Here is a 115,343-nt window from a genome sequence, read left to right as displayed (position 1 = left end):
GCTCCGCGCCGGCCTCGTCGAACACCCCGGCATCCACCCGGCCGACGCCGGCTACACCCTGATGACGGCACGCTCCCGGTTCGAGCACCGGGCCGCCGTCATCGGCGAGAGCCGCGAGGAACTCCTCGACGCCCTCAACTCCCTCGCCCAGGACCGGCCGCACCTGGCCGTCCTGCGCGGCACCGCGGGACCCGGCGACCGGGTCGCGTTCGTCTTCCCCGGCCAGGGCTCCCAGTGGCCGGCCATGGCCGAAGGGCTGCTGGAGCGGTCCACCGCCTTCCGCGAGAGCGCCCTCGACTGCGACAGCGCGCTGCGCGCCTACCTCGACTGGTCCGTCCTGGACGTGCTGCGGCAGGTGCCGGGCGCGCCGTCGCTCAGCCGCGTCGACGTCGTCCAGCCCGTGCTGTTCACCATGATGGTGTCCCTTGCGGCGGCCTGGCGCTCCATCGGCGTCCACCCCTCGGCCGTCGTCGGCCACTCCCAGGGCGAGATCGCCGCCGCCCATGTCTCGGGCGGCCTCTCCCTCGACGACGCGGCACGCATCGTCGCCCTGCGCAGCCAGGCCTGGCTCACCCTGGCCGGCAAGGGCGGCATGATCGCCGTCACCCTGCCCGCCGACGATCTGCGCGCCCGCCTGGAACGGTTCGGCGACCGGCTCTCCGTGGCCGCCGTCAACAGCCCCGGCACCGCCGCCGTCGCCGGCGAACCGGCCGCCCTGCGCGAACTCCTCGACGAACTCACCGCCGAAGGGATCCAGGCCCGGCCCATCCCCGGCGTCGACACCGCCGGGCACTCCGCCCAGGTCGACGCGCTCAAGGACCACCTCATGGAGGTCCTCGCCCCCGTCTCCCCGCGCACCGGCGAGATCCCCTTCTACTCCACCGTCACCGGCGGCCTCCTCGACACCAGCGCCCTCGACAGCGCGTACTGGTACCGCAACATGCGCGAGCCCGTCGAGTTCGAGCAGGCCACCCGCGCCCTCGTCGCCGACGGCCACGACGTCTTCCTCGAACCCAGCCCGCACCCCATGCTCGCCGTGTCGCTCCAGGAGACCGTCGCCGACGCCTCCTCGGGCCACGCCGCCGTGCTCGGCACCCTGCGCCGCGACAAGGGCGGACCCCGCTGGTTCGGCGCCGCCCTCGGCATGGCCCACATCAGCGGCGTCGAGATCGACGCGGACGCCCTCTTCGGCGCCGCCTCCCGCCGCGTCGACCTGCCCACCTACCCCTTCCAGCGCGAGCGCTACTGGTACAGCGCGCCCGCCCGCCGCGCCGACGCCTCCTCCATCGGCCTGAACCAGGCCGCACACCCGCTGCTCGGCGGCGAGGTCGAACTCCCCGAGTCCGGCGCCGTCGTCTACACCGCCCACCTCGGCGCCGACACCCAGCCCTGGCTGGCCGAACACGCCCTGATGGGCACGGCCCTGCTGCCCGGCGCCGCCCTGGTGGACCTCGCCCTGTGGGCCGGCCGCCAAGCCGGCTGCGCCCGCCTCGACGAACTGATCCTCCAGGCCCCCGTCGTCCTCCCCGACAACGGAGCCCTCGAACTGCGGCTCATGGTCGCCGCCGCCGCGGACGACGGCCGGCGCACCCTCACCGTGCACACCCGCGAGGCGGACGCCGCACCCGGCTCACCGTGGCGCCGGCACGCCGAAGCCCTCGCCGCCCCCGCCGACGACACCGACCCGCCGCCCACCGGTCCGGCCGTCTGGCCCCCGGCCGCCGCGGTACCCGCCGAATCCGACGCCTTCTACGAGGAGTTCAGCGCCCGCGGCTACGACTACGGCCCCCTCTTCCGCGGCTTCCGCGCCGGCTGGCGGGAGGACACGGACGTCCACGCCGACGTCGCCCTCCCGCCGCAGGCCGGCGACGCGGCCGACGGCTTCGGCCTCCATCCGGCCCTCCTCGACGCCGCCCTCCAGGCCATGAGCCTCGGCGCGTTCTTCCCCGACGACGGCCAGGCCCGAATGCCGTTCGCCGTCCGGGGCGTACGCCTGTACGCCGAGGGCGCCGACCGGCTGCGCGTCAGCATCTCCCCGCTCGGCGACGAGTCGGTCCGGCTGCGCTGCACCGACGCCACCGGACGTCCCGTCCTCGACATCGACGAACTCGTCGTCCGCGCCGTCCTGGGCGAACAGCTCGCCGTCGCCGACGCCGAGGGCCGCGCCAAACTCAACGGCTCCCTGTACGAGGTCGACTGGCCGCAGCTGCCCGTCCCCGCCACCCTGCCGGTACGCCGCCTGGCCGTCGTCGGCGAGGACCACGCCAAGGTCGTCGCCGCCCTGGAGAGCGCCGGCGGCGACTGCGACTGGTACCCCGACCTGCCCGCACTTCTCACCGCCCTGGAGACCGGCCCGGCGCCCGACACCGTCGCCGTCTCCTTCCCGCGCCACCCCTTCCCCGACGCGGACGCCGTCCACGCCACCGCCCACCGGGCCCTGGACCTCGCCCAGAGCTGGCTGGCCGCCGGCCCGGAACTCGCCGGCACCACACTCGCCCTGGTCACCCGAGGCGCCGTCGCCGCCGGACCCGACGAGCAGGTCACCGACCCCGTCGCGGCCACCGTGTGGGGCCTGATCCGCTCCGCCCAGTCCGAGGAGCCCGGCCGCTTCGTCCTGCTCGACACCGACGGCTCCACCGCGGGCGGCACAGCCGTGGCCGCCGCGCTGGCCTGCGGCGAACCCCAGACCGCCGTCCGCGGCAACGCCGTACGCGTCTCCCGGCTCGCCCGGACCGAGGGCGGCACCGCACGCGGCGACCTGCTCGTGCCGCCCACGGACACCCCCGCGTGGCGGCTCGCCACCAGCGGCACCGGCACCCTCGACGGCCTCCGCCTCGCCCCGGCGCCCGACACCCGGGCCGCCCTGACGGAAGGCCAGGTCCGCATCGCCGTACGCGCCGCCGGTCTCAACTTCCGCGACACCCTCATCGCGCTGGGCATGTACCCGGGCGAGGGCGTCATGGGCGCCGAGGGCGCGGGCATCGTCACCGAGGTCGGCCCCGGCGTCACCACCCTCGCCCCCGGCGACCGGGTCCTGGGCATGTGGACCGGCGGATTCGGCCCCTGCGCGATCGCCGACCACCGCATGGTCGCCAGGATCCCGGACGGCTGGACCTGGGCCGAAGCGGCCTCCGTGCCCGCCGTGTTCCTCACCGCCCAGTACGCGCTCACCCGCCTCGCCCAGGCCCGCCCCGGCCAGTCGCTGCTGATCCACGCGGCGGCCGGCGGCGTCGGCATGGCCGCCCTCCAACTGGCCCGCCACCTCGGCCTGACCGTGTACGCCACGGCCAGCACCGGCAAATGGGACACCCTGCGCCGCCTGGGCCTGGCCGACCGGTCGATCGCCAACTCCCGCACCACCGACTTCGCCGACGAGTTCCTCACCGCGACCGACGGCCAGGGCGTGGACATCGTCCTCAACTCCCTCGCCGGCGACTTCGTCGACGCCTCGCTGCGACTCCTGCCCCGCGGCGGCCACTTCCTGGAGCTCGGCAAGGCCGACGTCCGCGACCCCGACCGCATCGCCGCCGACCGTCCCGGCACCCTCTACCAGGCCTTCGACCTCGTACAGGCCGGCCCGGACACCGTCGGCGAGATGCTCGGCGAACTCCTCGCGCTCTTCGACTCAGGCGCCCTCACCCCGCTACCGCACACCGCCCACGAGATCCGGGGCGCCCGCGAAGCCTTCCGCACCCTCAGCCAGGCCAAGCACACCGGCAAACTCGTCCTCACCATGCCGCCGTCCTTCGGACCGTACGGCACCGTCCTGGTCACCGGCGGCACCGGAAGCCTCGGCAGCGCCGTGGCCCGCCACCTGGTCACCGCCCACGGCGTACGCCACCTCGTGCTCGCCGGCCGCAGCGGCACCGCCGCCGAGGGCGCCGGCGAACTCGCCGCCGAACTGGCCGCGCTCGGCGCCGAGATCACCGTACGGGCCTGCGACGCGGGCGACCGCGAACAGCTCGCCGCACTCCTCGCCGACATCCCGGCGGACCGGCCGCTGACCGCCGTCGTCCACACCGCCGGAGTCCTCGCCGACGGCACCCTGCCCGCCCTCACCCCCGACGGCCTGGACACCGTCCTGTACCCGAAGGTCGACGCCGTACTCAACCTGCACGAACTGACCCGCGACCTCGATCTGTCGGCGTTCGTCCTGTACTCGTCGTCCTCGGCGCTCTTCGGCAGCCCCGGCCAGGGCGGCTACGCGGCCGCCAACGCCTTCCTCGACGCCTTCGCCGGCTACCGGCGCTCCCTCGGCCTGCCCGCCGTGTCGCTCGCCTGGGGCCTGTGGTCCACCAACAGCCGCATGGCCGGACACCTCGACCAGAGCGGAATGCACCGGCGGCTCGCCCGCGGCGGCGTCATGCCGCTCACCGACGCCGAGGGCCTCGCGCTCTTCGACGCCGCCCAGGCCGTCGACACCCCCCTCCAGGTACCGATCCGGCTCAACCACGCCGCCCTGCGCGCCGCCGGAGCCGTCCCCGCCTTCCTCAGCGCCCTCGTCGGCGACACCGAGCACTCCGGCAACCCCGCCAGCCCCGAGCGGCGGACCGCACCGGCCGACACCCTCGCCGACCGGCTCGCCGGCCTGCCCGCCGAGGAACAGCAGGAACTCGTCCTCGACGCGGTACGCACCCACGCCGCCGGCGTCCTCGGCCACGGCGGAGCCGAGAGCATCGTCGCCGACCGCGCCTTCAAGGAACTCGGCTTCGACTCCCTCACCGCCGTCGAGATGCGCAACCGGCTGGCCGCCGCCACCGGACTGCGCCTGGCAGCCACCCTCGTCTTCGACCACCCGACCCCGACCGCACTCGCCGCGCACCTGCGCCGCGAACTGATCCCCGACGGTGCCCCGGCCGCAGCAGACTCCCGCGGCAGCTCCGTCATGGCCGAACTCGACCGCCTGGAAGCCCTGTTCGGCGCCCTCGCCGACGGCACCGAAACCCCCGACGACACCGCGCACCAGGAGATCGCGGGCCGCCTCGCCGCCCTCGCCGGCCTGTGGAACGGCCTCGGCGAGACGGCGGACAACACGGTGGCGGAGTCCCTGGAGGACGCCGACGACGACGAGATCTTCGCATTCATCGACGAGCGGTTCTGAGCCGCCGAGCACGTGACGGGTGACGAGACATGGCTAACGAAGACAAGCTCCGCGAATACCTGAAGCGGGCGACGACCGAACTGCACCGCACCAGCGAGCGCCTCAAGGAACTGGAGGCACGGGCGCACGAGCCCCTCGCGATCGTCGGCATGGCCTGCCGCTTCCCCGGCGGCGTCAACTCCCCCGACGATCTGTGGGAGTTGGTGTCCACCGGCACCGACGCCGTCTCCCCGCTGCCCGCCGACCGCGGCTGGGACGTCGAGGGCCTCTACGACCCCGACCCCGACGCGGCCGGCCGCACCTACTGCCGTGAAGGCGGCTTCCTCCAGGCCGCGGGCGCCTTCGATCCGGCGTTCTTCGGGATCTCCCCGCGCGAGGCGGTGGCGATGGACCCGCAGCAGCGGCTGCTCCTGGAGACCTCCTGGGAGGCCCTGGAACGGGCCGGTATCGACCCCCGTTCCCTGCACGGCAGCCGCACCGGCGTCTTCGTCGGCGCCTGGGACGGCGGCTACACCTCGGGCGTCCACGCGCCCTCCGCCCAACTGGAGGGCGACCTGCTCACCGGCGGCGTCGTCAGCTTCACCTCGGGCCGCATCTCCTACACGCTCGGCCTCGAAGGCCCCTCCGTCACCGTCGACACGGCCTGCTCCTCCTCTCTCGTCGCCCTCCACCAGGCGGCCCGTTCGCTGCGCGCGGGGGAGTGCGACCTCGCCCTGACCGGCGGCGTCACCGTCATGTCGACCCCCGCCGTCTTCGTCCAGTTCGCCCGCCAGCGGGGCCTCGCCGCCGACGGCCGCTGCAAGGCCTTCGCGGACGGAGCGGACGGCTTCGGACCCGGCGAGGGCGCCGGCGTCATCGCCGTCGAACGCCTCTCCGACGCCGTACGCAAGGGCCACCGGGTCCTCGCCGTCATGCGCGGCTCCGCCGTCAACCAGGACGGCGCCAGCAACGGACTGACCGCCCCCAGCGGCGCCGCCCAGCAGCGCGTCATCCGCCAGGCGCTCGCCGACGCCCGGATCACCGCGGCCGACGTGGACGCCGTCGAGGCCCACGGCACCGGCACCAAGCTCGGGGACCCGATCGAGGTGCACGCCCTCATGGACACCTACGGCAGCGCACACAGCGCCGAACGGCCGCTGTGGCTCGGCTCGTTGAAGTCCAACATCGGCCACACCCAGGCCGCCGCCGGAGTGGCGGGCGTCATCAAGACGGTGATGGCCCTGCGGGCGGGCGTCCTGCCGCAGACCCTGCACATCGACGCCCCGTCCGCGGAGGTCAACTGGGAGTCGGGGGCGGTCTCGCTGCTGACGGCCCGCCAGGAGTGGCCCGAGCTCGGCCGTCCGCGGCGAGCGGGTGTGTCGTCGTTCGGGGTGAGCGGGACGAACGCGCACGTGATCCTGGAGCAGGCACCCGTCAGTGAAGAGGCGGGGCCTGAAACGACTCGGGACCTCCCCGTGATTCCGCTGGTGGTGTCGGCCCGCTCGAAGAACGCCCTGAACACACAGGCCGAGCGGATACGGGATCACCGTGAACCCCGGTTGTTGGACGTGGGGTTCAGTCTGGCGTCGTCGCGGTCGGTGTTCGAGCACCGGCGGGTGGTGCTGGGGGATGAGGTCGTCGAGGGTGTTGCGTCTGCTGCTGGTCGGCGGGTGTTGGTGTTTCCGGGGCAGGGGGCGCAGTGGGTCGGTATGGGTGCCGGGTTGCTGGAGTCGTCGCCGGTGTTCGCGGCGCGGCTTCGGGAGTGCGCTGACGCCCTCGCTCCGTTCGTCGACTTCGATGTGGTCGAAGTCGTGCGTGAGGGGCGGGAGTTGGACCGGGTGGATGTGGTCCAGCCGGTCACCTGGGCGGTGATGGTTTCCCTGGCTGAGCTGTGGCGTTCGCTGGGCGTGATCCCGGATGCGGTGGTGGGTCACTCGCAGGGCGAGATCGCCGCGGCCGCCGTGTCCGGCGCCTTGTCGCTGGAGGACGCCGCCAGGGTGGTGGCTTTGCGGGCCGCGGTGATCGGGCGTGAGCTGGCCGGTCTGGGCGGGATGGCCTCCATCTCGCTGCCGTTGGCGGACGTGGAGCAGCGACTCGCAGCCTTCACCGGCCTGGGTGTTGCGGCCGTCAACGGCCCGTCGGCCACGGTCGTCTCCGGTGACGCGGACGCGATTGTCGAGTTCGTGGCCGCCGCCCAGGCGGAGGGCATCCGGGCCCGTCAGGTGCCGGTCGACTACGCCTCGCACTCCGCGCACGTGGAGCGTATCGAGGCCGAACTCCTGGACGTGCTGGCCCCGATCACCCCGCTGAGCCCGCAGATCCCCTTCCACTCCACCGTCACCGGCGAGCGGGCCGACACCCTGGACGCCGCGTACTGGTATCGCAACCTTCGCAACCCGGTCCGCTTCGAGGAGACCGTACGGAAGCTCGCCGAAAGCGGCTTCGGTACGTTCGTCGAGTCCAGCGCACACCCGGTGCTGACCATGGGCATCGAGGAGACCGTCGAGGACGTCACGGTCACCGGCTCGCTTCGGCGTGACGACGGCGGCCTGGAGCGCTTCCTGACCTCGGCAGCCCATCTCTTCGTCCACGGCACCGACATCGACTGGGCGGCCCTCTTCGACGGCACCGGAGCCCGTCAAGTCGACCTGCCCACCTACCCCTTCCAGCACAAGCACTACTGGCTCGAACCCTCCGCCCCCGTCACCACCGCCCCCACCGGCACCGACACCTGGCGCTACCGCGTCACCTGGCAGCACCTGGCCGAGACCGGCATCCCGGTCCTCGACGGCTGCTGGCTGCTCGTCGTGCCGGAGGGGGCGGACGACGGCACCGCCGATGCCGTAGAGGCGGCGCTCACCGGTCACGGCGCCCGCACCGACCGCCTGGCCCTCGACCCGGCCGACGCGACCCGCGAAACGCTGGCCGCGCGGCTGGCGTCGTACGAAGACCTCACCGGCATCCTCTCCCTCCTCGGCACCGACGAACGCCCGCACCCGGGCCACCCGGAACTGCCCCTCGCCGCCGTCGGCACCACCCTGCTCGCCCAGGCCGCCGCCGACTTCGGCGGTGGCGCGAAGGTGTGGGCGCTGACGCGGGGCGCCGTGGCCGTCGCGCCCGGCGAGCGGCCCGGTTCCGCCGGGGCGCAGGTGTGGGGTCTGGGGCGCGGTGTCGCGCTGGAACACCCGCTGCTCTGGGGCGGGTCGGTGGACCTTCCCGCCGTCGCCGACGCCCGCACCTGGCAGCGGCTGGTGGCCGCCCTGGCCGGGACGGCGGGCGAGGACCAGATCGCCGTACGGGCCTCCGGCGTCTACGGCCGCCGGCTCGTCCCGGCCGGGAACACGCCCGCCCGGCGCACCTACACCCCGCGCGGCACCGTCCTGGTCACCGGCGGCACCGGTGCCCTCGGCGGCCATGTCGCCCGCTGGCTCGCCGCCGCCGGAGCCGAGCACCTGGTGCTCACCGGCCGCCGCGGCCCGGACGCGCCGGGTGCGGCCGAACTGGCCGCGGAACTACGGGAGTCGGGCGCCGAGGTGACCGTCGTCGCCTGTGACGTCGCCGACCGGGACGCGCTCGCCGCGGTGCTCGACGCCCACCCGCCGACCGCCGTCTTCCACACCGCCGGCGTCCCGCACTCGGCGGCTTTCCTCGACACCGGCCTCGACTCCCTCGCCGACGTGTACGCGGGCAAGGTCGCGGGCGCGCTCCACCTGCACGAGCTGACCCGCTCGCGCGAACTCGACGCGTTCGTGCTGTACGCGTCCGGTGCCGGGGTGTGGGGCAGCGGCGGCCAGAGTGCGTACGGCGCCGCCAACGCCGCCCTGGACGCGCTCGCCGAACGCCGGCGCGCCGAGGGCCTGCCCGCCACGTCCGTGGCCTGGGGCCTGTGGGGCGGCGGCGGCATGGGCGACGGGGCCGGCGAGGAGTTCCTCGGCAGCCGCGGACTGCGCACCATGGACCCGCTGCGGGCCGTGGAGGCGCTGAGCCGGGCCCTGGACCGGGACGACGTGTGCATCGCCCTCGCCGACCTGGACTGGACCCGGTTCGCGAAGGGTTTCACCACCTTCCGGCCGAGCCCGCTGATCTCCGAACTGCCCGGCGTACGGCAGGAGTCCGGTACCGGACCGGAGGCCGAGGACGACCCGGCCGGGGCGGAACTGCCCGCCCGGCTCGCGGCCGCGGACCCCGCCGAGTGGGACGAGATCGTCCTGGACGAGGTACGGCGCGCCGTCGCGGCCGTGCTCGGCCATGCCGGCCCCGAGGAGGTCGACCCCGAAGAGCCCTTCAAGGACCTCGGGTTCAGCTCCCTGACCGCGGGCGAGTTCGCCGGGCGGCTCAGCCGCGCGGCCGGCCGCAAGCTGCCCCCGACCCTCGTCTTCGACCACCCCACCGCCGTCGCCGTGGCCGCCCATCTGGCCGGACTCCTCGCCCCCGCCGCCGCGGCGGAGAGCGGGGACCCGGAGGAGACCCGGATCCGGGCCGCGCTGGCCGAGCTGCCGCTGTCGGTGCTGCGGGAGGCCGGACTGCTGGACACGCTCCTCGCGCTGAGCGGGTCGGTCGGTTCGACAGCGCCCCGAAGGGGCGCGGGGCTGCATCAATTTGCGGCTCCGCCGCGATGGGGGTCCCCCCGCTCGAGCGAAGTCGAGAGTGGGGGAGCGACCAGCCACGACGGCGCCGCAGCGGACCGACGACACATCGCGGAGCGCTTGGCGCCCGAGCCGTTCTCAGGTGAGGCCGGGTTCGATGGGCCCGACAGCATCGACGACCTCGACGGCGACGCGCTGATCGAACTGGCCCTGCGCGACTCCGCCGTCTGACCGGCCACGTCCGCCCCACCCAGAGAGGGACTTTCACCGATGGCGATGTCTCCCGAACGGCTCATGGAGGCGCTGCGGACCTCCCTGAAGGAGACCGAGCGGCTGCGCAGGCTCAACCGGGAACTGACCTCGGCCGCCCACGAGCCGATCGCCGTCGTCGGCATGGCCTGCCGCTACCCGGGCGGGGTCGACTCGCCGGAAAGCCTCTGGGACCTGGTCGCCTCGGGAACGGACGCGGTCGCGCCGTTTCCCGGGGACCGCGGCTGGGACGTCGACGGCCTCTACGATCCCGACCCCGAGTCGCCGGGCACCACCTACTGCAACGAGGGCGGATTCCTGGCCGGTGCGGGCGACTTCGACGCGGCGTTCTTCGGGATCTCCCCGCGTGAGGCCGTCGTCATGGACCCCCAGCAGCGGCTGCTTCTGGAGGCCTCCTGGGAAGCGCTGGAGCGCACCGGCCTGGACCCGCGCACGCTGCGCGGCACCGGCACCGGTGTCTACGTCGGGGCGGCCCATGCCGAGTACGCCACCGACCTCGACCGGATCCCGGCCGGCTCGGAGGGGTACCTGCTGACGGGCAGCGCCGACGCCGTGCTGTCCGGCCGGATCAGCTACGCCCTCGGACTCGAAGGCCCCTCACTGACCGTGGAGACGGCCTGCTCCTCCTCCCTGGTGGCGCTGCACCTGGGCGTCACGGCACTGCGCCGCGGGGAATGCGCACTGGCCCTGGCGGGCGGTGTCGCCGTGATGCCGGACGCCGCCGCGTTCGTGGAGTTCTCCCGGCAGAAGGGGCTGGCACCGGACGGCCGGTGCAAGGCGTTCTCCGCCGACGCGGACGGCACCGGCTGGGCGGAAGGCGTCGGCATCCTGGTCCTGGAGCGGCTGTCCGACGCACAGCGCAACGGCCACGAGGTGCTGGCCGTGGTGCGCGGTACGGCCGTCAACCAGGACGGCGCCAGCAACGGCCTCACCGCCCCGAACGGCCCGTCCCAGCAGCGCGTCATCCGGCAGGCCCTGGCCGACGCCGGCCTCACACCCGCCGACGTGGACGCCGTCGAGGCCCACGGCACCGGCACCCGTCTCGGCGACCCGATCGAGGCGCAGGCGCTCCTCGACACGTACGGCCAGGACCGCGAACGGCCCCTGTGGCTGGGCTCCCTCAAGTCCAACATCGGCCACTCCCAGGCGGCGGCCGGCGTCGGCGGCGTCATCAAGACGATCGAGGCGCTCCGCAACGGCCTGCTCCCCGCGACCCTCCACGCCGGCACCCCCACCCCGCACGTCGACTGGGCCTCCGGCAACGTCCGCCTCCTGACCACCCCCATCCCCTGGCCGCCCACCGCCACCCCCCGCCGCGCCGGCGTCTCCGCCTTCGGCGTGGGCGGCACGAACGCCCACGTGATCCTGGAGGAGGCCCCGACAACGGACCCGGCCTCCGCCGGCACACGGGTTCCGGCGGAGGGCCCGGTCTCTACCGACGCGGTGATCCAGGAGGCGGATCCGGCCGCCGCCAATGCGTCGGCCCCTGTGGCGGGTCGGGTCTCCGCCAATGCGTCGGCCTCCGTGGCGGGTCGGGTCTCCGGCAACGCGCCGGCCCCTGTGGCGGGTCAGGTCTCCGCCAACGGGCCGGTCTCCGTGGCGGGTCAGGTTTTCAGCGGCGCGTCGGCCCCTGTGGCGGGTCAGATTTCCGCCGACGGGCCGGTCTCCGTGGCGGGTCGGGTCTCCGCCGACGCGCCGGTCTCCGTGGCGGGTCAGGTCTCCGCCGACGGGCCGGTCTCCGTGGCGGGTCAGGTCTCCAGCAACGCACCGGCCCCCGCGCCGGACCAGGCCCCCACCGACGCGCCCGCCCCCGCCCCCGCCCCACGGCTCACCCCTTGGTTCGTCTCCGGCCGTTCCGAGGAAGCCCTGCGGGCCCAGGCCGGCCGGCTCCGTGAGCACCTCGCCCACGCCCCCGATGCCCTGAACGCCGGCTACTCCCTGGCCGCCACCCGCACCGCGTTCGAACACCGCGCCGTCGTCCTGGGCACCTCGCAGGAGCAACTCGCCCGCGGTCTCGACGCGTTGGCCGACGGCGTTCCCTCGCCGTCCGTCGTCCGCGGGGTCCGCCGCCGCGAGGCGAAGACCGCCTTCCTCTTCACCGGCCAGGGCAGCCAGCGCCCCGGTATGAGCCGTGAACTGCACGCCGCCCACCCTGTGTTCGCCCACGCCTTCGACGAGATCGCCACCCTGCTCGACCCGCACCTGGACCGCCCCCTCGCCGACGTCCTCGACGACCCCGACGACGAGCGGCTGCACCGCACCCAGTACGCCCAGGCCGCCCTGTTCGCCGTGGAGGTGGCCCTCTACCGGCTGCTGGAGGACTGGGGGATGCGGCCCGACGTCGTCCTCGGTCACTCGGTCGGCGAACTCGCCGCCGCCCACGTGGCCGGCGTCCTCGGCCTCGACGACGCGTGCACCCTGGTCGCGGCCCGCGGCCGGCTGATGCAGGCCCTCCCGCCCGGCGGCGCGATGCTCTCCGTACGGGCCACCGAGGACGAGGTCACCCCGCTCCTGCACGGCCGGGCCGTCATCGCCGCCGTCAACGGCCCCCGCTCGTTGGTCCTGTCCGGCGACGAGAGGGCCGTGGACGCCATAGCCGTGGAACTGGCCGCACAGGGCCGCAAGACCAAGCGGCTCACCGTCAGTAACGCCTTCCACTCCCCGCTGATGGACCCCATGCTGGAGGAGTTCCGCACGATCGCGGACCGGCTCACCTACCGCACCCCCCGCATCCCGGTCGTCTCGAACGTCACCGGGCGCCGGGCCACCGGCCAGGAGCTGCGCACCGGCGCCTACTGGGCCGAACACGTCCGCGCCACCGTCCGTTTCGCCGACGGCGTGCGCGCCGCCCGCGACCTGGGCGCCGAGACCTTCGTCGAACTCGGCCCCGACGGCGTGCTGTGCGGCATGGCCGAGGAGATCCTCGCCGGCGAACAAGCCGTCATGGTGCCGGTCCTGCGCCGCGGCCGCCCCGAGACCGACACCCTGCTGCGCGCGGTGACCACCGCCCACACCCGGGGCGCCGCCCTCGACCGGGCCCGCCTCTTCACCGGCACCGGCGCCCGCCGAATCCCGCTGCCCGTGTACGCCTGGCAGCACCGCACGTACTGGATCGCCCCCACCGCACGTGGCGCGGGCCGTGACCGCACCGGCCCCCGCCGCTACCACGTCACCTGGCAGCCGCTGCCCGAGCCGCCCGGCGCCCGGCTCACCGGCACCTGGCTGCTGGTCCACCCCACGCACCCCGACGACGCGCACACCGACGCGGCCGAGCGGGCACTCACCGCCCTCGGCGCCACCGTACGAAGGCTGCGCGTCGACGCCGCCCAGGCCGACCGCGGCTCGCTCGCCGCCCTCCTGGGGTCTGTGTCGACAGTGGCGCCTGCGGGGCGACGCCTGGCAGGCGCTCTCGCCGCACCGGACGAAAGCCCGAGTACGTCGTCCAGTACGGGGGCTTCCGCCGGGCACGCCGAGAGCACGCACCGGACGACGCCGCTTTCGACACAGGCCCCGGACGCGCAAGGTGATACCGCCGCGACGATCCAGGGCGTGCTCTCCCTCCTGGGCGACGACGAGCGGGAACAACCCGGATCCGGTCCGGTACCCGCCGGTGTCCGGGCGACCCTGTTCCTCGCCCAGGCCCTGCGCGATACGTCCCTCACCGCCCGCCTGTGGTGCGCGACCCGGTCGGCCGTGGCCGTGACGCCCGGCGAGGCGCCCCGGGCGGCGGCCGCCCAGCTGTGGGGCCTCGGCCGGGTCGCCGCCCTCGAACTGCCCACATTGTGGGGCGGACTGGCCGACCTGCCCGAGACCGCGGACGACGCGGCCTGGCAGCGGCTGGCCGCCGCCCTCACCGGCTCCGAGGACCAGATCGCCGTACGACAGGACGGGACGTACGGACGCCGCCTCGCCCCCGCGGCCACGCCCCGCGCCGGCACTCCCTACCGACCGCGCGGCACCGTCCTGGTCACCGGCGGCACCGGCGCCCTCGGCGGACACCTCGCCCGCCGTCTCGCCCGCGACGGCGCCGAGCACCTGCTGCTCGTCGGCCGCCGCGGACGGCACGCACCCGGCGCCGAGTCCCTGGAATCCGAACTCCTCGCCCTCGGCACCCGGGTGACCTTCGCCGCCTGCGACCTCGCCGACCGCGCCGCGCTCACCGAGGTCCTGGCGCGGATCCCCGACGACACCCCGCTCACCGCGGTCTTCCACGCCGCCGGCATCCCCCAGGTCGCCGCACTCACCGAGACCGGCCCCGACCTCGTCGCCGACGTGTACGCGGGCAAGGTCGCCGGCGCCCGCCACCTGGACCAACTCACCCGCAACACCCCGCTCGACGCGTTCGTCCTCTACTCCTCCGGCGCCGGCGTGTGGGGCAGCGCCGGCCAGTGCGCCTACGCGGCCGCCAACGCCGACCTCGACGCCCTCGCCGAACGCCGGCGCGCCGCGGGCCTGCCCGCCACCTCCGTGGCCTGGGGCCTGTGGGGCGGCGGCGGCATGGGCGACGGCGCAGGCACGGACTACCTGCGGCGCCGGGGCCTCAACGCCATGGACCCGCAGAAAGCGCTCACCGAACTCTTCCGCGCCATTGCTGCCGGCGAGGCCACCGTGTCGGTCACCGACACCGACTGGCCACGCTTCGCCGACGGATTCACCGCCCGCCGACCCAGCCCACTCATCACCGCCCTGTACGACCCCGCACACCCCCCGGGCACCTACGCGCCCGAGCGCCACTCCGCCCCGTCCGACCTGCGCCGCGACCTGGCCGCATACGATCCCGCCGCACCGGCAGGCGCCTACGTGCCCGAGCGCCACTTCGCCCCGGGCGGCGGCAGCGCGGCGGGCGGTCAGTGGCCTGCCCCGTCCGACCCGCGCCGCGACCTGGCCGCATACGATCCCGCAGCGCCCGTAGGCGCCTACGTGCCCGAGCGCCACTTCGCCCCGGGGGGCGGCGGCGCGGCGAGCGGTCAGTGGCCCGCCCCGCCTGGCCTGCGCCGCGACTTGGCCGCATACGATCCCGCCGCGATCGCCTCCGACCTGCGCCGCGACCTGGCCGCCCGCGACCCCGCCGCGCGTTCCGCCGTCCTGCTCGGCCTCGTCCGTACGGAGGCCGCTGGGGTCCTCGGCCACGACAGTGCGGACGAGGTGCCCACGGACACGCCGTTCACCCGCCTCGGCTTCGACTCGCTGGCCACCGTTCAGCTCCGGCGGCGGCTGACGGCCGTCACCGGACTCGATCTGCCTCCCGAGACGCTCTTCGAGTACGACACACCGGACGCGCTGACCAGGCACCTGCTGGGCCTTCTCGACGCCCCGGTCACCGGCGCGGACGACGCCGCGCCCGGCACTCTCGTCGCCCTCTATCAGAACGCGCTGGCGCACGGCCGGGTCGCCGAGGCCGTCGACGTGCTCGGCGCCGTGGCCGCCCTGCGCCCGGTGTTCACCGGCGGCGACGCCCCGCCGCTCACCCCGGTCCGGCTCGCCGACGGCCCCGACGGCGGGCCGGGCCCGCTGCTCGTCGGCGTCACCGGTACCGCCGCCGTCTCCGGCCCGCTGGAATTCGCCGCCCTCGCGGGCGCCCTGGCCGGCCGGCGCGGCGTCCTCGCGCTGCCGCAGCCGGGCTTCCGGGACGGTGAACCGCTGCCGGACTCCCTCGACGCCCTGTGCGCGGCCCACGCCGAGACCCTCGCCCAGGCCACCGACGGCCGGCCCTACGCCCTGCTCGGCCACTCCGCCGGCGCCAACCTGGCCCATGCGCTCACCCGCCACCTGGAGGCCCGGGGCGCGGGCCCCGTCGCCCTCGTCCTCGCCGACATCTACACCCCCAGCGCCCCCGGCGCCATGGAGGTCTGGCGGGACGTCATGCTCCGCTGGGCGGCCGAACGCACCGTCGTCCCGCTCGACGACACCCGGCTCACCGCGATGGGCGCCTACCACCGGCTGCTGAAGGACTGGACCCCGCAGCCCACCCGCGCCCCGGTGCTGCACCTGCGCGCCGGCGAACCGATGGCCGCCTGGACCGACCCCCGCACCGACTGGCGGTCCGTGTGGGACGCCGCGCACACCGTCGCCGACGTACCCGGCAACCACTTCACGATGATGACCGAGCACGCCCCGGCCACGGCCGACACCGTCGGCGCCTGGCTGGACGCGCTGCCCGGCGGTGACCGATGACCGAGCGGCCTCGGGGAAGCGAGGCACGCCCCCACGCCGCCCGGCACGCACACCCGCCGCACCGAGCGAAGAAGCCGGGGGGACCCCCATCGCGGCGGGCGCGGGAACGCAACCCCTCTTCCCCGAGACCGCTTTGGAGCCGCGCATGACCACCGTGCTGTCCATCGACGCACCCGGACGGGACCCGGCCCGCCGGGCCAGGAACAACCAACTCACCCGCGCCGCACAGTGGTTCGCGGGCATCCAGGACGACCCCTACGGACTGCTGCTGCGGGCCGGCACCGACGACCCGCACCACCACGAGGAGCGGATCCGCGAGCGGGGGCCGCTGTACCACAGCACCCTGCTGGACACCTGGGTCACCGCCGACCGCTCCGTCGCCGAGGCGGTCGTCGCCGACCCCGCCTTCGACGCCCCCGCGGCCGACGGCGACGAACTCCCGTACCGCAGCGCCACCCTGGCCCTGGACCGCGCGACCACCGCACGGCTCGCCCCGCTCGCCGCGCTCGGCGGGCCCGTGCTGTGGGCCGACGAGGCGTGCGTGGAGAAGCGGACCGTGAAGTTCGCCCGGGCGATCGTGGCCGACCTCGGCGACCGCTTCGACCTCGCCGAGGACTTCGCCCGCCGCCTCGTCGGCCGGGTGCTCGCCGAGCAACTCAGCCTGCCCGAGGACGCGTACGAGCACTACGCCCGACTGCTCGCCGACTGCCGGCCCGCGCTCGACGGCCTGCTGTGCCCCCAGCCGTACCCGGTCGCCCGCGCCGCCGAAACGGCGGAGGACCGACTGGCCGCCCTGTTCGACCGGACCCTGGGCGACGCGGGACCCGTCGCCGCACAGATCGCCCGCGTCCTGTCGGTCAGCGCCGCCGAGACCACCGCGGTGCTCGTCACCAACGCCGTACGCGACCGACTCGCCCGGCCGGGCGCCTGGCAGGCGCTCGCCGCCGACCCCGCCCTGGCAGGCCCGGCCGTGGACGCCACCCTGCGCTCGGCCCCGCCCGTCCGCCTGGAGACCCGCACCGCACGCGACGGAGCCACCCTGGCGGGCACCGAACTCCCGGCCGGCAGCCGGGTGACCGTCCTGGTCGCCGCCGTCAACCGCGACCCGCACACCGGCCCGGACACCGCACCCTTCGGTCTCCCCGCCGACCTGCACTTCGGGCTGTCCGCCCCGCTGATCAAGGCGATCGCCCGCGCCGCGCTGGGCGCACTCGCCGAAGCCCTCCCGCGGCTGCGCACCGGCGCGGAGCCGGTGACCCGGCCCTGTTCGCCGGTCCTGAACGCCCCCGCCCGGCTGCCCGCCGTCAAGAACGCCGGCAGCCACGCACCGAGCCGCACAGGGGAGACCATGCCATGCGCGTCCTGATCACGTGCTTCGCGCACAACACCCACTACTACAACCTGGTGCCGCTGGCCTGGGCCCTGCGCACCGCCGGACACGAGGTCCGGGTGGCCAGCCAGCCCGCACTCACCGAGGTCATCAACGGCTCGGGCCTGACCGCCGTACCCGTCGGAGACCTCGATTCCATCGTCGAGCTGATGACCCGTATCGGCGGCGACCCCACCCCCTACCAGCAGGGCCTCGACTTCGCCGAGACCCGTGACGAGCCGCTCGGCTGGGAGCACGCCCTCGGGCAGCAGACCATGATGACGGCCATGTCGTTCGCGCCCCTGAACGGCGACACGACCATCGACGACCTCGTCGCCGTCGCCCGCGCCTGGCAGCCCGACCTGGTCCTGTGGGAACCCTTCACCTACGCCGGCCCGATCGCCGCACATGTCACCGGCGCGGCCCACGCCCGCATCCTGTGGGGCCCGGACGTCGTCCTCAACGCCCGCCGCCAGTTCCTCGCCCTGCGTGCGGCACAGCCCGAGGGGCGGCGCGAGGACCCGATGGCCGACTGGCTGACCTGGACCCTGGAACGGTTCGGCGTCATCCCGGACGCCGCCGCGATCGAGGAGATCGTCGCCGGCCAGTGGAGCATCGACCCCGCCCCCGAGGGCATCCGGCTGCCCGTGCCCGGCCACGAGGTGCTGCCCATGCGGTTCGTCCCGTACAACGGGCCCTCCGTGATCCCCGACTGGCTGCACACCCCGCCCGCCCGGCGCCGCGTCTGCGTCACCCTCGGCGTCTCCGCCCGCGAGACCTTCGGACGCGACGCCGTCCCCTTCGAGGATCTGCTGCACGCACTGGGCGACGTCGACGCCGAGATCGTCGCCACCCTCGACGCCGGTCAACTCAGCGACCGCGACAGCCTCCCCGACAACATCCGCGCCGTGGACTTCGTGCCCATGGAGGCGCTGCTGCCGAGCTGCGCCGCGATCGTCCACCACGGCGGCGCGGGCACCGGCTACACCGCCACCCTGCTGGGCGTGCCCCAGGTCATCGTGGCCGCCCTGTGGGACGCCCCCCTCAAGGCCCGCCTCCACGAGGAAGCAGGCGCGGGCATCGACCTGCCGCCGCACAAACTGGACGCCGCCGCCCTGCGGGACGCCGTCGTCCGGGCCCTCGACGACCCCTCGCTGACCGCGGGCGCCCGCCGGCTGCGCGAGGAAACCCTCACCGACCCGACACCGGCCGGCCTGGTGCCGGCCCTGGAACGACTCACGGCACAACGCCGCGTACGGCCGTGACGCAGACCCCTCCGGTCCGCCCACCCCAGCCAAGGAGACACGACGTGACCACCCCCGACATCCGCACGGGCAACGGCTACGCGGACGGCATCGCCCGGGTCTACGACCTGGTCCACCAGGGCAAGGGCAAGGACTACCGGCGCGAGGCCGCCGACCTGGCCGCCCTGATCACCTCCCGGGCACCCGGCGCGCGCAGCCTCCTCGACGTGGCCTGCGGCACCGGACTCCACCTCCAGCACCTCACCCCTCTCTTCGACCGCGTCGAGGGCCTCGAACTCTCCGCGGACATGAGGGAGATCGCCCTGCGCCGCAACCCCGGCGCCACCGTCCACCTGGGCGACATGCGCGCCTTCGCGCTCGACACCCGCTACGCGGCCGTCATCTGCATGTTCAGCTCCATCGGCCACATGAGCGACCAGACCGAACTCGACACGGCCCTCGCCCGCTTCGCCGCCCACCTGGAGCCGGGCGGAGTCGTCGTGGTCGAACCCTGGTGGTTCCCCGCCACGTTCACCCCCGGCTTCGTCGGCGCCTCGATCGTCGAGGCCGAGGGCAGGACGATCTCCCGTGTCTCCCACTCCCGGCTGGAGGGCGACGCCACCGCGATCGAGGTCCACTACCTCATCGCCGAACCGGGCCACGCCATCGAACACCTCTCCGAGAACCACCTGATCACCCTGTTCGAGCGCTCCGCCTACGAGCTGGCCTTCGAACGCGCGGGCTTGGACGTCGAGTTCCAGCGGGGCGGCCCGTCGGGCCGCGGCCTCTTCATCGGCGTACGGCAGTCCTAACGGGACTTGTTTCGAGGTGCGGTGCATGAACGCGCCCCAAAGGGGCGCGGGGAACTGCGCGACCAGCCCCCACCGGCCCGCGGTAGACGAACTGCGTAACCAGCGGAGCGTTCCGCGCTCAGCCCCCACCGGCCCGCGGTAGACGAACCACGTAACCGGAGAAACGCTTGAGGCCCGCCTCAGCAACGATTCCGAGCGGCTCGCACTCGGCGAGGTCTCTGCTCTGCGCGCCGCGTGCCGCAATCCGCACCCGCCGTCCGACGCGACGCCGACGCTCCGACCCGAAACGCCCCAGCCTAGACGCGAGTCGACCCGGGGCCCAGGTGCCGGGACCACCGCTCCGGGTGCCCGAAGCCGCTCCGACCGGTGACCCGGCCACCGCCTCCCCGGGCTCCCCGCCCCGCTTCAGGACCGGCCCAGACCGTTTGACCGCCGTACGGGCCGAAGTTACGTTCCGGTCAGCCGAGATCAGGCGGATTCCTGCGGGGGGCAGAGATGACCGGAGAGGACACCCGACCAGAGGACGACGTCCTGCACGTCCTGGAACTCCTCGCGGGCGAGGCACCCGCCCGCGAGTACGAGCGGCTCCTCGCCCGCGCCCGCGGTTCCACCGCCGCGCCCCACCGCCTCGACCGGGTCGAGCGCGCCACCCGCCTCGCCCTCGACGTCGGCGGCCACTTCGACCGGCACCGCAGGCGCGAGGCCGAACTGGTCGCCCTCGTCGACACCGCCCGCGAACTCACCCAGGCCGGCCGCCCCGACGCCACCCTCCGGCTGATCAGCCGCCGCGCCCGGCTGCTGCTGCACGTGGACTTCGCCTGCACCGTCCTGCTCGCGGAGCCGGGGGAGCCGGGGGAGACGGACGTGGCGACCCTGCGCGCCGCTGACGGCGCCGTCAGCGCCCTGACCGTCGGACACCGCATCCCCGCCGCCGCGCTCCCGGCCGACACCCACGGTGAACGCCCGGGCCCGTTCTGGACGGCCGACCTGCTCTCCGGCGACCTCGACCCGCACACCGCCGCCCACGCCGCCGCGCTCGGCGAGATCGTCCACGCCGAGTCCCTGCACGCCGTGCTCGGCGTCCCGCTGCGCGCCGACGACCGGCACCTCGGCCACCTCTACGTCGCCGACCGCAAGGTCCGTCACTTCACGCCCGACGAGGTCACGCTGATGTGCTCCCTCGCCGACCTGTCCGCCGTCGCCCTCAGCACGGCCCGGCTGCTGGAGAGCGCCCGCGCCGCCAACGCCGAGCTGGAACGCGCCGGTTCGCGGGCCCGCTCGGGCCTCAGCGACGCCCTGCGCGGCAGACACGTGCAGGACGACCTGGTCCGGCTCGTCCTCGACGGCATCGGCCTGGACCAGCTGATCGCCCGCGCCGCCACCGAACTCGGCGGCGGCCTCTCGGTCCGCGGCCAGGCCGGCGAACGCCTCGCCGAACACGGCCGGATACCCCGCCCCGACGGCGCCGAACTGGAACGTGTCCGGCTCAACGCGGCCGCCACCGGCATCGCCTGCCCGCTGACCGACGGCACCTGGGTGGTGCCCCTGACCGTCCGCCGGCAGGACATCGGCTGTCTGCTCTTCCACCCCGACGGCTCCCGCCCGCACCCGCCCGCCGGACCCGGCGAACAGGTCCTGCTCTCCTACGCCCGCACCGTCTCTCTGCTGCTGACCCAGCAGTCCACGGCCGCCGACGGCGGGCTCGCGGACGCGTTCCTGGAGGACCTGGTCACCTGGGAGGGCCCCACCGACCGGCTCGTCGTCTGGGCCGGCCGGCTGTGTGCCGAACTCGACCGCCCGCACGTCGTGGTCGTCGCCCGCGCCCAGACCGACGCCGCCGCCCTCGTCGAACGCTGGGCCACCGCCTACGTACGCCGGCACCGCGGCATGAAGACCGTCCAGGGCGGACGGCTGGTCCTGCTGCTGCCCGGCGACGACCCGGCGTCCCGCGCCGAGGACGTACGGGCCGAACTCGCCGCCGCCACCGGCGCCCCGGTCACCGCCGGCGCCGCCGGCCACACCCAGGGCGCCGGCACCGTCCCGCGCGTCTACCAGGAGGCCGTCCGCTGCTTCGAGGCGCTCACCGCGCTCGGCGGCTCGGGCCGGGCCGCCGCAGCCCGCGACCTCGGCTTCATCGGCATGCTGCTGGCCGACGACCAGGACGTGCCCGGCTTCGTGGAGCGCACCCTCGGCCCGCTCCTGGACCACGACGCCGAGCGGTTCAGCACCCTCGTCGAGACCCTGGAAGGCTGGTTCTCCGCCGCCGGCAGTCCGACCCGTGCGGCGGAGATCCTCTACGTCCATCCCAACACGGTCTCCCGTCGTATGGAGCGCATCACCCAGCTGCTCGGCCGTGACTGGCAGCGACCCGAGCAGGCGCTGGAACTCCAGCTCGCCCTGCGGCTGCTCCGGGCGCGAGCCTCCCTCGCACCCGCCGGCCTCCCGTCGCCCGGTCCGCGCTAAGCGCTGCGCGGGCCGTGTCGATATGCGGCTCCGCCGCGGGGCCGCGAGGGGCCGTCGATGGTCTGCGGACCGGTCGTGGCCGGTCGCTCTCCCACGTTCTCGGCTTCGCTCGAACCCGGGGGGACCCCCATCGCGGCGCAGCCGCATATCGACACGGCCCGCGCCCCTTCGGGGCGCTGCCCGAACCGCACCGGACTTCGCCGGACCCGCTTGGCCGGGACCGGGGTGAGCGCGTCCCGCCCGCGGTGGGTGCCCAGCAGGCGCAGCGCGTGCGCCAGCGAGACGAGCGTGACGTGCCGGTGCCAGCCGCGGTAGGAGCGGCCCTCGAAGTCCAGCGCGCCCACCGAAAGGGTCGTACCGGTGAAGTCGGTGTCCACCCGCCCGAGCATCCGGCCCAGCCCCAGCAGCACGCCCCGGCTCGCACCGGCCAGGGACGTCAGCCACAGCTCCGCCACCTCGCGCCGGTCCGGCGACCACACTCCCACCAGCGACAGCCGGGCGGCCGTCCCCGGCAGCCGTACGGGCAGCAGCGCCACCAGCGAGGTGCGCGGCAGCTCGGGAACCGCAGGGTCGAACCAGTCCACGGGCCGCCGCTGCGTCCGCGCGAGCTCCACGAGCCGCCCGGCCGGACCCGACACCACGGGGCCGCGCCCCGCCGACAGGTCCGGCGCCAGCAGCCCCGTGTCGTCGCCGACGCGCAGCAGGAACGGCAGCCCCGCCCCGGACAGCGCCTCCAGCAGCGGTACCACGGCTTCCTCGCGGGCGTCCGCGACCACCGGTGCCGCCGACGCGCCCCAGCCGGCCGTCTCGCGCACCATGTCCAGCACGAGCTGTTCGGGTGCGCCGGTGTCCAGCGAGTCGGGTATCGCGGCCCGTTGGCGCAGCTCGGAGTCCTCCAGCCAGTCGCCGCTGAGCGACAGCCGCCAGTTCACCGGCACCGAGGCCGCGCCGGACGCCAGCCACAGCCCGTACCCCTGCTGGCTGTTGACCACCTGCCCCAGCTGCGGCACGAACCGGCGTCCCACGCCCACCGAATGGCGTCCCGTCTTCGGGATGACCAGCGGCCGCAGCACCCAGGCGCGGGGCGCGAGCAGCCTGTCCAGCCGGGTCGTCAACTCCGCGCGCAGCGGCGCCCAGTCCCAGGTCGAGCAGCTGATGAAGTGGTGCAGGCTCTGCTCGGCCGAGCGTTCGCCGGTGCTCGCGGCGAGATTGCGCATCGTCTTGCGGCCGGGGGTGCTCAGCAGCCCGTTCACATACAGCTCGCCCTTGTGCCGTTGGTCGCGGCGGCGCAGCAGTGCCAGCACCGACGCGGACAGCTGCCGCGATGCCTGAGCGGCGCCCTCGTGCGGCAGGGGTTCGGCCTCCTCGGCCGGGAGAGTGGCCCTCACGACGCTCCTCGGGGTCGGCGCCCCGCAACCTGGCAGGGCCTGTGTCGGGGCCGGATCGGCTGGGACCCCTCCACCGTCACCGCCGTACGGCCCAGGGCCCAGGTAGGCCGGAAACACACCTCGGCCCCCGGCCCGCGGCCGCCCCGCCGGCACCCCTCGGCCCGCCGGCCGCCCACCCCGGGTGGTGACCGCACCACCACCCCGCGCCCGGCTGCCGGTCCACCGGCGGCCCCGAGCCCCGGGCACCACCCCGGAAATCAACTGACGTGCCATCAGATCCCTTGCCCCGGGCGGAATCCACCCCGGAACGCACCACACCCGGAAGTGTGTGACCGGCCGACCTCGCCCCCCGGGACGATCTCCGCAAGCGTGGAGAGGCGCACATCCAGGCGCCCGAACCCATGCCCCGAACCACAGGAGCCCACATGCCGTCCCGCAGGCCAGGGAGGCCGACCCCCCGCCTCCGCACCAGACCCAGGCCCGAGGGACGACGCCTCTTCACCCTCGGCCGCCCCGGACGGCTCCGGCCCGACGAACGGCGCGTGGGCGACGCCCCGGCGCCTGCCGACCGCCCGTCCGCACACGGCAGCACGAGCCGCCTGCTAGCTCTCGCCCTCGGCCGTACCGCACCACTTGGCGCCGAGGGACTGCGCGTGGATGGCGCGTCGGCGTCTGCCGACCGCCCGTCCGTGCACGGCAGGACGAGCCGCCTCCTCGCCCTCGGCCCCATTGCACGACTTCGCGCCGACGGACGGCGCCTGCTCGCCCGTCCCGCACCCCTGGGCCCCAACGGACGGCAGCGCCCGGTCCGTACCTCACGCCTGCTCGCTGTTCTGGCCGTTCTCCTGTGTCATGCCGGGCTGCTCAGTGTGACGACCACCAGCGCGGCCCCCGCCGTCGAGGGCATCCAGCGCGTCCGGGACCTGGTCGCTCGGATGACGCTCGACGAGAAGCTGTCGTTCGTTCACTGGACCGCCGGTGCCGAGGGCGGCCCGCTCGCTCGTGGTGTCGGCTACCTGCCCGGTGTGCCGCGTCTGGGCATACCGTCGCTACAGGCCTCCGACGGCCCGGCCGGCGTCCGTCTCAACGGCACCCGCGCCACCGCCCTGCCCACCCCCACCGCCCTCGCGGCCACCTTCGACGACTCCCTCGCCCAGGCCTACGGCAAGGTCCTCGGCCACGAGGGCCGCGCCCTGGGCCAGGACGTCGTCCTCGCCCCGATGGCGAACAACATCCGCGTGCCCCACGGCGGCCGCAACTTCGAGACCTTCAGCGAGGACCCGCTCGTCACCTCCCGCACCGCCGCCGCCGAGATCAAGGGCATCCAGGGCCAGGGCCTGATGGCCACCGTGAAGCACTTCGCCGGCAACAACCAGGAGACCGACCGCTTCACCGTCGACGCCGCCATCGACGAGCAGACCCTCCAGGAGATCGAACTGCCCGCGTTCCGCAGCGCCGTCGAGACCGGCGCCGCCGCCGTCATGTGCGCGTACAACGGCGTCAACGGCACCCACTCGTGCGGCAACGACGTGCTGCTGCGGCAGATCCTGCGTGACCAGTGGGGCTTCAAGGGCTGGGTGATGTCCGACTGGCTCGCCACCCACGCGACCGCCGACCTCACCCAGGGCCTCGACCAGGAACTCGGCCTGGAGATGGGCAAGCCGACCGACCCGGTCCCGGACACCAAGTACTTCGGAGCCGCACTGAAGTCCGCGGTACAGAACGGCACCGTGCCCGAGGCCGACCTCGACCGGGCCGTCGCCCGCATCCTCGGCCGGATGGAGAGCTTCGGCCTCCTCGACGCCGCCCCGCGCCCCGCCCGCGACGCCGAGGCCGGCCGCACCACCGCCCGCCAGGTCGCCGAGAACGGCGCCGTACTGCTCCGCAACTCCACCACCGACGGCCGCAACGCCCTCCCGCTCACCGGCAAGCACGGAACCGACGTCGCCGTCATAGGCGACAGCGCCCTACGGCCCAAGGTCTCGGGCCTCGGCAGCGCCCACGTCGTCCCCGACACCGCCCAGGCACCCGTCGACGCCCTGCGCGAGCGGGCCGGCTCCGGCGCACACCTCACCTACGAACCCGGCATCGACCGGCTCGGCACACCGCTGCCAGCCGAGAACCTCAGCCCCGCGTTCACGAACGGCAGGCAGCTGGAGCCCGGCGGCGACCGCCCGTTCTACGACGGCACGCTCACCGTCCCCGCCGACGGCGACTACCGCATCGGCGTACGCGTCGACGGCGGCCTGGCGATCCTTCAGATCGACGGCCAGAGCCCCGTCTACGCGGCCGACTCCTTCAGCGAGACCACCAGCGTCGTCCTCAGGCTCACCAAGGGCACCCACAAGGTGAATCTGAGCGGCTGGGCCTGGCCGGACCGCCCGCTCACCGTCGACCTGAGCTGGGTCACCCCCGAACAGGCCGAGCAGAACATCCGGCGCGCCGTCGCGGCCGCGGCCGCCGCCGAGACCGCCGTCGTCTTCGCCCAGGACGAGGGATCCGAGGGCTACGACCGCCCGTCGCTGTCCCTGCCCGACGGCCAGGACGCCCTCATCGCCGCGGTCGCCGAGGCCAACCCGAACACCGTGGTCGTCCTCAACACCGGCTCCAGCGTGCTGATGCCGTGGCTCGCCGACACCGCCGCCGTCCTGGAGATGTGGTACCCCGGCCAGGAGGGCGCCCGGGCCACCGCGGCACTGCTGTACGGAGACACCAACCCGAGCGGAAAACTCACCCAGACCTTCCCCGCCGCCGAGACCGTCCATCCGATGGCCGGCCACCCCGAGCGTTTCCCCGGCGTCGACGGGAAGCAGGAATACAGCGAGGGCATCCACGTCGGCTACCGCTGGTACGAGAAGGAGGGCGTCAGCCCGCTCTTCCCCTTCGGACACGGACTGTCGTACACCTCCTTCGCCTACCGCGACCTGGCCCTCCGGCGGACCGCCACCGGCGCCGCTGTCTCCGTCACCGTGCGCAACACCGGTGACCGCACCGGCAAGGAGGTCGTCCAGGTCTATCTGGGCCCCAGCCCGCTCGTCACCGCCCCGCAGGCCGTCAAGAAGCTCGCCGGCTACACCAAGGTGACCCTCGCCCCCGGTCAGGAGAAACGGCTCACGGTGCCGGTCGACGCCCGCCAACTCCAGTACTGGGACACCGGGAAGCACGCGTGGCAGGACGCCCCCGGCGCCCGCACCGTCCACGTCGGCGCGTCCTCCTCGGACCTCCGCCTCACCGGCACCCTCGCCCCTTGACCGAGCGACTCCTACCCCCCACCCCTGCGAGAGGAACTGCATGACCGCCACCGAGCACCCCGGGACCGGCAGCTCCATCGGCCCGGCCGATGCCATCGACGCCACCGAGGACACCGGGCTCCGACACGTCGCCGCCCTCTCCACCGAACTGCGCGACGTCGTCGAGGTCGAGCAGCGCCAGGTCCGTCTGGAGCGCGTCGTGCTGGTCGGGGTGTGGACCTCGGGCACGGCCGCCGAGGCAGAGAGCTCGCTCGCCGAGCTCGCCGCCCTCGCCGAGACCGCCGGCGCCCTGGTCCTCGACGGCGTCATCCAGCGCCGCGACAAGCCCGACCCGGCCACCTACATCGGTTCGGGCAAGGCCCGGGAACTGCGTGACCTCGTCGTCACCGCCGGCGCCGACACCGTGGTCTGCGACGGCGAACTCAGCCCCAGCCAGCTCGTCCGCCTGGAGGAGGTCGTCAAGGTCAAGGTGGTCGACCGGACCGCCCTCATCCTCGACATCTTCGCCCAGCGGGCCGCCTCCAAGGAGGGCAAGGCACAGGTCGCCCTGGCGCAGATGCAGTACATGCTGCCGCGGCTGCGCGGCTGGGGCGCCTCGCTCTCCCGCCAGATGGGCGGCGGCGGCAGCGGAGGCGGCGGTATGGCCACCCGCGGCCCCGGCGAGACGAAGATCGAGACGGACCGGCGCCGGCTGCGCGACAAGATGGCCAAGATGCGCCGCGAGATCGAGGACATGAAGACCGGCCGCGACCTCAAGCGGCAGGAACGGCGCCGCAACCAGGTGCCCTCCGTCGCCCTCGTCGGCTACACCAACGCCGGCAAGTCCTCCCTGCTCAACCGGCTCACGGGCGCCGACGTCCATGTGCAGAACGCCCTGTTCGCCACCCTCGACCCGACGGTGCGCCGCACCCAGACCACCGGCGGCCGGGTCCACACCCTCGCCGACACCGTCGGGTTCGTCCGCCATCTGCCGCACCAGCTGGTCGACGCGTTCCGCTCCACGCTGGAGGAGGTCGCCGAGGCGGACCTCATCCTGCACGTGGTGGACGGCTCGCATCCCGACCCGGAGTCCCAGATCGAGGCGGTGCGTGAGGTCGTCGGCGACGTCGGCGGCGCCGGAGTGCCCGAGGTCGTCGTCGTCAACAAGGCGGACAAGACCCCGCCGGAGACGCTCGCCCGGCTACAGGACGCCGAGCCGGGCGCGATCGCCGTCTCCGCCCGCACCGGTGCGGGCATCGAGGAGCTGCTGGCCCGTGTCGAGCGGGAACTGCCGCGCCCGGACACGGAGGTCGAGGTCCTCATCCCGTACGCCGAGGGACACCTGGTCGCCCGCGTCCACGCCCACGGCGAGGTCCTCGCCGAGTCCCACGAGGAGACCGGCACCCGCCTCAAGGCCCACGTCGACGCCCCGCTGGCCGCGGAACTCGCCGACTACACGGCCTGATCGACGACTGCGCCCCCTGCCGCGACGGGCAGGGGGCGCAGTCGTGCCCGGGCGGCGGGATCAGTGCCCGGTGGTGAACTCGCTGATGGAGGCGATCACATAGTCCAGCATCTCCTCGGTCAGACCGGGATAGACGCCGATCCAGAAGGTCTGGTCGGTGATCAGGTCACTGTTCTTCAGGGGCTCGGCGATGCGGTGCGGCTTCTCCGCGTAGGCCGGGTGCCGGGTCAGGTTGCCGGCGAAGAAGCGGCGCGTGTTGATACGGCGCGACTCCAGGAAGTCGACCAGGGCGGCGCGCGAGTAGGAGGCCGCCGGGTCGACGGTGATCAGGAACCCGAACCAGCTCGGGTCGCTGTCCGCGGTCGCCTCCGGCAGCAGCAGACCGGGCAGACCCTCCAGGCCCTCGCGCAGCTGACGCCAGTTGCGGCGGCGCGCGGCGCTGAACTCGTCGATGCGCTGCAACTGGCTGAGCCCCAGGGAGGCCTGGAGGTCGGTCGCCTTCAGGTTGTACCCCACGTGGGAGAAGATGTACTTGTGGTCGTAGCCGTGCGGCAGCTTCCCCATCTGCTGGTCGAAGCGCTTCATGCACCGGTTGTCCTCACCCGGCTCGCACCAGCAGTCCCGGCCCCAGTCGCGGAACGACTCGACGATCCGCGCCAGCGCCAGATTGCTCGTCAGCACACAGCCGCCCTCGCCCATGGCGAGGTGGTGCGCGGGATAGAAACTGGTCGTCGACAGGTCCCCGAAGGAGCCGGTGCGCCGGCCCCGGTAGGTGGAGTCGACGGCGTCGCAGTTGTCCTCGACGAAGAACAGCTCGTGGTCCTCGGCGAGTTGGGCGACCTCCTCGGCCTGGAAAGGGTTGCCCAGGGAGTGTGCGATCATGATCGCGCGGGTTTTCGGGCCGATCGCAGCGGCGATCCGCTCGGGGGTGGTGTTGTACGTGCCGAGCTCGACGTCGACGAACACGGGCACCAGACCGTTGTGCAGGATCGGGCTGACCGTGGTGGGGAAGCCCGCGGCCACCGTGATCACCTCGTCGCCCGGCCTCAACCGCCGCTCCTCCAGCTGCGGGGAGGTCAGGGAACTGAGCGCCAGGAGGTTGGCCGAGGAACCCGAGTTGGTCAGATGGGCCTTGCGGGTCCCGATGAACCGCGCGAAGTCCCGCTCGAAGCGGCGTGAGCTGACCCCGGCGGCGATCCGCATGTCCAGCGCGGCGGACACCAGGGCGAGCCGGTCGTCCTCGCTGAGCACCGCGCCGGACACCTGTACGGGGGAGACGCCGGGCACGAAGGGGCCGGGTTCCTTCTCCCGGTGGTATTCCCGGACGAGCTCCGCGATCCGTTCCCTGGTCTCGCCCATGGAAGTTCCCTCCTGATGACACCACCGACGTCACCGCGAGCGTACGGACAGCCCAACTGGGAACCGCTAGAAAACGAGTTGACTTCATCAGATCATGAGGTAAAAAAGCTGAGGACACACCCGGGAGGCAATACGTGACTGATACGCAGGAAAACAACGCGGCCGAGAACGAGCCCGAGAACGAGCCCGAGAGCGAGGCCAAGCGCAAGTTCCGCGAGGCCCTGGAGCGCAAGTCCCGCACCAACAGGTCCCAGGAGGCACACCTGGAGGGACGCCAGAAGATCAAGGGCCTCAACGGCCCCAAGGGCCAGAGCCGGAATTTCCGCCGCAAGTCCGGGTGAGGGCCTTCGCCACCCCCGCACGGCCCGCCGTGATCCCGCAACACCGGATCACGGCGGTTTCTTTTTTCGCTCCCTTTTCAAGCATTCCTTGAGAATCGCTGGACAATTACTCGACCCGGCATCGGAATTCAGCCGCCGCGATGTTCTTCAGTCGAGGACCGCGGTGGCCTCGACCTCGACGAGATGGTCGGGTACGTCCAGTGCCGCCACGCCCAGCAGCGTGCCCGGCGGCACCGGCGTGACGCCCAGCCTGGCCGCCGCCCGGGTGATGCCCTCGATGAGCAGGGGCATCTTGTCGGGGGTCCAGTCGACGACGTAGACGGTCAGTTTCGCCACGTCGGCGAAGGAACCGCCGACCGCGGCCAGGGCGGTGTCGATGTTCAGGTAGCACTGCTCGACCTGGGCGGCGAGATCACCCGCGCCCACCGTGACCCCGTCGGCGTCCCAGGAGACCTGGCCGGCGATGAAGACCTGCCTCGACCCGGACGCGATCGACACCTGCCGGTAGACGTCGATCTCCGGCAGTCCTTCGGGGTTCACCAGGGTGATGGCCATGCTGCGCCTCCTCGTCGGGAGAGCCCGGCTCGCGAGCTCTCACGGTCTCTTGTGGTTACTCAGGAACCGTAGGAGAGTGATCGCTGACATGGAAGAACGCACTTTTCAGTGACTGGGGAACCTCATGGTGACCAAGCAGTTCAGCGGCTCTGCCGAGGACGCGGACGTGACGCGCGCGGACTCCCTGGCGCGGGAGATCTTCTCGGACGTCGCCAACAAGTGGGCGCTCCTGATCATCGAAGCCGTGGGCGAACGCACCCTGCGCTTCAGCGAGCTGCGCGACGAGGTCGAGGGCATCAGCCACAAGATGCTCACCCAGAACCTGCGCATGCTGGAGCGCAACGGCCTGGTCGAGCGGAAGGTGTACCCCACCGTGCCGCCGCGGGTCGAGTACACCCTCACCGAACCGGGCCGGGCGCTGCGCGTGACCATCGACGGCATGTGCGGCTGGACCCAGAAGTACCTCGGTCACATCGAGTCGTCCCGGCACCGCTTCGACACCTGACGGCAGCGGCCGTACGGACCGCCGGTCGAACCGTTTGCCCGACTGCCGTCGCAGCTCTACGCTGATCTCCTAGTCAAACTTGACGAGCATGACCGTACGACGGGAGCCCGAGTGACCCTGCCCGAGACCGGCTACACCCCCACCGCCGAGGAACGCGCCGGCCTCGACGCCTGGTTCGCGGAGTACGACGCGCACTGCACCAAGGTCGACGTCGAGCGGATGGCGGACATGGCCGTCTTCCCCCTCAACCTGATCAGTGACGACTCCGCGGGCAACGGCAGGTCCGCGCAGTGGAACCGCGGTCAGTTCACCGACACCATGGCCCACGTCATGGGGGACGGCACCGCGGAGGTCACCTTCGACAACACCCGCAGTCCGGTCTTCCTCTCCCCGTCCATGGCCGTGGTCTTCACCCACTCCACCGTCACCACGGCCGACGGGACCTACGACATGACCTATGCCGACATCCTGCTCCGCAAGGACGGCACCTGGGCCTTCCAGACCATGATCCAGTCCGGCTGGGGCGACAACCTCTGAGCGTGCGAGGAGGCCCAGCGGCGCTGAGCCGCTGGGCCTGACCACGGTCGATCCTCGTTTCTAGCGGATCAGTTCATGCTCGCGGCGCGGCGGTGCCACCCGCCCGTCCGGAGCGATGCGGGAGAGCTTCTCGCCCTCGACGTCGAGGTTGGGAAGCAACCGGTCGAGCCAGCGCGGCAGCCACCAGGCCCCCTTGCCGAGCAGGGCGAACAGGGCGGGCACGATCGTCATGCGGACGATGAAGGCGTCGAAGAGCACCGCGACCGCGAGGCCGAAGCCGATCATCTTGACGAAGTCGTTGTTCTCCGCGATGAAGCCGGAGAACACGCTGATCATGATGGCGGCGGCCGCGGCGACCACCCGGCCGCCGTAGCGGAACCCGGTGACCACGGCCTCGTCGGGCCGCGCCCCGTGGACGTACGCCTCCCGCATACGGGTCACCAGGAACACCTCGTAGTCCATGGCGAGTCCGAAGACCACACCGATCATGAAGATCGGCATCGTGCTCATGATCGGGCTCGGCTGGTCGATGCCGAAGACATCGGCGAGCCAGCCCCACTGGAAGACCGCCACCACCGCGCCGAGCGCCGCCGCCACGGAGAGCAGGAAGCCCAGGGCCGCCTTGAGCGGGACGAGCACCGAGCGGAAGACCACCATCAGCAGTAGGAACGCCAGGCCGACGATCAGGGCGAGATAGGGAAGCAGCGCGTCGTCGAGCGTCTTGGAGAAGTCGATGAACATCGCGGTCTGGCCGGTGACCAGGACCTCGGCGCCGGTGTCGGCCTGGAAGCCGTCGGCGAGGGAGCGCAGGTGGCGCACCAGGTCCTCGGTCGCGCCGTCGGTGGGGCCGGTGGCCGGGACGACGTTCAGGATCGCGGTGTCACCGGCCTCGTTGACCGTGGCCGGGGTGACGGTGGCGACGCCGTTCTGCCCGGCGAGTTCCTTGCCGACGGTGCCGGCCGCGACGGCCGCGTCCTTGCCCTCGACGGTGATCATCAGCGGCCCGTTGAATCCGGCGCCGAAGGACTCCGACAGCATGTCGTAGGCCTTGCGCTGGGTGGTGTCGGGGGCCATGGTGCCCTCGCCGGGCAGACCGAGCTCCAGGCTGGCGGCGGGCACGGCGACCGTGCCCAGGCCGACCACTGCCAGGAGCAGTACGGCGACGGGGTGGCGCAGGATGTAACGGGCCCAGCGGGAGCCGAGGTTGGGCCTGCGGCGTGCGTCCTTCTTGGCGCGCTTGGCGGCCTTGCGCTGCCGGCGGGCCGACAGCGGCTTGCCGGAGAAGCGGGCGCGGTCCCTGCGGCGAAGGACCTTGACGGGCGCGAAGCCGAGCAGTGCCGGGACCAGGGTGAGGGCGATGAGCACGGCGATGGCGACGGTGCCGGCGGCGGCCAGGCCCATCTTGGTGAGCATCGGAACGTTCACCACGGCCAGACCGGCGAGGGCCACGATGACGGTGAGCCCGGCGAAGATGACCGCGGAACCCGCGGTGCCGACCGCCCGCCCTGCGGCGTCGGCGCGGTCACGGCCCTCGGTGAGTTCGGAGCGGTAGCGGGAGACGATGAACAGGGCGTAGTCGATGCCGACGGCGAGGCCGAGCATCATCGCCAGGGTCGACGTGGTGCTGGACAGGCCGAGGGTGGAGCCGAGCGCCGTGATGGCGGAGATGCCGACGCCGACTCCGATGAGGGCGGTGAGCAGCGGCATCCCGGCGGCGATCACCGAGCCGAAGGTGATGATCAGGACCAGGGCGGAGATCAGGATGCCGATCTGCTCGCCCTTGCCGCTCATCGCGGCGTCGACCTTCACGGCGTCGCCGCCGGCCTCAGCGGTCAGGCCGCCGTCGCGGGCCTTGGCCAGTGCGTCGTCGAGCGCGTCGTGCGCCTGGTCGTCGACCTTGGTGGCGGGGACCTCGTAGGTGGCGATGGCGTAGGCGGTGGAGCCGTCCTTGCTCACCGCCTTCGTCGCGAACGGATCGCTCACCGAGACCACTTGCGGGGACTTCTTCAACTGCGCGATCAGGGCTGCGACTTGGTCCTTCTGCGCGGGGGCGGAGATCTTCTCGCCCGCCGGCGCGCGGACCACGACCCGGGCGCTCGCCCCGTCGGCGCTCGCGTCCGGGAACTTCTTCTCCAGGAGGTCGAAGGCCTTCTGCGACTCCGTGCCGGGCATCGAGAAGGTGTCGGCGGGCGGGGTCGGCGCGGAGGAGGCGGCGAGGCCCGCACCGACGAAGATCACCACCCACAGCAGCGCCATCAGCCATCGCCGCCGGAAGGCGAGACGGCCCAGTTTGTAGAGGAAGGTAGCCACGGCTGGGAACTCCTGTCGGTGGGGGATGGCAGGGAAGGTCGGCAGTGCGGTGGCACCAGACCCGCGCTCAAGTGGCGCCATGATGGCATCACTGGCGGCGTCGCCGCAAGCCATATCGCCGTCGGTGCGGCACCATGGCACGCTATTGAAGTGGGGAAATCGCAGGTCAGGTGGCTAGGTGTCATGAATGAGTCAACCTGGCTCGCCATGGCGTTAAACATGCGTCAGGGCGGCGTTACGGGCCTCGCGGCCCTACGTCGACAACCTCCGGCCATGGCACCCCTGACCGCGACCAGCCTGACCAGGCCGCCTACAGGGGTGGTCGAGCGGGGATGGAGGCAGAGCCCCTGCGCAGACGTGGTGAGCCGGCCGTCCGGCACAGCCGCCGGGTCGCGGCACCAGCCGCACCGAGCCGGGCACGGCGGGCAGCTCCCGGTCGGCGGCCTCGTCCAGCAGCACCACCGGCCGCACCCCGTCGGGTACCTCGTGCGCCGGGTCGAGCGGCAGCGGCGCGGCATCGGCCTTCACCGGCCCGCCCGGTGCTCGGCGAGGACGGGTGCCAACTGGTCCGAGCGGGCGTCGAGTTCGGCCCGGTCGAGGTCCGAGAGCGCCGGTTGTCCGGGGCCGTGGCCGACCCGCTCGGCGAACGGTCCGGCGACGGTCGCCCGCGGCAGCCGCAGCGCCTCGCCCGGACGGCCCTGATCGCCCCCGCGGGCCCCGGGATCCGCCGGCCACAACCCGCTGACCGGGCACGCGGCGTCCTGAAGAGCCGACTCCAGTACGGCGATCAGCTGCCCCGTGAGCGACGCCGCCACCGCCTCGCCGACCCCGTCGGCCCGGAACACGGCCGTCACGGCGATGCCCGCGGGCGCACCGGCGGCGTCCTGCCGTTCGACCAGCGTCAGGGCCAGCTCCGAGCAGGCGCAGGGGAGTTGGGCGGGTTCGGGCCGCACGGACAGTCCGGCCGCCTCGTACACGTCGGCCGCATGCTGAAGCACCGTCAGCGACACCCCGCCCGGCTCGGCCAGCGGTGCCGCGCCGTCCCGGTAGGCCGTCAGACAGGCTCCCCGTGCCCGCGCCAGCAGTTCGGTGAACGACGGATCGTCCGAGCCGTCCACCGTCAGCGCCAGCACCCGCCCGTAGGGGCCGACCGACCGGCGCAGCGCGTCGCTGCCGCGGGCCGGAACAGGTGCGGCCACCGTCGTGCGCGGGCCCGCGCCGAGCCGCACCAGCAGTGCCGCCAGCGCGGCGTGCACGACCATGAACAAGGTGGCGTCCTGCCCGGCCGCGAACCGGGTCAGCCGCTCGTGCAGGCCCGCGTCGATCCGGGTGCCCAGGGTGCCGGCCGGGTCGTCCGCGGGACTGTCCGGTGCGCCCGGCAGCGGCGTCGGCGCCACGTCGCCGCGGCGGGCCCGCGGCACCTCGCCGTGCGCCGGGGCCGCCCACCAGGGCGTGTCGCCGGTCGCCCGTGCCTCGTACGCCCGGGCGAGGTCCATGGCCAGCGGCAGCTGGGACCACTGGTCGACGGTGTCGGCCGGCACCGCCAGCTCCAGCACATGGTCCTCGGCCGACACGGTCCGCAGCCGGGTGCCCGCCGCCCCCAACTGCGAGTTGCGCAGCGGCTCATGACGTCGGCCCAGGTCGGCCAGCGCCGCCTTGAGCGCCTCGACGTCCAGGGCGCCGCGCAGCCGGAGCGGCAGCACCGCGCTGTCCGTCGCCGACCCCACCGGCCCGGTCGCCGCGGCCGCCGGATCGCCGACGAGGTCCGCGAGCAGCGCCGGGGTCGGCGCGTCGTACAGGGCGTGGCCGCCCGGGGCGGCGCCGAAGATCCCACGGATACGTCCTTGCAGGCGGGCGACGGACAGCGAGTGGCCGCCCAGCCGGAAGAAGTCCGAGTCGGCGTGCACCGCCCGCCGCGGTATGCCCAGCACCTCGGCGAACAGGTCCCGCAGGATCTCCTGCACGGGGGTGCCCGGCTGTGTTCCGGGCCGGCCCGGGGTGAACGAGCAGCCGGGCAGGGCGCCGCGGTCCACCTTTCCGGCGGAGGTCAGCGGCAGCGCGTCCAGCGTCACGAGCGCGGCCGGGAGCATGTGGTCGGGCAGCCGCTCGCGCAGCCGGGTGCGCAGGGCCGCCTCGAAGCCGACGGTGCGCTCGAAGGAGTTGGGCGTGCCCGCACACCGCTCGGGCGCGCGGACCGGCGCCGCGTACACCGAGGTCAACGGGCCCCTGGGGACGGCCCCCGGCGCCAGCAGCACCAGGTCCAGCGCCTCGGCCGCCCCGGGCGACCAGGTCGGCAGCGCGCGGAAGCCGAGGCGTTCGGCGGCGGCGCACAGCTCCTCCGGGCCGGGCGCGGGGCACGCCTCGGACAGCAGGGCGACCGCCCGGGCGACGCTGCCCGTCGGATCGTCCAGCTCGGCCGCCGCGGCCCACTCGCCGTGCACGCGCGCGTTGGGCACACCGGTGATCCGCAGCACCGCGGGCCGCCGGTCGCGCAGATACGCCTGAAGGCCCGCGAGATCCGCGATCTCTCCACCCCAGCGCACCCGCGGCGCGTCCGCCAGGTCCGCGACGGGTTCCGCGGTGCTCAGCACGGCCTCGTAGCGGTACCGGCTCAGCTCGTCCGCGTATCCGCCCCGCTTGACGCGTACGTCGACCGCGCGCACGGCCGGCAGCTCCCGGGCCAGGGCCGCGAACAGCGCGGGCGCCAGCAGCAGTTCCGTCTCCAGCTCCACCCGCCTGGCCACCCCGCGGCGCACCGCGCCGAGGTCCCGGTCCGCGCCGCCGGCGGCCAGTTCGACACCGGTCTCCAGACAGCGCGACAGCTCCAGGTTGCGCACATCGCCCAGGAACAGCGAGCCGCCCGGCGCCAGCAGCGGCAGCAACCGCTCGACGACGGTCCGCAGATGGCCGAGGCCGGGGAAGTACTGGATCACCGAGTTGACGACGACCGTGTCGAAGCGGCCCCGCGGCAGCCCGTCCGTGTCGTGCGCGGCCCGGCAGCCGATGCGCACCCGCCCGCGCAGCCGGGCATCGGCGCGGACCTGGCGGCGCAGCGCAGCCACGGCCGCCTCGGACACGTCGGTGGCCCAGTACTCCTCGCACTCCGCGTCGCCGGCGAGCTCGGCCAGCAGCAGCCCCGCACCGGCACCGACCTCCAGGATCCGGCGCCCGGGCAGCTCCCGCACGCGCTGCGCGGTCGCGTGCAGCAGCTCCCGGATGTGCTCCGCGGGGATCGGCCGGTCGTCGTAACTGCTGTGCCAGCCGGCGAAGTTGTGGCCGAGCCCGGTCCGGGCGGCGTCGCGGTACAGGGTGTCGTAGATCTCCCGCCACTCGGTCAGCTGTGTCTCGGGCCGCGGTGCGCGGGCGGCCGGTGCGGCGGGCACGAAGTGCGCCACCAGCCGGCGCTCGCCGTCCGGGGTCTCCTGCACCGACGCCACGGCCGCCGACACCGCCGGATGCCCGCGCAACACGGCCTCGATCTCGCCGAGTTCGACCCGGAAGCCGCGCAGCTTGACCTGGTCGTCCTGCCGGCCGACGAACTCCAGGTCGCCGTCCTCGCGCAGCCGCACGAGGTCGCCGGTGCGGTAGAGCCGCCCGCCGCCGGTGATCCGGCCCTCGACGAACCGCTCACCGGTCAACCGGTCCTGCCCCAGGTAGCCGAGGGCCAGACCGGGCCCGCCCAGCAGCAGTTCGCCGGTGCCGCCCGATGCCACCTCGAACCCGGTCTCGTCGACGACCACGGCCGTGGTCGCGCCGATGGGCCGGCCGATGGGAAGGGCCGGCGCGTCCTCGGCGGGCGCCTCGCGTACCTCGTACCAGGTGGCGAACGTGGTGGCCTCGGTGGGCCCGTACATGTGCAGCAGCCGCTCCGGCGGCCCGGCCGTCATGATCTGCCGCACCCGGCGCGGATCGCAGGCCTCGCCGCCGAACAGCACGGCCCGCAACGGTCCGAGGGCCGCGGGCCGCTCGTCGGCCAGCCGGTGCAGCAGCGCCGTCGTCAGGAACATCACCGTGACGCCGTGCGCCCGCAGTTGGCGCTCCAGCCGCTGCGGATCCAGGACGGTGTCCCGGTCCACCCCGACCAGCCGGCCGCCCGCGGCCAGCGTCGCCCAGATCTCGAACGTGACCGCGTCGAAGGCCGGGTTGGCGGCCTGCGCGACCACGTCCCACGGCTCCAGTCGCAGAAAGTCGGCGGACCCCAGGAGATCCAGCACCGCCCGATGCGGTACGACGACCCCCTTGGGCGAGCCGGTGGTCCCGGACGTGTAGCAGACGTAGGCGGGATCGTCCGGCGCCGGCACCACCGTGGGCAACGCGTCCGGCCGCGCCGCGATCTCACCGGCCTCGGCGTCGAGAACGACGGTCACGGGGGAGGGGAGGCAGCTTGTGCCGACGCCGACACCCGCCCGAGCGACCGAGGCATCCGTCCACCGCACGCTGCCGGCGTCCAGGTCAGCGCCGACCGGAGCGACCGGAGCGACCGAAACTCCCGCACTGTCGTCGAAGTCCGTGGCGTAGGCCGCCAGTGTCACCACGGCCCGCGCGGAGCAGTCCCGGGCGATCAGCCGGCGCCGCAGCGCCGGATGACCGGGGTCGAGCGGTACGTACGCCGCGCCCGTCCGCACGATCGCGAGGAAGGCGGTCACCAGGTCCGGGCCCGGCGGCAGGCAGGTCGCCACCAGGTCCCCGGCGCCGACCCCCCGCGCCGTCAGATGCGCGGCCAGCCGGTTGGCGGCGCGGCTCAACTCCCGGTAGGTGAGGGCGGTGCCGGGAGCGATGCCGTTCGGCCAGGCGACCGCGACCGCCTCGGGGCGAGCACGCACCTGCTGTTCGACGAGGTCGGAGAGGGACATCGGCGGGCTCCTTCGACGGCGGCTCAAGACCTGGCAGAGCCTTGAGCACGCCCGCGCCCGGCCTGTGGCCTCCACCGTCGGCGGGGGCGCTTGAGGAGTATTTGAAGGATGCTCGATCCGAGCCTCAGAGACTGTCCGCACCGAGGACATGGACGGAAGCGGAGGCTGAGATCATGACCGTCGAACGGGTGGGCACGGCCGAACGCACGCTCCCGAGCCAGGAGTTCGCCGCCCTGTACGCGGAGGTGCAGCAGTTCTACGCGCACCAGATGCAGATCCTGGACGCGCACGACACCGAGCGCTGGGTGGGTACCTTCACCGAGGACGCCGTCTTCGAACTGCCCTTCCTGTCCGAGCCGGTGCGTGCCCGCGCCGGGCTCGCCCGCTACGTACGCGCGGGCGCGGCACGGCAGCGGCGGGCCGGCAGCCGCCTCAACCACTGGGTCGGCATGCTCGACGTGGAGCCCCAGGCGGACGGTTCGCTGCACACCCGCTGCTCGGCCCTGGTGTACGTCACGCCGAACGGAGGCACTTCCAAGGTCCTGTACGTGTGCGTCATGGAGGACGTCCTGGTCCGCACCCGCGGCAAGTGGCGCACCGCGCACCGCCGGGTGACCCGCGACGACCTGGCCTGAACGCCGAGAGGCGGAGCGCCGCTGTAGCTGAGCTCGAAGTTCCGTATGGCGCAAGGGACTTGTGGTCGGCCCATGCCTAGAGTGGGCCGTGCACATCCCCTCCCTGTCCGCGCCCGCCTTCCGTCACCGACGAGGGCGGGCGCGTCGACGTCATGGGGGACGTTCAGGGCAGGCTGGTGAACGCGGCGAAGACGTCGTCGAGTTCGTGCGTGTGCACGGTGAGCGACTCCGCCGTGATCGCCGCCGCGTCGAGCACCGCGAGCACGGCCCGCAAGGTCTCGACGCCGGCGTCCCCGCGAATCCGCAGGGTGAGCGTCGCAGGCTCACTCCACGCGTCGGCGAAGCCCGGTCCTGATCCGGCGCCGAACGCGGCACCGGCCCGCTCGAGCGCCACCGCATCGGCGAACCGCAGACGGATGAGACCGTCGGGCGGATCGTTCCGGGACGCCGGCCATAATTCGGGATCACCGGACTCGGAACAGTCGGCCGGTCGGCCCGTCCCGGGCTCCCGGTACGTCGGCAGGATGCGCAGGCTGCGCAGGCCGGAAGGGGGCGGGGCCACCCTGACCTCGGGCGCGCCGCTGGGCGCGCTGGCGGAGAGCTCACAGCCGGTCCGGTGCGCGACGGCCCGGCTGGTCCCGGCAGGATCGCCGGGCTCGGGATCGCCAGCCGGTCGGCCCGGTTCGGGCTGCTGGTGTGTCGGCAGTTCGCAGCTGGTCCGGTAGGCGGCGGCCCGGCTGGTCCCGGCGGGGTGGTCGGGCTCGGGATCGTAGGCCGGTCGGCCCGGCTCGGGATCATCGGCCGGTCGGCCGGGCTCGGGCTGCTGGTGTGGCGGCAGGTCGCAGCCGGGCCCGTACGCGGCGGCACTGCTGGCCTTGTGTCCGGCGGGGTGGTCGCTCTCGTGCAACGCGTCTGCTTCGGACAGGGCGTTCAGCAGGACGAGCCGGGCCTCGGGTGTGAGGGAGACGGCGAGGCGGCGGGCGAGTCCGTGGGCACCGTCGCCGTCCGTCTCGGCGGCGACGGCCAGCTCGGCCGCTAGCCGCGGCGTGAGATCCACCGCGTGCACCGGGCGCTCGGAGTCCGGCGGTTGCCGGACGAAGTCGGCCGATTCCCGGGCGTGTTGAGCCGGCGGACCGGATGACGGCACGGCGTGGAGGCGGCCGTCGGCCGAGGGAGGAGCCCAGGGTGTGCGTGTCATGGGCACTGCCCTCGCCTTCGCTCGATGTCGTCGATTTCGGATGCCGGTGAGCCTGGACCGGCCGCTGCGGGCCGTGCCGAGCCGATGGTGTGCCGGTGCTGTTGCCGGTGCTGTTGCGTCACTCGTTCACGGCAGGACCTCCGCCTCGTCCGGGTCCGGCACGATCACCGTGCCGACCCCGTCGTCGGCGAACATCTGGAGGAGGACCGAGTGCGGGACCCGTCCGTCGATCACCCGGGCCGCGCCCACGCCGCCCCGCACGGCGTGCAGGCAACCGGTCATCTTGGGCACCATGCCGTCGCTCAGCTCGGGCAGCAGCTTCTCCAGCTCGCAGGCCGTGAGCCGCTGGATGACCTCCTCACTGTGCGGCCAGCCCGCGTACAGACCCGCGACGTCCGTCAGCATGACGAGCACCTCGGCGCGCAGCGCGGTCGCGAGCGCCGCCGCCACCGTGTCGGCGTTGACGTTGTAGACCCGACCGTCCTCGGCGCTGCGGGCGAGCGGCGAGACCACCGGGATCCGGCCGTTCGTCAGCAGGCAGTCCAGCGCACCGGTGTCCACGCCGGTGATGTCGCCGACCCTGCCGACGTCCACCGGCTCCCCGTCGATCCACGGCATGTGCCGCACCGCGGTGAGGGTGTCCGCGTCCTCGCCGGTCATACCGACGGCGAGCGGGCCGAAGCGGTTGATCAGCCCGACCAGTTCGCGCTGTACCTGGCCGGCGAGGACCATCCGCACCACGTCCATCGCGGGCGGCGAGGTGACCCGGAGCCCGGCTTTGAACTCGCGCTTCAGGCCGCGCCGCGCGAGCTCGGCATCGATCTGGGGGCCTCCCCCGTGCACCACCACGGGCCGCAGCCCGGCGTAGCGCAGGAAGACGATGTCGCGGGCGAAGGCCGCCGTGAGGTCCTCGTCGACCATGGCGTGTCCGCCCAGCTTGATGACGACCGTCCGGCCCTGGTGGCGGGCCAGCCATGGCAGGGCCTCGCCGATGGACCGGGCCTTGGCCAGGGCCGGGTGCGCGCTGACGGTCATGAGAACCTCGCACGCCGTTGGACGAGGTCGCCGGCCTGGCAGTTGGAGCTCATCGACATGACTCCTTACACGTCCCGGAACAGGACAGGGTGACGGATATCAAGGGCAGCAAGTGCTTTGCGCAGCCGGCGGGGCGCCGGCCGTGAGAAGGACCGGACGCACCTCTACGGTGTGCGGCCTCAGGCGGCCGAGGGTGCTTCCTCCACGGGGTAGCCGTCGTTCAACTCCCGCTCGGTGCGCCCCAGCACGATCGAGTCGGCGATCTCACCGCTGCGTACCGCGATGTTCGACAGCAGGGCCGACGACAGGCCGTGGCTGTGCTCGGTGCCGCCCTGGAGGTAGACACCGCAGGTCAGTCCCGATGAGCTGACGAGGCGGTAGTCGCGCTCCACTCGGTGCCGGCCCGCCGCGTCGCGCTGGAAGTGCCGGTCGAAGTCGCCGAGCAGGCGGGCCGGGTCCAGACCGTCGTAGCCGGTGGCGAACACCAGCGCGTCGACGGCCAGTTCCTCCGTACGGTCGTCGAGCACCGAGAGCAGGGTCACCCGCGTCTCGCTCTCGACGCGCTTGACCTCGGCGACCCGGGTGAGGTTGCGGAAGTGCAGCCGCTCGCTGCCGCGCACCTGCTCGTCGTACGAACGCTGGTACAGGGCCCGGATGACGTCGGCGTCGACCACCGAGTAGTTGGTGTTGCGGTGATAGCGCCAGAACGCGTCCCGTCCCCGCTCGGTGCCGAAGTAGTACTCGTCGACCGCGTCCGGGTCGAACACCTGGTTGGCGAAGGGGGTGTCGTCGGCGACGGAGTAGCCGTAGGACGGCATGACCGCACAGACCTGGGCGTGCGGCAGCGAGTCGTGGAGGAACCGGGTGATCTCGGCCGCGCTCTGGCCGGCGCCGACCACCATCACGCTCTTGAGGTCCTCCGGGGCCTGTGCGTGGAACCTGCTCAGGAACTCCGAGCTGTGCCACACCCGTTCGTCGGACTGCACTCCCTCCGGCAGGCGCGGCACCAGGCCCGTCGAGACGACCACGTTGCGTGCGGTGACCACGCTGGTGGTGCCGTCGCTGCCGCGCGCCTCGATCTCCAGGAGGTCGGGCGTCCGTGCCCCGGCCTCGGTGCAGGGCCGGATCGAGGTGACCTCGGCGCCGTAGGTGACCCGGTTGCTCAGGCCGGCGGCCGCCCACTCCAGGTACTGGTGGAATTCCTGCCGGGTCGGGAAGAAGTCCTGGTTGTTCACGAACTGCACCAGCCGGTTCGAGGCGTGCAGAAACGAGATGAAGCTGAACCGGGACATCGGATTCCTGAAGGTCGCCAGGTCCTTGAGGAACGAGATCTGCATGGTCGTCGACGGCAGCAGCATGTTCCGGTGCCAGCCGAACCTGGGCTGCCGCTCGAAGAAACGGGACTTGACCGGATGCTGCGGAGCGCTCGCCCCGTGCTCCTCCAAGGCGATCGCGAGCGACAGGTTGGACGGGCCGAACCCGATACCGACCACGTCGTAGATCTCTTGGTTACGCCTATCCGCTATGCCCATAGAAATTCTCTCCCGCTTGCGTCTGGAAAAGCTCGGCCGGTGGCCCGAGAGACCGTTCTGCAGTGTTGCCTGGAGCCTGACTCGAAAGCAACTGGAAGACGATATGAAGGCGACTTGAGAGCGCCTTGAGGCACGCTTGATAACCGAACTCGTTGTCCTGTCGACAGGACGGAGTTACGGTCGGCGCGGATTTCAACATCTCCGTGTGGCGGGGCCGATGGCGTAGGCGCCCGGAGTAAAGCGATCAGTCATGCCCTTAGCCAGAGCCCGGCCCCGAGTCAATTGCCGAAAGGGAGAATCCAGATGTTCGTGCCCAGCTTTTACCGTGAACCGGGCAGTTCATGGATGGTGGACCTGATCCGTGGTAATCCACTGGCGCTCGCGGTGGCCAACGGCTGCCCCGGCGACGGTCCGTTCGCCACGCATCTGCCGGTCATCTTCGACCCCGAGACGTCCGGCGACTGGTCCGGCGAGCTGCCCGGGGCCACGCTGCTCGGGCACATGAACCGGGCGAATCCGCACTGGGCGGCGCTGGAGTCGGGCAGCGTCCTGGTGCTGACGTTCACCGGTCCGCATTCCTATGTGTCGCCCACGGTGTACGAGGTGAGCCCGGCCGCCCCGACCTGGAACTTCACCGCGGTGCATGTCCGGGGAGTGGTGGAGAAGATCGACTCGATGGAGGAGACGCTGGGCGTGGTGGAGTCCACCGTGCACGCCTTCGAGGGGGCGTTCGGCAACGGCTGGGACATGACCGAGTCGCTCGACTACTTCCGCAAGATCGCGCCCGGTGTGGGGGCCTTCCGGTTCACGGTGACCCGGGCCGAGGGCATGTTCAAGCTCAGCCAGGAGCAACCGGGCGAGGTGCGCAACCGGGTACGGGAGTCGTTCGGGCAGAGCGGGTGCGCGTACAAGCGCGAGACCGCCGGGCTGATGAGCCGGCTGCCCTGACGTGCCGTAGGTTTTCGGCGCGGGGGACTCAGGCGCTGACGGCCACCGGCCGGGTCCGCTCGGCGAGACCGTCGGGCCGCTCCGCCGGGTTGCCGAGGTCCTCCAGGGCGTTCGCGGCCGCGCTGTCCAGCGTGCTCATCACCCACTGCTCGAAGTCGACGCCCAGCTGCTCCGCGGCCTTGTGCCACCACTGAAGACGGCTGCCGGGGACCTCCAGGCGGCGGCTCGGCTCGGTGGGAGCGGATTGCTGCTGCTCGCTCTGGCGCGCGGCCCGGATCGCGCCGCGCAGCTGCTTGGTGGTCCACTGCCGCTGCTCGGCGCGGTCCAGCCACAGGTCCTGTTCCTCGACCGGCATGGAGGCCAGCTCGGCGTGGTGCTGGAAGCTCAGGGTGGGCCGGCGCCGGGTGAGGTCGAAGCGCCGTGAAACCCACGCGTAGTTGCGCAGGGTCTGGTACGAGAGGCCGGCGGCGCGTATCCCGCGCTGGTACCGGTCGGTGTAGTGGTCCTTGCCGTATACGAGCCAGTCGCCCAGCCACCAGGAGGACGAGTCGAGGACGTCGGCGAGCTGGCGCCCGGCCCGCTCCCACTCGTCGTAGGCCATCTGGGTCGGCATCTGGAGGCCCACCTTGGTCGTCAGCACCTGGCCCCGGTGCGGCACGGCCCCCGCGGTGCGCGGTTGCTGTGGTGGGGGCTGCGGGAGAGCGGTTGCCGGGCCGTTTCGCGACCCCGCGGATTGACCGGCCTGACGCGCCATCATGCCTCCATGAGAAGGGTGCACATAACTGGCGTGAAGTCTCCCGTGACGGCTTGAAGCGGCGGCGGAGCGGCGCTCGAACGACTGTCTGGTGAAACGTCCCGTCGACGGGACGACACACGACCACCAGGGCCGCGGTGCGTTGAGTGCGCCTTTCCTTCACCGCCTCCTGACCGGAGAGTATGTTCAATATCGGCCGGAATTCATTGCCGTGGCACGGCTCCCTTTCTGGCGGGCAGCGTGAGCGCGAAATGAAGAGACCATCTCGCCCGGTCCCACGCGCACAGCGGCTGCGGCCATTTCCGGCCCCTGTTTGTCCATCCACGTCATGATCGCGGAGGAGGGTCCTCTGATGGGTCTTCGACTGGTCACGGCTGACGGCACCCCGGCTCCGGTCGACGCGGTCGCCGCCGTCGCCACGGGGGAACCGGCCGGAAGGCGGCGGGCCACGATGCCCGTGGACTCGCTGCCGGAATCCTTCTCGCCGAGGATCAACGGCGAGGACAGCGAGCGCGTCCAGCTGCTCGCGGGGCTCGATTCGCCGCTGCCGCCGATCCTGGTGCACCGCGAGACGATGCGGGTCATCGACGGGATGCACCGGCTCAGGGCGGCACGGCTGCGCGGCGACGACACCATCGACGTGGAGTTCTTCGAAGGCGAGGAGATGGAGGCCTTCACCCTGGCGGTGTGGCTCAACATCACCCACGGGCTGCCGCTGTCGCAGGCCGACCGGACGGCCGCGGCGCAGCGGATCCTGCGGGCCCGCCCGTACTGGTCGGACCGGCGGATCGCCGCGGGCGTCGGACTCGCGGCCAGCACCGTCGCTTCCATCCGGCGCCGTTCGCCCGGCCGGAACGAACAGTTGAACGCACGCGTGGGCCGGGACGGACGCGTCCGTCCGCTCCAGGCGACCGAAGGGCGGCTGCGGGCCGGCAAGTTGATCGCCGCCAACCCCGGGGCATCGCTGCGTGCGATAGCCCAGCAGGCGGGCATCGCCACGGCGACCGCCAAGGACGTCCGGGACCGCATCCGACAGGGCCAGGACCCCCTGCCGTCCAAGCGACAGCCGACGAAGCCGAGTTCACCGGCGCCCGAGCCCGCCCCGCCCCGCCCCTCCTCAACGGCCCTCGACCGACTCCTCCCCAACCTGCGCAAGGACCCGTCCCTGCGCACGGAGGCCGGCCGGACGCTGCTCCATCTGCTGAGCATCCACTCGATCGGCGACGACACGAAGTGGCTCCGCCTCGCCCGAAGCGTGCCCGCCCACCGCACAGATTCCCTCGCCAAGGCCGCACGCCGCTGCGCCGACCACTGGCTGCGCTTCGCTGACGAACTCGACACCCGACGGATGTGACCCGCGGGACGGCCCGGACGGGCCGCCGCCGGTGCCTCGCCGCACGCCGCGGCCCTCCTCGCGCAGGCCGTACGTCGCTGCGCTGACCCTTGGCTGTGCCTCGCCGATGAACTCGACGCCCCGCGGGGTCAGATCGCCGCCGCCGCGTCACCGCGCGCCGCGGACAGGTCTCGCACGGAGCGTGCTCGGACACCGCGCGGATGTTTTCGCGCAGGCTGCACGACCGTTGCGCCGACGAACTCCGGACCCGGCGGGATCAGACCGCCGCCGGCACCTCGGCGAACGCCTCGGACAGGGCCGCCCGGAAGCAGTCGAGGAAGGTGTCCAGCTCGCGGTCCGACACGATCAGGGGTGGGGCGAGGCGGATGACGTCCGGGGTCACCGCGTTTATCAGGAGGCCCTTGTCCTGGGCTGACTGCTGCACGCGTGTCGCGAGGTTCCCGTCGAGGACGATGCCCAACAGCAGGCCCGCGCCGCGGACTTCGCGCAGCAGTGGGTGGCCCAGGGTTTCCAGGGCGTGCCGCAGCCGCTGACCCGAGCGGGTCACGTGGTCGAGGATGCCCGTGCCCTCGATGGTGTCCAGTACGGCGAGGGCGCCCGCGCACACCACGGGGTTCCCGCTGAAGGTGGAGCCGTGTGTGCCGGGCGTGAGTAGCTCCGCGGCCGCGCCGAAGGCGAGCGTCACGCCGATGGGCAGACCGCCGCCCAGGCCCTTGGCGAGGGTGACGACGTCCGCCTCGACGCCTTCGGCCTGGGCCGCGAACCAGCGGCCCGTGCGCCCGATGCCGGTCTGGATCTCGTCCAGGACGAGGAGGGTGCCCCTCGCCGCGGTGATCTCGCGGGCGGCCCGCAGATAGCCGGGCGGCGGCACGATCACGCCGTTCTCCCCCTGGAGGGGCTCCAGCACCAGCAGCGCGGTGTCCGGGGTGACGGCGTCGCGCAGGGCCTCGACATCGCCGTACGGCACATGGCTGACGTCGCCCGGCAGCGGCTGGAACGGGCGCTGCTTGGCGCTCTGGCCGGTGAGCGCCAGCGCCCCCATGGTGCGGCCGTGGAAGCCGCCGGTGGCCGACACCATGTGCGGCCGGCCGGTGAGTCGGCCGATCTTGAAGGCCGCCTCGTTGGCCTCGGCACCGGAGTTGGAGAAGTAGACCCGGCCCTGGCGCCCGGCGAGCCCCAGCAGGCGTTCGGCGAGGCGCACGGTCGGTTCGGCGATGAACAGGTTCGAGACGTGGCCGAGTGAGGCGACCTGCTCGCAGACGGCCCCTACGACCGCGGGATGCGCATGGCCCAGCGCGTTGACCGCGATGCCGCCGGTGAAGTCGAGGTACTCGTTGCCCTCCGCGTCCCAGACCCGGGCACCCTGCCCTTTGACCAGGGGTAGCCGAGGGGTGCCGAAGTTGTCCATCATGACGTCCTGCCAGCGCCGGGTCAGCGCCGCGTTGTCGCTCATGCCGTCTCCCTCGGACATGATGTCGCGGTCAGGGGCGTTCATGAGGAGTACTCGCTGTTCTCGTGGACGTAGCCGGCGGTGAGGTCGTTGGTCCAGATGACGGCCGCCTCCGCGCCCGCGGCGAGGTCGACGGTGATACCGACCTCGCGGCCCGTCATGTCCACCAGCGTGCGGTCCTCGCCCACCGATCCGTTCTTGCAGACCCACACGTCGTTGATGGCGACACCCAGCAGGTCGGGTTCGAAGGCGGCGGAGGTGGTGCCGATGGCGGACAGGACGCGGCCCCAGTTGGGGTCCTCGCCGTGGAGGGCGCACTTGAGGAGGTTGTTGCGGGCGACGGAGCGCCCCACCTCGACGGCGTCGTCCTCGCTCGCGGCGCCCACGACCTCGATGCGGATCTCCTTGCTCGCGCCCTCGGCGTCCGCGATGAGCTGCCGGGCCAGGTCGGCGCAGACCGCGCGCACGGCGTCGGCGAACTCATCGAGTTCCGGGGTGACTTGGCAGGCCCCGGAGGAGAGCAGCAGCACGGTGTCGTTGGTGGACATGCAGCCGTCGGAGTCGACCCGGTCGAAGGTGACCCGGGTGGCGTCCCGCAGCGCCCGGTCCAGGGCCGCGCTGTCCAGGGCGGCGTCCGTGGTGAGCACGACGAGCATGGTGGCGAGCCCGGGGGCTAGCATCCCGGCGCCCTTGGCCATGCCGCCGACGGTCCACCCGGCCCGGGTGACGGCGGCCGTCTTGGGCACCGAGTCGGTGGTCATGACGGCGACGGCCGCGTCCTCGCCGCCGGACTCGGACAGCCGGCTGACGGCGCTCTCGACGCCGGCCAGGATCCGGTCCATGGGCAGCGGCACACCGATGAGCCCGGTGGAACAGACCGCCACGTCCGCCGCGTCCAGGCCGAGCCGTTCGGCGGCCTTCTCGGCGGTGGCGCAGGTGTCCTGGAAGCCCTGCGGCCCGGTACAGGCGTTGGCGCCGCCGGAGTTGAGCACGACCGCGCGGATCCCGCCGTCCGTGAGGACCTGCCGGGACCACTGGACGGGGGCGGCCTGCACGCGGTTGGACGTGAAGACGCCCGCCGCGGTGTGGCGCGGCCCGTTGTTGACGACGAGCGCCAGGTCCCGGTTGCCGTTCTGCTTGATTCCGGCGGCGATGCCCGCCGCGGTGAAGCCTCGTGCTGCGGTGACGCTCACGGTGCGACTCCGATCGTGGAAAGCCCCAGTTGCTCGGGGAGGCCGAGGGCGGCGTTCATGCTCTGGACGGCGCCGCCCGCGGTGCCCTTGGTGAGGTTGTCGATGGCGCTGATCGCGATGATCCGGCCGACCGCAGGGTCGAGGGTCACCTGGATCTGCGCGGCGTTCGATCCGTACACGGCCGCGGTGCTGGGCCACTGCCCCTCGGGCAGCAGCCGTACGAACGGCTCGTCGCCCAGCGCCTTCTCGTACGCGGCCCGTACCTCGCCCGCGCCGACCCCGGGCCGCGTCGCGGCGGAGCAGGTGGCGAGGATGCCGCGGGGCATGGGGGCCAGGGTCGGGGTGAAGGAGACGGCGACCCGGCGACCCGCCACGGCGCTGAGGTTCTGCATCATCTCAGGCGTGTGCCGGTGGCCACCACCCACGCCGTACGGCCGCATGGAGCCCATGACCTCGGCTCCGAGCAGGTCCGCCCTGGGTGTCTTCCCGGCGCCGGACGTACCGGACGCCGCGACGACCACCGCCTCGGGTTCGGCCAGCTGTGCCGCGTACGCGGGAAAGAGGGCCAGCAGAACGGCGGTCGGGTAGCAGCCCGGCACCGCGATACGCCGGGCGCCCGCCAACGCGGGGCGGGCGCCGGGCAGTTCGGGCAGGCCGTAGGGCCAGGTGCCCGCGTGCGGCGAGCCGTAGAACCTCTCCCAGTCGGCCGGGTCCGCGAGCCGGAAGTCCGCGCCGCAGTCGATGACGAGCGTGTCGTCGCCCAACTGCTCCGCGACGGCGGCGGACTGGCCGTGCGGCAGGGCCAGGAACACGACGTCGTGCCCCAAGAGGGCGTCGGCGGTGGTGGGCCGTACCTCCCGCCCGGCCAGCGGAGTCAGGTGCGGCTGAAGGGTGCTCAGGCGCTGTCCCGCGCTGGAGTGCCCGGTCAGAGCACCGATCTCCACTTCAGGATGGGCCAGAAGCAGCCGGAGGAGTTCGCCCCCCGCATAGCCGCTCGCTCCGGCCACGGCCGCTCGCACGGTCATAAGTCCTCCCCGTTGACAGACATGCCGTCCCGACCTGCCTCAGCTCGAACCGGAAGGCGTGTCGCAGTACTCGGCGTTCAGGATGGGGAAGATCCCCGATGCTTCCCAGTCGCCGTTGTAGTTGAACGTGAGTTGGTGGCGGCTGTCCTCGCTGAAGGTGGCCAGAGTGATCCACCCCATCGCGCCTCCGTCGTGATACCAGAGGGTCGTGCCGCAGCTCAGCGTGAGCCGCTCGATGCCCAGTCCGTAGGAGGAGCCCGGGAAGCCGGGGTTGTCGACGGTCGTTGGCCCCGGTGGACGCCCTCCGGGCCGCGTCCCGAGCCGTCCGTCACCCGCTGAGCGGTGCTCGCGGTCAACTCATTGAAGCGGCACAGCAATTGGTTCTGCTCGCGTTGCAGTCGCTCGATGCGGCCGTGCAGGCGGGCTATCTCCTCGTAGAGGGGGCGCACCACGTCGTAGGCCGTCGTGTCCGCCTCCGCGGGCGTCTCCTCGGCCGGCCACGGGTGGCGGGGGCCCGCCGCCGTGGCGAGGGCCGGGTCGTGGTGGAGTATCGCCTCCATCAGGCCGCGCAGGGCGGGGCTCGGCTCGACGCCGAGTTCGTGCACCAGGCGGTTGCGCGCCCGTTCGTACACGCCGAGCGCCTCCACCTGCCGGCCACAGCGGTAGAAGGCGAGCATCAGCAGGTCGTAGAACCGCTCCCGCATGGGGTGATCGGTGGTGAGCTCCACCAGCTCGCCGGTGATCTCGCGGTGGCGTCCGGTGCGCAGATACGCGTCGTACATCATCTCCAGGGCGGTCAGGCGGTGCTCCTCCAGCCGGGCCGCCTCGACCGCGCAGATGTCGCCGAGGACGCTGCCGTCCAGAGCCGGGCCGCGCCACAACGACAGGGCCCGGTGCAGCAGTTCACCGGCCTGCCCCGGGGCGTTGCGCAGGACCCGGCGGCCCTGGTCGGTCAGGTGCTGGAAGCGCGCGGCGTCCGTTTCGACGGGGGCGAGCTGGAGTGCGTAACCGCGCGAGGTGGTCACGATCGACGGGCGCTGGGCAGGTTGTCCGGGTGGCTCGACGTACTGCCGCTGTGGTCCGGACAGCAGCCGGCGCAACCGGGCCACATGGACCTGTAGCGCGTTCTCCGCGTTGGCGGGCGGGTGTTCGCCCCACAGCTCGTCGATGAGCCGCTGCACGGAGACGTGATGCCCGGCCTTCACCACCAGTGCCCCCAGCAGCGCACGCTGCTTGGCACCCGTGGGAAGGATCCGTAGACCGGTGCGTTCGTCCTGGACTTCCACGAGACCGAGAATGCGGATCTGCATCTCTTCCCCTTGGTTCAGCGGGAGCGCGTCGCGCCCGCCGCGTCGAGCGCCGTGGTCGCGTCCCGTTCGATCTGCCGCAGCAGCGGCCCGGGATCGTCCTGGAAGTAGAAGTGGCCGCCGTCGAAGACCCGCAGGCCCAGGAAGTGCTCGGTGTGCTCTGCCCAGCCGGCCATCCGCGGCGGTGGAGCGGAGTGGTCCGCGCCGCCCGCGAAGGCGGACAGCGCCACGGGCAGGGGAGCGGAGCCGGGAGCGGGCCGCCAGTTCTCCACCAGGCCCAGATCGGCCCGGATGACCGGCTCGAACAGGGCCCACAGGTCGGGGTCGTCGAAGACCCCGGCGGGCGTGCCGCCGAGCAGCTTCAGCCGAGTCCGCAGCTCGGCGTCCGGCAGCTCGTGGTACCGCTGCCCCGGCCCGGCCGGCTGCGGTGCGGACCGTGCGGAGACACCGGCCCACACCGGCAGCGGCAGGCCCCGGTCGACGGCCCGCCGCGTGATCTCGTACGTCAGGAGGGCGCCCATGCTGTGCCCGAACAGGGCGTAGGGGCAGGTCAGTTCGGGCTCGATGGTGCGCAGCAGGAAGTCGGCGAGACGGCCGGCGTCCGTGATCTGCGGCAGGTCGAGGAGGAGGCCGTGGCCCGGGGCGTCGAGCAGTCGCACGTCCCACGTGTCCGGCAGCGTCGCCGGCCAGTGGCGGTACAGCAGGTGTGAGCCCCCCGCGTGGTGCAGGACGAACAGGCGCAGGGCAGGTCGTGTGCTGTCCATCGCTCTCCCTTGGATCGGGCCGCGCACCTTCGGACCATAGAACGGTGTGAGACCGGCTGGGCGCGGGCTCCAGAGGGGCTCTGCCGCAGGTGCGGCGGCTCTTGAGCGATCCTCAGGTGGCGCGGGCGCCGACATCGGTGCCGGTACCGCTGACCCCGACCGCTGACCCCGGCCGCCCCTGCGCGCTCCAGCGGAACTCGCCCGGGTCTCGAAGGCGCTGCGGAACAGTGGGCCGTCGGCCACCGGCAACGACGCGGGCGGCCAAGCCCGTACGACGGCGGCCGCCCGGCCCAGAAGGCCAGGGTCCCGCATCACCGCTCGAACCCGAGCGGACAGCGGACGGGCCGATCGGCTGCCGTACGTTCTCATCCCAGGAACGCGAGGCAGCCGATCTTCCTTGTCTGCGGCAAGGACGGCGGCCCCGGCCCCGGCCCGGGTCGCGGCCCGGCATCGTGGCACAGGAACCCGCTGAGGTGCAGAGGATCCCGGTGGGGTGCAGATCCGGGCGGACGACCGGGAGGCCGGCGAGCCCGGCGCCTTGTAGCGCCGGCGGCCGGGTCCTTACGGTGACGTGGCAACGCCGGGGTCGCCACCGATGCCGGGTGTCCCGTCGACCGGACGCCCGAGTGCCCTGTCCACCGGACGACGCCGATCGGCGACCCCTTGCCCGGTGCTCTCTCGCACCCGGCCCGGCGATACCCCATTCCGAGTCACTCCATGACGCTTAAGGACGGTGCCAGTTGAGCACGAACCCCTTCGATGACGAGGACGGCCGTTTCTACGTCGTGGTCAACGACGAGGAGCAGCACTCCCTGTGGCCGGTGTTCTCCGAGGTCCCCGCAGGCTGGCGGGTGGTCTTCGGCGAGGCGGCCAGGTCCGAGTGCGTGGAGTACGTCGAACGGAACTGGACCGACCTGCGCCCCAGGAGCCTGACCGAGGCAATGGCGGCGGACTGAACGCCGCCCGGAGTTCTCGTTGCTCGGTCGAGTGATCGGTTCACGCCCAGGAAAGCACTCTGAGTTGGGAGATGAAGGTTGTGACGGGCGCTGTGAAAACCGCGAGCAGGTACAAGGCGAGTCCGGTGGGCAGCGCAACACGTCGCCGATATCGCCCGCCTCAGCCTTGACGACATCACGATCAGCGGTGATCGCGTCGACATCACACTCGGATCCGCACCCATCACGCTGCCGGCCCCGCTGGACACCCTTGTCACCCAACTTGCCGCAGCTCGCCGCGGACATGCCGTGTCCGGCCACCGCGCGGCGTCCCCATGGCTGTTCCCCGGCGGGCAGCCGGGACAGCCAATCAGTGCCTACCGGCTCCGCGAACGCCTCGGCACCGGCGGCGTCCGCACAACCGCCCTCTGCCAGCTCGCGACCGAACTTCCCGCCGCCGTCCTCGCCGAACTCTCGGCATCCACATCCAAGTCGCCGTCCAATAGCAACGAGCCGCAGCCGGTGGCTGGGCCACCTACGCCGCCGAAGTAAGCCGCCGCACTTCACCGCAACATCGGATCCACGAACGAGGACTGCAGATACTCCTCGCCGACTGAAGACCGTCACCTTCCGCCACCGCCCCACAAGAAGTGGATCAGAACCGTATGTCGTGGCCACGGTCAGTCGGCAGCGCTCGCGCCCTACGCGGCCAGGCCCTTGATGTTCTCGGGCTCGGACAGCCCCTCCTGCTCCGCCGGCATGCCGAGGTCCTCCAGGGCCATCACGGCCGCGCTGTCCAGCGTGGTCATCACCCAGTGCTGCAAGTCGACGCCCAGCTGCTCCGCGGCCTTGCGCCACGACTGGATACGGCCGCCGGGCACCTCAAGCCGGTGGCTCGGCTCGGTGGGGGTGCGCGGCTGCTCCTCGCTCTGGCGTGCGGCGCGCAGGGCGCTGCGCAGCTGCTTGGTGGTCCACTGCTGCTCCTCGGCGCGGTCGAGCCAGAAGTCCTGTTCCTCGACCGGCATGGCCGTCAGCTCGGCATGGTGCTGGAAGCTCAGGGCGGGCCGGCGCCGGGTGAGGTCGAAGCGTCGCGACACCCACGCGTAGTTGCGAAGGGTCTGATAGGAGAGGCCGGCGGCGCGTATCCCGCGCTGGTACCGGTCGGTGTAGTGGTCCTTGCCGTATACGAGCCAGTCGCCCAGCCACCAGGAGGACGAGTCGAGGATGCCGGCGAGCTGACGCCCGGACCGCTCCCACTCGTCGTAGGACATCCCCGACGGTATCTGCAGACCCACCTTGGTCGTCAGCACCTGGCCCCGGCCCGGCGGCGCGGCTCTCGCGACGGGTTGCCGTGGCGGGGACTGGGGAAGGGTGCTCGCCGGGCCGCCCTGCGACTCCGGAATTCGACCGACCTGACGCGCCATCATGCCTCCATGTGAAGGTTGAACATATCCAGCCAGAAATCTCGCGAAAACGGCTGGAGCGGCACTCGAATGCTTGCGCGGCGAACACCTATGTGCATGCCAGTGGTCTGGTCCAGGTGGCGACCTTCTTCTGCCATGGCCACGTCCAGGCAGGCCCACGGATATCCGGACGGTCGTCGTCCGTACGCACAACCTCACCCTCGCCGCTTGATCGGACAGCACACGCACGGGCTTTGGTTTGTCGGTCCTGTCGACGGGACAACTGGTGGGTCTACTGCCGGTGTTGTCCTGGTTGTTCGATCGCGCTCGGTTCACTACCGTGGTCAACTGGCATGGGAATTAATGTTCACGTGATTACCACGCCGGACTCCTCGGGCCGCATGTGTGCGAAAGGCGCGCGCATCGCATTGCGTAGCGGTGGCACCAAGACCGCAGCAGGCCGGAATGCGCGATGGGTGTCGCGGGTCGGTGGCAGGCCGGCCGCGAGATTCTCCCTGCGGCCGGTGACCAGAATTCTTCCGTAACCCGTACCGACAATCCGTACCGACGGCATGTCGAGGGAAACCGCGGAACTCACGAGCCGGGCTGCCCCAGCGCTGCGCTTCGGGCTTGTCGCAGGCAATGAACGCGAAGGGGAGCAGTGACATGTCCGAGGGCCTACTCAATCCCGGTGCGCCGACCCGCATCAGCGACGTCGGTGCCGGCCTGCTCGCCCGGCCCACCGAAGCGCTTCTCGCCGAACAACAGCGCTACTGGCTCGACCGGCTCGGCGACCTGCCGGTGCTGCGGCTGCCCACGGACCGGCCACGGCCGGCTGTGGCGAGCACGGCGCGCACCGCCGTCGAGTTCCGGGTGCCGAGGGAGGCCGTCGACAGGTTGAATCACTTGGCGGGCACGGCCGGCGGGACACTGTTCACCGTCCTGCTCGCCGCATCCCAGGTGCTCTTCTCCCGTTACGGCAAGCAGCAGGACATCCCCCTGGCCACCTTGGCGACCGGCCGCACATCCGCCGGACCGGACGGTCCCTTCACCAACGTCGTGGTCCTGCGGTCGGCAATCCGGCCCGGCGACCCGTTCACGCGGCTGATCGAGCAGAACGTCCATCTCGTCAAGGACGCGATGGACAACGCGGACCTGCCCTTCTCCAGGCTCGCGGATGCGCTGCCCCCCCACGGCACCGATGACGGCTCCCCTCTGACACCGGTTCTGGTGGTCCTGAGGGACGCCGACGCGATCGAGGCACCTCAGCAGTTCAACCTCACGATCGACTGCCGATTGACCGGTACGGGAGAGCTCGCCGGCACTGTCGCCTACGACCCGGAACTGTTCGATGCGGCCACCGTCGAGCGACTGGCCCGGCACCTGGTGGTGCTGCTGACCGCCGCCGTGCGGGATCCGATGAGCCCAGTGGGTGACCTTCCCCTGCTGGACGAGGAGGAGCGGCACACCCTGCTCGGTGAATGGGGTGTCAACCACGTGGAGTTGCCGGAACGGCCGTGCGTGCACGAGCTGGTCGGCAGGCGCGCCCGGGCGGAGCCCGACGCGGTCGCGGTCGTCGCCGGCACGGACACGGTGACGTACGGACAGCTGGACACCACGGCCAACCAACTCGCCAACCTGCTGGTGTCCGCCGGGGTTCGGCGGGGCGACGTGGTCGCCGTGTGCCTGCCGCGCGGCCCCGGGCTGGTCACCGCGCTGCTCGCCGTCCTTCGCGCCGGCGGCACCTATCTGCCCCTGGACCCCAAGTACCCCACGGAGCGACTGGGCTTCATGCTCGGCGACGCCGACGTGGCGGTGTGCGTGACGCAGAGCGCGCTGGTCGGGAAGTTGCGTGAGGCGACCGACGCCGACTTCATCTCGGTCGACGAACAGGAACAGCAACTGGCCGTCCAGCCCACCGCGCCGCCGGCCGTCCCGGTCTCCGGGCGGGACGGGGCGTACGTCCTCTACACCTCGGGTTCGACCGGCAGGCCGAAGGGGACAGTCGTCGAGCACCGCTCGATCACCCGACTGCTCTGCGACGCCGACTACATCCCGCTGCGGCCCGACGACGTCGTCGCCCAGGGCGCCGATGCGGCGTTCGACGCGGCGACCTACGAGATCTGGGGGCCGTTGGCCGTGGGTGCCCGGATGGTGGTCATCGACAAGGACACGATGCTCGACCCAGTGGCACTGACAGGTGCGCTGACCCGGCATGGCATCACCACCCTCGTGCTCACGACGGCCGTGCTCAACCAGGTTGTCGCTGCGCAGCCCGACGCGTTCCGGACGCTGCGCCACTTGCTCTTCGGCGGCGAGGCCGTCAATCCGGACCGGGTCGCACAGGCATTGGCGGCGGGTCCACCGCAGCGGCTGATCCACTGCTATGGGCCCACCGAGGCCACCTCCTTCGCCACCTGGCACCTGGTGGAAGGCGTCGCTGAGCACGGCACGGTGCCCATCGGCCGACCGGTCGTGAACACCAGCGTGCACGTCCTCGACGAACGGCTGAACCCGGTACCGGCAGGGGTGGTCGGTGAACTGTTCATCGGCGGGCCGGGGGTCGCGCGAGGCTACCTGGCGCGTCCGGCCCTCACCGCGGAACGCTTCCTGCCCGACATCTTCGCCACAGCACCAGGAGAGCGCCTGTACCGCACAGGTGACCTGGTGCGCTGGTCGCCGGACGGCGCGCTGGAGTATGTCGGCCGGGTCGACCGCCAGGTCAAGGTCCGTGGCTTCCGGATCGAGCCGAACGAGATCGAACTCGTGCTCCAACAGCACCCGGACGTCGACGAGGCCGTGGTGATCGTGCGCGAAGAGGGTGCGCACAAGCGCCTCGTCGGCTACGTCCGCCCCCGGCCGGACCTCCGGCCCGAGCCGGCCGCGCTGCAGGACTTCGTCAAGGACCGGCTCCCGGAGTTCATGGTGCCCGCGGTCGTCGTGCCGCTCGCCGAGTTCCCGCTCACCCCGAGCGGCAAGGTCGACCGCGCCGCGCTGCCGGCCCCGGAGCGTACCGCCGACATCGAGGACTACGTCGCGCCTCGAACGGACGAGGAGCGGGCGCTCGCCGAGATCTGGGCCGAGGTGCTCGACATCGACCGCGTCGGCGTGACCGACAACTTCTACGAGCTGGGCGGCGACTCGGTCCTCGGGATCATGGTCGTCGCCAAGGCCAAGGCGGCGGGCGTGCCGGTCTCGGCCAAGGCCCTGTTCCGCCTGCAGACCATCGCGGCGCTGCTCGACGAAGCGGCCGCGGACACCGCACCTGTTGACTGACTTCAGCTGCTTCCTGCTGATTCCCACTGGTTCCTGCTGTTTCCACATTCGCGGAGGGCGTCGTGCGCACACAAAAACCTGGCCTCAAAGGGCGTCTGGTCCCCGAGAACCGGCACCTGTGGCGTGCCCGGCGACCCGATGCACGGCACCGGATCGTCTGCTTCCCCCATGCGGGCGGCGGCGCCAACGCGTATGCGAGCTGGGCGCGCACGCTGCCGGAGGACATCGAACTGGCGGCCGTTCAACTGCCGGGCCGGCAGAACCGGATCGCCGAGAATCCGGCCAAGGACGTCGGCCGGCTCGTGAAGGAGATCGTCGCGGACCTGCGCCCCGTACTCTCCGGTCCGTTCTCCTTCTTCGGGCACTCCTGCGGGTCGATGCTGGCCTTCGAGGTGGCGAGGGCGCTGCAGGTGCAGGGCGGCCCCCGCCCGACCCGGCTGTTCGTGTCGGCCCAGTCCACGCCCGAAGTGATCTGGGCCGGACCGAAGCTGCACGACCTCCCGGAGCGGGAGTTCCACGCCGCCGTGCTCAGCCTCGGGGGATTCGACGAAGAGGTGAGCGCGGACCAGGAGGTCATGGACGATCTGATACCGGTCGTCCTCGCCGACTTCCAGCTCTGGGAGCGCCACCACGTCGCCACCGTGCCCGCTTTGGAGATCCCCATCACCGCGCTCGTCGGCGAGTCCGACTGGCGGGCCCCGCTGGACTCCATGACGGGGTGGAGCGAGTACACCTCGGCGCCCTTCACTGCCGAGGTCTTCCCCGGCGGTCACTTCTATCTGAACGAAGAAGGCAACGACGTCCCGGGGTTCGTCAGCCAGACCCTGCTGGCCGAGTAGCACTGCTGCCGGACCGATCGAACGAGGACGCTGCACCGGCGATCTGCCGGTGCAGCGTCCTCGTTCGGATCTGCGGATACTCGGATACGACGAGTGGGTTCAGCCGCGCGTGGCGGCGTCCTCCAACACCTCCAGCCCCTGAGAGGCCGGGCGGAGCAGCGGTGCGACCAACCGGGCCAGCTCCAGCGCCTGGGCCCCGTTGAGGCGAGGATCGCAGGCCGACTCGTACCGCAGATGGAGATCCCGCTCCAGCACAGGGGAGTGGCTGCCCACGCACTCGGTCACGTCGCGGCTGGTCAACTCCAGGTGCAGGCCGCCCGGGTGGGTGCCCAGCGCCCGATGGACCTCGAAGAATCCGCGGATCTCCGCCCATATCGCCTCGAACCTACGGGTCTTGATGCCGTCCGGGGTCGTGTAGGTGTTGCCGTGCATCGGATCGCACACCCAAGTCGCCGGTGAACCCTGGGCGAGCACCTCGTCGACGAGCAGGGGCAGCCGGTCGTGCACCGCGTTCGCGCCGAGCCGGGTGATGAAGGTCAGCCGGCCCGGCTCCCGGCGCGGGTCGATCAGTTCGATCAGTTTCGCGATGTCCGTACGGGTCGTGGTCGGCCCGATCTTGACCGCAACCGGGTTGCTCACGGCAGCCGCGAAGGCCACATGCGGCCCGTCGAGCTGTCGTGTCCGCTCGCCGATCCACAGCAGATGACCGGACAGGCCGTACTTCTGTCCGGAAGCCGGATCGACCTTGGTCAGTGCGGTCTCGTACGGCAGCAGCAACGCTTCATGGCTGGTGAAGAAGGAGCCGCCGAGGTCGGTGAAGAGCGCGCGGTTCCTCATGCGAAGCCGCCGGATGTCGGACAGGATGCCGTCCGCGGCCCGGTACGCGGCGAGCAGACGCAGTGGGTCGGGTGTACGGGACTTGGTGTCGAAGCGTACGTCGTTCACCGCGTCGCCTCGGTAGACGGGCAGCGTCCGGCCGTCCTTGGTCTCGGTGCTCGCCGAGCGCGGTTTCGCGTACTGCCCGGCGAGCCTGCCGACGGTGAGCGTCGGCAGGCCGGACCCGGAGGTCAGCACCGCGGCCATGTCCGCGAGGCAGCGCAGCTTGTTCTCCGTCGGCTCGGTCAGCGGCGCCGTGAACAGCTCCGCGCAGTCGCCGCCCTGGAGCAGGAATCCCTCACCCCGGGCCACCGAGGCCAGGCGCCGCCTCAGGTCGTCACAGTCGCGTGGTGACACCAGCGAGGGCAGGTCGCCCAACGTGCTTTCCACATCGGCCAGTTCGCCGAGGTCGGGCCAGCGCGGCTGCTGGTGCTCCACGGGCCAGTTCAGTGGGTCGGTACGGACTTGTCCTGCCGACAGCCCGGTATCCGTTGCCGTGACCGTCTGGGTCTGTGAGTCCAGCACGCCTTGCTCTCCTTGCGTCGTGTTGTTGCGGAGGCCGGTTGTGTGCGCGGTTCCAGGTCACGGCGTCAGCAGCAGCTTGCCTATGGTGCGACGCTGCTCGAGGTCGGCCTGCGCGGTGCCGGCGTCGGCCAGTGGATAGAGCCGTCCAATGTGGACCTTGAGGTTGTCCCGGCGTATCCAGGAGAAGACCGCGGCCCCTCGTGTCTGCAGCTCCTCGGGCGTCGCGATGAAGTCCGGGAGGTACGGGCGGGTCAGCTTGATCGAGCCGCGTGTGCCGGTGCTCAGGTCGATGGGCGGTACCTTGCCGCTGGACTGTCCGTAGAGGACGAAAGTGCCCCGTGGCCGCAGCGAGGCGATGCTTCCCTCGAAGGTCGTACTGCCGACCGCGTCGTAGACGACGTCCACGCCTGTGCCGCCGGTCAGCCTGCTGACCTCGGTGGCGAAATCGACCTCCGTGTAGCGGATGACCTCGTGCGCCCCCGCCTGCCGCGCCGCCGCCTCCTTCGCAGCGGTGGACACGGTCCCGATGACGCGGACGCCGTGCGACCGCAGCACCTGGGTGAGCAGCAGCCCGACACCGCCCGCCGCCGCGTGCACCAGAGCCGTCTCCCCTCGACGTACGGGATGACTGTCCTGGGTGAGCACATGGACCGTGAGCCCCTGCAGCAGCACTGCCGCCGCCTGTTCGGCGCTCACGCCTTCGGGCACCCGGACGACGCGGTCGGCGGGCAGTACCACCTGCTCGGCGTAGGCGCCGGGTGCCGGCACGTCGGCCGTGGCCACCAGGTCACCGACCGAGAGGCCGGTGACGCCGGCGCCCACGGCGGCGACGGTCCCCGCCAGCTCACGCCCGGGGACGTAGGGCAGCTCGCGTGGGTAGAGGCCGCTTCGTTCGTAGGTCTCGTGATAGTTGATACCGATGGCGGCGACGTCGACGAGTACATCGCCGGGACCGGCGACCGGTGTCGTCCATTCCGTCGGCCTCAGTACCTCGGGACCGCCATGCTGGTGGACCGCGATCGCGCGCATTGCGGTCTCCTTTCGGGTATCGGGGCCGGGGCCTGAACCGAACGGCAGGCCCTGGCAGGGCTTTGTCGGGTGGCTGGTCGGGTTCACGGTCTGGCAATTCGCTCGGGGTACGACTCCGCAGGAGCTCGCCGAGTGCCGAGCCCGGCCGGAGGACTTCGCGGCGGAGGTGTTCGCGCCGCTGGTGCGGTCGGCTCGGCGAACGCAGGGCGGCCTGTATCTGTGAGGCCTGCTCGGCTACCGGCGCATCGAGTTGGTCAGGGCCACCCGACCAAGTCCTCCTAGATGGTGCCGATTTCAGCGATGATGTCCGGCAGTCGATCGCCGGCCCGGATGCGCCGCAGGACATCCTGCTCGGTGCTTCCGGTGGCGGTGGACGCGGCCAGCACCTCGTGCAGCCGCGCCGCCGGCACCACGACCGTGCCGTTGCCGTCGGAGAACACCCAGTCGCCCGTGTGCACCAGCGCGCGGTTGACCAGGCACGTGGTGCCGGCCGACTCGACGCGGTACGCGCCTTGGGTGTCGGTCGGGACGAAGTTGGTCGCGACCACCGGGCGGGTGCTCTGCTCGACGACGTCCCGGTCGCGGATGGCGCCGCCCAGCACGAGCGCCTCGAACCGCAGTTGCTCGAAGAAGTAGGTCGTGGACAGCCCGCCCGCGAGCGCGGCGTCGGTGACCAGCGGCCCGGAACCCGCGACATAGATCATGCCTCGTCCGTCGAGCACCTCGGGTACCAGGAAGTCACGTACCTCTTCCCAGGTGCTGGGAGAGGCGGCGAGAATGCTCGGGCCCTTGCGCACCGGAACCCAACTGACCGTGTAGGCGGTGCCGAAGACCATCTGCTGGTCGCCCGACATGCGCTGCAGTCGCGTATCCAGCACGCGGTTGGTGATTCCGAGCGCGTCGAGCACGTCCGAGATCGTCGCGGTGGAGATGCCGTGCTCGTGCACCGCTTTCGTCACCATGTCGTACGTTTCGTCGAACGGTGCCCCGGTGCCGGCCTGTCGAAGACCGGTGTCCGCGGTCACAGCATCGTCCCGTGCGGCACGTGGATGCTGAATCCCATCTGTATCTCGCCGAAGTCCTCGAGGATCTTGAGGTCGTTCGCCTTGGCGGCGATACTGGTGGTGATGCAGGCGTCCGCCGCACCGTCGGCGCACTCCCGTGCGGCCGCGGCGTTGCTCGTCACGAACCGGATGTCGTAGCCGCGGCCCTCGATGAGGTTGACCGGCGCGGGATGGCTCAGCACTTTCTGTACCGGACCCGCGTCGTGTCCGGCGAGCACCATGGGATGAGTCGCCAGCATGAAGCATTCGTGCAACGACATCGACTTGAGGTTCTTGAATACGATCTCGTGCAGCTTCGGGTAGACGACACAGCCGAGCAGTACGCTGTCGGCGGGGTTGTCCATGACGCCGTCGATCGCGCTTTCAAGAGTGTCGTACAGAACGACGCCGCCCTGCTTGTGGTTGTTCTGCTCCAGGTAATGGAACGCAGCCGCTTCGCAGTTCGTACCTGTGGGTCCCAGCGTGTGGATCTGTAGGCGGCGATCACTGTTGGGCATGAATGGTCCTTTCGCTTCAGCGTCGGTAATCCTCGCGAACGGGGTGGAAGATATCGATTCCGCGGGATGCGGTCCGCGCATGTGCCGCGTGCTCGGCACCACCGGGAATGACCACTGAATCGCCGGCCCCCAGAACGAGGACCTCGCCGTCGACCGTCACCTCGAACGTGCCCTCTAGGCAGTGCACGATCTGCTCGTGCGGGTGCTGGTGAGGAGGCACGTCGCAGCCCTGCTCGAACTGCCACAGATTGACCGTCATCGTTTCGCCGTGAATGAACTCGACTTGCCCCTTCGGGAACATGTCGGTAATCACCGACGTGCCTGAACGATGAATCTTCGCTGCCATTTCGTTCCCTCTCTTCGATCGGGTCCGACTCCCTTGGATTCACGAGCGGTGCACACCGCGGTGTCCCGGCAACAGGACAGCTTGCAAGCTTTCTGAAGTCAAGCTCCAGCGGTTCTGGAGCAGTTTTCAAGTGCCCCTTGAGGCCGCTTAACCAGGGTTCGTTGACAGTTGGAGTGGTCGCGTTCGTACGCTGGGCAGAATGCATTCTGCGCTTGGCCCACGCGACTTTTTGGCTCGTTGTGCCGCCGGCGTCAACCAGTAATTTGCGGAGATTTCCGCACGGCATCGTTGAGGGAGGAACCGTGAGGGGAGGGAACGTGGCACAGCTGGGCACCGGCGCTGACGGTGGCGCACGATCTTTTCCGGAATTGTTCAACCACTGGGTGACCACGTCACCTGATGCGGTGGCCGTGGAGTGCGGCACCGCATCGTTGACCTACCGGGAGCTGGACGAACGAGCCGAACAGGTGGCGCGCGGGCTGCTCGCCGCCGGAGTGCGGGCCGAATCCGTTGTCGCGGTCGCCCTGCGCAGGTCGGTGGACTGGGTGACCGCGCTGCTCGGGGTGTTCCGCGCGGGTGCGGCGTACCTCCCGCTGGACACCGCGCACCCGGCCGAGCGCCTCGCGTACATGGTCGACACGTCAGGCTGCGCACTCGTGTTGGCGGACAACTCCGCCGGCCTCGAGCTCCCCGATGTGGCCGTGCCGACCCTCAGCCTCGACGACCTCGACGGGGACGTTCCGGTTCCGGCGTTTTCCAGGCCGGAGCAGAGCGCCTACGTCATCTACACCTCGGGTTCCACCGGCCGGCCGAAAGGCGTGCTGGTCACCCACAGCGGACTCGCCGGGCTGGCCGCCACGCACATCGGTCAACTCGGCGTCGCCCGGGGGAGCCGGGTGCTCCAGTTCGCCTCCCCGGGGTTCGACGCCTCGGTGTGGGAGCTGTGCATGGCGCTGCTCTCCGGGGCGACGCTGGTGCTGGCCGACGACGCGGATCTCGCCCCGGGCCGCCCGCTCGCCGACACCTTGACGACTCGTCAGGTCACCCATGTGACGCTGCCGCCGCCCGTGCTGGCCACGCTCCCGGCCGATGCGATGCCGGCCGTCGAGTGCCTGGTGGTCGCCGGGGACGCGAGCACCCCGAACCTTGTCGAAGCCTGGGCCCCCGCCCGGAAGATGATCAACGCCTACGGTCCCACCGAGACCACCGTGTGCGCCACCATGAGCGACCCGCTGGTCGCCGACGGCCGGACGCCGACCATCGGCAGCGCCATCACGGGTGCACGGGTACACGTCCTGGACGCCGAGCTGCGCCCGGTCCCGACGGACACGGTGGGCGAACTCTATGTGTCGGGCCCCCTGTTGGCCCGCGGCTACCTCGGCAACCCCCGTGAGACCGCAGCCCGGTTCGTCCCGGACGTGGCGGGTCCCGCCGGCGCCCGGATGTACCGCACCGGGGACCTGGTGGCCCGCTCGGCGGACGGCACGCTTGTCTTCCACGGCCGCGCCGACACCCAGGTCAAGATCCACGGCGTACGCATAGAGACCCACGAGGTGGCGGCCGTCATCACCGGGCACCCCAGCGTCGCGGACACAGTGGTCGTCGCCCGCGAGACGCGATCGAGCAAGCAGCTCGTCGCGTACGTCGTACCCAAGGAGCGGGCGGCGCGCTCGGCCGACGTGTCGAGCGACTCCTACGGCACCCTCGGCCTGGCACCGGCCTTCTCGGTCGCCGAACTGCGCGCGTTCGCGGCACGGTTGCTGCCCGCCGCGATGGTCCCGGCGGCGTTCGTGCCGCTGGACGCGATACCCCTCACCCCCAACGGGAAGCCCGATGTCGCGGCGCTGCCCGCGCCCCGGCTGCGGCAGGTGGCGTACCAGGCACCGCGCGACGAGACGGAAGCGGCACTCGCACAGCAATTCGCCGATGTGCTCGGGCTCGAACCCGAGGAGGTCGGCGTCGACGACGACTTCTTCGTGATCGGCGGCGACAGCATCCAGTCGATCCAGGTGGTCTCACGCTTGCGGGAGCGCGGCATTCACCTCAGCGCCGGGGACGTCTTCGAGCGTCGGACGGTGGCCGCCCTGGCCGAGCTCGTGGCGACGCGCCCGGCGGCAGCGGCAGCGGCCGACGTGCTGGCCGAGCCCGAAGGCGGCGGCACCGGGGCCATGCCGATGTCGCCGGTCGCGCAGTGGATCCGGGACTGGGGCCCGGGATTCGACCGCTTCGCGCAAGCCATGCTGCTGTCCCTGCCGGAGGGGGTCGACGAGGCGGGCCTGACCGAGACCCTGCTGGCCGTCCTCGACCATCACGACATGCTGCGGGCGCGCCTGGTGGCAGACGAGGTCGTGGTGGCGCCTCCCGGTACGGTCCCGGCCGCCGTCGACCGGGTCGACGGCCTCGACGAGGCCGACCCCGCCTGGCACAAGGCCGTGGCGCGGGAGCTGGACAGGGCAGCCGCCGGCCTGGATCCGGCCTCCGGGGCGCTCGCCCGTTTCGTCTGGTTCGACGGCCGGCCGGGAAAGCTGCTCGTGGTGCTGCACCACCTCGTCGTCGACGGTGTGTCCTGGCGCATCCTGCAGTCCGACCTCGCCGACGCGTGGGCCGCGGTCCGCAACGGACGCACACCGCGGTTGCCCGAGGTGCGCACCTCGATGCGCGGGTGGGCACACGCGCTGGCCGACGAAGCGCGCAACCCACGACGACTGGCCGAACTGCCGCTGTGGCGCTCGATCCTGGCCGGACCGGACCCGCTGCTCGGCACCCGCCGCCTTGACCCGTCGGCCGATGTGGTCGCCACCGTGGTCGACGTCCCGGTCACCGTCCCGGTCCCCGTCACCGAGGCGCTGCTGACCACCGTGCCGACGGTGTTCCGCGGGGAGGTGATGGACGGTCTGCTCGCCGCGCTGACACTGGCGCTCACCGCGCGGCGGCGAGCCAAGGGAGACGCCGAATCGTCCGTGCTGATCCGGCTGGAGGGACACGGCCGGGAGGAGAGCGCGGCCCCGGGAGCCGACCTGTCGCGGACGGTGGGGTGGTTCACCACCGTGTACCCGATCCGTCTCGACCTCGACGGCATCGACATCGACGACGCGCTCGCCGGCGGCCCGGCCGCGGGCCGGACGCTCATGCTGGCCAAGCAGCGCCTGCGGTCGATCCCCGGCAAGGGCATCGGGTACGGGCTGCTGCGCCACCTCAACGAGGACACCGCGGCGGCGCTCGACGAGTACCCGATGCCGCAGGTGGGCTTCAACTACCTCGGGCGTTTCGCCCCGTCGGACACCGGTGCCTGGAGCCAGGTCGACGTGCCCCAGCTCGCGCAGCTGGACGCCGGCCAGGACCCGAGGATGCCCGCGCCGGCCGAGCTGGACATCAACGCGAGCCTCGTCGACACCGAGCAGGGGCCGCAGCTGCGCGCGGTCTTCGCCGCGCCCGCGGGCGTGCTGGCCCGCCACGAGGTGGAAGAAATCGCGGACTTGTGGTGCACCGCGCTGGAGGGACTGACCCGCCACGCGGCCACCCCGGGCATCCATGGTCTTGTGCCCTCGGACGTACCCCTGGTGTCGGTCACCCAGGCCGACCTGAACGGATGGGCCGAACGGCACCCGAACCTCGTCGACGTCTGGCCGTTGACGCCGCTGCAGTCGGGCCTGCTGTTCCACAGCATGGCGGCCGACTCGGGCTTCGACGCGTACCAAGTGCAGTACGTCCTCAGGCTGCTGGGGCCGATCGACCCGGAGCGGATGCGTGCGGCCGGGCAGCGACTGCTGGCACGGCACACGGGCCTGCGATCGGTCTTCGCTGCCGACGACCGCGGCGAGATGGTCCAGCTCGTCCTCGCCGACGCCGAACTCCCGTGGCGCGTGGCCGACCTCAGCGACCTGGACGAGACCGCGCGCACGGCCGCGCTCGAGCAGCTGCTCGCCGACGACCTCCGGGAACACTTCGACCCCGTGGTGCCCCCGATGCTGCGGATGACACTCGTCCACAGCGCACCCGAGGTGACGGACCTTGTCCTGACCGCGCACCACGCGGTCGTCGACGGCTGGTCGATTCCGCTGATCGTGCGGGAGCTGCTGCTGCACTACGGTTCCGGCTCCGCGCCCCTGCCGAGGGCCCGCAGCCCACGGGACTTCCTCGCGTGGCGCGCCGAGCAGGGCCCGAGCGAGTCGGCGGCCGCGTGGGCGCGTGAACTCGACGGCGTCGACGGGCCGACCCTGGTCGGCGACGGACCCCGCACCGACAGCGGCGAGGGGATCGCGCAGGTGGACGTGGCGCTCTCCGCGGCGGAGTCCGAGGCGGTCACCGCGTGTGCCGCGAAGCTCGGCGTCACGGTGAACACCCTTGTCCAGACGGCATGGGCGCTGCTGCTGTCCAGGATGACCGGCCGGCGGGATGTCCTGTTCGGAGCCGTCGTCTCCGGACGTCCGCCCGCGGTGCCCGGCGTGGACGCGATCGTGGGCATGCTGCTCAACACGGTGCCGGTCCGCCTGGACTGCGATCCCACCCGTACGCTCGCCGAGCTGGTCGTCGACCTGCAACGCAGGCAGGCCTCGCTGCTCGACCACCACCACTACGGACTCAGCGAGCTGCACCAGGCGTCCGGCCTCACGGAGTTGTTCGACACGGTGGTGGGATTCCAGTCGTTCCCGCTCGACCGGACCGGCATCGCCGCCGCGGGCCACGAGGCCGGGCTGCAAGTGGTGGGGATCCGCTCCCTCACCGTGAGCCACTACCCACTGGCCCTCATGGTGTTCGCCGAGCCCGACAGCCCGCTGCGCCCCTGCGTGCAGTACCGGCGGGACATTCTCGACCGGGCGGCGGCGGCCGACATCGCAGCCAGGTACGCCCAGATACTGCGCCAGCTCGCGCAGGAGCCGGAGAAGCAGGCCGGCGCGGTGGACGCCCTTCTCACGGCCGAGCGGACGATCCCGGTCGACGATGGTCCCGCACTCGCCGGACGGACGGTCTGCGAACTGCTCGCCGCGCGGGCGGCGCGGACACCGGACGCCGTGGCGGTGCGGTATGGCGAGGACTCGCTCACCTACCGGGAACTCGACCACCGGGCCGGGGAGGTCGCGCAGGCACTGGCCGCGCGTGACTTCGTACCGGAAACCACCGTGTCGGTGCGGCTGCCGTCCGCGCTGGACGCCGTGATCGCACTGGTCGCCGTGGGGCGCGCGGGCGGCTGTCTGGTGGCTGCGGACGACGACGCGGACGTGGTGCTCACCGACCTGCCCGCGCCGGTGGCCACAACGGGTGCACCGGAGCCGGTGCACCCGGAGCGGATCGCCGCGCTGCTGCCGACCTGGGGACACCAGGACGGCCGCAGGACCGTCGCGGTCAGCCACGCGGCCCTCGCCGCGCGCATCGCGCACGCCGCACCGGAAGCGAGCCTGCGCGCGGACTTCGCCGGCACCTTCACCGGCGACTTCGGCCAGTGGCTCGTCGATGTGCTCGGCGCGGTGTGCGTCGGCGGCGGCGTCGAGATCGCGGCCGCCCCCGAGGGGCAGGGTGCCCCGGTGAAGGGGACGACCGCGTACGCGGCGAGCGAGACCGGCCGCGCACCGCTGCCGGGCCTGCGGCTCCACGTACTCGACAACACCCTCCAGCCCGCGCCGCCGGGCGCCGTGGGTGAGCTCTACGTCGCGGGCCCCGCGCTCGGACTCGGCTATCACGGCCGGCCCGGGGCCACCGCGGCCCGGTTCGTCCCTGACCCGTTCCACCCGGGGGCGGCGCGCATGTTCCGCACCGGAGAGCTGGTGCGGCGCGGGCGCGACGGCGGCCTCGAGTACCTCGGCCGCACCGACGGCCAAGTGACGGTGAACGGTGTACGGATCAGCCTGCCCGCGATCGGGTCGGCGTTGGCCGAGCACCCCGAGGTGGCCGAGGCCGTCGCGCTGGCCGACACCGAGCATGAACTCCCGTCCGTGACCGCGTACGTGGTCGGTCCCGGTGTGGATACCGAGGAACTGGCCGAGTTCGCCGCGGAGCGGCTGCCGCTCTGCATGATCCCGGCCGTCGTCGTCCCGCTGGCGTACATCCCCCGGCTGCCGAACGGCAGGGTCGACGTGTCGGCGCTGCCTTCGCCGGAACGGGCGGAACGCGCCCGCCGCGAGCCGCGCGACCGGCAGGAGAAGGTGCTGTGCGCGCTGTTCGCGGAGGTGATGGAGGTCGACGACGTCGACCTCGACGACGACTTCTTCGGGCTCGGCGGTACGTCGCTGATGGCGACCCGGCTCAGCAGCCGGATCCGCAAGGAACTCGGCGTCACCGTCTCGATCCGGACCATCTTCGAGTCCTCGGCCATCGTCGACCTGGCGCGCGTCGTCAAGGAAGCCGGCGCGTCCACCAGGCCGGTTCTGCGCCGGATGAACAGGAGTGGCCAGTCATGATCCCGAACGAGACGTACGACGTCGTCGTGGTGGGCGCCCGCGTCGCCGGGTCCCCGACGGCCATGCTCCTCGCGCGTGCCGGATACCGGGTCCTGCTCCTGGAACGCGCGCGATTTCCCCGGGACACGCTGTCGACGCTGCTCATCCACCAGCCGGGCGTCGCGCTGCTCAAGCGGTGGGGCGTGTTGCCCGCTGTGGTCGACACCGGATGCCCGCCGATCGAACGGGCCAGCTACACCGTGGCCGATGTCCGGCTGGAGGGCTGCTCCTGGGCGGTCGACGGGGTGCGCGCCGCGTTCGCGCCCCGCCGGTACCTCCTCGACTCGGTGCTGGCGCAGGCCGCGGTCGACGCGGGCGCCGAGTTCCGCGACGACTCCACCGTGCTCGGCCTGACCTTCGACGGTGACCGGGTGACGGGGGTCAGGGTCCGGTCGGGCCCGACCGAGTACACGGTGCGGGCCGGTCTGGTCGTCGGCGCGGACGGGATGCGGTCCACCGTGGCCGCCAAGGTCGGTGCGCCGATCGAGATCGAAGACCCCACGCTGAGCTGCGCCTACTACACGTACTGGTCGGACCTGCCGCAGCGGTTCCGGTTGCACGAGGCGCCGGGCAGCTGGGTGGGGACCATCCCGACCAACGACGGTGCGACGCTGGTCGGTGCGTACTTCCCACAGGATCGGTTCAAGCAGCTTCGCGGAGACGGACTCGCCGCGCTGCTCGGCGCCGTTGAGCACACTGCCCCACAGCTGCGCGAGGAGATGGCCGGCGGGCGGATGCTCGAGCGTCTGCACGGCACGGGCGACCAGCGCAACTTCTTCCGCAAGGCGACCGGCCCCGGCTGGGTGCTGGTGGGAGACGCCGGGCATCACAAGGACTCCATCACCGCGCGGGGCATCACGGACGCCTTCCGCCAGGTACAGCTGCTCGTCGACTGCGTCGGCGACGCACTGCACGACCCGCAGCGGCTCGGCCGTGCACTCGACAGCTTCGCCGCCCAGCGCCACGACCTGCTCATCACCGACTACCGCAACACCCTCGGCACCGCGGCACTGGCGACCGGCCGGCACCAGATCGCGCTGCTCCGGGCGATCTCCAGCAGCCCTGAACTGACCGACCGCTACTTCGCGGCGATGTCGGGCGCCTGTCCGGCGGACGAGTTCGTCACGCCCGAACTGCTCGACCTCCTCGCCGTGACGTGACGTGACGTGACGGGGCCGAGGAGCCACCGGCCGTACACGTGAAGAGCCGCCCGGCTCCTGCCGGGCGGCTCTTCACGTGTCGGTGGCCTGCCGGAAGCCGACTACGCCTCGGCCCGCAGGGAGACCGGCAGACTGCTGTACCCGTGCAGGAAGTTCGAGTGGATGGGCTTCGGCGTGCCCGCGGGCCGCACTTCCGCCACATGGGTGCGCACCGCTGTGAGCAGGGCCGCGATCTCGGCCCGTCCCAGGTACGCACCCAGACAGAAGTGGGGTCCGTAGCCGAAGGAGACGTGCTTGTTGGGGGTGCGCGCCAGGTCGAAGGTGCCCGGGTCGGAGAAGACCTCCTCGTCGTAGTTGGCCGAGCTGTTCCAGAGGGTCACCACGTCACCGGCGCGCACCGTGTGCTCGCCGATCCGAACGTCCTCCAGGGCCCGGCGCCCGAAGTGCATGGCCGGGGTGACCCAGCGCAGGAGCTCCTCGACCGCGCTGTCCACCGTGACCTCGCCGGACTTGAGGCGGCGCCACTGCTCCGGGTGCTCCATCAGCTCGTGCATGCCGCAGATCATGGAGAGCCTGCTGGTCTCGTCGCCCCCGATGATGACGCTGTAGCAGTTGAAGATGATCTCCTGCTCGGTGAGCGGTTCGCCGTCGATGGTGCTGGTGGCGAGGACGCTGATCACGTCGTCGCGCGGGTCCTCGCGCCGCTCGGCGGCCAGGTCCGAGAAGTAGAAGAGCAGCTCGTTGCGGGCGACCAGCGCCTCGTCCGCGGACTGGCCCTCCTCCTCGGTGCTGAGTGCCTCCTTGGTCAGCGACAGGAGGTAGTCGCGGTCGCCGGCGGGCACGCCGAGCAGATCGGCGATGGTGGCCATCGGGATGTGCTCGGCGACGTCCTGGGCGAAGTCGCAGTCGCCGGTCGCGACGGCGTGCCGGACCAGACGGTCGGCCCGGTCCTGTACGCCGGCCACCACGGGTTCGAGCACCCGTGGTGAGAACGCCTTCAGCAGCAGGTTGCGCAGTTCGCGGTGGCGGCGGCCGTCGGTGACGGCCAGCATCCGGCCCGCGGCCGAGTCCCCGCCCTCCAGGAGCGTGGTGAGGACGTTGCCGCGCTCGGAGGTGAACCGCTTGTTGTCCCGGTAGACGTTCATCACGTCCTCGTAGCGCGACACCACCCAGAACCCGGGAACGGCGCGGCCGGGAACGGGGTGCCAGTGCACGGGGCTGTCCGCCCGGTAGCGGCGCCACATCTGCGTCAGCTCGGCGGCCGGTGCCAGGAAGGTCCGCGGGTCGGTGAGGTCCGTGTCGATCAGGGGCTGCGTGGTCAAGACTCTTCCTCCGTATCCAGCGTGAGGCCGCCGGTGCTGGTGAGCTGGGTGGGATTCCCGTCCCGTCGACGGGCGCGCGGGAGGGAGGCAGGCTCCGCGGCGGTGCCCCGGTGCGTGCCTCCCTCCCTTCCCGGTACGGCGGGCCGGCGTGGTCGCGGCTAGGCGGCCATGGCCTCGCGCAGGCTCTTGGGCCGCAGGTCGGTCCAGTTCTCCTCGATGTACTCCAGGCACACCCGGCGCTCCTGCGGGCCGAGGACGCTCCGCCAGCCCTCGGGGACGTCGGCGAACGACGGCCAAAGGGAGTGCTGCTCCTCGTCGTTGACCAGGACGTGGAAGGTGGCGTTCTCGTCGTCGAACGGGTTCGTGCTCACGGTCGTCTCCTAGGAGTTGAGGTGGCGGTTGAGTACGGCGCAGATCTCGGCCGCGGGTTCCGGTGAGGTCAGGCCGAGGTGGGTGGAGCGGATGTCGTACGCGAGGACGTCGCCCTCGACGTAGGGCTCCCAGAGGGCGGCTTCGGCCTCGGGGCTGAGCGTGGCGTTGAAGAACAGTGCCGTGCCCCGGTACACGGGCTGGGTGAACTCCCTGATCAGGCGCACGTGTTCGGTCATGAGGGTGGCGCCGTTGTCCAGCAGGGACTGTCGGCCGGGATCGTTCTCGTCGCCGGGCAGGTATCCCGCGAGACCGTCGCGCGCCTCGGCCCGGCCGAGCTTCAGTTCGTGCTCGGCGAAGGTGCTGCTCGGCACGGCGTCCAGGAGCGCGACCACCGGCACGGCGTGCCCCCTGCTCTGGAGTTCGGCGGCGACGGCGTGGGCGATGGGGCCGCCCATGGAGTGGCCGATCAGGGTGAAGGGCCCTGCCGCCTGGACGGAGAGGATCCGCTCCGCGTAGTCGATGACCAGGTCTTGGAAGGACTTCGGCAGTGGTGATCCGTCGAAGCCGCTGGCCTGGATGCCGTACGCGGGCCGGTCGCCGAGCTGTCCCGCCATGCCCAGGTACGGCCAGCTCAGGCCGATGCCGGGGTGGACGAACCACACGGGTGCACCGCTGCCGCCGGCCTTCAGGGGCAGGACGGCCGCGAAGGGGTCGGAGTACTCGGTGGACCCGGCCCCGGCGCTGAGGTGAGCGGCGAGACCGGCGACCGTCGGGCTCTCGAAGACCGCCCGCATCGGAACGTCGGCCATCAGGACGGCGCGGATGCGGCTCAGCAGCTTCGTGGCGAGCAGCGAGTGGCCGCCCAGGTCGAAGAAGCTGTCGTCGATTCCGACCTTCTCGACCCCGAGGACCTGGGCGAACAGGTCTGCCAGCAGCTTCTCCTGGGGGGTGCGCGGGGCGCGGTGGTCACCGCCGCCGGTGAGCTCGGGTGCGGGCAGTGCCCTGCGGTCGAGCTTGCCGTTGGGGGTCAGGGGCAGGGCGTCGAGGACGACCAGGGCGGCGGGAAGCATGTAGTCGGGCAGGCGCCCGGCGGCGTGCTCGCGCGCCGCGGCGGTGAGGCCGCCGTCGGCCTCCCGGCCAGGAGCCGGGACGAGGTAGCCGATCAGGCGCTGATCGCCCGGCCCGTCCTCGCGCACCACGACCGTGGCCTGGGCCACGTCCGGGTGCGAGGCCAGGGCGTCCTCGATCTCCCCCAGCTCGATACGGAATCCGCGGATCTTGACCTGGCTGTCGGCCCGGCCGAGATACTCCAGCTGTCCGTCCTCCCGCCAGCGCGCCACGTCGCCGGTGCGGTACATCCGCTCGCCCGCCTCACCGAAGGGGCAGGCGACGAACCGCTCCGCGCTCAGCCCTGGCCGGTTGAGATAGCCGCGCGCCAGGCCGTAGCCGGCCACGTACAGCTCTCCGCTGACCCCGATGGGCGCGGGGTTCAGACCCGAGTCCAGGACGTAGGCGCGCAGCCCCGGAACGGCCCGGCCGATGACACCGGCGCCGTAGCGGGCGGCGGAGTGCTCGTCCAGGTCGACCCGCGTGACGTGCACGGTGGTCTCGGTGATGCCGTACATGTTCACCAGCACCGGCGCGTCGGAGTCATGGCCTGCGTACCAGTCCGCGAGCCGGTTCAGGTCCAGTGCCTCGCCGCCGAACACCACGTAGCGCAGGGCCAGTTCCTGACCGGGATCCTGGGCGTCGGCCTGTATGAGCTGGTAGAAGGCCGAAGGCGTCTGGTTGAGGACGGTGACCCGCTCACGGGCGAGCAGCCGGAGGAAGTCGCCCGGCGAGCGGGAGACGTCGAAGGGGACCACGACCAGGCGGCCGCCGTACAGCAGCGGCCCCCACAGCTCCCACACCGAGAAGTCGAAGGCATAGGAGTGGAAGAGGGTCCACACGTCGTCGGCGCCGAACGCGAAGCCGTCCTGGGTGGCGTCGAAGAGCGCGACGACGTTGCGGTGCGGGATCATCACGCCCTTGGGGCGGCCGGTCGAACCGGAGGTGTAGATCACGTACGCCGGGTGCTCGGGGCGCAGCCGCGCCCGGCGCTCGGCGTCGGTGAGGTCCGTGTCCCGCTCGCCGTCCGCGGTGCCGGGCCGGTCGAGGTGGACCACGGGCAGGGTCTGCGCCAGGTCCTGGGCGGCGTCGGTGGCGCCGGTGGTGATCAGCAGCGCCGGAGCGGCGTCCTGGAGCATGTGGGCGACGCGGTCGGCCGGGTAGGCAGGGTCGATGGGCAGGTAGGCGCCGCCCGCCTTGAGCACCGCGAGGAGCGCGGTGACCAGCTCGGCCGAGCGCTCCAGGCAGACCGCGACGAGGTCCTCGGGGCCCACGCCCCGGCCGACGAGGTGCCGGGCGAGGCGGTTGGCGCGGGCGTTGAGCTCCCCGTAGGTGAGCGTGGTGCCCTCGAAGACGACCGCGGCCGCCTGGGGCCGCTCGGCCGCGCGCGCCTCGAACAGCTCGACCAGGGTGGCCTCGGGGACGGTGCGGGCCGGGTCGTTGAACTCGGTCAGCAGCCGCTCCCGCTCGGCCGGATCCACCATGTCGACCAGCGCCACCGGGGTGCTGGGGTCGGCCGCGATGTGCCGCAGGATCCGTGCGAGCCGGTCGGCGAGACGGCCCGCCCCCTGCGCGTCGAAGGCATGGTCCTGGTACATCAGCGTCAGCCGCAGGTCCGGGTCGGCCAGGGCCAGCAGGCCCAGCGGGTAGTGCGTGGCGGCCTGCGAGGCGACGCCCTCGATGGTGATCCCGGCCACGCTCTGCGTCTGGTCCAGCTCGTCGGCGTCCACCGGGTAGGACTCGTAGACGACCAGCGAGTCGAAGAGCGTCCCGAGGCCGACGGCCTGGTGGATCTCGGCGAGCCCGAAGTGGTGGTGGTCCATCAGCGCGCCCTGGCGCTCCTGGAGGTCGCGCAGGAGCGCCTCGAGGCTCTGCCCGGGGGTCGCGGTGACCCGTACCGGCAGGGTGTTGATGAACAGGCCCACCATCTCGTCCACGCCGGGCACCTGCGGCGGACGCCCGGAGACCGTGGCGCCGAACACCACGTCCTGGCGCCCGGTCTGACCCGCGAGGAGCAGTGCCCAGGCACCCTGGACCAGGGTGCTGAGGGTGACGCCCAGCTCCGCCGCGCGCTGCGAGAGGCGGCGCGCCGTCGCCGGGTCGAGAGCGACGTCCACCTGCGACTGGCCGCCGGCGGACCCCTGGGGGGCGTGCGGGGCCACCAGGGTCGGCTCGTCCACCCCGGTCAGCTCGTCCGTCCAGGCCCTGACCGCCACCTCGCGGTCCTGGCCCGCGAGCCAGGCGAGGTAGTCGCGGTAGGGGCGCACCCGGCCCAGCTGCCCGGCGTCCGCGCGCAGGTGGTAGAGCCGCAGCAGGTCCTGCACCACGAGGGGGCCCGACCAGCCGTCGTAGACGATGTGGTGGACGGTCAGCACCAGCTCGTGGCGCTCCTCTGCCAGCTTGACCAGGGACAGGCGCAGCATCGGCGGCGCTGCCGGGTCGAAGTGCGTGGCCTGGTCTCGGGCCAGGAACTCTTCGAGCGCCGCTTCCCGTCCGGCTTCGGGCAGGTCGCTCAGATCGAGCGACGACCAGGGCAGTTCGACCCGGTCGAGCAGCACCTGCACCTGCTCCCCGCTGTCCGAGGCGACGAATGCGGTGCGCAGGCTGTCGTAGCGGTCGAGCACCGCCTGACCCGCCGCGCGCATCCGCTCCGGGTCCACCTGTCCGGACAGGTGGAAGACCAGCTGTACCTGGTAGGCGTCGAAGCCGGTGCCGGCCAGCTTGCTCTGGAAGAGCAGACCGGACTGCATGGAGGTGAGCGGCCACACGTCGGCCACGTCCGTGTACTGCTGCTCCCACGCTTCCAGGTCCCGCTGGCGCACCTGCACCAGCGGCACGTCCGACGGCGTCAGGCCGCCCGCATCCGGCTCGACGACGTGCCGGGCGAGCCCTTCGAGTGCGACCAGCCACCGGTCCGCGAGGTCCTGCGCCTCCGCCCGGGAGAGCAGCCCGGTGGGGAAGTCGACCCGGGCGGTCAGCTGCGGGCCCTGCGCGGAGTCGAGGGCGTAGGCGGTGATGTCGACGGTGGCCAGGGCCGGGGTGTTGAGCTCGGGGGAGAGCTCATCGAGGTCCGCGGAGATCGTCCAGCCCGCGCTCGGGTCCGGCCGGGCGCCCGAGCCGAACCGGCCCAGGTAGTTGAAGGAGATCTGTCCGTCGCCGTAGGGCTTGAGGGCCTGTGCCGTCTGCGGGTTGACGTGGCGCAGCAGTCCGTAGCCGATGCCCTTGTCCGGTACGGAGTTCAGCTGCTCCTTGACCGCCTTGATCACGCCGCCCGCGGCGCGGCCGCCCGCGACGGCCTCGTCGAGGTCGAAGCCGCCCACGTCGAGTCGGACGGGGAAGACGCTGGTGAACCAGCCCACCGTGCGGGTGACGTCGGTGCCGGGCGCGGCGCTCTCCTCGCGGCCGTGGCCTTCGAGGCGGATGAGCGCCGAGGTCTCCTCGATGCCCCGGGCCTTGCGCCACTGGGCGAGGGCCAGGGCGAGGGCGGACAGCAGGCCGTCGTTGACCCCGCCGCGGAAGGCGGCGGGCAGCGTCGTCAACAGTGCCTGGGTGGCCTGGGGTGCCAGCGTGACCTGGACCGTGTCCACGGTGTCGCGCACGTCGACGGCCGGGTCGAGGGCGCGGGAGCCCAGGAGCGGGTCGGGGCCGGCCAGCACCTCCTGCCAGACGGGCAGTTCCGCGGTCCGCTCGCGCGCCGAAGCGGCGTCCACCAGGGCGTGCGACCAGCGCCGCATCGAGGTGGGCACGGGCGCGAGTTGCGGTGTGCGGCCTTCGCGGACCTGTTCCCAGGCAGCGGCGAGGTCGGGCAGCAGGATGCGCCAGGAGACACCGTCGACGACCAGGTGGTTGAGGACCATCAGGAGGCGTCCGGGGGTGTCAGGCCCGGCGTCGCACCACAGGATGCGGGCCATCTTGCCCGCCGCCGAGTCCAGTTCGCGCACCGCCGTGTGGAGCTCGGCCTTCACGCTCTGCCGCCAGTCGGGGTCCTGCCAGTCGCCGGAGCAGGGCAGGCGGCGCACCAGTGCGGCCACGTCGACGCTGCCGGGCTTGGCCACGTGCAGGCCGGGTTCGCCCGCGCGGACGAGGAGTTGGGCGCGGAGCATGTCGTGGTGGTCGAAGACCGCGGACAAGGTGGCGACCAGGCCGCTCTCGTCGATGCCCGTCGGCAGGTCCACCACCATGGACATCACGAGTCCGTCGTAGCCGCCGATGTGTTCGCTCATCTGACGGACCACGGGCAGCAGCGGCATCCAGCCCGTGCCGCCGCCCGCGGGTTCCCGGCGGGCCCGTCCCCTGCGGCTGCTGACGGTGGCGACCTCGGCGAGTGCGGCCACGGTGCGGTGCTCGAACATCTGGCGCGGTGTGACCTGCAGGCCCTGTGCGCGTGCCTTGGAGACGATCTGGATGGAGCGGATGCTGTCGCCGCCGATGGCGAAGAAGTCGTCGTCGATGCCGACCTGTTCGAGCTCCAGGACCTCGGCATAGATCGCGGCGAGCGTCTGCTCCTGGGGGGTGCGGGGGGCGCGGTAGGTGCTGGCGGTGAACTGCGGTTCGGGCAGCGCCGCCTTGTCGATCTTGCCGTTGGGCGTCAGTGGCAGTTCGTCGAGCAGCACGAACAGCGCGGGCACCATGAACTCGGGCAACCGCTCGGAGAGGAAGGCGCGCAGCCCGTCCGCGTCGGGCGCCTCGTCCGTGCTGTGGCCGCCGGGCACCGCATAGGCCACCAGGCGGCGGTCGCCGTCCTTGGTCTGGTGGACGGTCACGACCGCCTGGGCGACGCCCGGGTGGCGGGCCAGCGTGGCCGTGATCTCGCCGGGCTCGATGCGCAGACCGTTGATCTTGACCTGGTCGTCGCTGCGGCCGAGGTAGTCGAGCTGGCCGTCGGAGCCCTGCCGCACGATGTCGCCGGTGCGGTACATCCGGCTGCCCGCCGGGCCGTACGGGTCGGCGACGAAGCGCTCGGCGCTGAGCGCGGAGCGGTTCAGATAGCCGCGGGCCAGGCTCGGGCCCGCGAGGTACAGCTCACCGGGCGTGCCCGGCGGAACGGGGGCGAGCCGGTCGTCGAGCACCCGCACCCGGGTGTCGGTCACGGCCGTGCCGATGGGGGTGTGGTCCGTGCTGATGGGCGCGCTGATCGTGCCGCATACCGTGGCCTCGGCGGGGCCGTAGGCATTGACGAACCGCCGCCCCGGCGCCCATGCGGCCACCAGGGCGGGCGGGCAGGCCTCGCCGCCGACGGTGACGGTGCGCAACTCCGGCAAGGACTGCGAGGTGCCGGCCGGAAGCGCGGCCAGCACGCTGGGCGGCAGCATCACATGCGTGACGCGGCGCTCGGCCAGGGCGCGGGCCAGGTCCTCGCCGACGACGCGCAGCTCGGCCGGGACCACCAGGGTGGCCCCCGCGGTGAGGGTCTGCACCAGCTCCCAGAAGGCAGCGTCGAAACTGGGCGCCGCGACCTGGAGGACCCGTGCGTCCGGGGTCAGCGCGAGGCGCTCCTGGGAGGTGTGGCTGAGCGCGGCGATGCCCGCGTGGGTGACCGTGACGCCCTTGGGCAGCCCCGTGGAGCCGGAGGTGTAGATGATGTACGCCGGGTGGGCCAGGTCGAGCGCGGCGGTGGGGTCGGTGGCGGGGGAGTCCTGCCAGGCGGCTTGGACGTCGGGGGTGTCGACGGCCACGACGTCCAGGGCGGGCAGGCCCTGCGGAAGACCCTCGACGGCGCCGAGCGTCGTCAGGAGCGCCGCGGGCGCGGAGTCCGTGAGCAGGTAGACGAGGCGGTCGTCCGGATAGTCGAGGTTGACGGGCAGATAGGCGGCGCCCGCCTTGAAGATGCCCAGGGCCACGGCGACCTGGTCCGCGGAGCGCGGCATCGCCACGCCCACCGACTGCTCGGGTCCGATGCCCCGGGCGATCAGCCAGTGCGCGATCCGGTTCGACCGCGCGTCCAGCTCCTCGTACGTCCAGGAGACGTCGCGCGACTCCACCGCCGGTGCCTGCGGCGCTTCTTGCAGCCGGGCCCGGAACAGCTCGGGGAAGGTGGCCTGGGCGACGGTCTGCTCGCTGTGCTGCGCCGCCCTCAGCAGCTCGCTCCGCTCCTCGGCGGTGAGCAGGTCGGCGTCGCCGATGCGCTGGGCGGGGTCGGCGACCGCGGCGGTCAGCAGCCGCTCCCAGCGGGCGATCATCGACTCGATGGTCGAGGCGTCGTAGAGCTCGGTGGAGTACTCGGCGGCGATGGTGATCCCGGCCGGCGTGGAGCGGTCCTCGAAGCTCTCGCTCAGGCTCAGCGTGAGGTCGTAGCGGGAGGTCCCGGTGCCCACGCCTTCGCCGCGGACCCGCAGGCCGGGCAGTTCGAAGTCCGCGTCCTCGGTGTTCTGCAGGATCAGGGCGATCTGGAAGAGCGGGTTGATCGAGGCGGACCGCTCCGGGTTGAGCTTCTCCACCAGGGCCTCGAAGGGCATGTCCTGGTGGGTGTAGGCGGCCAGGCCGGTCTTGCGGACCTGGCCGAGCAGCTCGGTGAACGTGGGGTCGCCGGAGGTGTCGGTGCGCATCACCTGGACGTTGACGAACAGGCCGATGAGGTCGTTGAGGTTCTCGTCGACCCGGCCGGCGATGCCGCTGCCGATCGCGATGTCCGTGCCGGCGCCGAGCCGGGTGAGCAGGGCGGACATGGTGGCCTGGAGCACCATGAACGGCGTGGTGCCGGTGGCCCTGGACAGCTCGACGACGCCGCGGTGGAGCTCGGCCCCCAGGGTGAACTGCAACAGGTCACCGCTGCGGTCCAGCTCCGCGGGGCGCGGCCGGTCGGTGGGGAGGGTGACCGTCTCGGGCAGCCGGGCCAGTTGCTTGGACCAGTAGCGGTACTGCTTGCTGAAGAGGCTGTCCGGGTCGCGGTCGTCGCCCAGCAGCTCGTGCTGCCACAGGGCGTAGTCGGCGTACTGGAGCGGCAGCGGCGTCCACTCGGGGGTCCTGCCCCGGCTGCGGGCGGTGTAGGCGGTGGCCAGGTCCTGTGCGAGCGGGGTCGCGGACCAGCCGTCGGCCGCGATGTGGTGCACCACCAGGGCCAGGGCGTGCTCCGTCGTGCCGAGGCCGAACAGGGCCGCCTTCAGCGGCATTTCGGTGGCGATGTCGAAGGGGTGCCGGGCCGTCGCGGTGATCGCTTCGGACAGCTCCTTCTCGCCCGCCACCCGCTGCACGGGCAGGGCGACGCGGGCCTGCTCCGGCTCCAGGACGACCTGGTGCGGTTTGCCTTCGACCTCCAGGTAGAGGGTCCGCAGGATCTCGTGCCGGAGCACGATGTCGTTGAGCGCGGCTTCGAGCGCCGGCACGTCCAGGTCACCGCTCAGGCGCAGGATCAGCGGCATGTTGTAGGTCGCCGCGTGCCCCTCGAACTTGTGCAGGAACCACAGGCGCTGCTGGGAGAAGGAGAGCGGGATGTGCTCGGGCCGCTCCGTGGTGCCGAACGCGGGTGCCTGGCGGCGGACGGCGCCGTTCAGGTGCGGGACGAGCCCGGCCACGCTGGGGTGGGCGAAGAGGGTCTGCAGTTCCACCTCCACGCTGAGGGCGGCGCGGATGCGGTTGATGAGCTTGGTGGCGAGCAGCGAGTGGCCGCCCAGGGCGAAGAAGTCGTCGTCGATGCCGACGCGCTCCACGTGCAGCACGTCCGCGAACAGCTCGCACAGGAGCTCTTCCTGCGGGGTGCGCGGGGCACGGCCCGAGGTCCGGTCGCCGAAGTCCGGTGCGGCCAGCGCCTTGCGGTCCAGCTTGCCGTTGGCGGCCAGCGGTACGGCGCCGATGGCGACGACGGCCGCGGGCACCAGGTGCGCGGGCAGCCGGTCCTGGAGGTGGCTGCGCAGGGCGGCCGTCAGGGCGTCGAACTGCCGGGCCGCGGCCGGGGTGTTGGCGAGCGTCCGTCCGCCGCGGGGCGGGAGGAAGACGCCGGTGAACGGCCCCGCGTCTTGCGGGCCGTCGGTCAGGACGATCGCGTCGAAGCACTCGGCGGCCGTCCCCGACCAGGTCACCAGCACGCTCCAGCCGCGCGCGGCGGCCCACTCCCGTACGTCCTGCGGATCCAGGGCGGGGCCGGAGGCCGCCGGGGTCTGGCGCAGCCCGGCCGCCACGGCCAGGGCCGCCTCGTCCGTCAGGCGGGCGTTGGGGATGCCCTTGACCCGCAGGGCACTTTCCTGACCGTTGCGGCACAGCTCTTCCAGGCCCGTGAGGTCGGCGGTCTCTTGGCCCCACCGCACCGCGGTGACGCCGCTGAGGTCCACCGCATCGGCGGGCTGCTTGTGCAGGACGACGTCGTAGCGGTGCCGGGTCAGTTCGGTGTGGGCGCGCCCCGGCTTGAGCCGGATGTCCGCGGCGCCCGCGTCCGAGCGTTCCGCCCAGCGGGCGAACCACTCGGGGTCCACGACCAGTTCGGGCTCCGTGAGCACCGCACGGGAGATGGCCGCACGCGCCGCCGACGGGTCTGCGCCGGGGTGCCGCGCCTGCTGCACCCCCGCGCGGAACAGGGGCAGTGTGGCCGCGTTGCGCACGTCGCCGACGACGACCCGCCCGCCCGGGGCGAGCAGATCGAAGGCCTGGCCCAGGACCCGGTCAAGGTGCTGGACGTGCGGGAAGTGCTGGATCACCGAGTGCAGGACCACTACGTCGAAGTGGCCGGCCGGAAGCCCCGTCGTGTCCTCGGGCTGCCGGCGCCGCAGGGTGACCCGGTCCGCGTGGCCCGCCGCCTCGGCCTCGTGGGTGAGGTGCTCGATGACGGCGGACGACGAACTGGTGGCCCAGTACTCCTCCACGTGCGGTAGCACGTGGTACATCAACGGGCCCGCGCCGAAGCCGAGTTCGAGGACACGGCGGGGCCGGTGGCGGAGGATCTGCTCCACGGCCGCGTCGCGCCACTCGTGCATGGCCTCGGTGTCGAGGGGCTCTGAGTTGTAGCTGGAGTTCCAGGCGGAGAAGTTCTCGCCGTGCCCGGCGCCCGCGTCCTCGTACATCCGGTCGTAGGTCTTCTCCCACGCGGCGGCCTGCTCCGCGGCGCCCGGGGCGGGGTCGACGCCGTCCGGATCCGGCACCACGTACGCGATCAGCTGCTGGTCGTCGGTGTCCGCGCGGCCCTGCGCGACGACCACGGACTGGGCGACGCCCGGATGGGCGGCCAGGGCCCGCTCGACCTCGGCGGGCTCCACGCGCACACCACGGATCTTGACCTGGTCGTCGTCGCGCCCGGCGTACTCCAGCTGCCCTTCGGCGTTCCAGCGGGCCAGGTCGCCGGTGCGGTACATCCGCGTCCCGGCCGGTCCGTACGGGTCGGCGACGAACCGCTCGGCGGTCGGTCCGGGACGGCCCAGATAGCCGCGGGCGATGTTCCCCGCGACATACAGCTCGCCCACCACGCCGGGCGGTACGGGCGCCAGGCCCGGGCCGAGGACGTAGGTGCGCATGTTCCCCAGCGGCGTACCGATGGGGGTGTGGCCGGTGGCCTGCCACTCCTGGCCCGCCTGGACGCCGAACGTGGTGGCGTAGAAGGACTCGGTCTGCCCGTAGGCGTTGATGATCCGTACCCCGGGCAGGGTCTCGCGGATGCGGTGCACCAGCGCGGCGGGCAGCGCCTCACCGGCGAGGACGACGGTCTCCAGGCCGGAGACGGCGGCGATGCGGTCACCGAGCTCGGTGAAGACGGACGGCACCGTGCTGACCACGCTCGCCGACACCGTCTCGCGCTCGGCGAGCACCAGCGCGTCCCTGACCACCTCGACGGTGCCGCCGTTGGCCAGCGTCGTGACGACCTCGAACACCGAGACGTCGAAGTTGACGGACGTACCGGCGAACATCCGGGTGTCCGCGCTCACGCCCACCCGCTCGGCGAGCCCTGTCACACCGTTGACCACGTTCGCGTGGCTGATCACGACGCCCTTGGGGGTGCCGGTGGAGCCCGAGGTGTACATCACGTACGCCGCGTGCTCGGGCCGGAGGTTCGCGGGGCGGGCGAGCCCGGGCCCGTTCTCCAGGTCCACGTCGCCCAGGAACAGGGCCGGCACGTCCGTGTCCGGGAGTACCCCGACGGTGTCGGCGTCGGTGAGGACCAGCTGCGGGCGCGCGCTGCCCAGGATGTGGTCCAGGCGCGTGCTGGGGTACTTCGGGTCGATCGGCAGGTACGCGGCGCCCGCCTTCAGGATGCCGAGCATGCCGGTGACCAGGTCGGCCGAGCGGGGCAGCGCCAGCGCGACCACGGTCTCCGGACCGGCCCCGCGCCCGGCCAGTTCGGCGGCGAGCCGCTCCGCCCGCGCGTCCAGTTCGGCGTAGGTGTACGTGAGGTCGCCGTATGCCACCGCGACCTGGTCCGGAGTCGCGGCCGCCTGCCGCTCGAACAGGCCGGGGACGGTCAGCTCGGGGGTGGCCGCCGCGGTGTCGTTGACCTCGACGAGGACGCGTCGGCGCTCCTCGGGCTCCAGCAGGTCCACCTCGCTGAGCCGGACCTGCGGGTCGTCGGCCAGCTGGGCGAGGATCCGCCCGAAGCGCACGGCGACGTCGGCCGCCTGCTCCGCGCCGAGGAGGTGGTGCTGGTACTGGAGGCTGACCTTCAGGTGCGGCTCGGCGAAGGCCATCACCACCAGCGGGTAGTGGGTGCTGCTCAGCGGGCTGACCCCGGTCACCGAGATCCCGGCGGCCGAGTACGCCTCGCTCAGGGCGGCGCCGTCGATCGGGTACGACTCGAAGACCACCATCGTGTCGAACAGCACGCGCAGCCCGGTGGACCGGTGCATGTCGAGAAGGCCGTGGTGGTGGTGGTCGAGGAGGGCGCTCTGCCGCTCCTGCAGACCGCGCAGGGCGGCGTCGAGCGACTGGTCCGGCGAGCAGTTCACCCGCACCGGCAGGGTGTTGATGAACATGCCGACCATCTCGTCCACGCCCGCGACCTGCGGCGGACGCCCGGAGACGGTGGCACCGAACAGCACGTCCTGACGCCCGGTCAGTCCTGCGAGGAGCAGCGCCCAGGCGCCCTGGACCAGGGTGTTGAGCGTGAGGCCCAACTCGCCGGCGCGGCGGGAGAGTTCACGGGACTGCTCGGGCGTGAACGGCACGTCCACCTGGCCGACGCCGGTCGCCTCGCCCTCCGGGGCGGCCGCGGCGGGCGCCAGCAGCGTGGGCTCGTCGACGCCGGCCAGCTCCCGCGCCCAGGCCCGGGTGGACTCCTGCTCGTCCTGACGCGAGAGCCAGGCCAGGAAGTCGCGGTAGTTGCGCGCCTTGCCCAGTGCGGTGGCGTCTCCGGCCGAGCCGTACAGCCGCATCAGGTCCTGCAGGAGCAAGGGGATCGACCAGCCGTCGAACAGCACGTGGTGGGCGGTGAAGACCAGTTCCCACTTGTCGGCGGCCAGCTTGATCAGGGACAGGCGCAGCAGCGGCGCCTCGGACAGGTCGAAGTGGGTGCTGTGCTCCTCGGCCAGGACCTGCTTGAGCCGCTCCTCCCGCTCCTTGGCGGAGCAGGCACTCAAGTCCTGCTCGTGCCAAGGGAGTTCGACGCCGTTCTGGACTATCTGGACCCGGTCACCGGAGCGGTCGTCGACGAACGCGGCCCGCAGGTTGGGGTAGCGGTCGAGCATCGCCTGCCCGGCCGCCCGCATCCGCTGCGGCTCGACCTCACCGGCGAGGTGGAAGACGAACTGCATCTGGTAGGCGTCGAAGGCGGTACCGGCCAGCTCGGCGTGGAAGAGCAGACCCTTCTGCATCGCGGTGAGCGGCCACACGTCGGCCAGGCCCGGGTAGCGCCGCTCCCATCCGTCCAGCTCGCCCTGGCTCACCTGCACCAGCGGCACGTCCGAGGGCGTGAGACCGGCCGCGTCCGCCTCGGCGGCATGCTGCGCGAGGCTCTCCAGGGCGGTGCGCCACAGCGCGGCCAGCTCCTCCACCTCGGCCCGGGTGAACAGGCCGGCGGGGAAGTCGAGACGGGTGGACAGGCGCGGGCCCCTCTCGGTGTCGGACACGTACGCGCTGACGTTCAGCGCGGCCAGCGCGGGCATGGTCCTGTCCGGCTCCGCGAGGAGCTCGGTGGTGCCCTCGACCTGGGTGAATCCCAGGCCGCGCAGGGCCTCGGGCAGGTCGGCCGAACCGGCGTACCGGCCCAGGTAGTTGAAGGACACCTGACCGGTCGTGTGCTGCTTGAGGACCTCACCGGTCGGCGGGTTCAGATAGCGCAGCAGGCCGTAGCCGATGCCCTTGTCCGGGACGGCGAGCAACTGCTCCTTCACCGCCTTCACCGCGGCTCCGGCCGCCCTGCCGCTGTGCAAGGCGTCGTCCAGGTCCACGCCCGCCACGTCCAGGCGGACAGGGAACATGCTGGTGAACCAGCCCACCGTGCGCGACAGGTCCGCACCGGGTACCGCGGTCTCCTCGCGGCCGTGGCCCTCAAGACGCAGCAGCAGCGAGGACTCGTTCACACCGCGCTGCCTGCGCCACTTGGCCGTCGCGAGCGCGAGCGCCGCCAGCAGGCCGTCGTTGACGCCGCAACGGTAGGCCGCGGGCAGCGCGGTCAGGAGCGCCTCGGTGGCCACCGGGGGCAGGTCCATGTGGACGTACTCGATGGTGGAGACGGTGTCGACGGCCGGGTCGAGCGGGCGGCTGCCGAGCACCGGGTCGGGACCGGTGACGATCGAGCGCCACAGCGCCAGTTCACCCGCGCGCTCGGCGGACCGGGCCTCCTCCACCAGCGCATGCGACCAGCGCCGGGCGGACGTCCCGACCGGCGCGAGCTCGGGGGTGCGGCCGTCGCGGACGTGCTGCCACGCCTCGGCGAGGTCGGGCAGCAGGACGCGCCAGGACACGCCGTCGACGGCGAAGTGGTGCAGGACCATGACCAGGCGCCCGGGGCGTTCGGCCCCGGCGTCGAACCACACGAACTGCGCCATGACCCCGGCCTCGGCGTCCAGCCGGTCGGCGGCGGCGTCCAGTTCGGACTCGGCACGCTCGCGCCAGGGCTCGGCCCAGGAGCCGTCGCTCTCCACGCGGTGGATCAGGGACGTGATGTCGACCGTGCCGGGACCGGCCACCTCAAGACCGGTTCGGTCGCCGGTGACGAGGCGCGAGCGCAGCATGTCGTGCCGGTCGAAGACGGCCGAAAGGGTCGCGACCAGACCGGCCTCGTCGATGCCGGCGGGCAGCTCCACCGTCATCGACATGGTGAATCGGTTCAGCCCGGTGCCCAGGTCCATCAGGTAGTGGCTGACCGGCAGCAGAGGCATGAAGCCCGCGCCGCCGCCCTCCAGCTCGGCGAGGACCGGCCGGTCCTCGCCGCCGGTGACCGCCAGTTCGGCCAGCTCGGCCACCGTGCGCGCCTCGAAGACCTGCCGCGGCGTGATCTCCACACCCCGCGTCCGGGCCCGCGAGACCACCTGGATCGAGCGGATGCTGTCCCCGCCGATGGCGAAGAAGTCGTCGTCGGCACCGACCCGGTCGAGGCCGAGGACCTCGGCGTACACCCCGGCGAGGATCTCCTCCGCCTCGGTGCGCGGCGCCCGGTAGACGCCGCCGGTGAACTCGGGCTCCGGCAGCGCCTTGCGGTCCAGCTTGCCGTTGGGGGCCAGCGGGAGCCGGTCCAGCATCACGAACACCGAGGGCACCATGAACTCCGGCAGCCTGCCGGAGACGAACGTACGCAGCTCGCGCGAGGAGACCGTGGCCGTCAGGTCGACCTCCAGGTCGCCCAGGCTCTGCACCGTGCCGAGCCCGGCCTCCCCGGCGCCGCGCGGCACCACGTAGCCGACCAGCTGGGTGCTGCCGCGGCCCTCGTGCGTGACCACCACGGCCTGCGCCACACCCGGGTGGGCGGTCAGCGCCGCCTCCACCTCGCCCGGCTCGATACGGAAGCCGCGGATCTTGACCTGGTCGTCGCCCCGGCCCACATAGGTGAGCGTGCCGTCGCTGTTCCAGCGGGCCAGGTCACCGGTGCGGTACATCCGCGCACCGGCCGGTCCGTACGGGTCGGCGATAAACCGCTCGGCGGTCAGCGTGGCGCGGCCGAGGTAGCCGCGCGCCACGTTGCCCGCGACGTACAGCTCACCCACGACACCCAGGCCCACCGGCTGGAGACCGGGGCCGAGGACGTAGGCGCGCATATTGCCCAACGGTGCGCCGATCGGCGCACCGGCCGCGCCGCTCCGGTTCTCGCCGGCGCTGAAGGTGGTGGCGTAGAACGACTCGGTCTGACCGTAGGCGTTGATGACGCGCACGCCCGGAATGACCTCCCGCACCCGCTCCACCAGCGAGGCGGGCAGCGCCTCACCCGCGAACACGACCGCGTCGGCCCGGATCTCCGTGCCCACCTGGTCCAGGAGCTCGGCGAAGACGGACGGCACCGTGCTGATGACCCCGCCGGACCAGCCGCCGCGCTCACCGATCACCAGCACGTCGCGCACCACTTCCAGGGTGCCGCCGAAGGCCAGGGTGGTCATGGTCTCGAAGACCGAGACGTCGAAGTTGACCGACGTACCCGCGAGGACCCGCGTGCCCGCGCCGATCCCGACCGCGCCGGCCAGGCGCAGCACGCCGTTGACCACGTCGCGGTGCGTGACCACCACGCCCTTCGGGTTGCCGGTGGAGCCCGAGGTGTACATCACGTACGCGGCATTCGCCGGCCGGACCGCGGGCAGCGGCACCTCCGGGCCCGCCGCACCGAAGTCGACGTCCTCGACCAACAGCCGCGGCACGTCCGAGTCGGGGAGCACGCCGACCGTGTCGGCGCCGGTGAGCACCAGCTGCGGACGCGCGTCGGACAGGATGTGGTCCAGGCGCGCGCTGGGGTACCGGGGGTCGATCGGCAGATAGGCGGCGCCCGCCTTGAGGATGCCCAGCATGCTCACGATCAGGTCCGCCGAGCGCGGCAGGGCCAGACCGACGACGGACTCCGGGCCCACGCCGAGGCCCACCAGTTCACGGGCGAGTCGCTCGGCCCGCGCGCCGAGTTCCGCGTACGTCATTTCCCGGCCGTCGTGGACCAGGGCCGTCGCGTCAGGGGTGGCCGCCGCCTGGCGCTCGACCAGGCCCGCGACGCTGAGCTCGGGTGTAGCGGCCGCGGTGTCGTTGAACGTCCGCAGGACCAGCTCGCGCTCACCCGTCTCCAGCACATCCACCAGCGCGACCGCACGGGACGGCTCGGCGGCCAGCTGCTCGACGAGGCGCTCGAAGCGAGCCATGACGGCCTCGGCGGTGGACCGGTCGAACAGATCGGTCGCGTACTCCAGGAAGATGAACAGTCCCGCTTCATCGGGGTCGTCGAAGAAGTTGAACTCCATGTCGAACTTGGCCGTCGGCGTCGGCAGCGGGCCGAAGTGCGCCTTGACGCCCGGCAGTTCGAACTCGCTCCAGCCCCGGGTCGCCCAGGTGAACATCACCTGGAACAGCGGGTGGTACGCGGTGGAGCGCTCCGGGTTGAGGATCTCCACCAGGCGCTCGAACGGCGCGTCCTGGTTGTCGTACGCGGCCAGGGCCTTGTGCTGCACCTGGGCGAGGAGCTGCTCGAAGGACGGGGTGCCGGAGAGGTCGGTCCGCAGCACCCAGGTATTGACGAAGAAGCCCACCAGGTCGGCGAGTTCGTCATCGGTGCGGCCGGCGATGGTGGAGCCGATGGCGATGTCCTCGCCCGCGCCGAGCTGCTGGAGCAGGACCGAGAGCGCGGCCTGGAACACCATCGGAGTGGTGACATCGGCACGCTGGGCCAGCTTCTCGACCTTGCCGAGCAGTTCCTCGTCGAGCGTGATGCCGACGCCGTCACCGCGGTGGCTGGCCACCGGGGGGCGCGGGCGGTCGGTGGACAGGCGCATCGGCTGCGGGATGCCGGACAGCTCGTCGCGCCAGTGGCCGAGCTGGGTCGACAGGACACTGTCGGGGTCGCTCTCCTCGCCGAGGAGCTCGCGCTGCCACAGCGTGTAGTCGACGTACTGGACCGGCAGTTCGGGCCAGTCCGGCTCGCCGCCCCGGACGCGGGCGGTGTAGGCGGCGGCCAGGTCGCGCGAGAGCGGCGCTGCGGACTCGCCGTCGCTGGCGATGTGGTGGATCAGGAGCAGCAGCTGGTGGTCCTGGGCACCGGTGCGGAAGAGGGTGGCACGGACGGGTATCTCATGGGACAGCGTGATCGCGTAGTTGGAGGCCTCCTGCACCGCCTCGTCCAGCTCCTGCGGGGCCACTTCGACCAACGGGATGTCCAGACGCGCCTGTTCGGCGGGGAGTACCTCCTGCGCGGGAATGCCCTCGTCGCTCTCCACTATGAGGGTGCGCAGGCTCTCGTGACGGGTCACCACGTCATTGACCGCCGCAGTGAGTGCCGCCACGTCCAGCTCGCCTGTGAGCCGGATGAGGAAGGGCACGTTGTACGTCGCGGACGGCCCCTCGAACTTGTCGATGAACCACAGACGTCGCTGCGCGAAGGACAACGGGATCACTTGGCACTCCTGTTCATCTTGAGCCGAGGGACGGTCTGCCGCCGATGCGTTCTTGCCTCGGAATCATGGAGAGGAACTGCGGAAAGCGGGCCTGGCCGGTGAATAGTCGATGGCGATCAAATTTCCGTTGACAAACCCCGGAATTCATTCTCGACGGGTTTGATGCTGTCCCACAAGCCGAGTCAACTCTGGATAACCTGGCACGTCAACGGCGGGATGCCTTACCTGATTCCCCCACCCTCGGCCGGGTCCGGCCGATACGCCGTAACCCATCCACTCAGGCTATTGCTGTCCTGTCAACGGGACGGCCTCCCGATTCCCTGGCTAGGGAAGTTCCGCGCGGGAGTGGCCTTGTGGAATACTTGGAATCGGCTTTAGCGTGCCTTTAGGATGCCTGGAGATTCCATCAACAGACGTGCATCATGGATGTATTCGAGATAGGTGGCATGACAGGGCGATTACAAAGTTACGGCAGCGGCTTGAGGGGGTGGCTGCGGACGCGAGGACGGCCGCTTCGGTCACGGGAGCCACGAGGCCGCGTTCGGGGGCCTGTTGGTTTCCGTGGCCAGCACTACAGCCCTGCACAGGCAACTTGGCCGTGGCGGGCACCCGGCATCGGCGTCGAAGGCACCTGGCGACTCAACCACGTGCTGTTCGCTGTCGGTGTCCCTTCGTCCTGCCGCCCGGCGCACGTCACCTGGCGGTGGGCCGGCAATCGGCAGAGAGAAACCCGCCGGTGCCCCCGGGGGACGTAGGGCGCCGGCGGGCGGTTCGGTGCCCCTGCGGCGGCTCGCGCCCGTCCGCGTCGGAGCTTCACGACCCGACCATCCCGCCCCGCCCTCGACGGGTGCTCGCAGGGCGGTGGAGAGCCGGCGTGACCTACGCCGCCGCGAGGACGGGCGCGGCCACCGGCCCCTGCTGCTTCAGGGGCTGCCGCGTGGTCCGGCCGCGGCGGGCGGCGAAGACGTAGAGGCGCAGGATGGCCGCGACCCCGATCGTCCAGGTCGCCAGCAGACGGAAGAGCTCGACCTCGTGCTCCAGCGTGATGATGTCGCAGTCGCCGTAGGCCAGAAGGACCGGGGCATGATGGAGCGGATCTGTTCGCGATCCAGTCCTTGGGGCGGCGGTGACGGGCCTTCAGATCCACCGCCATGACCTGCCGCCGCGTCGCCGGCACCGGGAGCAGCTCGCCGAAGGACGTGCCGATGCCGGACAGCGCGCCGTGCAGCAGCACCGCGGGCACCGAGCCCGCGTCCGACCGCGCCGCGCCGACGTCGTAGATCTCGTCGTACATCTCCAGGCTGTTGACGGGGGCTTAGCCGGTGGTGGTCGGCTCGGTGACGTTCCTCGATGCTCCTCCACAAGAGCGTCGGTTCGTATGCCAGGAACGGACCAGGAGGCGCCGCGAGAACCATCGCTGCCTGCCATAGACACTGGCTACTCTTCACCAGTGACCATCGAGCTGACCTTGCTGTCCCGAGTCGCCTATCGCGGCCAGGAGATCACCGCGCCCCGGCTGCGCGGGCTCCTCGCCCTCCTGGCTGAGGACCTGAAGCCGGGCGCCAGCAGCGGGCGGCTCGTCGAGGGGCTGTGGCCCGACGAAATACCCGAGCGCCCCGGCAAGGCGGTCCAGGTGCTGGTCTCCCGGGCACGGTCGCAGCTCGGCGCCGACGTCATCGAGAGCACGCCCTCCGGCTACCGCCTCGCCCTCAGCGAAGCCCAGGTCGACAGCTCCGCCCTGCTCACCCACGCCGCCACCAGCGCCGACCGGGCCCGCGCGCGGGATCACGCCGCCTCTCTCGCCGCCGCCGAGGCCGGCCTCGCGCTCTGGGAGGGCGGCCCGCTGGACGAAGAGTTCCACGACCCGGTAGCCGCTCTGCGTGCCGAGCGCGCCCCGGTCCGCCGCGCGCTCGTCCGCGCCCACGCGCTCGCCCTCGCCCGCCTCGGCCGACATTCCGAGGCCGCCGCCCCGCTGGCGGAGGTCGCCGATGAAAGCCCCCGCGACGAAGAGGTGCTCGCCGAGCTGCTGCGCGTCCAGGCCACCACCGCAGGACCGTCCGCGGCCCTCGCCCGCTACGAGACGTACCGGCGCGAGCTCCGCGACGACCTCGGCACCGAACCGGGTGCCCCCCTCAAGGCCATACAACAGGAGCTGCTGCAGGACGGGGCCCCGGTCGTCCGGCACGGCGTCCCACACGAGCCGAACCCGCTGCTCGGCCGCGAGCCGGACATCGCCGCCGTCGAACAGCTGCTGCGCGAGGCCCGCGCAGTCACCGTCATCGGACCCGGCGGCCTGGGTAAAACCCGCCTCTCGCACGCAGTCTCCCGCCGCTCCCAACAGCGCGTGGTGCACTTCGTCCCGCTGGCCGGCGTCACCTCGGACGAGGACGTGGCCGCCGAGGTCGCCTCCGCGCTCGGCGCCGGTGAGGGCCTGGGCGCGATGGGCGGCGGCCCCGCCGCCGCAGGTCCGGTCCCCGGCATCCTCGATGTACTCGGCACCGGTCCCGCACTTCTCGTCCTGGACAACTGCGAGCAGGTGATCCTGGGCGCCGCCGACCTCGTCCAGGCACTCATCTCCGGATCCAAGGACCTCCAGGTCCTCGTCACCAGCCGCGCCCCGCTCGGCCTCACTTCCGAAGCGACCTACGCGCTGCCTGAACTCGCCCTCGATACCTCGGTGGAACTCTTCACGCAGCGAGCGCGCGCCGCCCGCCCCGGCGTCGGCCTGCCCGCCGACGCCGTCGCGGACCTTTGCCGCCACCTCGACGGCCTGCCCCTCGCCCTGGAACTGGCGGCGGCCCGCGTCCGGGTGCTGTCCGTACCGGAGATCGCCCGCCGTCTCGGCGACCGCTTCGCCCTCCTGCGCGGCGGCGCCCGGGACGCACCGGAGCGGCACCGCACCCTGCACGCGGTCGTGGAGTGGAGCTGGAACCTCCTGGAGGAGGACAGCCGCGCCGCCCTGCGCACCCTGTCGGTCTTCCCCGGCAGCATCAACGGCGAGGCGGCGGAGCACGTACTCGGCGCGGACGCCCTCTCCCTCCTGGAGCAGCTGATTGAGCAGTCACTCCTGACGGCGGCTGACACCCCGGCGGGGTTACGCTTCCGGATGCTGGAGACGGTACGGGAGTTCAGCGCGGCCAAGCGCGCCGAGTCGGGCGAGGACGGCACGGCAATCGACCGCTTCCTCTCCTGGGCACGCGACTTCGGGACCGCGAACCACGACGTGCTCTACGGCCCCGAGCCCCGCGCCGGCTGGACCCGCATCCGCGCCGAACAGGACAACCTGGTGCTGGCCCAGCGCCACGCCCTGTCCCGTGGCAACGCCGCCGTACTGGCCCCCGTCACCGCCGTCCTGGCGTCCCTGTGGGCCACCGGCTCCAACTACCCCCGCCTGGTGGCCCTTGCCAAGGACAGCGGCCCACCGCTCTCGCACTACTACCCCGACCGGCCGGAGGACATCGAAGCGGCCCGCGCTGCGGCGACGCTCTGCACGGCGGCCCTTTTCATGGGCCTCGGCCCGCACGCCGTACGCCAGCTCGTCGTCCTCCGCCGCCTCCCTGCGGCCCGCCCGGACAACCTCACCCGCGCCATCGCCGTACTGCTGGCCGCCATACCGGAGATGTCACCCCCCGACTTCCGCGTGCTTCAGCAGCTCCGCGAGAGCGAACATCCGCTGGTGGCCGGAGTCGCGGAGTTCGTCACCAGCCACATACGGGAATCCGAGCAGGACCGGGAAGGCGCCCTCACCGCGGCCCGCCGCATGAACGAGGCGCTGCAACGCGCCGACACGCCCTTCGCGGAGGTTCTCGGCCACTCCCGGCTGAGTGACCTCTGCCTGCGGGCGGGCGAGGGCGGAACCGCATATGAACACCTCAAACGCGCCCTCAAGGCCCTCAACCGCCTCGGCGATGAACAGGACTCCATAGGTGTCCGCTGGGGCCTGGCCCTCGCCTGCCTCCAGCGCGGCGACCCGGATGAGGCGGAGTACTGGCTCCGCCAGGCGGAGGGCGGGGGCCGCGTACAGTCGGACGTCGCCTACAGCCCTGAACTCGGCGCACGCGCTGAGATCGCGCTCACCCGCGGGCTCACGGAGGTCGGCCTCGGTCTGTGGCGCAACGCCGTGAAACAGCTCCCCGAAACCGGCGCACCTGCGGAGGACGACCCCTTGCTGGACCAGTGGGCACGGGAGATCCAATCGGTGGCGGTGACAGCACACGCGTATGCCGGAAAGCCGCAGCAGGTGGCGGAGCTGACCGAGGACCTGCGGGACCGGCTGCTCACGGGCCTGGCAGGCCCGCCCCGCACCCCCACGGAGCTGCCCGTGTACGGCACTATGCTGCACGCCCTCGGCATGGCGGCCGTCGCCTCCGGCGACAACGCGACCGCGGTACGGATGCTGGCGCTGGCGGAACGACTTGGCGTAACGCGGCAGTTCCTGCCGACGATGTCGGCGGGGCGGGCGCGGGTGTCGGCGGAGAGTGCCGATGGGGCGGCGTACGCCGACGCGGTGTCGGTGTACGCCGCCCTGGGGCGGGAGGAGTTGTGGGAGGCGGTCCGCGCGGTTGTTGCGGTCACTTCGCGTCGGCGTTGAACTTTGCGGCGGCCCAGAAGTAGCCGAGTGTGGCGAGGGCAAGGCACCAGGCGATGGTGATCCAGCCGTTGTGGCCGATCTCGGTGCCCAGGAGGAGGCCGCGGAGGGTTTCGATGGCCGGGGTGAAGGGCTGGTATTCGGCGATGGGCTGGAACCAGCCGGGCATGGACTCGGCGGGGACGAAGGCGGAGGAGATCATCGGCAGCAGCACCAGGGGCTGGGCGCTGTTGGCGGCGGCCTCGGCATTCGGGCTGACCAGGCCCATGCCGACAGCGATCCAGGTGAGTGCCAGCGTGAACAGCACCAGCAGGCCGAGGGCGGCGAGCCATTCCAGGGCGGTGGCGTCAGTGGACCGGAAGCCGATGGCGACGCCGACGGCGCCGACGAGGACGACGCTGGCGATGGATTGCAGGAGGCTGCCGACGACGTGGCCGAACAGCACCGACCCGCGGTGGATGGCCATGGTGCGGAAGCGGGCGATGATGCCTTCGGTCATGTCGTTGGCGACCGATACGGCGGTGCCGACGACGGTGGAGCCGATCGTCATGATCAGGATGCCGGGGATGACGTAGGCGATGTAGTCGGAGCGGTCGGCGCCGCCGCCGAGGCCGGCGCTGAACGCCTCGCCGAAGATGTAGACGAACAGCAGGAGCAGCATGATCGGCGTGAGGAGAAGGTTCAGCGTGAGGGAGGGATAGCGGCGGGCGTGCAGCAGGTTGCGGCGCAGCATCGTCGACGAGTCGCGGACGGCGAGAGTGAGGGCGCTCATCGGACGGTCTCCTTGGTCTGGGTGGTCTGGGTGGTCTGGGTGCTGGTCAGGGCGAAGAAGACGTCGTCGAGGTCGGGTGTGTGGACGGTGAGTTCGTCGGCCTCGACGCCGGTGGTGTCGAGCCAGTCGAGGATGGAGCGCAGTTCGCGTTGGCTGCCGTCGCTGGGGATCTGCAGGGCGAGGGCCTCGTCGTCGCGGGTCGCTTCGCGCAGTGCGAAGGCGGCGGCGCGGTACGCGCTGGGGTCGGTGAAGCGGAGGCGTACGTGGCCGCCGGGGATGAGGCGCTTGAGTTCTTCGGCGCTGCCCTCGGCGGCGATCTTGCCGTTGTTGAGGACGGCGATGCGGTCGGCGAGTTCGTCGGCTTCTTCGAGGTACTGGGTGGTGAGGAAGACGGTGGTGCCGTCGGAGACGAGTTCGCGGATGATGCCCCACATGTTGTGGCGGGCGCGGGGGTCCAGGCCGGTGGTGGGTTCGTCGAGGAAGATGATGCGGGGGTTGCCGACCAGGGTCATGGCGATGTCCAGGCGGCGTTTCATGCCGCCGGAGAAGGTGGCGGCGGGCTTCTTGGCCACGTCGGAGAGGTCGAAGCGCTCCAGCAGTTCGGCTGCGGTGCGCTTGCCTTCCTTCTTGGTGAGGTGGTGGAGGTCGGCCATCAGGAGCATGTTCTCCTCGGCGGTGATGAGGCCGTCGACGGCGGAGAACTGGCCGGTGACGCCGATCGCGGCGCGTACGGCCTGCGGGTCGGTGGCGAGGTCGTACCCGCCGACCCGAACGGTGCCGGCGTCGGCGCCGATGAGGGTGGAGAGGATCTTGACGGCGGTGGTCTTGCCGGCGCCGTTGGGGCCGAGGAGGGAGAAGATCGTGCCGGTCGGCACGTGGATGTCGATACCGTCGAGGACGGTCTTGTCGCCGTAGGCCTTGTGCAGCCCGGCGGCTGCGATGGCTTGCTGGGTGGGTGTCTGCGTCGTCATGCCCCAGAGCTTGCGGGCGACCGCTTTCAGATCGCTTTCAGCGCGGTTTCAGCGCGACCGCTCCGGCAGCGGCAAACACCGGCAAGGAAAAGGCGAGCCCATGTCGTCTCAACCGAGCTTGACTCTGTCGGGGATCTTGGAGAGTCCGAGGTTGGCTGCCCAGGGTTCGCCAGGACTTCAGCCGGGGTACCTCACGCTGGTCGAGGTGGTTCTGGAAGGCAGTCGGCCGGCGGGGCGTGGGTGTTTTCCTCGGCCGGTGGCAGTCTGCTGAGGCGCTCGATGGTGACGGCGATGGCCGTCAGGACGTGCTGGATGTGGGCCTTTCCCTGTCCGCGGTAGCGGCAGCGTCGCATGCCGTGTCCGTGGGCGAACTCGTTGACCGTGCCCTCCACTCCGGAGCGGACCGCGTAGCGGGTCTTCCACTCGGGTGTCTGTTGCTCGGTGCGGACGCGGAGTTGCAGGTCGCGGAGCTCTTGCGGGGGAGCGGGCGAGCCAGCTCGAAGCCTTCCACGCCGCCGACTGCACCCTCGCAGGCCGGGGGCGCGTGTGCGCGGAGTGAGCGATCGAAGGGGTCGGACGATGGAGACAGCACAGAGGCGAGCGGCAGGTGGCGCCTGGGACCTTCGCCGCCTTCGCCCGCTTCGTGTTCTGTGGTGGCGGGGTTGGCTCGCTTCCAGCTTCGCCGTGGCGGCCCTGGCCTCCTGGATTCCCTGGGTGCTGGCCAATGCCGTGGTCACTGTGGTGTCCACGCTCCTGGCCACCGAGCTGCACGCCTGCTTCACCTTCGGTGCGGGCGGGCGCGCCACCTGGCGCCGGCATGCGCAGTCGGCCGGGGCCGCCTACGCGGTGACCTGCGTGGCGATGGTCGTTCTGCAACTGCTGGTGGCGGCGCCCGGTGCGGTGCTCGAGCAGGTCGTCCATCTGTCCGCCGCCGCGCTCGCCGGTGTCGGGCGGTTCGTGGTGCTGCGCCTCGTCGTCTTCGCACGCAACCGCTCGCAGGCCACGGCGACCGTCCGCACCACCCGCCCCGTGCCCGCGGCCGTGGTCCGTGTCTCCGCCCCGGCCGAACTCGCGACGCTCTGCCACGCCGCCTGACGGCCGGTCAGGAAGCACGGTCAGGAAGCGGCGGTGTCGGCGAGCAGCCCCTCCGTGACGGCCGCGGCGACCTGGCCGATGTGGTCGACGAGGTAGAAGTGGCCGCCGGGGAAGACCTTGAGAGCGAAGTCGCCGCTGGTGTGCTCCCGCCATGTCCGAGCGTCCTGGACCGTCACCATCGGGTCGCGGTCCCCGACCAGGGCGGTGATCGCAGCAGCGAGCGGCTCACCCCCACGCCAGCGGTACGTGCCGACGGCCCGGTAGTCGGCCCGCAGCGCAGGCAGAACCAGCTCCAGGAGCTCAGGGTCGTCGAGCATGGCCTGATCGGTGCCGCCCAGCCTGCGCATCTCGGCCAGCACGTCGGCGTCGTCGTAGAGGTCGTAGCGGACGCTGGTCCGCAGACCCGGTGCGCCCCGGCCGGAGAGGAACAGCCGCTGCGGGCCGGGCAGTTCGCCGCGGGCGAGCAGCCGGGCCGTCTCGTACGCGACGAGCGCGCCCATGCTGTGGCCGAACAGGGCGTACGGCCGTCCGGGGTCCGCGGCCAGTTCGTGGGCCAGTTCCTCGGCCACCGCCTCGACGAGCGGGGCCAGGTCCGTGAACGGCGCCTCGCCGTACCGGTCCTGGCGCCCCGGGTACTGCACGGACACCACGTCGAAGTCCGCGGGCACCATACGCGCCAGCGGCATGTACGACGTCGCGGAGCCCCCCGCATGCGGGAAGCACACGAGCCGCGGCCCGTCCCCCGCGGCCGTGGTGAAGCGCCGGAACCACGTGCTGTTCACGGTTGATGTGTCCCTTCGTCTCGCAACAGGGCCCCGCGCCGACGACAGCGATACGGCCCTGCATGGCAACCCCCTGGAACGGCGGCAGACAGAGAGGCCCGCCGGCGCCCTCGGGGGACGTGGGGCGCCGGCGGTCCCTTCGGGTGCTCCACGAGGGCTCACGCCCGTCCGTACCGGAGCTCACGACCCGAGCGTGCCGCCCCGCCCTCGACGGAAGCTCGCAGGGCGGTGGAGAGCCGCGCAGCCGATGTCATCCAGCGCTCCGACCCGCTCCGGGCGACGGCCCGAGCGCTTCTCCATCAGTGGCGCATAGCCTCCGGGGAGGCGTACGACTCCGCACCGCGACGCGTGTCCGCCGGGGGGATGGTCCTATTGCGTTCGTTCGGCGCTTTGGCCGCGCAGGAAAGCCTGTGGCCGGCGCAGAAGCAGGACTCCGCCCCCTTCACCACCGAATGACACCCGCCCCGGAGCCGGCAGCGCGCCCATCGGCCCCCACTGGCCGCCATGCGCGCCTACGTGCTCGCCCCCTGGCTGAGGCCCGTTCCCACGGGCGTCGTCGGCGAGTTGTACGTCGCCGGTCGGCTGGCCCGCGGCTACCTCGGCCAACCGGCCCTGACCGCCGAACGTTTCGTCGCCGACCCCTACGGCCCACCCGGCTCCCGCATGTACCGCACCGGCGACCTCGGCCGCCGGAACGACCACGGACATCTCGAATACGCAGGCCGCACCGACACCCAGATCAAGATCCGCGGGTTCCGCGTCGAACCGGGTGAGGTCGAAGCCGCCCTCACCGCCCATCCCGACGTCACCCGGGCGGCGGTCACCTGGAGGCCACCGGAGGCCCGGGGTTGGGTTGAGTGAAGGCCCGTCGCGGCCATCGGGGGGTGATGGCGGCGACGGGCCTTCGTGGGGTGGGGCCGTCTCCGCTTCGCACTGTTCCTCCGGCCCTCCGGGAGGCGACGGTGACGCCACCTCATGCTTTCGTCCTGACAAACGTCATGGCGAAGTGATGACACCACGCCCTGCCAGGCGCGTGTGAAGGCGGCTGAGGTGGATGCATGACCTCGACACCCGTCACTGACGCCGAACGCCCGAACCCGCCTACGGCAACGTCCACTTGGTGAAAGAGCCGCCCCGCGCCCTCGGCCTGGCGCCGCCCCGAGCCCGCCCGTTCCGGCGCCCCGTGCGCCCCCTCAGGAGACATCAGATGCGCAGAACCCTGTCCCTGCCCCTCGCCCTCGCCGCGACCGCGGTGGCGGTGACCGCGATTCCGGGAGTGTCGGTGGGGGCGACGACACCGGACACCGTGCGGTGGGGCCCGTGCTCGGAGAAGCCGGAGAAGGCCGCCTCATCCCGTCTGGAGTGCTCGACGCTCGAAGTCCCGTTGGACTACCGGGATCCGGACGGCCGGCAGATAGAGATCGCGATCTCCCGGCTGGCGAGCGAGAACCCCTCGCGGCGCCGCGGCGTGCTGCTGACCGATCCGGGCGGCCCCGGCATCACGGGACTCGGCTTCCCGGCCGTTCTCGCCGCCTCAGGGCTGCCGCAGAACGTACTGGACTCCTACGACGTGATCGGCTTCGACCCGCGTGGCGTCGGCCGCAGCACGCCGGTGACCTGCGATCTGACGCCGGATCAGCAGGCGCGCGGCAACGTCCCGCCGTACGCGCACACCGCGGCCGACGTCGCACGCGAGGCGGGGAACGCGCGGACCGTCGCCGAGCAGTGCGCCACCTCGCGCACGGCGTGGATGCTGCCGCACACCACCACCGCGAACACCGCACGCGACATGGACCGGATCCGGGCGGCGCTGGGCGAGCCGAAGCTCTCGTACCTCGGTCATTCCTACGGCACCTACCTCGGTGCGGTGTACACGACGATGTTCCCCGAGCGCAGCGACCGGATCGTGCTCGACAGCAACCTCGGTCCCGGCGGTTACGACGTCACGGCCATGCGGTTGCTCGCCCGTGGACTGGAGGACCGGTTCCCGGACTTCGCGGCGTTCGCCGCCGCGCACCCCGAGTACGGTCTGGGCACCACCCCGGAGCAGGTGAGGGCCAAGTTCTTCGATCTCGCCAAGCGGTTGGAGGCGAACCCGGTCCAGGGCTACGACGGGACGCTCTTCCGAGGGATCACCTTCGACCGCCTCTACAGCGATGCGGACCTGCCCAAGGTGGCCGAGCTCTGGCAGGCACTCGACACGGACCAACCGCCGCCCCCCAACCCGCCGTTGGCGAACATGGAGAACTTCATGGCCGCCCGCTTCTCGGTGATATGCGGTGACACGCGCTGGCCGGAGACGGTCCGGGAGTACCAGCGGAATGTCGCGGTCGACCGGCAGAAGTACCCCATGCTGGGCGGGGCCACGGCGAGCATCGGACCGTGCGCGTTCTGGCCGGACAAGCGGGTCGAACCGCCGGTGCACATCGGCGACCGGGGCCCGTCGAACGTACTCATGGTGCAGAACGAGCGCGACCCGGGGACACCACTGGCCGGCGCCCGGAAGCTGCGGCAGGCCTTCGGCGAGCGGGCCACGATGGTGACGGCCGACCAGGGCGGACACGGCGTCTATCCGTTCGGCCCCAACACCTGCGCGAACGACGCGGTGACGGCGTTCCTGACCACCGGGCAGCGCCCCTCGCAGGACCTCGCCTGCGCGGCGGAGCCGAGCAAGTAGCGGGAGCGGAAGGCATGTTCAAGGAGTGGCAGCACCGTCGGGCCGCACAGCGGGTCAAGCCCGGGGACGGCCGAGCACTGAAGCGTTTCCGCTGGTGGCAGATGCTCACCCGCGCACTGTTCCACCTTCACCTGATGAACGACGACGGCCGGCCAACGGCCTACACAGTCGACGTCAGGCATCAGAATGCATCGGAGGGCCACGTCAAGGCCCACCTGTACCTCGACGGCAGGCATCACGCCGAGTCCAGAGTCCCTGCCGCCTTCCCCGTCCAGGGCGGCACCGTCGAAGTAAGGGCGAGCACCTTCGGGCTGAAACGCTGCCACTACGTCACCGCCGAGGGGGCCGAGTTCCAGCTCATGCCGGACCCCGCCTCCGCCGAGGGCCGCCGCGCCCGCCTCGACCGCGCACACCCCGCGCTGAGCCGCTGCATCGGCTCCCTCTCGGTGATCATGCTCGCCATCGGCCTGGTCCTCCTGATCCTCCAGCTCGCCGAACAGATCACCCGGGACCCGGAGGGCGTCGCCCAGTACGTCGGCACCTTCACCTCCCCCATCGACCTACCGGTATGGGCCACCACCACGCTCGGCCTCTGCACCGCGTTGGCCAGCACCGAGCGAGCACTGCGACTCCGCTACAACCGACTGCTCGACGGCGGAGCGGGCTGACGGTGCTTCTGCGGACGGTCGTTGTGAGAATGGTCCGATGGAGATGATCGACAGCGACAGCGAGGCCATCCAGTACCTACGGTTCCAATCACCTCACCGAAACAGCCGAGGCCACTTCACCGGCGTCTTTGGACTCGTCAATAATCTGGCGCGGGAGGGAAGGCTCTCGGACGAGCAGGAGTCGTTCCGCCGCAGCAACAACAGCTGGTACGACGCCGCGTACACCGACCCCTCGACCGTCGATCCCACCATCTACGACGATGAGACCAACCCTGGCGCCGCGGCGTGGTTCAAGCCGTCAGCCGCACATCTCCTCGCTCGGGTCCCCGGTTACCTGGAGATTCTGGCTGCTCACGACATCGATTGCCTGGTCCTGAGTTCCGCAGACCCAGGGCGGGTCATCTACGAGGACGACGTACAAGTCGTGGTCGTGCCCTACGCGTTGGACGCCGCGGCTCTTGCGCACCAGAGCGCCAACACCCAGGAATGACCGCTGTGTGATGGCCTGATCGCGTGTCAGGTGCCGCGCCAGTTCGGCAGGGCGTGATCGACTTCGGCTGAATGGGGGAGGAGCCCCCCGAGCTGGTGGCTCCCGCCCGAACCCCCGGCCGCCCGCCGGGGGTTCGCCGTGCAGCGGAGGAAGGAAACGTGGGCTGACGGCGCACTCTTCTTCGGCGCTGCCTCAGCCCTACGTGGTTCGGTACGCCCGGAGAAAGGTCCGCACTCCCTCGACGACGAGTGGCCGGACGCGGGGGTCCTCCGCGGCATTCGCAGAGCCGAGCCTGTCCAGCGCGACGCCGAAGGCAAGCGCGATGAACTGGTCGGCCGCGAGCCGGGGGTCGGGGACGTGGAGCAGCCCGGCCGCGGCGAAGGAGGCGAACCGCTCGGCGATCGCCTCGTCGGGGGTGTCGGCCATGGAGTTGTAGCCCCGGTGCGGCAGGTGGTCGGACTCCGCCCGGACCAGTCGTTGCAGCGTTGCGTACTCCGCCGAGCCGAGCATCTCGGTCGCGATGCGCATCGAGAACGTGACCAGGGCGTCCTCGAGGTCGGCGTCCTCGGCGAGGCCGGTGAGAGTGTCGTCGAGGGTGCGCCGGATCCTGGTGATCATCGACTGGCCGACGGTGTCGACGACCGCTTGCAGCAGCGTCTGCTTGTCGCCGAAGTAGTCGTAGACCGTCCGCTTGGACACCTCGGCCCGGGCGGCGACCGCGTCGACGCTGGACCGGTCGAAGCCGTCGGCGAGGAACAGTTCCCGGGCCGCGGTGAGGATGGCGGCCCGCTTCTGCGCGGACCCCTCGCGCAGTGTCTTCGTGGTCGGCGTCTTCGTGGTCGGCATGGGCACATCCTAACCATTCTGCACTGCACGGTGTAGTGCAATGGAACGGCGGTCGGGGAAGCCCTGTCCCGTGACCTCCGACGTGGAACTCGTCGCCCCGCACCCCTGACCGGCGGGGGTCCAACCCCCGATCAGGGGATGTCGGCAGGACGGCAGGGCCGGGAACCGTGGGCCCCACACAGTGATCACGTGCAGAGAGCCGAGGCACCATGGAACACAGACTCCGTCCGCCGAGCCGACGCGGCATTCTCGCCGGTGCCGCCGCGGGAGTCGCGACCGTATCCCTCGCCGCCTGCGCGAAGGAGAAGGACAGCGGCGGCAGCGGGAGCGGCGGTGGTACCGGAGACCTCGATGTGATCGTCATCGGCGCCGGAGTCGCCGGTCTCGGCGCGGCCCGCGTACTGGCCGACGGCGGAAAGAAGGTCGTCGTCGAAGCCCGCGACCGCATCGGCGGCCGCATGTTCACCGACCACACCTCGATGTCGGTCCCGATCGAGTACGGCTGTCAGCTCATCCACGGGGCCAAGGCCTCGACCTGGGACCTGGTACACAAGGCGAAACTCAAGACCCATCACGTCACCACCGTCGCCAGCCGTAAGCAGCCGGGCGACCCGTGGGTGAGGTCCGAGCGGCAGGACGGCGGCCTGTTCGGCCAGCCTGCTGGAGCCATTCCGCCCGAATACAAGAACTACCGTGTCATCGGTGGCTACGACCAGGTCCTCGTTCCACTCGCCGACAAGCTGTCCATCCGGCTCAACACCGTCGTCAAACGTGTCGAGTATTCGTCGTCCGGAGTCGTCGTCAACGCTGTACGACGGGGCCGCCCGGTCACCTACAAGGCCCGCGCCGTGGTGGTGGCCGTCCCCGTTCCCGTCCTGGCCGCCGACACCATCGAATTTGCCCCGCCCCTGCCGGCGAAGAAGGTCGAAGCCTTCAAGGCCGTACCGCAGGACCCCACCATGAAGGTGATCCTGGAGTTCGACCACCCGGTGATCCCCGAGGATGCCGACGTCGTCCAGGACGCTTCCGTGCCGTGGTGGCTGGTGAACGGCTCGAAGGGGGAGCCTGGTTACAAGGGGCAGATCTTCGTCGTCGTAGCCGATTCTCCTGAGGACACCAAGCGTCTGCTGGCATTGCCCCGCGAACGGCGCCACAAGGAAGTCCTCGACGTGATCCGGGAAATCACCGGCGACCCCAAACTCCAGCCCGTCAAGGTCGCCGAGCACGAATGGGCCAAGGACCCGTTCGCTCGCGGCGCCCTCTCCCCCTACGACGTCCCAGAAGCCGACGCGATCTACGAGCCGAACGGCGGCACCCTCTACTGGGCCGGCATCATCACCGAATCGGTCAACACCTCTCGCGACCACGGCAAGAAGGTCGCCGCTCAAGTGCTCAAGCAGCTCGGCGGGCGCTGAGGAGGCCGATGCTCTTGGGCGCCCAGGCGTTCATGGCGCGCATCAGCCCAGATCCGAGTCCTCGCCCGGCAGCGGCACTGGGCAGGCCTCGGCAAAGCCGGCCGACCGGCTCACCTGCTCCCACGTGGTTGCCTCGGAGAGCCGTCGGCGCGCGTGGTCAACCGTCATGTCCGCGGCGTTCACACCGAGCAACAGATGTCCGGGAACCTGGCCGCGTCGCACCGTACGCACGATGGTGAATCCATTGTCCTGGGCGGCTGCCGATGGCCATGTTCGGCCGTTGGTACCCGCCGCGAAGCCGGGCGAGCCGGGTGCGTTCACGGGCCGGTACGGCCTGGGCATGCAGCGCGCGCTCGTGCTCATGTGCTTCCTCGATCTCTGCGAGCTGCTGCTTCAAGTCCCGCCGAGCCTGCACGAGTTGCCCCACAAGTACCGATGGAGCAGGCGGCCGGGAGGCGGCGGTTCCGGGAGCGCTCGGCGAGGGCGTACAGAGTGGCTGTCGGGGCGACCGCGATCTCCAGGACCAGCGCGGCGGGCAGGGTCGGTGCGAACACTGTCAGCGGGAATCGGCGTCTTCGTGGTCGGCATGGGCACATCCCACCGTCCTACACTGCACGGTGTAGTGTAATCTCGGGATCGTAGCGGATGCCGCACCCGTACACCCGCTCCGCCCTGCGCAGCCATGCGTACGGCCGGCCCCTTACTCGTCGGTTACTCGCCCGGCACCGACGGAAAGGACGTCCATGAGCGCGACCACCGCACCCCTGGCTCCCCCGGTCCGTATCGGTAAGGCCGCTGTCTGGGCCCTCGGCATGCTGGCAGTCGCCACCGGCGCCCTGGAGTCGGTGGTGACGCCGACGCTCCCGCTCCTGCAACGCGAACTGGACATGAGCCCGACCGAAGGGGCGTTACTCAGCATCGTGCTCCTGATCACCGGCGCACTCGTCACACCGGTCGCAGGCAAGTTCGGCGACCGCTACGGCGGAAAACGAGTCCTGGTCCGGCTGATGGCGGTGGTCTCGGCCGGCGGCCTCGTGTCCGCCCTCGCGCCGAACCTGCCCGTGCTGCTGCTCGGCCAGGTACTGCAAGGGGCGATGGTGGGCGCGCTGCCCCTGTCGTTCATCCTGGTGCGCAAACACCTCCCCGCGGGAGAGTCGAAGGTGGCCATCGGGGTGGTCAGCGGGTTGTTCGTGGGCGGCGGGATGGCGGGAACGCTGTCGGCCGGACCCGTGGCCGAAGGGCTGTCCCGGCACTGGATGTTCGCGCTGCCGACGATCGCGGTCATCGGCGCCACCATGCTGGTGAACAGGCTGATGCCGCACGATCCGCCGGGCCGGTCGGACGACGCCGGAGTCGACTGGCCCGGCCTGCTTCTCCTGAGCGGGACGCTGGTCACGCTCATGCTCGTGCTCGCGACGGCGCCCGACATCGCCTCGCAACCACTCGTGCTCGGCGCCCTCATCGCGGTCCTGACCGCCTTCGTGACCGGATGGATCGCCGTCGAGCGCCGTGCGGCCTCACCGATGGTCGATCTGCGCATGCTGGCCCGGCCCGCGATGTGGAAGTCGTGCGTGCTGACGTTCGTGATCTGCCTCGGCACCTCGCTGGCGGTCTATCTCGTCCCGCAACTGTTCGCGGTGTCCACCGACGCGTACGGCTTCGGTGCGAGCGCCACCGAGATCGGCTTCTTCCTGCTGCCCGGCGCCGTGGCCGCGTCGCTGGCCGGGCCGATCGGCGGCATCGGGGCGCGGCGTTTCGGCTCGCGTGCCGTGGTCACCGCCGGGATCGTCATCATGGCCACCGCCCTGATCGCCCTGGCAGCCGCGCACACCGAGATCTGGCACCTCGTCATCGGCAAGCTGATGATCGCGCTCGCCAACGGCCTGTGCGTCACGGCGCTGGTCACCACCACCGCCACATCCGTCGATCAGAGCGACACCGGCATTGCCACCAGCCTGGTCCTGGTGACCCGCGTGCTCGGCTACGCCGTGGGTGCGCAGATCGGTGGTGTGCTCCTCACCGCCGGAACCCCTTCCGGATCGGATGTCCCGGCCGAATCGGCCTTCGTCACCGGCTTCGTCATAGCCGGCGCCATCACGGCGCTGTCCCTGCTCGTCGCCCGCACCATGAGCAAAGGAGCCAGGGAATGACCCGCACCGATCTGTCGAGGGATATCCGTCCCGCACCGAGGCGCAAGGTCCTGATATCCGGGGCCAGCATCGCGGGCCCCACCCTCGCGTTCTGGCTGAACCGCTACGGATTCACGGTCACGGTGGTCGAAAAGGCGGGCACAATTCGTGACGGTGGCTACCCCATCGACGTACGCGGCACCGCACTCGAGGTCGTCCGGAGAATGGGAATCCTGCCGCGACTTCGGGACGCGCACATCGACCTGCGCCGGCTGACCTTCCTCGACGAGGACGGCAGCGAGGTGGCCTCGCTCAACCCCCACACCGTCACCGGCGGTGTCGCAGGACAGGACATCGAGGTGCGGCGTGGGGACCTGACCAACACCCTCTACACCGCGGTCCGTGACGACGTGGAGTTCCTGTTCAACGACTCCATCGACACCCTCGACCAGTCCGGCCACGGCGTCGACGTCACCTTCCGCGGGGGCAACAGCCGTACGTTCGACATGGTCATCGGCGCGGACGGCCTGCACTCACGTACCCGCGAGCTCCTCTTCGGCCCCGAAGAACAGTTCCACCGATACCTCGGCTACTGCTTCGCCGGATTCACCATGCGCAACACCTTCGGCCTCTCCCACGAGACCACGATGTGGAACACCCCGGGCAGAGCCGCGGCACTCTACGCCGCAGGGGACAACGACGAAGTGCACGCCTTCCTGAACTTCGCCCACCCGGAACCGCCCTTCGACGCGTTCAGGAACCCGCAAGCCCAACGGGACCTGGTCGCCGCGGTCTTCGCCGACGCGGGATGGGAAGTCCCCGGCATGCTCGCCGCCATGCGCGACGCGGACGATCTGTTCTTCGACGTGGTCAGCCAGATCCGCATGCCCCGCTGGTCCAGCGGCAGGGTCGCGCTGCTCGGCGACGCCGCATACGCACCCTCGTTCCTCACCGGACAAGGCTCCAGCCTCGCACTCGTCGGCGCGTACATGCTCGCCGCTTCCCTGGCCGACCAGGACCACACCACAGGCTTCGCCGCCTACGAACACCACACCCGTGACTTCGTGACCATGAACCAGAAACAGGTCGGCAAGGGCGACGCCACACTCTTCCCCACCACCGCCCAGGCCCTGGACCAGCGCAACGACATGCTGCGCAAACTCAGCACCATGCCCGCCACAGAGGAACGACCGGCCCACTCGGCCCTCACCCTGCCCGAACTCATGCCCATGACGTAACTCAAGACACGCGCACTGATCTCCCGCGCGCCCGGTCGTTGCCCGATCGGGCGCCAATGTTTGCCCCCACAGCCTTCGCCGTGCACCACCACCCGCGTGTATCAAGGAAGTTCGCGACGTCAACCGTGGGGATGAGTGCTCAGTGCGGACGCAACGCAACAACAAGCCAGGCGAGGAGAGGGCGCCGGACCAGGCCCCCGCCGCCACGCGAGAAGCGTCGTCCGCCGCACAGGGATGGGACGTGTCAGCGCCGCAGGATCTGCTCGCGCTCCAGAGCACGGTGGGTAACGCAGCCGTGGTCCAGATGCTCCGCCAGGCCGGCCAGCAGCAGGCCCGCGAGGAGCACCAGCACAGCGACAGTTGCGGCCACCAGAGCACGGCACAGCCCTCCGTACAGCGCTCCGCCGTCCACAACGTCCTGCGCGCCCCCGGCCGGCCCCTGGACGACGCCGCCCGCACCGACATGGAATCCCGCCTCGGAGCGGACTTCTCCGACGTCCGCATCCACACCGACGGCGCCGCGAAGGCCTCCGCCGCCGAAGTCGGCGCCAGCGCCTACACCTCGGGCAGCCATGTGGTCGTCGGCGAGGGCGGAGCCGACAAGCACACCCTGGCGCACGAGCTGACGCACGTCATTCAGCAGCGGCAGGGGCAGGTCGCCGGCACTGACAACGGTGCGGGCCTGCGAGTGTCGGACCCTTCCGACCGGTTCGAGCGGGAGGCGGAGGCCAGCGCCCGTCGGGTGATGAGCCGCCCCGCCCCACAGAGCGCCCACTCGGACGCCGACGCACCCTCAGCGCCGGGCGGTGGGGACTCCGCGTCGTCGCTCCCCGTGCAGCGGGTCTTCCAAGGCGGCCTGAAGGGTTACGACACCGCTCAGGCGATCAGGGAGCTGAAGCAACAGGTCCCGGGGTCGACGCCGAAGCGGAGTGAGGTCAACGCGGCACGTACCGGCGCCACGCCCTACGACAGTCTCGGCGCCCTCGCGTCGGCGCTGGGTCTCCAGCCGCCGCAGCAGACCGGGGACACATCGGCTCCGGGGATTGTTCCGGCGTCCACCACGGCGGCGCCCACCACTGCGGAGTCCACCACCCCGGCGTCGACCACCTCGCCCCGCCCCCCGCGGCCGGTGCCCAAGCCCAACCCCAAACCGGCCAGGCTCACCATGGCCGGGCAGCAGTCGACCTCCGCGGCCACCCAGCAGCAGATCCCCCCGACGCCGGCCCCGGCACCGCACGTCCACACCACCGAGCCTCCGGCGCCGGTCGAGGAGCGGGAGAAGGGGGTCGCCGAGCAGGTCTCGGTGGAGGGCTTCGCGGCGAACTCCGCGCAGGCGCGGGGCGAACTGGAGCAGGAGCGGGCCGCTCCCCGCAAGTACCTGCGCCGACGGGCCGCAAGCCAGTTGAACGAGACGGTGTACAAGCAGATGGCCGGCTCCGTGAAGATCAACAACAAGAACCAGGTCATGCCGCACCTCATCGACCAGCTCTACAGCTGCCTGGAGTGGACCGGCCGGGCACCCATCGCGGTCTTCACCCATGAGGCCCAGGGCAAGGGCGACCTGATGCTCGGCGTCAAAACCGCCGACGCGCTCCGCGAGAACTTCCCGCGGACCGAGGCGAACAAGAACGACATCGCACTGCTGACCGCCGCGGCAGCGCACAAGAAGCAGCCGGGTGTCTTCGAGGACTCCGGCCACCCCTTCACGGTGCTCGACGGCGTCACTCCCGACGCTCCGCAACTCGCTTCCGGCGAGGCCCCCACCCACGCGATCGTCGCTCCGCAGCTGGCCGCGACCAAGAACTTCCAGAAGAGCGTCAGCAATTGGGGCAGTACGGTCTCCGCGATGACCGAGTACTCCAAGAAGGAGTCCCTGCCGCCGGGCGCCGCCGGGACCGGCCACACCACCGGACTCGGTGCGGGAGAGGTCGGCATCACCTTCGACGCCGGCCTGCGGGCCTACAAACAGAACCAGGACAGCATTGCGGGCGAGGAGAACAAGCGTGCCGCCCGGCTGGAGAACCTCCAGGCGCTGAAGTCCAAAGACCTACTGACCGCGCTCTTCCCGGAGGACCAGGAGCAGGCGGCGAAGCAGTATGCCGCCGCCGCCACTTCCCGCCTGTACTTCGCCTACTCCAACAAGAGCGCGATACGGTTCGCGCTCACCGTCGCCGAGGTCGAGAACGGCAACAACAACGACGTGCACGTCGTCCAGTCCTCGCCTAACCAGATGCCGGCGCTCGACGACACCGTAAAGCGCGACCTCGCGCGGCTCGGGGTGGCCAAGGTCCGGCTGGTGGAGGTGTCCTCCCAGAGAGAAGCCCCGACGATCACGGTCCAGGACACCGGCGGCGCCGGCAAGGCGATGCACTGGATCACGACCGACCGGGTCCCGCACGACGACATGCTGACACTGATCAAGGCGAGCGAGCCGATCGTGATGACGACCGGCAACCAGAGCACCTCCGAGGCACTGTCAGCCGGCAAGACCATCATGTACGAGAGCATCGGCATGGAGCAGAGCAAGGCTTTCCGGCAATCGCTGTACGTCGGCGCCGGGGTCAAGCAGCCGGACATCGACAGCATCGCCGCCGTCAGCCGGGACTACGACCAGCGGGGCACACCGGGCCCCGGCCAGCCCCAGTTCAAGGCCGCGGCGGCAGCTCTGCAGAGTATGCAGCAGGAAGACAAGATGGGCGCCTTCAGCGACAGGGCCTCCGCCACCAAGGACCTCGGCCGCTGGATCGGCGGACAGCACCTGCGCGACTTCCTGATGAAGACCGAGCTCGCCCCCGATCTGAAGAGCAGCGAAAAGAAGCTCACATCGGACTACAGGAATGCCAACGCCTACAAGAGCTTCGTCGACCACCTCCTCGGACTCCCGGGCAGCGAGTAGGAGCTTTCCCGGCCGGCGGGGCGGCACCCATCGGATGCGATCTCGCGCCGGAGTTCCGGACCACCGGCGCGAGATGCCTACCGCCTCATCGCGACGTCAGGCCGGCGATCCGCCACAGACCGTCGCTGCCACTACCGGTGGTGTACGCGTCCCCGGACGCCGCCAGTGAGAAGCTGAAGGTGTTGATCCCGACGATGTTGGTGACGTGGGACTGCACCCCGGTGGCGGCGTTCACCCGCTTCACCTCGCCGGCGACCATGAAGTAGACCAGACCGTCGCCGCCGACCGAGATCGACGTAGGTTCGTAGGCCTGGCTGGCCAGCACACGCGTCGTACCGGTGGCCACGTTCGTCTGCAGAATGCGGCCGGTCATCATGTCCGCGGTGTAGGCGAGTCCCGCCTTGTCGAACGCGAGGCCATAGGAGAAGCCGAGCCCCGTGGCCACCACTCGTGCGGTACCGCCGTCCGGGACGGCGACGATCTCTCCGTTGCCGTCGGTGACATAGGTGGTGGTGCCGAAGCGGGCCACGCCGAAGAGCGAGGGCAGGCCGGCCGCCAGGGTACGGCGACTGCCCGTGGCGAGGTCGACCTGTTGAAGCATGCCGTCGAAGTTGGTGATGTACGCGCTGCCGCCGGCGACGGCCACTCCCCGGAGGTTGCCGAGACCGGTGGTGACCGTGTCGAGCGCTCCGCTGGCCAGATCGAGCTTGAGCAGATCGCCTCCCGAGTACGCCAGATACACCGCGCCGGCGTTGTCGGGGGCGATGGCGACCGGGGAGCCGGCCGCCGGCGCGATCCGCACGCAATCCGTGGACGGGCACTTGACGTCACCCGCCGCGGCAACTGCCGGAGCAGCGAGGCTCATTGTCGCCCCTGACGCCAGTAACGCGCCGAGGGCCAGCGCCACACCCAGCGCGCGCCCGCGTCTGCTGAGCGAGCGGGCGGGACGGTCGAGCGGGAGTCGCGTCGCGGTCCTAGATCTAGATCTCATCATTGAGTCCATCCGTTCCTGTCCGTCGACGATGGGTGCGCCCACGGGATCGCCGTGGGCACTGCACTTGGTACGTACCGGGGGTACGGAGAGGTAAGCACAACCGCTCACACAAAACAGCAGCGTCGTCGGACGATGGGTGCAGCAGGCGGAGTTGGCGACGGCATGGCCACGGGCTACGGCTGGGCGAGTCGGTCGAGGGCGTCGGTGAGCGTGAGCTCGCCGTCGTCTTTGGCGTCGTTCCACCGTGCCAGAGCCCGGACCGGGGGTTGAGAGACAAGCCGAGATCAGGTCGCGGTGTCGAGCACAGCCTGTGCCGCCCGACGAGCGTGGAGCGCGGCGTCGGTGTCGCCGGTGAATGTGGCTATGGCCATCGCCCCGTCGAACAGCACCGCCAACTGCGCCCCCACCGCGTCCGCGTCCCGTATGCCGGTCTTCGCCACCAGTTCGGTCAGCAGCTCAAGCAGGGCCTGCTTGTGTGTTTGCACCGCGGTGACGACGATCGGTGATGCGGCGCCCGCTTCCCCGAACGCGCCGGCGAACACGCAGCCGTGGAAGCCTGGTTGGCGAAACCAGTCGTTCAGAAAGTCGAAGGGGGCGAGGGCCTTGGCCACCGGATCCTCGATCGCGCCGATCCGTTGCCCGATCGCCGCGCGAGCCGTCAGGTCGCGGCGGGCGAGGCAGGCCGCCAGCAGCGTGTCCTTGGACGGGAACATCTGATAGAGCCGCTTCAGCGGCACCCCCGCTGTGTCCCGGACGCGCCGCATCGTCACGGCCTGGACACCATGGGCGTAGAACAACTCATCGGCGACCGCGACCACATGAGCGCGCATTGTGTCAGCCATGGTCCGCCTGCCTCGTCCAACACGCGTGTCCTGAAATCGGCGTCAGCATCTGCCTCACCCTAGCGTCGGCTTGAGAACTGCGGTTCTCACCACTATGGTCCCAAAATCGAGCAGTCATGCTCCGGCTCGTCAGACGGTCCGGGGCACGTACGTCACAGAAACGCCGTAGCGGACTATCGGGGGAAGCCGTGCTGCGTATCCACTTCAGCGCCGGAGACTTGGCCCGCACCAGGATCGCCGAGGAACCGGACCCATTATGGGAAACCGTCCTGAGCCTGCACCAACTCCGCGAGAAGAGGCGGGAACCGGTGCTCGACGACTGGCGGCGCCGCAGGTGCGAGCGCGGTGTGCGCGCGCTGCGGATGCTGTCGCCGCTGATGCCACCGCGCGGCTACTTCCCGGACTTCCTCACTCCCGCCGAGGCGTCGGGCGGGCTGGAGTGCGGGATCGACGCTGTGCTCGCCACTCCGCGTCGCCAACTGCGCACCGAACTCGGGCTGCTGTCGGCCCGCAATCCGCTGCCACACTGGGCCCGGCAACTGGCCGACGGCCAAGCGGGCACCCTGCACCGCCTGGGCCGGGCCCTGCGCGAGTACCACGCCTCCGTCCTCGAGCCCGCCTGGCAGGACATCGCCTCCCACATCGAGGGCGACCGGCGCCACCGGACCGAAACCCAAAGCCGCCTCGGCACCGAAGAGATGCTGCGCACCTTCGCGCCCGTGCTGCGCTGGCAGCCCCCGGTCCTGTCCGCCGACTACCCCGTCGAACGGGACGTGCACCTTCAGGGGCGCGGACTGCTGCTCGTGCCCTCCTATTTCTGCCGCCACACGCCGGTGGCCCTCCTGGACGAGGCCCTGTGGCCGGTCCTGGTCTATCCCGCCCGACCGCCCTGCCCCGAGGCGCTCGCCGCCCCGGGCGCCAGGCTGGCGCCGCTGCTCGGCCACACCCGGGCGGCAGTCCTGCAGGCACTCCAAGAGCCCCGCACAACTGGCGAGTTGGCGCGCTGCGCCGGAGTCTCTCTGTCCTCCGCGAGCGAGCACGCCTCCGTGCTGCGCCGCGCCGGACTCGTCGCCAGCACCAGGGAACGTCACCGCATGCACCACACGCTCACCCAACTCGGGAGCCATCTGCTCACCGGAGTGCTGGTGGGCTGAGTTGGCGTCACACGCCTCTTACCTGGTTGGGCGCGGCTCCATCTCAGGGAGGTGCTGAGCCGGGCTCTTGCCCAACTCGGCGGCTGGGCGCGAGAAGCAGCCGGAGGGCGGAGTTGTAGGTCGGGCGACTACCCGAACATGCGTCCCATGTCGGGGCTTTCGCCGGTTCGCCCGACGGACCGCGCCCGGCTGACCCGAGCACCGCGAACGACGAGACCGCAGGTCGACGCAGGTCAAGGGCTCCCTGAGATGGAGCTGCCCCCATTTGACCTTGCGGGTGTTGATGCGGGAGGCGCCTGGGCGGGAGGAGCCCATCCCCGCTTTTGCCCCGCTGCTGGACACCCTCGACCTGGACAATGTCGTGGTCACCGCCGATGCCCTGCACACTGAGCACGACCACGGCGCCTACCTGCGGATGCTGGGCGCCCACTACCTCGCGATCGTGAAGAAGAACCACCCCGGTCTCCACGAAGGGGTCCGCACTCTGCCCTGGCGGGACATCGCTCTGGACCACTACGACCGCACCCGTGCCCACCACCGCGTCGAGATCCGCCGCCTGAAGACAGCCGCCTTCGCCCACCTCGACTATCCGACGCCCGCCAGGCCCTCCAGATCGTGCGCTGGTGAAGGGAGTTGTCCACCGGGAAGCTGACCATCGAGCGCGTCTACCTGATTACCAGTCTCGCCCCCGGCCAGGCATCCGGCGACCAGCTCGCCGCGTGGATCCGTGACCACTGGGGCACCGTGAACCTCCTGCGCCACGTCCGCGACCGCACCTACCGCGAGGACGACTCCAAGATCCGCACCGGCCAACTACCCCGCACCACGGCCTCCTTGCGGCAACCTCGCCATCGGCGTCCACCGCCAGAACGGCGAGACCAACATCGCCGCAGCCCTCCGCCGAGCCGCCCGCGACTACCACCGGCCCCTATCAGCCCTCGGACTTACCTGACGAACCCGGACAGAACCCGATCATGCAATGACCCTGGGAGCTGTCGATCAATAACTCTGCGGTTTCGTGCCGGTCTTGCCGATGAGGTTGGCGGTGTCTTTCGCGGTGGGTGCGGTGATGGGTGCTGGGCGAACGCGGCGGTCGAGGGCTTCCAGGATGGGGGTGATCTCGTGGAGGGCGTCGCCGACGGCGGCTGCGGGTGAGCCGAGCAGGGCGGTCAGGACGCGGATCTGGGTCTTCCAGCGGTGGCGGATGACGGTGACCAGCAGTCGGTCGGACAGCGACAGGGGCCCGCGCCGCAGGGTCCGGTGCCGGGCTCGCTTGTGGTGCGGGCTGATCGGTGGGTGGTCGAGGAGGTATTGCACGACCGCGGCCGGCAACTCGGTGAACGCGGCGTGCTCCAGGCCGGTGAGGGTGGGGTGGTGCAGCCAGTCGGGTGCCCGGTCGTCGGGAACGGTGTCCTTCGCGGGACGCCATCCTTCGGGAGCCTCACGTTGACCGCACCGATGCAGTAGGCACTGCTGTTTCGGGCAGGACCGAAACACCTTTCTGCCCAGGTCAACTACTCCGTAAAGTCCCCGCATGTCGTTTCCACTAGCCAAGCGAAATGAGGGTAAATGATCAGGAAAACGCTCATGCTCGCCGCCGCCGGTCTCATGACCATCTCGACCGTGAGCGCCGCATCCGCGCTGGAAGGACCGGCGTTGACGGGGAAGGCGTCATGTCCGCCGAAGTACGTGTGCGTGTGGGACAACAACAGCTTCTCCGGAAAGCCGAAGTGGAAGTCCGAAGGCGACCTGAACAAGGACGTGTTCTCAGCCAACGGCCTCTCCATCCTCAACAACGGAAAGCGGCACCCGGGCGGCGACCACATCCGCTACAAATACACCTACCGACCGAGCGGAAAGGCAGTATCGGGCTGTCTGCATTACCCCGGCGACACTCCGAACAGCAAGCGGACCTACGCCTCTGGGGTGGTCCTCAACTATGCGCAGTGGGGTGGCGAATGCTGAAGAAGGCCGGGATGCGTGCGGTGACTGGGCACATGACCCAGTAGTCGACCGCGTCCGTCGCCACCACGTCAGGGGCCCGGTGACACGGAAGGCGTCGTGTCCGCCGAGAACGTACGTATCTGGAACAACACGTCGCATGCGGGAACCCCCACAGCGGAGCCATTCCCGCTAACATTAGAGGTTGTCCCGTAACCGGTGGGGCGGTTGGTGCGTTGGCCTGGCATGGGTGGGGTGATCTCAGCGGATGATCCGAAGTGGATCGAGCCGTTCTCCGGGCTGACAGAGGTGCAGTTCGTCAAGCTGGTGGCGTTGGCGCGGCGCCGTGGTGGCGACGTTCAGCGGGGCCGCCCCTGGCGGCTACCGCTGGCGGACCGCGTGTTGCTGGTGGCGCCGCTGTTCGGGGTCCCGAAGTCCGCGGCCGACCGTATCCTGGACCATCTGGCACCTCTGCTGGATGTCTCGCCGGCCCGCCC

The 115,343-nt window shown here is 71.7% G+C and carries 62 protein-coding genes and 6 pseudogenes (1 of these 68 running past the window's edge); 34 read left to right on the top strand and 34 right to left on the bottom strand.

Annotated features, from left to right (window positions below):
- The 7 genes and pseudogenes from KCH87_RS29145 to KCH87_RS29115 all read left to right on the top strand — a co-directional run.
- Positions 1-5,101, top strand: the final stretch of a protein-coding gene (locus tag KCH87_RS29145; RefSeq protein WP_308298939.1) for an SDR family NAD(P)-dependent oxidoreductase. The gene continues 6,542 nt to the left of window position 1, outside the view; only the last 5,101 of its 11,643 coding nucleotides appear in the window; its start codon lies off the left edge, out of view; the stop codon is at positions 5,099-5,101.
- Positions 5,102-5,160: 59 nt separating this feature from the next.
- A complete protein-coding gene (locus tag KCH87_RS29140; protein ID WP_374199057.1) occupies positions 5,161-9,897 on the top strand; it encodes an SDR family NAD(P)-dependent oxidoreductase in 4,737 nt (1,578 codons plus the stop codon).
- 45 nt (positions 9,898-9,942) lie between these two features.
- Positions 9,943-16,068: pseudogene (locus tag KCH87_RS29135) on the top strand (SDR family NAD(P)-dependent oxidoreductase); the annotation flags it as partial.
- 187 nt (positions 16,069-16,255) lie between these two features.
- On the top strand, positions 16,256-17,476 hold the full coding sequence (locus tag KCH87_RS29130; protein ID WP_210589265.1) for a hypothetical protein: 1,221 nt from the start codon (positions 16,256-16,258) through the stop codon (positions 17,474-17,476).
- Positions 17,464-18,744 carry an activator-dependent family glycosyltransferase gene (locus KCH87_RS29125; RefSeq protein WP_210589264.1) on the top strand — a complete coding sequence of 427 codons (1,281 nt, stop codon included), beginning with the start codon at positions 17,464-17,466 and terminating at the stop codon, positions 18,742-18,744. The genes KCH87_RS29130 and KCH87_RS29125 overlap by 13 nt, the downstream gene beginning before the upstream one ends.
- 44 nt (positions 18,745-18,788) lie before the next feature.
- Positions 18,789-19,535 carry a class I SAM-dependent methyltransferase gene (locus KCH87_RS29120; protein ID WP_308298938.1) on the top strand — a complete coding sequence of 249 codons (747 nt, stop codon included), beginning with the start codon at positions 18,789-18,791 and terminating at the stop codon, positions 19,533-19,535.
- Positions 19,536-20,030: 495 nt separating this feature from the next.
- Positions 20,031-21,998 (top strand): helix-turn-helix domain-containing protein, encoded by a 1,968-nt coding sequence (locus tag KCH87_RS29115; protein ID WP_210589263.1) that lies wholly within the window; start codon positions 20,031-20,033, stop codon positions 21,996-21,998.
- Here the strand turns inward: KCH87_RS29115 and KCH87_RS29110 are convergent.
- Positions 21,995-23,386 carry a transposase gene (locus KCH87_RS29110; RefSeq protein ID WP_210589262.1) on the bottom strand — a complete coding sequence of 464 codons (1,392 nt, stop codon included), beginning with the start codon at positions 23,384-23,386 and terminating at the stop codon, positions 21,995-21,997. The genes KCH87_RS29115 and KCH87_RS29110 overlap by 4 nt on opposite strands.
- 542 nt (positions 23,387-23,928) lie before the next feature.
- Here KCH87_RS29110 and KCH87_RS29105 point away from each other — a divergent pair.
- The gene (locus KCH87_RS29105; protein WP_308298937.1) at positions 23,929-26,637 is read left to right on the top strand and encodes a glycoside hydrolase family 3 C-terminal domain-containing protein; all 2,709 of its coding nucleotides are present in this window, start codon (positions 23,929-23,931) and stop codon (positions 26,635-26,637) included.
- A gap of 40 nt (positions 26,638-26,677) precedes the next feature.
- On the top strand, positions 26,678-28,081 hold the full coding sequence (gene hflX / locus KCH87_RS29100) for a GTPase HflX (protein ID WP_210589260.1): 1,404 nt from the start codon (positions 26,678-26,680) through the stop codon (positions 28,079-28,081).
- A gap of 60 nt (positions 28,082-28,141) precedes the next feature.
- On the opposite strand, the gene rfbH is transcribed toward hflX, so the two are convergent.
- On the bottom strand, positions 28,142-29,440 hold the full coding sequence (gene rfbH / locus KCH87_RS29095; protein ID WP_210589259.1) for a lipopolysaccharide biosynthesis protein RfbH: 1,299 nt from the start codon (positions 29,438-29,440) through the stop codon (positions 28,142-28,144).
- Positions 29,441-29,574: 134 nt separating this feature from the next.
- Here rfbH and KCH87_RS49360 point away from each other — a divergent pair, with 134 nt between their 5' ends.
- The gene (locus KCH87_RS49360) at positions 29,575-29,781 is read left to right on the top strand and encodes a DUF5302 domain-containing protein (protein WP_210589258.1); all 207 of its coding nucleotides are present in this window, start codon (positions 29,575-29,577) and stop codon (positions 29,779-29,781) included.
- 147 nt (positions 29,782-29,928) lie between these two features.
- On the opposite strand, the gene KCH87_RS29085 is transcribed toward KCH87_RS49360, so the two are convergent.
- Positions 29,929-30,336 (bottom strand): RidA family protein, encoded by a 408-nt coding sequence (locus KCH87_RS29085; RefSeq protein ID WP_210589257.1) that lies wholly within the window; start codon positions 30,334-30,336, stop codon positions 29,929-29,931.
- A 124-nt stretch (positions 30,337-30,460) separates the two neighbouring features.
- Here KCH87_RS29085 and KCH87_RS29080 point away from each other — a divergent pair, with 124 nt between their 5' ends.
- Positions 30,461-30,841 carry a helix-turn-helix domain-containing protein gene (locus KCH87_RS29080; RefSeq protein ID WP_210589256.1) on the top strand — a complete coding sequence of 127 codons (381 nt, stop codon included), beginning with the start codon at positions 30,461-30,463 and terminating at the stop codon, positions 30,839-30,841.
- A 111-nt stretch (positions 30,842-30,952) separates the two neighbouring features.
- The gene (locus KCH87_RS29075) at positions 30,953-31,378 is read left to right on the top strand and encodes a nuclear transport factor 2 family protein (RefSeq protein WP_210589255.1); all 426 of its coding nucleotides are present in this window, start codon (positions 30,953-30,955) and stop codon (positions 31,376-31,378) included.
- A gap of 60 nt (positions 31,379-31,438) precedes the next feature.
- Here KCH87_RS29075 and KCH87_RS29070 read toward each other — a convergent pair whose 3' ends face one another.
- Positions 31,439-33,688 (bottom strand): MMPL family transporter, encoded by a 2,250-nt coding sequence (locus KCH87_RS29070; protein ID WP_210589254.1) that lies wholly within the window; start codon positions 33,686-33,688, stop codon positions 31,439-31,441.
- 524 nt (positions 33,689-34,212) lie between these two features.
- Positions 34,213-38,541: a non-ribosomal peptide synthetase gene (locus KCH87_RS29065; protein WP_210589253.1), complete on the bottom strand. Its 4,329-nt coding sequence runs from the start codon at positions 38,539-38,541 to the stop codon at positions 34,213-34,215.
- Between the two features lie 173 nt (positions 38,542-38,714).
- On the opposite strand from KCH87_RS29065, the gene KCH87_RS29060 reads away from it, so the two are divergent.
- Entirely contained in the window at positions 38,715-39,176 is a 462-nt protein-coding gene (locus KCH87_RS29060; protein ID WP_210589252.1) for a nuclear transport factor 2 family protein, read from the top strand.
- Between the two features lie 163 nt (positions 39,177-39,339).
- On the opposite strand, the gene KCH87_RS29055 is transcribed toward KCH87_RS29060, so the two are convergent.
- The 3 genes from KCH87_RS29055 to KCH87_RS29045 all read right to left on the bottom strand — a co-directional run bounded on the left by KCH87_RS29055 (position 39,340) and on the right by KCH87_RS29045 (position 42,941).
- A complete protein-coding gene (locus tag KCH87_RS29055; protein ID WP_210589251.1) occupies positions 39,340-40,374 on the bottom strand; it encodes a hypothetical protein in 1,035 nt (344 codons plus the stop codon).
- 126 nt (positions 40,375-40,500) lie between these two features.
- The gene (gene argB, locus KCH87_RS29050; RefSeq protein ID WP_210589250.1) at positions 40,501-41,409 is read right to left on the bottom strand and encodes an acetylglutamate kinase; all 909 of its coding nucleotides are present in this window, start codon (positions 41,407-41,409) and stop codon (positions 40,501-40,503) included.
- Positions 41,410-41,588: 179 nt separating this feature from the next.
- The gene (locus tag KCH87_RS29045; protein WP_210589249.1) at positions 41,589-42,941 is read right to left on the bottom strand and encodes a lysine N(6)-hydroxylase/L-ornithine N(5)-oxygenase family protein; all 1,353 of its coding nucleotides are present in this window, start codon (positions 42,939-42,941) and stop codon (positions 41,589-41,591) included.
- A 303-nt stretch (positions 42,942-43,244) separates the two neighbouring features.
- Between KCH87_RS29045 and KCH87_RS29040 the strand changes: the two genes are divergently transcribed.
- The gene (locus tag KCH87_RS29040; protein ID WP_210589248.1) at positions 43,245-43,889 is read left to right on the top strand and encodes an FMN-binding negative transcriptional regulator; all 645 of its coding nucleotides are present in this window, start codon (positions 43,245-43,247) and stop codon (positions 43,887-43,889) included.
- A 28-nt stretch (positions 43,890-43,917) separates the two neighbouring features.
- Here the strand turns inward: KCH87_RS29040 and KCH87_RS29035 are convergent, their stop codons facing one another.
- On the bottom strand, positions 43,918-44,643 hold the full coding sequence (locus KCH87_RS29035; RefSeq protein WP_282613012.1) for an LmbU family transcriptional regulator: 726 nt from the start codon (positions 44,641-44,643) through the stop codon (positions 43,918-43,920).
- A 352-nt stretch (positions 44,644-44,995) separates the two neighbouring features.
- Here KCH87_RS29035 and KCH87_RS29030 point away from each other — a divergent pair, with 352 nt between their 5' ends.
- Positions 44,996-45,997: a streptomycin biosynthesis protein gene (locus tag KCH87_RS29030; RefSeq protein ID WP_247196991.1), complete on the top strand. Its 1,002-nt coding sequence runs from the start codon at positions 44,996-44,998 to the stop codon at positions 45,995-45,997.
- 256 nt (positions 45,998-46,253) lie between these two features.
- On the opposite strand, the gene KCH87_RS29025 is transcribed toward KCH87_RS29030, so the two are convergent.
- From KCH87_RS29025 to KCH87_RS29000, 6 genes are read right to left on the bottom strand one after another with little or no spacing between them, the layout of a single operon-like run.
- A complete protein-coding gene (locus tag KCH87_RS29025) occupies positions 46,254-47,450 on the bottom strand; it encodes an acetylornithine transaminase (protein ID WP_247196990.1) in 1,197 nt (398 codons plus the stop codon).
- 38 nt (positions 47,451-47,488) lie between these two features.
- Complete coding sequence (argJ, locus tag KCH87_RS29020) at positions 47,489-48,640, bottom strand: bifunctional glutamate N-acetyltransferase/amino-acid acetyltransferase ArgJ (protein WP_210589247.1); 1,152 nt, start codon at positions 48,638-48,640, stop codon at positions 47,489-47,491.
- On the bottom strand, positions 48,637-49,665 hold the full coding sequence (argC, locus tag KCH87_RS29015; protein ID WP_210589246.1) for an N-acetyl-gamma-glutamyl-phosphate reductase: 1,029 nt from the start codon (positions 49,663-49,665) through the stop codon (positions 48,637-48,639). The genes argJ and argC overlap by 4 nt, the downstream gene beginning before the upstream one ends.
- A gap of 39 nt (positions 49,666-49,704) precedes the next feature.
- A complete protein-coding gene (locus KCH87_RS29010; RefSeq protein WP_210589245.1) occupies positions 49,705-49,845 on the bottom strand; it encodes a hypothetical protein in 141 nt (46 codons plus the stop codon).
- A 38-nt stretch (positions 49,846-49,883) separates the two neighbouring features.
- On the bottom strand, positions 49,884-50,975 hold the full coding sequence (locus KCH87_RS29005) for an AfsR/SARP family transcriptional regulator (RefSeq protein WP_210589244.1): 1,092 nt from the start codon (positions 50,973-50,975) through the stop codon (positions 49,884-49,886).
- A gap of 14 nt (positions 50,976-50,989) precedes the next feature.
- Positions 50,990-51,736, bottom strand: coding sequence for a thioesterase II family protein (locus tag KCH87_RS29000; protein WP_210589243.1), 747 nt, complete (start codon positions 51,734-51,736; stop codon positions 50,990-50,992).
- Positions 51,737-52,476: 740 nt separating this feature from the next.
- Between KCH87_RS29000 and KCH87_RS28995 the strand changes: the two genes are divergently transcribed.
- Entirely contained in the window at positions 52,477-52,692 is a 216-nt protein-coding gene (locus KCH87_RS28995) for an MbtH family protein (RefSeq protein ID WP_210589242.1), read from the top strand.
- 680 nt (positions 52,693-53,372) lie between these two features.
- Here the strand turns inward: KCH87_RS28995 and KCH87_RS28990 are convergent.
- Positions 53,373-54,095: an LmbU family transcriptional regulator gene (locus KCH87_RS28990; protein WP_282613011.1), complete on the bottom strand. Its 723-nt coding sequence runs from the start codon at positions 54,093-54,095 to the stop codon at positions 53,373-53,375.
- Between the two features lie 645 nt (positions 54,096-54,740).
- On the opposite strand from KCH87_RS28990, the gene KCH87_RS28985 reads away from it, so the two are divergent.
- Together KCH87_RS28985 and KCH87_RS28980 are read left to right on the top strand one after the other, a co-directional pair.
- Entirely contained in the window at positions 54,741-57,350 is a 2,610-nt protein-coding gene (locus KCH87_RS28985) for a non-ribosomal peptide synthetase (RefSeq protein ID WP_210589241.1), read from the top strand.
- Between the two features lie 62 nt (positions 57,351-57,412).
- Entirely contained in the window at positions 57,413-58,189 is a 777-nt protein-coding gene (locus KCH87_RS28980) for a thioesterase domain-containing protein (RefSeq protein WP_308298936.1), read from the top strand.
- 99 nt (positions 58,190-58,288) lie between these two features.
- On the opposite strand, the gene KCH87_RS28975 is transcribed toward KCH87_RS28980, so the two are convergent.
- The 5 genes from KCH87_RS28975 to KCH87_RS28955 form a co-directional block, all read right to left on the bottom strand.
- Entirely contained in the window at positions 58,289-59,515 is a 1,227-nt protein-coding gene (locus KCH87_RS28975) for a 3-deoxy-7-phosphoheptulonate synthase (RefSeq protein ID WP_374199056.1), read from the bottom strand.
- A 132-nt stretch (positions 59,516-59,647) separates the two neighbouring features.
- Positions 59,648-60,619 (bottom strand): quinone oxidoreductase, encoded by a 972-nt coding sequence (locus tag KCH87_RS28970; protein WP_210589240.1) that lies wholly within the window; start codon positions 60,617-60,619, stop codon positions 59,648-59,650.
- A 278-nt stretch (positions 60,620-60,897) separates the two neighbouring features.
- A complete protein-coding gene (locus tag KCH87_RS28965) occupies positions 60,898-61,644 on the bottom strand; it encodes an RraA family protein (RefSeq protein WP_210589239.1) in 747 nt (248 codons plus the stop codon).
- Positions 61,641-62,180: a prephenate dehydratase domain-containing protein gene (locus KCH87_RS28960; RefSeq protein WP_210589238.1), complete on the bottom strand. Its 540-nt coding sequence runs from the start codon at positions 62,178-62,180 to the stop codon at positions 61,641-61,643. The genes KCH87_RS28965 and KCH87_RS28960 overlap by 4 nt, the downstream gene beginning before the upstream one ends.
- A gap of 16 nt (positions 62,181-62,196) precedes the next feature.
- Positions 62,197-62,526: a cupin domain-containing protein gene (locus KCH87_RS28955; RefSeq protein WP_210589237.1), complete on the bottom strand. Its 330-nt coding sequence runs from the start codon at positions 62,524-62,526 to the stop codon at positions 62,197-62,199.
- A 383-nt stretch (positions 62,527-62,909) separates the two neighbouring features.
- On the opposite strand from KCH87_RS28955, the gene KCH87_RS28950 reads away from it, so the two are divergent.
- Together KCH87_RS28950 and KCH87_RS28945 are read left to right on the top strand one after the other, a co-directional pair.
- Positions 62,910-68,921, top strand: a complete 6,012-nt coding sequence (locus KCH87_RS28950) for a non-ribosomal peptide synthetase (RefSeq protein ID WP_210589236.1) — start codon at positions 62,910-62,912, stop codon at positions 68,919-68,921.
- Entirely contained in the window at positions 68,918-70,120 is a 1,203-nt protein-coding gene (locus KCH87_RS28945; RefSeq protein ID WP_210589235.1) for an NAD(P)/FAD-dependent oxidoreductase, read from the top strand. The genes KCH87_RS28950 and KCH87_RS28945 overlap by 4 nt, the downstream gene beginning before the upstream one ends.
- Positions 70,121-70,221: 101 nt before the next feature.
- Here the strand turns inward: KCH87_RS28945 and KCH87_RS28940 are convergent, their stop codons facing one another.
- The 3 genes from KCH87_RS28940 to KCH87_RS28930 form a co-directional block, all read right to left on the bottom strand.
- Positions 70,222-71,442: a cytochrome P450 gene (locus KCH87_RS28940; protein WP_247196988.1), complete on the bottom strand. Its 1,221-nt coding sequence runs from the start codon at positions 71,440-71,442 to the stop codon at positions 70,222-70,224.
- Positions 71,443-71,600: 158 nt separating this feature from the next.
- On the bottom strand, positions 71,601-71,813 hold the full coding sequence (locus tag KCH87_RS28935) for an MbtH family protein (protein ID WP_210589234.1): 213 nt from the start codon (positions 71,811-71,813) through the stop codon (positions 71,601-71,603).
- A gap of 9 nt (positions 71,814-71,822) precedes the next feature.
- Positions 71,823-89,348 carry a non-ribosomal peptide synthetase gene (locus tag KCH87_RS28930; protein WP_210589233.1) on the bottom strand — a complete coding sequence of 5,842 codons (17,526 nt, stop codon included), beginning with the start codon at positions 89,346-89,348 and terminating at the stop codon, positions 71,823-71,825.
- A gap of 1,450 nt (positions 89,349-90,798) precedes the next feature.
- Between KCH87_RS28930 and KCH87_RS28925 the strand changes: the two genes are divergently transcribed.
- Positions 90,799-93,939 carry a BTAD domain-containing putative transcriptional regulator gene (locus tag KCH87_RS28925; RefSeq protein ID WP_210589232.1) on the top strand — a complete coding sequence of 1,047 codons (3,141 nt, stop codon included), beginning with the start codon at positions 90,799-90,801 and terminating at the stop codon, positions 93,937-93,939.
- Here the strand turns inward: KCH87_RS28925 and KCH87_RS28920 are convergent.
- The 3 genes from KCH87_RS28920 to KCH87_RS28910 form a co-directional block, all read right to left on the bottom strand.
- Positions 93,920-94,708, bottom strand: a complete 789-nt coding sequence (locus KCH87_RS28920; protein WP_210589231.1) for an ABC transporter permease — start codon at positions 94,706-94,708, stop codon at positions 93,920-93,922. The two genes, KCH87_RS28925 and KCH87_RS28920, sit on opposite strands and share 20 nt — an antisense overlap.
- Positions 94,705-95,679, bottom strand: coding sequence for an ATP-binding cassette domain-containing protein (locus KCH87_RS28915; RefSeq protein WP_210589230.1), 975 nt, complete (start codon positions 95,677-95,679; stop codon positions 94,705-94,707). Before KCH87_RS28915 ends, KCH87_RS28920 begins: the two co-directional genes overlap by 4 nt.
- 191 nt (positions 95,680-95,870) lie before the next feature.
- Positions 95,871-96,140 (bottom strand): transposase, encoded by a 270-nt coding sequence (locus KCH87_RS28910; protein WP_247196998.1) that lies wholly within the window; start codon positions 96,138-96,140, stop codon positions 95,871-95,873.
- 118 nt (positions 96,141-96,258) lie between these two features.
- On the opposite strand from KCH87_RS28910, the pseudogene KCH87_RS28905 reads away from it, so the two are divergent.
- Positions 96,259-96,774 (top strand): annotated as a pseudogene (locus tag KCH87_RS28905) (hypothetical protein).
- 20 nt (positions 96,775-96,794) lie between these two features.
- Here the strand turns inward: KCH87_RS28905 and KCH87_RS28900 are convergent.
- Positions 96,795-97,556 carry a thioesterase II family protein gene (locus KCH87_RS28900; RefSeq protein ID WP_210589229.1) on the bottom strand — a complete coding sequence of 254 codons (762 nt, stop codon included), beginning with the start codon at positions 97,554-97,556 and terminating at the stop codon, positions 96,795-96,797.
- Positions 97,557-98,048: 492 nt separating this feature from the next.
- On the opposite strand from KCH87_RS28900, the pseudogene KCH87_RS28895 reads away from it, so the two are divergent.
- The 4 genes and pseudogenes from KCH87_RS28895 to KCH87_RS28880 all read left to right on the top strand — a co-directional run.
- A pseudogene (locus KCH87_RS28895) lies at positions 98,049-98,387 on the top strand (hypothetical protein); the annotation flags it as partial.
- Between the two features lie 376 nt (positions 98,388-98,763).
- Positions 98,764-100,233, top strand: coding sequence for an alpha/beta hydrolase (locus KCH87_RS28890; RefSeq protein ID WP_210589227.1), 1,470 nt, complete (start codon positions 98,764-98,766; stop codon positions 100,231-100,233).
- A 14-nt stretch (positions 100,234-100,247) separates the two neighbouring features.
- Positions 100,248-100,901 (top strand): hypothetical protein, encoded by a 654-nt coding sequence (locus tag KCH87_RS28885; RefSeq protein WP_210589226.1) that lies wholly within the window; start codon positions 100,248-100,250, stop codon positions 100,899-100,901.
- Between the two features lie 37 nt (positions 100,902-100,938).
- Positions 100,939-101,391: a hypothetical protein gene (locus KCH87_RS28880; protein WP_210589225.1), complete on the top strand. Its 453-nt coding sequence runs from the start codon at positions 100,939-100,941 to the stop codon at positions 101,389-101,391.
- A gap of 198 nt (positions 101,392-101,589) precedes the next feature.
- On the opposite strand, the gene KCH87_RS28875 is transcribed toward KCH87_RS28880, so the two are convergent.
- The gene (locus KCH87_RS28875) at positions 101,590-102,237 is read right to left on the bottom strand and encodes a TetR/AcrR family transcriptional regulator (protein WP_210589224.1); all 648 of its coding nucleotides are present in this window, start codon (positions 102,235-102,237) and stop codon (positions 101,590-101,592) included.
- Between the two features lie 209 nt (positions 102,238-102,446).
- Between KCH87_RS28875 and KCH87_RS28870 the strand changes: the two genes are divergently transcribed.
- Positions 102,447-103,652 carry an FAD-dependent oxidoreductase gene (locus tag KCH87_RS28870; protein WP_210589223.1) on the top strand — a complete coding sequence of 402 codons (1,206 nt, stop codon included), beginning with the start codon at positions 102,447-102,449 and terminating at the stop codon, positions 103,650-103,652.
- 42 nt (positions 103,653-103,694) lie between these two features.
- Here the strand turns inward: KCH87_RS28870 and KCH87_RS49355 are convergent, their stop codons facing one another.
- The gene (locus KCH87_RS49355) at positions 103,695-104,015 is read right to left on the bottom strand and encodes a hypothetical protein (RefSeq protein ID WP_247197025.1); all 321 of its coding nucleotides are present in this window, start codon (positions 104,013-104,015) and stop codon (positions 103,695-103,697) included.
- A pseudogene (locus KCH87_RS49350) lies at positions 103,951-104,230 on the bottom strand (two-component sensor histidine kinase); the annotation flags it as partial. The gene KCH87_RS49355 and the pseudogene KCH87_RS49350, both read right to left, overlap by 65 nt.
- A 165-nt stretch (positions 104,231-104,395) precedes the next feature.
- Between KCH87_RS49350 and KCH87_RS28860 the strand changes: the two are divergent.
- The 3 genes from KCH87_RS28860 to KCH87_RS28850 all read left to right on the top strand — a co-directional run bounded on the left by KCH87_RS28860 (position 104,396) and on the right by KCH87_RS28850 (position 109,915).
- Positions 104,396-105,802 carry an MFS transporter gene (locus KCH87_RS28860; protein WP_210589222.1) on the top strand — a complete coding sequence of 469 codons (1,407 nt, stop codon included), beginning with the start codon at positions 104,396-104,398 and terminating at the stop codon, positions 105,800-105,802.
- The gene (locus KCH87_RS28855; protein ID WP_210589221.1) at positions 105,799-107,019 is read left to right on the top strand and encodes an FAD-dependent monooxygenase; all 1,221 of its coding nucleotides are present in this window, start codon (positions 105,799-105,801) and stop codon (positions 107,017-107,019) included. The genes KCH87_RS28860 and KCH87_RS28855 overlap by 4 nt, the downstream gene beginning before the upstream one ends.
- Positions 107,020-107,260: 241 nt before the next feature.
- A complete protein-coding gene (locus KCH87_RS28850; RefSeq protein WP_374199051.1) occupies positions 107,261-109,915 on the top strand; it encodes a DUF4157 domain-containing protein in 2,655 nt (884 codons plus the stop codon).
- A gap of 85 nt (positions 109,916-110,000) precedes the next feature.
- Here the strand turns inward: KCH87_RS28850 and KCH87_RS28845 are convergent, their stop codons facing one another.
- The gene (locus KCH87_RS28845; protein ID WP_210589220.1) at positions 110,001-110,780 is read right to left on the bottom strand and encodes a hypothetical protein; all 780 of its coding nucleotides are present in this window, start codon (positions 110,778-110,780) and stop codon (positions 110,001-110,003) included.
- Between the two features lie 413 nt (positions 110,781-111,193).
- Entirely contained in the window at positions 111,194-111,751 is a 558-nt protein-coding gene (locus KCH87_RS28840; RefSeq protein WP_210589219.1) for a TetR/AcrR family transcriptional regulator, read from the bottom strand.
- A gap of 188 nt (positions 111,752-111,939) precedes the next feature.
- On the opposite strand from KCH87_RS28840, the gene KCH87_RS28835 reads away from it, so the two are divergent.
- Positions 111,940-112,905, top strand: coding sequence for a DUF5937 family protein (locus tag KCH87_RS28835; protein ID WP_210589218.1), 966 nt, complete (start codon positions 111,940-111,942; stop codon positions 112,903-112,905).
- 265 nt (positions 112,906-113,170) lie between these two features.
- Positions 113,171-113,557 (top strand): hypothetical protein, encoded by a 387-nt coding sequence (locus KCH87_RS49345; RefSeq protein WP_247196986.1) that lies wholly within the window; start codon positions 113,171-113,173, stop codon positions 113,555-113,557.
- Between the two features lie 347 nt (positions 113,558-113,904).
- On the opposite strand, the pseudogene KCH87_RS28825 reads toward KCH87_RS49345, so the two are convergent.
- Positions 113,905-114,309 (bottom strand): annotated as a pseudogene (locus tag KCH87_RS28825) (ISAzo13 family transposase); the annotation flags it as partial.
- Positions 114,310-114,492: 183 nt separating this feature from the next.
- Between KCH87_RS28825 and KCH87_RS28820 the strand changes: the two are divergent.
- Together KCH87_RS28820 and KCH87_RS28815 are read left to right on the top strand one after the other, a co-directional pair.
- Positions 114,493-114,870, top strand: a complete 378-nt coding sequence (locus KCH87_RS28820; RefSeq protein ID WP_210589217.1) for a peptidase inhibitor family I36 protein — start codon at positions 114,493-114,495, stop codon at positions 114,868-114,870.
- A 222-nt stretch (positions 114,871-115,092) separates the two neighbouring features.
- A pseudogene (locus KCH87_RS28815) lies at positions 115,093-115,343 on the top strand (IS5/IS1182 family transposase); the annotation flags it as partial.

It is taken from the genome of Streptomyces sp. GESEQ-35 (genome assembly GCF_017948485.1).
Taxonomy (GTDB): domain Bacteria; phylum Actinomycetota; class Actinomycetes; order Streptomycetales; family Streptomycetaceae; genus Streptomyces.
Note: the sequence above shows the minus strand (reverse complement) of the source record. Positions and strands in the feature narration are given on the sequence as shown.

Coding starts and splice junctions, on each gene's coding strand:
- KCH87_RS29130 (WP_210589265.1), top strand. CDS start 16,256: ATGACCACCGTGCTGTCCATCGACGCACCCGGACGGGACCCGGCCCGC.
- KCH87_RS29125 (WP_210589264.1), top strand. CDS start 17,464: ATGCGCGTCCTGATCACGTGCTTCGCGCACAACACCCACTACTACAAC.
- KCH87_RS29115 (WP_210589263.1), top strand. CDS start 20,031: ATGACCGGAGAGGACACCCGACCAGAGGACGACGTCCTGCACGTCCTG.
- hflX (WP_210589260.1), top strand. CDS start 26,678: ATGACCGCCACCGAGCACCCCGGGACCGGCAGCTCCATCGGCCCGGCC.
- rfbH (WP_210589259.1), bottom strand. CDS start 29,440: ATGGGCGAGACCAGGGAACGGATCGCGGAGCTCGTCCGGGAATACCAC.
- KCH87_RS29085 (WP_210589257.1), bottom strand. CDS start 30,336: ATGGCCATCACCCTGGTGAACCCCGAAGGACTGCCGGAGATCGACGTC.
- KCH87_RS29080 (WP_210589256.1), top strand. CDS start 30,461: ATGGTGACCAAGCAGTTCAGCGGCTCTGCCGAGGACGCGGACGTGACG.
- KCH87_RS29065 (WP_210589253.1), bottom strand. CDS start 38,541: ATGTCCCTCTCCGACCTCGTCGAACAGCAGGTGCGTGCTCGCCCCGAG.
- KCH87_RS29060 (WP_210589252.1), top strand. CDS start 38,715: ATGACCGTCGAACGGGTGGGCACGGCCGAACGCACGCTCCCGAGCCAG.
- KCH87_RS29055 (WP_210589251.1), bottom strand. CDS start 40,374: ATGACACGCACACCCTGGGCTCCTCCCTCGGCCGACGGCCGCCTCCAC.
- argB (WP_210589250.1), bottom strand. CDS start 41,409: ATGACCGTCAGCGCGCACCCGGCCCTGGCCAAGGCCCGGTCCATCGGC.
- KCH87_RS29045 (WP_210589249.1), bottom strand. CDS start 42,941: ATGGGCATAGCGGATAGGCGTAACCAAGAGATCTACGACGTGGTCGGT.
- KCH87_RS29040 (WP_210589248.1), top strand. CDS start 43,245: ATGTTCGTGCCCAGCTTTTACCGTGAACCGGGCAGTTCATGGATGGTG.
- KCH87_RS29035 (WP_282613012.1), bottom strand. CDS start 44,643: ATGGCGCGTCAGGCCGGTCAATCCGCGGGGTCGCGAAACGGCCCGGCA.
- KCH87_RS29030 (WP_247196991.1), top strand. CDS start 44,996: ATGGGTCTTCGACTGGTCACGGCTGACGGCACCCCGGCTCCGGTCGAC.
- KCH87_RS29025 (WP_247196990.1), bottom strand. CDS start 47,450: ATGAGCGACAACGCGGCGCTGACCCGGCGCTGGCAGGACGTCATGATG.
- argC (WP_210589246.1), bottom strand. CDS start 49,665: ATGACCGTGCGAGCGGCCGTGGCCGGAGCGAGCGGCTATGCGGGGGGC.
- KCH87_RS29010 (WP_210589245.1), bottom strand. CDS start 49,845: ATGGGGTGGATCACTCTGGCCACCTTCAGCGAGGACAGCCGCCACCAA.
- KCH87_RS29005 (WP_210589244.1), bottom strand. CDS start 50,975: ATGCAGATCCGCATTCTCGGTCTCGTGGAAGTCCAGGACGAACGCACC.
- KCH87_RS29000 (WP_210589243.1), bottom strand. CDS start 51,736: ATGGACAGCACACGACCTGCCCTGCGCCTGTTCGTCCTGCACCACGCG.
- KCH87_RS28990 (WP_282613011.1), bottom strand. CDS start 54,095: ATGGCGCGTCAGGTCGGTCGAATTCCGGAGTCGCAGGGCGGCCCGGCG.
- KCH87_RS28985 (WP_210589241.1), top strand. CDS start 54,741: ATGTCCGAGGGCCTACTCAATCCCGGTGCGCCGACCCGCATCAGCGAC.
- KCH87_RS28970 (WP_210589240.1), bottom strand. CDS start 60,619: ATGCGCGCGATCGCGGTCCACCAGCATGGCGGTCCCGAGGTACTGAGG.
- KCH87_RS28960 (WP_210589238.1), bottom strand. CDS start 62,180: ATGCCCAACAGTGATCGCCGCCTACAGATCCACACGCTGGGACCCACA.
- KCH87_RS28955 (WP_210589237.1), bottom strand. CDS start 62,526: ATGGCAGCGAAGATTCATCGTTCAGGCACGTCGGTGATTACCGACATG.
- KCH87_RS28945 (WP_210589235.1), top strand. CDS start 68,918: ATGATCCCGAACGAGACGTACGACGTCGTCGTGGTGGGCGCCCGCGTC.
- KCH87_RS28920 (WP_210589231.1), bottom strand. CDS start 94,708: ATGAGCGCCCTCACTCTCGCCGTCCGCGACTCGTCGACGATGCTGCGC.
- KCH87_RS28915 (WP_210589230.1), bottom strand. CDS start 95,679: ATGACGACGCAGACACCCACCCAGCAAGCCATCGCAGCCGCCGGGCTG.
- KCH87_RS28890 (WP_210589227.1), top strand. CDS start 98,764: ATGCGCAGAACCCTGTCCCTGCCCCTCGCCCTCGCCGCGACCGCGGTG.
- KCH87_RS28885 (WP_210589226.1), top strand. CDS start 100,248: ATGTTCAAGGAGTGGCAGCACCGTCGGGCCGCACAGCGGGTCAAGCCC.
- KCH87_RS28880 (WP_210589225.1), top strand. CDS start 100,939: ATGGAGATGATCGACAGCGACAGCGAGGCCATCCAGTACCTACGGTTC.
- KCH87_RS28875 (WP_210589224.1), bottom strand. CDS start 102,237: ATGCCGACCACGAAGACGCCGACCACGAAGACACTGCGCGAGGGGTCC.
- KCH87_RS28870 (WP_210589223.1), top strand. CDS start 102,447: ATGGAACACAGACTCCGTCCGCCGAGCCGACGCGGCATTCTCGCCGGT.
- KCH87_RS49355 (WP_247197025.1), bottom strand. CDS start 104,015: ATGAGCACGAGCGCGCGCTGCATGCCCAGGCCGTACCGGCCCGTGAAC.
- KCH87_RS28860 (WP_210589222.1), top strand. CDS start 104,396: ATGAGCGCGACCACCGCACCCCTGGCTCCCCCGGTCCGTATCGGTAAG.
- KCH87_RS28855 (WP_210589221.1), top strand. CDS start 105,799: ATGACCCGCACCGATCTGTCGAGGGATATCCGTCCCGCACCGAGGCGC.
- KCH87_RS28845 (WP_210589220.1), bottom strand. CDS start 110,780: ATGAGCCTCGCTGCTCCGGCAGTTGCCGCGGCGGGTGACGTCAAGTGC.
- KCH87_RS28840 (WP_210589219.1), bottom strand. CDS start 111,751: ATGGCTGACACAATGCGCGCTCATGTGGTCGCGGTCGCCGATGAGTTG.
- KCH87_RS28820 (WP_210589217.1), top strand. CDS start 114,493: ATGCTCGCCGCCGCCGGTCTCATGACCATCTCGACCGTGAGCGCCGCA.